Below are 115,343 nucleotides of genomic sequence, written 5' to 3' on the forward strand. Positions count from 1 at the left end.
TAAGATGGTCAGAACTTTTTAACTTATTTGTTTATAAGAGAGCCATTGCTGAGTATTGCAGAATCTTGGGACGCACTTTAGAGAAACAAAAAGAAAGATTTACTGTTAGCCTGCGCGTGGTAATAGTTATCTCTTCGTAAATTATTAACTATAATAAAGTAATACTAGTTTCAACTAGGAAAGACATTGTCAGAAGCATTGATTTTTTTTAATTTATCATTGACGATAGTCTTTATTTTGCCTGTTCCAATTACCGTAGCACCCTCTCTAAATTCAAACTCCATTCCTTCAATCAGCTTGCTTGCAAAGTAATCATCTGCAATTATTCTTACTTCTGCATCAACTGTTTCACCAGGAAACACCAGTTCTCTACCAATAAATGTTTGCTGTCCGGAAGTTTGCATTTCATCAAAATCAAACTTCACTTGTGGCCTATATCCAGACTTTGCCGGTATTTTTCGTCCGCCTTGCTCGGTCGTCCTATAAGTAAGTGTGGCAATGAAGTCTGCTTTCATTTCGAGTGATATGCTATTTGGCATGTTTAAACTTTGCGTATGTTAATCTTACTTACTATTTTCTCCTGTTTCAGCTTCTATTTTAAATATAAAATCTAGTTATAGATAGCAATATAACCGAATATCAGAAAATAAACTAAATCTCTGTTATGTTTATAATTTTTAGTCAATTAAGATTTTCACTAATCATACTTTTTGGGAAAATAATCGACATTTACTGTAATTAATATCTTTATTAGTGGCGAAATCATACTATTTCAACGATTATTATTGTATTTATGCATTGTGTGTTAGGATCCTAAGTTGAACTTAAATCTTATAAAATTATCTCCTTAGGTAGAAAATCTTTCGGAGAAATCCCAAAATGATCAGCAAGCTTAGCAATATGCACAAGATTGTACTTTGCGCGGTTTTTCACACTTTCTATATTAGTCACAAATGTGCGTTTCACATTTATTATGTTCGCTATATCTTCCTGGTTAAGCTTCTTCTCTTTCCTTAGTTTGATAACGTAATCAATCACATATTGTTCTATAGGGGCAATGTTTGTTGGCTCATTCATAATATTATAAAGGGATAAAAAATAAAATTAACAAATGCCATACACATATGACATATTTATATTATATTTACTTTATAGGTAATTAATGAAATTAATAAGTAAATAAAGGTAGTTCTATTATTTAACACAACGAGCCTCGCGACCGAAAAACTAGTAATTGGCTTACAAGTGCTTCTGTTGCAAATGTAGAATGCAGGTGTCTAGACCCATCTAAGGTGACAGCTTCTACAAGGCTCATTAATTTAAAATTATGAGGAAAAGAAACACACTCCGGTACAATGAGCTTACAGATAAGCAAATTTTAAATCCACATTTATTCATTTCAGATTTCTGCAAACATGAAATAGATATTGAAGAATTTCGCACTACAGTTCGGCTATTGATCAAATCCGCGTGCACCAAGAAACAATACGGGGTAACTGATGACTATTTTCACAATTACAGGTGCCTATTGAGATTACTTGAAGCAGGACATATATTCTTTTGCCGTGGTACCAGCTTTTCATTAAATTGTGAACCAAGCATACCTAGCGACAGTTCATTAGACCTTAACAGATATTATCGCACACTAATTTCCATGCACTTTAAAAGCCTTTCAGAGGAAGAAATCAAAAACACCCATTCCTTCTTTAAAGACTTTTTCAATTTCATGACTTTAAACGAATGGCGCTTAACGTTTAGCAGAATTGTAGAATATGCCTATCGCAAGCCTACTATTGATGAAGTTATAGAGGATGGAAGTACAATGGTTGTTATTAAAGAATACATTGAAAAACTTATCGAGGTCATTTATTTAATTGACAGTAGCCAAACTGTTTTCTGCATCAATGATACCAGCACAATTGTAAACTAATCAAAAAATGACAATTATACTTAATACTAGCCGCTATGGGAAAGCTTATCTACAAATATAAAAGAGTATTCTGATCGATGATTGAACCATGCCATTTTCTTCTACCCCACGGTTCTTTCCGTAAACACCACAGTAAAAACCGCGCGGTGGCCATAGGCTAAGGTGTTTTTGCAAGCCAAGAATGCACTTGGGGAACTCTTTTGCAAAAACACCTTTCTTTATTTCCCTTCTTAAATAAAATATCTAGAAAGGTAGAGTATCCAGTTAGCTAGTAGGTAGGCTTTCTAATTCCCACAACCTTATAGAAGCAGTTGTCGACCATAACGTAAAGATGGAACAGCTCGTAGGGAAAGTTTACGTTTGCAGCACATTGAACCAACCAGGTATTTATGAACGGATTTAACCATTACCTAATTGTCTGGTAAGAACTATGTGGTTAAGAACATCTAGAACCTCGCAAAGATCCTTCGATTAACAGAACCAAAAATGGATATGAGCGGAAAAATGTAGAATTTTGGTAGAAAAAGAAATATGATCAGTTGGACATCAATGCCATCTCTTTGTGCTGTCAAATAATTAACTTTAAAGATTTACAATTAGCGCCTTAAATAAAATGGATAAAATAAACTGGCCACAGTATAACCATGATGATTTTGAATTGTTCTGCAATGCCTTGATGACGTTCGAATTTGGAAAAAGCTATAAGCCATATACTGCTCCCGGCCGAGACGGCGGAATAGATGGTTTCTTTTCGGGAACATACGAGAATAATACGGGCGATTGGCGCTTTCAGTTCAAGTTTTACCAGTCTGCCAGGAGTGTGTCGGTAAGTAATCTAAAGTTCCAGCTCAAAAAAGAAGCGGCAAACTTAAATGACGAAGCATTTTTTGTTTTGGCCACAAATGTGGACCTACTTCCGCAGGAGTCGGCAGCGCTATCTGAGGCATTTCAACAAGTGTTAACCAAAACCGGAAAAGATTGCAAAATCTTCATCTGGGACGGGGCAAAACTATCGTCCCTGTTCATCCAGTATCCAATACTCTCGCTATGGCTGTATGACGGATTCAAAACCTCGCAACTTAGGAATTACCGCGAAGTTTATGAAAGGCAGCTCAACAGTAAAGACTTCGAACCATCCTCGATGAGCAATTTTTTCATCGGGCGTCAAAGTGATCTCGACTTACTCGAACAGTTTCTGCAGAGTGATCAGACCTTGGGGATAATTACCGGTGAGGCTGGGATTGGCAAAACCAGGCTTGCATTGGAATTCTTCGAGCGAAAGGTTGACCGGTCAGAAGATTGGGATGCGCTTGTACTGATGAACCGGCACATAGAATTCGATAAATTGCGTAAAGCCCTTTCACCAGGTAAAAAATATATCGTATTGATTGATGATGCACATACTTTCGAGCCCAGCGTCATAGCCGACATGAAGGCCATTGTCGACAGCCTTCAAAACGTTAAACTGCTGCTTACGGCAAGAAAACTCGAAGCATTTAACGCCCTAGTGCTATTAAAGGAATACGAAAAGCAGAATATACTCAACATCACCCTTTCTGAACTGTCCAGGCAAGAAACCAGTGAGGCTTTTCTGAGATATATAGGCAATACAGATTATAAGCATTATCTAAATCAACTGGTTACAATATCGTTCGGAAAGCCCATCCTGATTATGGCAATCCTAAATGCAATGAGCAAGCACATCCAGATCAACCAGATCAAGTCCCAGGATTTCCTAAGGGACTATGTCAAAAATTATTTTGAAACTTTTTGTGTCAAGGTATTAGGAGAAACGGGAGTCCATAAGATAAAGTCCCGACAGCTTTTGCGGACTATCGCACTCCTGGAGCCATTCAATTTTTCGGACAGTGAAATTATAGGTAAGCTCAGCCGTTTGCTGGACATTGACCAGGTTAATGTTCAAACAGCATTTAGATATCTGATCGATAATGATTTCGTAAATGGCAGATATGAGCAGAGCATCAAACCAGATTATTATAGTGATATCCTGCTTTCAGATATTGACCAAACTTATGTAATTAAAATCCTATCCGAATTTCTTCCGTTTACAGGAAATATTATCGTAAACCTGAGTAGTGTTGACGAGGTAAGTGAGGGAAGCAAAAACAATCTTTTGCAAGATATATTGACAACCTATGTGGGGCTGATCAGAACTGCCGAGGGAATTGATATTGTCAACAATATATTTACAACCGTTCGGACAATTACTTTCATAAAGCCTGATATAGCAAAATTAACGATAGATCAGTATCTCGATTGTATGAAAATTGAAGGACACCCAATGGCCTTGGAATTTGTTGAAGAAAAGAAATACAATTATTTCTCTGGAGAAAGTACCTTGGGCAAGGTGATTTCCATGCTCAGCTATCTCTATGAAAGCCCTTCCAACTGCGATTATGTCTACAGGCGGTCATTTAGGCTTTACGAGTTGACTGAGCAGGCACAGATTGCTAACATCTTTAGTTTCGGTAAAAAAGACGCTATCGAAAAATTCAAGATGCAAAGACAGGACTTTTTTGTCAAGGAGTTCAGCAGGAAGTTCAGAAAATATAACAGTGTAGAAAAAATGTTTGGCCTGCTTTGCCTTAAATCTTTTACTGCACTAGATTTCACGGCATCGGAATGGAGTGCTGTTAATCTCGACAGCCTGAATATTACCACCTATTATATTCCAAACATTCCTTCAGTTAAAAAGTTTAGAAAACAATTGGTAGATACGTTGATAAAACTGTTCCAATCATTAAGCAACGAACCCAGCAGATCAGAAGTTTTCAGGTTATTGATCGACATTCCTAGAGGCATTTTTGCGACCCACCGGAATGCCAAATCCTATGTTAATGACAATGAGATCAGCACCGTGCTGAATTTCTTGAAATCCGACACCGATAAATTTGATATCATCGACCGCAAAGAGGTCCTAGAAAAAATTTACTGGTTTCAGAAATGGGGTATATCAGAAGAACTGCTCCCATTGCTCGACGATGTACAGGAAGCATTAAGGCCAAAAAACTTGGTTGAGCGCCTCACCCAACTTTTTTCAAAAGCAGAACTCAGCATCTTGGAATTACCCAACGTGGAAAAATATGTGGCCGAAAAATGTGAGGAAATCGTAGCAGATGCGGATGAGAAGTCACTGGCAACAAGTATCGTGCAATTTCTTGCCCCACAGCCCTATCCTCCACATTATTACTGGTCCTTTCAGGACACACTGACCAAGGATTATCCAAGCTATGCCAAGGAGCTTCATAACGCTCTGTTTGAACACTCAATGCAACTATATTCGACCTATGCTTCGAATATCCTGGGATCGTTCTACTATTTACATCAGGACGAAAGTTTCTTTCGTAATCAGGTAAAAGTCCTGCTCAAACAAAAATCCGTAGAGGCGGATAACGTTATATTATCCGTATTTGCCCGACGGGTCCCGGATAAAACGAACGTATTGCAGGAGGATTCGGATCTGATCATTGGGATTTTCGACAAGAACATTAGGGACAATGACTATATGCTTTCAATGGCCATCCAATTATTGTTTGCTGCCAGTCATCCCGATGCCATGGCTATAAGCCAAAAGTTCTTGGCAAGGGTTTACCAAAAGCAATCGGAGATTTTCTTTATCCGTCTGGCCGATAACAAATCGGTTACTACTGATCAGATGGCGGAGCTGATTTTAAACCATACGTTACAATATGCATTGACCTACGAGTTAGAACGCTGCCTTAATCTTGTACTGCAGAGTAAAGGAGAAGTAGTCGTATTTGAATACCTCGCAAGGCGATATGAGGTCAAAAAGAATTTTGTAATGAGCAAAAAAACGCTTTTCGGGTATGAATTTGTTCCCCGTTCAGGATCGCATTCCCATTTGTTCGACAAAATGCCTGAATCCAAAATGAGTATGTTCAAGAGGGCCTTAAAATGGTATGGAGACTTGGACGGCGATGCTGGGCATCTATTCTATGCAAAGGACATGTTAGACTACCTTCAACCTCAGGAATTTGTCAATAAAGAACTGGCCGATTACTATAGGAAACAAATCGCCCAATTTGAAGACGATGGATCTCGTTTGGAGCGTATACTGGAGTCATTAAGTATCTTTCACAACAAGGATGAGATACTGGTCGAACTTGTAATATATGCCTTTGACTTTGCCAATGACTTCCAGGATTCTGACATGGAGTTGTACAAAAGCCTATTCTACCAGCTCTATAGCGCACTTACTACCGTAGGAATAAAAAGTGGTACCCCGGGAGAACCTTTCCAGGTCGATCTTGACCTGAAAAGCCTATTAGAATCCTTTATAATCAAGCTGCCGGAGCATCTTCCAGTAATTTCACTAATCAGGGAAGCACTGAAATCAGTCGATGCAGAAATAGATCATGGACTAGACAGAGACAACATCACATGGCAATAATCAACAAAACCCGAACACTTACCAGCTTTAATCATCAGAGGAATAAGCTTATAACGCTACTCACGGCAAAAACAGCTGCGGCAAAGATCACCACTGTCAATCGGGACATCGATAGCAAATACCGAGCTGATGGCGCCAATGTACACGACGTATTGAATGCAATTGAAGCCAAATTCAAAAGATGCGAATCCCTCTATTTTACGTATTTCGAAGACCCAGACCATGATGTACTGATTGGAAATATAACAAACTTGCCAGTTGGGGTCGACTGCGAACTGATGGACGGTACATCGGTAATCAAATATTACTTCTCTACCGACGACCGAAATAACTATAAGGAAATTGTTGACTTGAATTTTCAGACATTCATCCTGACCGTTGCTTCCCTTTATGAGAACCTAGTTTTGCTTTCGGAGATCTTTATGAAAAAGGTGATTGTCTATATCAGAAAACCTCTCAGTTCACCGCTTCACGACTATCTGGACTACCTCAAACTGCTCATCACCCTAGGCTACAGAGGAAATGACAAATTGAATCAATGTATGACGACATCAGCACCGTTTCTGAATATGTATCTAAGCCAAATCAACGGCCTGCGCAATAAATTTATCCATGGCTATTCGATAAACCTGGAATCCGACGGGTTCAACTACTATGTCAAATCAGAAAATACTACAATTTTTACTCCGAGATCTGCAGATCTCCTGTTGCATGTATTTACCAAAGAGGTGCTGGATCAGACGGGAATATTTATCGCAAATCTGATGACAGCTTTAGAGCGTTCAGCTAAACATCACAGGAAATCAATCCCAGCATAACGATGAGGTCCCTCCTAAAAACTGTAACATTTAAAACTAGAAAAAAAGGCTGATTACCTCCTCTGAATTTAACACACCACTAAAGTCGAAAGTATCGCCTCCACAAACCTTACGTTAGCGGAGGCGATATTTTATTTTCTAGATCTTGCATTCCACAAAAGACGAATCATCTATCAATAAATTTTCTAGTAGAAGCCGAATTTTACTATTTATGGGGTTTATGATATGCATTTACTTATGGAAAAGAAAACTCCAAATTAAGAATATCAAATATCCGTAATTACAAATTACATGATCAAAGGTCTGATGGGAAATTCAGCCCTTAAAAGTGTACGATGGAACTTGTCTTACTACTAATATTTTTTATTAATTTTAGGTAACACTGATAATCAGTTGATTTACGTACAAAAAAAAGAACAACATGAAAAACGCTCTTCTTATGTTAGGGATGATCTTCAGCATCTCCCTGAGTAGTTATGCTCAACTCAGACATGGCCCTTCTGCTAAAATTAGCTATGGCCCATTAGAAAAAGTAGCCTTTGGTGCAGGTTATCACTTCACATCCATTGGCACTAACGACTGGGGATGGTTCCGCCCAGGATATAACATTTATGCCGAATATGTACCTGAATTTAAAGCACTCGGATTATCGGCCGCTTACCAATACACCTTTATTTTTATTAAAGCCGGAGTAGATGCAAATGTACGTACACGTAGCGATGTCAAAAAACCATATTTTTCCTTTATGCCGAACGTAGGAATTGACCTGATTGCGCTGGATTTATCCGTAGGACCAGAGTTCTATACCCAGAAATTTAACGATAAGGCTGTTGCTTTTAAAATATCGCTTAAAGTTCATCCAACTTTGTTTAGTGACAAAACTTATAGACAAAGATTTACCAAAAAAAACGGTTTGACCCAATAGAAGAGGATTACAGAATATTTCTGCATGATAAAAACAATAAATAATTTTAAAAAAATACTCCTTTATGAGTATTTTTTTAAAATTATTTATTGCGTAAACTTGATTATTCAGTCATGTTTTTCTCTTTTATAAATATTTGTTTTTATTCAGTGTAATAAATAAACGATAAAATTTCACAAAATCAGCTTTTAGAAATTTAAAAACTCAGAATATGAAAATTGTATTTGCCCTACTTGTGATTATAGGTTTTTATAGTTGCAGTAATCCAGTTAAAGAAAAAGATACTGCGACGGAAAAAGTGAAGGAAAAAGAAAAAGAGTATTTTAATAGAGGATTAATAGATTCTCCTGAGGTAAGCGATCTAAAGATTGTAAAAATAACAGCTGCTCAGCCGTCAGACGGATCTGTCAACTCCCTTAGGGCTGACAATTATTTTGTGGACCAGTTCTCATGTGTAGTTCAGGGATATAGCTATTACAGACTTACAAATCTCCATCCCAACAAAACAATCACTGGATGTGTGACGAAAAGCTGGCTTTATGAAGGGAGAACTGTTTATGAAAATGTAGCTTTTACTTTAAAACCAAATGAGTGGCAGATATTCGGTTGTTTCTTTGTAACTGTGAGTCAGCCAATAACTTTTAAAATTTGTTCTTCTTTTGGTACGACTCAGAATTGTGCATGCTCAAGTAAATAATTGGGAATAAAGCCATCCCAAGGTTGGGATACAGTTGAAATTATTTATGATTTAATCCAACCATTTGAAAACAAGAAAGAAATCTAAATCTTAATATATATGAAAGAAAACAAAAATTTACCCCAGAACTTTGACGGGGCACTTTTTGCCTACAACGAACATGAGGTCCTTAAAGCAATGGGGTATTTAAACAAGCCTTCTACTGCTCTATTTGTTGAGCCTGCAAAAAATGAGTATTGGATATTTTACTATGGCGGTCTAAATCAATCACTTTCGGATATTAGTTTAAAAAACATTGATTTAGCAACAGCAGAAAGAAAAAAAAGCAACCCCCTGAAAACTGAAAAAATAGGTAAGTTTAGAATTGACTCAATTATTGTCGATGAACTGTTTTACTTTACATTTTCTGATGTAGTTGATCAAATCAAAGATCTTGATTCGATAAAGGTAAGTACTGAAGAAGCGTCCGGTGGCAAACGCACAATACATGTCTTCTCCGAAATTTAATCTAGTTTCAATTCTTATGTTGAATTAGTTTGGATAACGCTTTGTAAAAGAGATTTCTGCATTATTATCATGGCGAAGTCTCTTTTTACGTATCATAATGGTTCAGCTAGAAATCCTATTTTTTTGAGCTTGCTTAATCTTACCAATCACATAATAAACTACTAGGGCGAGAATAGTCCAATAAAAAGCAAAGCCAATAACCAAAAATGGAGGTGGCGGATCTTGCAGATTGAGCAGAGGCACCATAGGGCCTACTAACACCATTTTTATCGGATATAGAATTGTTGATAGGGTATGCTTCCATCCTACTAGTGATTCTGTTCCAAAAAAAGACACAGCGCTTTCGGGAATGAGCCTGACAGTCGATCGAAAAATCACATTATAGATAAAGAGAAAGGCGAATGCAGCAATTAGAAAGAACGCAACAATTTTTTTTCTTGAGGTTCTCATAACATTGATTTAGTTGTCTTTAGTAAAACATCTTGTGTCTAAAAGGGTTTCAAAATAATTATTTTTGAATTGTCGTCTTTGAAATTACTTACCATGTATAATTTTCACCACCCTACTGTCCATAGCGTCTAATATTATCAAAAATGTCCCACCTCTCCTATGTTTGCTGATTGTTCCCATTAAAACCCAATTATTATCAATCAAGTATACCTCATAAGGGCGTTGAGCAGTAATATTTTTCTCACCATAAATTCCAAATAGAATTGGTTCAGCTATTTTGATAGCTGTTAAACTATCCTTAATAATTGCAGATTTATAATCGATGACATTTGGATTATACCTGTGATTCTGCGCGTCCCATAATTCTTGCTTTGCATGAGATCTTCCCAAGATCAGCCTGTCATTATTAATATATTCACAACTCCCTAATAGAAATATCAGAGATGAGAGTAAACAAATCGTTTTCATTTTTATAGGCATTGATTTTTTTCCTTTTTTGAAAGAGACCAGTAAATCCTGATCAATATTAAATACTACTAAACTTATTCGATCCGACATTCGCTTTCAATATCTAGCTCTCCAAGATTATCATGAATAATAATGGGAATGTCGAAACTCACCAACAGGTTTTTACTCAAAATATTAGTACCCTTCTCAAATACATTATTTTTCACAACGATCTCTCCATTGTACCAGCAATCAAAGAAATTGACAAAACCAAAGAAATGATTGTTATTAAATGTTACAAAATTGCCTTTCAAATTGTGACCACCAGCATTGAAATCCAAATACTCATCGAATACACAATTTTCTATGATTAAACCTCCCGTAAAATAGCAAAAGTGGAATGAAGCTGCTTTTACATGACTATTTCTAATTGTTACCTGTTTTTTAAACACCACCATGATACAATTGAAGTTTTCAATGATGCAATTTTCGATGACGACCACTTTCTCCCAAGGCTCATCAGGCTCAATAATTAAAAGCCCTGTAATAGATAGATCTCTCAAGGGAGCTCCACTAACTAGATTTTTCTTAGCTTCATTTGCAGATGCAATCGCAATAGGATTAGGTATCATAAATTATAGCATTATACAGCCAGACTAAATAAGGAGCGGTCACTAAGATAGACATTTTCAAAAATCCTTGCTCGTTACGGGAAGCCATAAAAACATCTCGTTCAAAAAAAATAGGTTTGTGCCAATATCAAACTATCAATTTTGGTTCAAAACAACACATTCAAAATGAAAAAACTATTATTCCTGGCTGCCATTGCAATAGGGTTTACTGCTTGTAAGAAAGATAAACTTGAGTACGAAACTGCTGCATTCGAAGTATCTTGTAGTACCTGTACCATCGCTTACGACAATGATGGTGACCAATCTACCAAATCAGTTAGCGCATCATTTAAAAAAGATCTAAAACTCCCGAGTAATGCCAGCATTACCGTGACTCCAAAAGCCAACACTACTTTTCGATTTTATCTAACCAATAGAGAAGTTTATTCAATAGTTGTAACTCGACCTACCACATTTCGTTACGACTATAAAGCAAATACGTTACATGATGGCGTAAACACCAGAAGTTTCGGGGCTCCAAAAAGCAGTTCCTCTGGTAAAGAAACCAGCTCGACATGCGGTGCCACAACTAAAGAAGGTGGAAGGTGTCAACGTGTGGTTAAAGGAGGTGGGTATTGCTGGCAACATAAGTAAACCATATTGTCCCAGAAGGATCAGCCCATCTAATACAAAAATATCCCCTCTGCAAACTTCATGTTAGCGGAGGGGATATTTTAATTTCCAGACGTTTTTGCCATTAATTGAACTCAAGGCAAAGCATAAATTCTTATTTAACACCTAGATAATGCCAACGTTAAATCATTTGATCTGTTTCAAAAGACTATCTTTGATACATCTAAGCAAACATTGAAGCGCTCTAAATGTCTAAGAAAACTTACAAGCAGAATCTACCAAAAAAGGAATCCGACGCCATCCCATTACTCCTGAAGATTCTACTTATCATCTTAACGGCAGGTACCTGGTATCTATATCAACGCTGGCAGGAAGAACTTCAGAAGAAAGACAACATCCAGGATCTGCTGCCTCAAATTGCTACAGCACAAAGAACTATTGATCAAAAACAGACAAAAGATCGATATTTCTCCGGCTATGATGAACGGGAAATTAGAGAAACTCAGGCCAAAATTTTAAATTCAGTCCCTAAAAAATACAAAAGCTATAAACTTGAGCGTAGCGAGATCGAACTGATTTCGAGATTTGTGGCGACGCATAAAAATCTTGCAACAATAAGATCATCCTATAACGAAATATTTATCCAGGCTGAAAGCAAAAAATATAAAGATTACTTCTCCAATTTGGACCAGTACCCCCTATCTAACGACCAGATGCGGGCAGTGATTTGTGATGAGGATAATAATCTGGTGATCGCTGGTGCAGGCACTGGTAAGACAACCACCATCAGTGCAAAGATTGCCTATATACTGGAAAAGGGATTAGCCAGGCCTGAAGAGCTATTGGTCATCTCATTTACCAAGGCTGCTGTAATCGAAATGTACGGAAGAACCTGTGTATTCCTTAAAAATAAGGAGCAAGCTGAGCACATCACGTTTAAGACATTTAACAGCTTCGGTAATATGGTCAACCGCTATTGTAATCCGCTTCCAACTAAGATCGGCTTTGATGGGAAAGACTACCTTGCCAAAGAATTTTTACAGAAACAGTTCGATAAGCTCTTTCTCATCGATCCTGATTTTCAGAATAGAGCCATAAATTTTATTGCCTTTTTTGCTCGACCAAAAAGAAATGAAGCTGAATTCAAAACCAGAGATGAATATCTAAAACACGAAAAATCATTCCGTAACATCAGTTTGAATAACATTCATCTTAAAAGCAAGGAAGAGGTGATGATTGCCAATTTTCTTTATGTTCATCAGGTAGAATTTAAGTATGAATCCTTTTTCCCCTTGGAAAGAGAGGATCATAATCCGGATTTCCAATCCTATGCTCCAGATTTCTATTTACCTCAATACAACATCTATCATGAACATTTTGGCATTGACGAAAATGGAGAAGTACCCGAATGGTTCCAGTTCAGGCCACCCTTTCATTCAGCAAAGGAGCAATACCATCATGGTATCCACTGGAAGGACACTATCCATCAAAAATATGGAACCAAGCTCATTAAGACCTATTCCTTTCAGAGTCGTAATAACAGCCTGCTCCGCTCCTTAAAAGAACAGCTGATCTCGCTGGGTGTCGAACTAAATAAACGTCCAGCCGGAGAAATCCTTAAAAACATCAAGGAATCGGAAGATTTTGAGGGCTTCATGGGACTGATCTATACCTTCATGAATCTTATGAAATCCAATAACTCTTCTGTAAATAAACTTACAGCGGAAAAAACTGATCAGCGACTTAAGGTATTTCTGGAGGTTTTAGGTCCACTACATCAGGCATATGAGCAGGAACTTTCCAGCACTGCAAGCATAGATTATAATGATATGGTTAATAACGCCGCAAATTTTATTCAAAATGGCGATTACCAAAAAAAGTATAAATACATTCTGGTGGATGAGTTTCAGGACATGTCTGTGGGTAGATATGGATTGATTAAGGCGCTGAAAAACGCAAATCCTGCAGCAAAACTATACGCTGTTGGTGATGACTGGCAATCCATTTTTCGCTTTACCGGAAGCGATATTAGTATGATCACTTCCTTTGCTGAACATTTTGGTGTCACCGCCTATAACTCGGTGTTACAGACATATCGCTTCAATGATCAGATCCTGGAGGTAAGCAGTGGATTCATTCAAAGTAACCCTAATCAATTGCAGAAACAATTAACCTCTCCTTACAAAGCTACGCTTCCACCCTTTCAGTTGCTTCCTGTACCATCTGCTCGTAGTCATGAGGAACTTAAGCTTCGCAAATGGGATATCCTTGTGGAAAGCCTTACAATGATCTCAAGAACACACGCGAAGGCTGAAGTATTTCTTATAGGACGATATCACCATAACAAGCCGCCGGGTATTCTCCAACTGCAAAAGAATTTTACTGAAGTTAAAATCAGCTACTACACTGCCCATGCCTGTAAGGGGCTTACCTGTGATGTCGCCATTATTTTAGACCTGGATGCAGGAGTTTTCGGATTTCCATCTGAGGTTGCCGATGATCCGATCCTGAATCACCTGCTGCAGGAGGGTGATGATTTCGAGAACGCAGAAGAAAGACGCCTGTTCTATGTTGCCATCACCAGAGCCCGACATCAGGTGTATTTCATGTATAATCCTAAAAATCAAAGTAAGTTTTTGGAGGAACTTATCGAAGTTTATGATATAGGTGTTATTCCCGGAACATCAGTGCCTGTCAAATATGTCATGTCATGATCAGCAGACACCAGATTTTACTATTTATGGGATTCATGATATGAATTTATGTAAGGTTTTAAAAGAACCAAGGGTCTTTTTTCTAAAGGACCAAAATCCGGCCATAAGTTCACAAAATCTTTAAGAAAACCCGATTCATAATCTATTCCGTTATCGTCCATTCTATTGAACAAAATTGGAAATATCGCGATCTTTGATTTATAGTCATTAGAGACTATCCCAATGGCTTTAATTTTTCTGATTAATTCAGTATTAAGTCTGATTGTTTCTAAAGTACGATTAGGAATATTCTTAGAAAAAAAGACCGTATCTATCTTTCCCTTCTCATCAAAGCCCAATGCGATTGAAATAAAATAAGGTAAGTCTTTCGGTGTTTTATGTAAAAGCTCACTATTGAAGTTATGCGCCATAGCCTTCATGATGGGAAGACGTATGTCGACCGCTTTCTTATTCGGCTTAATATTAACCTCGGTAATATCTTGACCTTTAGATAATAAACAATTGAATATTAGAAGTGTAAATACTATTGGAAATCCTTTCATAATGAGAGATGGTTAATACAATGTCTTGACCCAATATCCCTGCCGCATTACGGCTTTCCAAATTGAAGATTTAAAGGGATAGGAACCGCCTGTTTAGTAGCAAAAATACTTGGAGTAAGGTAAGCTAATTTTAATTTAGAGTTTTCATTTTTACGTATATGTTCTAGGCGAAGCGTATAAAACCCTTTAGTTAATGGCAATATATAAGAGTATGGAGAATTGCGATTGGTATTAGAACCATCCCAATGTATGATTAGCTGGTTGTTAAGGTATAATTTTGAACCCTTCTCAGCGTCTAAAACAAATCCGTAATAGCCCTCTTCTTTTGTTTCCAGCACTCCCTCAACCACCAGGGCGAAGTTGTTTTTACGTGGTAATTTAGCTATGTCAAAATCAGCATTAGTGATCCCGGATTTCTGTGGACTCTTCTTTTTTAAATCCTCAACCTTATCAAATTCTCCCTCATAATAGTCATAATGAAAACCACCCGACTGCAGCTTGCTTTGTTTGGATATCGGTGCTAAAGTCTTTCCTTTGGTAAAAATTCCCGTTTTAACTTTATCAAAGCGTTCTCGATTGCTAAACTGCTTTACCGTAATTTTTGCCGCATCGTTGATCACAATTTCATCTTGTATTTTAGCGGAGCTGAGTGTAGGATTGCTTCCATCTAAAGTGTAACGTACCCTTGTTGAGTCGCCAAAATACCATACCGTAATGGGCTTGTCTTTTAATATGATGCCATTCGTCGGATGAAAATCAATGCCATTATTCAGCCAGCCATAAGAAAACTTCAAACCATCGTAAGTACTTTTAAACCTAATTGAACTATGTGTTTCATCAGGGTATCGAATACTTTTCCAGGTTAGCCCTTTAGGAGCTAGTTTTTTAAGGATGAGATCCATAGTGTCAATCTTCATCGTCGCACCTTCCTGTCCTTCTCTTCCGCTCATAAACAAGGTAATGTTCGCATCTTTCAAAGCGGATAATTTACCGGCAGTAATCTTTGGCAAATAAGAACTATCCCACCAAAAACTTGGATCTACAGCGATATAAGACTTAAATGTTTTTGGGGCATTCAGCATGGCATTCACCACAAATAATCCACCAAATGAATGTCCCCAGAGTGTATTCTCACCGTTAGAAGGGTATTTTTGATTGATATAAGGAATCAGTTCATCTTTAATAAAGCCAAGGAAGTTATCTGCCCCACCGGATGTTTTCAAACTAGCTACATGCGTTGGGGTCAGGTCCTTATTCCGGTCGATACCTAGTATACTTACAATTATGGTGGGAGGCATAGACTGCTCGTTCTCCAGAAATCCCTGAATCTTAGCTATTAATCCTGTATTCCAGTTACCACCATCGAGCACATAAAGCACATCATATTTATCGGTACTCCCTGCTTTATAGTTCCGAGGAGTAAATACCTCTATCAGTCTTTTTTCTTTTAATATGGTCGAATTTAAAGAGTCAAGTCTACCTGTTTCAACGACACTTCTTACAGTGTCTTGAGCCTGAGCGAGGTTGCCATGAGAACAGAGCGCTACTACAAGGCTGAATAAGATAAAAGATTTGTGTTTCATCAATAGATAAATAAGAGAATCAATTTGAAAAGATTTGACCTGATATCTTGTTGATTGTTACATCCTAATCGGGAAATCTGTTGATTTAACACCGGTAGCGGTACCCAGATATTGGGCAATAAAATCTTTCCTGGGAATCATATGCAGGTACGCATAATCTCCGGATAATTGCTTGCGTTGTTTCAATTGATATAAGAAATGTCCGCCCAAATCCACAATCAGTGGGCATTTTGACTGATACCATACCTGATGCGGATGCTTCCAGCAAAAAGAATAGTAATGACTGGTTAAAGGGATACTCCTTAGCTCAGGATGCAGGAAATTTAAAACCTTTGTTTTGCCTCTACCCTGCAAAAGATCCTGCTTTCTGATCATAGAAAGATGATCGGTATGGCAGAATTCATAACCCGAAAGCCTGGGATCATTTACATCCGGCAAATGTTTTAAAATTCGGAAACCTTTGAACTTTTTTCCATTGAGTACCCAAACCAATTTAGGGTAATAGGCTTCCCTACTTTCCATTTCCTGAAGGCAGATTGGCGAGTTCTGGAACTCAAGTGTCGTACCGCAAGGAGTATATATATCAGCTCTGTGCAGCTCTCCCAAGTCCTTATCCTCAAAGCTTACTTCACGATATGATGCTGGAAAAACCTTTTTCCAGTTACGGTGCCATGGACTCTCCCCATAGGTTCTCAATAGCTGTTGCTGATCCGTACTGATCAGCGCAGGTCTATGGTCATCTGGAAATAATGAAGTGTTGAAATCCATACAGCTCGCCTCAAATATTAGCAACACTGCAAATCTATACTAATGTAATTAGTAATCAAAATATATAAAGAAATTCAAGATTTTGATTTTATGAGTTGCCTAAATAGGAATGCTAAAGTATCCCTGCCGGGAATTCCCTTCTTCAAATGATGAACTGTTCTAAAACCAAAACGTATGGGCATTGTTGATTAACACAAATCATCTCGATATGAAAAAAACACACTCTTTTTTCTATAGAAACGGATTAACTATAGTTTTTCTTTTTTTATTCCTGATCACCCTTACAGCCCAGGCTCTGACCGGCTGGAAGCAGCACAATCAGGAATTAAAAGAAAATCATGCAGATCCACTTCAGCTGATTGCCTATATAAAAAGCGGCCACTTCATTTCTGCGACCTTCGAAAACTTTGAAAGCGAATTCCTGCAAATGACTTTATATGTGTTGCTCACGGTATCTTTACGCCAAATCGGCTCAGCGGAATCTAAAAAACTCGATGAGCCTGAAGAAGTTGACAGGGAACCAAAGCCTTCAAAAGACGCACCTTGGGCCGTCAGAAAAGGAGGATGGATATTAAAAATTTATAATAATTCGCTCTCCATCTCCTTTGCCATCTTGTTTTTCTTCAGTTGGGCACTCCATCTATATGGCAGTTGGCAAAATAACAATGTTGAGCGACTGGCAAAACAACTACCAGAAGAAACAGTAATGAGTTATCTTGGACAGCCCGAATTTTGGTTCGAGACCTTTCAAAATTGGCAGAGCGAATTCCTGTCAGTAGCCTCCATTGTTTTTCTAACCATCTATCTCAGACAAAAAGGATCACCAGAATCAAAACCAGTTGACTCCCCGCATATGGAAACCGGAAAATAGGTAATGGCTACATTAACACATCCTGATGCTTTATCAAATTGAATTCTTTACTAAAGGAACTCCGGTATTTCTTAATATAATCCGAAGGATTCATCCCATACAGCTTTTTGAACTGCGTCCTGAAGAACTTGATGTCATAAATTCCCACCTTAAACGCGGCCTCATTAATATTCGTATTGGTGCTTAACATCAACAATGCTGCTTTACGTAAACGAATAGACCTGATAAACACATTTAAGGACAATCCTGAAATTGATTTCACTTTTTTGTAAAGGATAGAATAGCTTAAATTACAAGACCTGGCCAGCCATTGAGCATTAAAGTCTTCATTGTTTAAGTTCTCCTCAACAATGGCTATACATTTCTCCAGAAAGTCCTTATAAGTCGCAGATATCTTATGGTTGTTATTCCGAAGGGTGATGTTATCTCTAAAATATTGATGTAAAGCATCTCTGTTATCTAAAACAGCGTTGATTTTGGCCAGCAACAAGTCTTTTTCGAAGGGCTTAACGATGTAATCGTCTGCACCACTTTCAATCCCCTTCAATTTACTATCCGAAGAGCTAAGACCACTTAAAAGAATCACAGGAATATGGTTAAGTACTGGGTCAGTTTTTATTTTCTTACAGAGTTCCACCCCATTTCCTTCCTCCATGAGAACATCACTGATCACAATATCAGGTAAGTTTTTCTGTGCCAGTTCAAAGCCATGGTTGCCATTTTCCGCTTCATAAATCACAAACTGATTGGTAAAAATCTTCCTCAGGTATTGCCTCAATTCAACATTGTCATCAACGATAAGCAAGGATCTTTTTTGAGTGATCTCCAGGGTGTTAATGACTGGTGGATGAACAATTACCTCTTCTGGAATTTGCTCTGCCCTGCCGACTAATTTATTCGCCTGCAGCTCTGCCTTAATGGATGCGTCAAACCACAAACCTTTATTCAGTTTTATGCGAAAGGAAGTCCCATTATTCGGGGAGCTGGAATAGCTCAGTTCTCCCTTGTGACAATCAATAAATTGCTTGGCAAGATACAAGCCAATTCCGAAGCCTATTTCCTTGTTTTTGGAGTTGTCTTTTTCCTTATAATACTTCTCAAATAGTTTATTCTTCACATTTTCATTAATTCCACAGCCAGTATCATTAATAAAAACCTCCACATCAAACTCATGCTCCACTACCTTAAACAGAATCTGACCATTTGGAGGTGTAAACTTAAAGGCATTGGAAAGCAAATTGAAAAAGATGATTTCCAGCTTCTCATAATCCCCAAAAATCTTCAGATCCTGATTTTCACACTCAAACTCATATCGGATGTTTTTGCTTAAGGCAATCTTCAGGTAGCTTTCGTAAGTCTCTTTACACAAACTGTATAGGTTTAATTCATCGATTTGAACCTTAGTGGTTTCCTGATCTGTAGTTCTGAAAAGCATCAATTGATCTACTAAAGTCAGCAGTCGACTAGCATTTCTGTAAATGACCTTAAGTTCCTGCTTTAACGTATCTTCCGTCTTGCCGATTAACTCTTTCACAGGGTTCACAATCAGTGTCAGCGGAGTTCTTAACTCATGAGTGATATTGGTGAAAAAGGAAAGTTTCTTTTCATTGAGTTCTTTTTCCTTTTCAGTTTCAATTTGCGCCAGACGCACTTTATAAGACAGGTCAATTTGCTCTCTTTTATACCTGATGTATACATAAATCAGCCCACAAATCACCGCAACATATAGACAGTAAGCCCACCAGGTACGTTGCCATGGCGGTAAGACCACAATATTTACTAACTTTTCAGCTCCCCATTCCCCTTCACTGTTACTGGCTTTGATGTGTAAGGTATAAGTCCCTTCTTTTAACCGGCTATAATTTGCTGTTCTTACCTTACCTGCATTAATCCAATTGTTATCCCAGCCTTCAAGAAAATAAGCATAATTGATTTTATCGGGTTTGGAGTATTCCAGCGAGATATAATCGAAGGATAAAGAGGCTTTATGATAAGGTATCACTAATTCTTCAATCACTCCGGCGCTTCTTTTCTTGATGAAATCTGCATTTATACTATCGTTTAAAGGTACATTATCAATGTTTACTGCAGTAAGCAAAATCTGCTGTTTGTCCTTAGAAAAGCTTATTTTTTCCGGAGAAAACAGATTAAAGCCTTTAATCCCCCCAAACATCAGTTCCCCGGATTTTAATTTCGAGGCAGCCAGATAGCTGAATTGATTGCTTTGCAATCCATCCGAAGCAAAGAAGTTATGGAACTTTTTATCTACAGGATTGAATTTCGAAAGCCCATAAAAAGTGCTTAACCATAAAGCACCATTATCATCTGCCAGGATATTCAATACCGCATTATTTGGTAAGCCTTCGCTTTCTGTGAACCTGATAATCTTCCGGTTAAGTGTATTCAGCAACAGCAATCCTCCGCCCTCTGTTCCCAGCCATAAGCTATTTCCTTTATCCTCCAGGATAGCCCGGACTCTATACCCAATATGATAAACCAGATGTCTTTTAGATTTCCTGTCGATACGGATTAGCTTATTGTCCGTGCCCGCCCATAAATTGCCCTTAGCATCCTCCTGGAAACAAAGTATATTTCCAATGGTACCATCAAATAACTCAAAACGCTTAAGCCCCGGATTAAACCGATATAAACCTCCGTTATCAAAAGTACTTGCCCATAACGTTTTCGAAGCGTCCTCATATAGTTTCCATACATTTTTAAATTCTAAACCATTGGCTGGGTTTACACAGCTAAAATGCTCAAAGGAGCCATTCGATTTATTGAAACGGTTTATGCCACCACCCCAGGTAGCAACCCAAATGGTATTTTGGTGGTCATTTAAAATGGTGGTAATGTTATTACTGCTTAAGCCCGTTTTACCGGCCTTTTTATAGTTTACATATTGATTCTTGCTGCGGTCCCAACGATTTAGCCCATTCCCATCTGTCCCGATCCAGATCTGATTAGCAGCATCCTCTGCGAAAGAAGAAATAAAATAGTTATGGTATTCATTTCTTTGGAGCGGCCCGGGACTAAGGGTTTTAAAACGGTACCTCTGATCATCTATGATGTTGATCCCACCTCTTAAGGTAGCCACCCAAACCCGACCTTTGGTATCTTTTAACATCCCCTTTATCGCAGTGCTGGTAAAGATCTCTTCCCCATTAACTGTTAAAGGATGCGTAATCTGCTCATCATTGATGTTCATCATAAAGATCCCACCACCATCGGTACTGATGCAAAGTCTATCCGGCTGATCAAAATATAAACTGGTTACCGCCCTGGGTAATGGCTTAAAGGAGTATTTCCCCGTCGACACCATATAATGATAGATCCCTGAAGTGGTACCCAACCACAACTTCCCTGCACCATCAGCTTTAACGGAAGCCGCATATTTTAAGGTGTTACTGACCAGTGCAACCCTATGTGATTTTCTATCGTACCTGCATAAACCTATGCCATCAATAAACAACCATACCTGATTCTTTTGATCAATCTCAATTGCTGTCACCTGATACGAAATACGCTCGGCGGAAGAAGTTCTAAGTGGAATCTGAATGGTCTTTCCAGTTTCTTTTACATAGAGCAGCAAACCATCTTTAGCAGTGCCAATCAGCATGTCATTATTGAGGTCTTTTTTTAACACAGTGGTGTTGTCCACCTTTTGCCTGCCTCCTTTTGAAAAGCTATTAAAATAAAGCGTAGTAAATTTTTCCTGAGAAGGATTATAGATCGATACACCACCCATAGTTCCTATCCATAGATTCGCAGCCGCATCTTCCGCTATACATTGAATTCTATTGTTGACAAGCGCGTTTTTATCATCCAGCTTTTTCCGGAAGATCTTGAAATTATACCCATCGTAACGGTTTAATCCATCGAAAGTCCCAAACCACATGAAGCCATTCTTGCTCTGAAAAATACAATTCACCTCATTATTGGAAAGACCGTGTTCAATCCCCAGATAGAATACAGAAGAAAAGTCTATCGCATATAAGGGGTATGTGATCCATAATAATGAAACAGTTATTGCAAAACGCTTAAGCTGATTGAACATGTCGGGCAATTGGTATTGATATGTATCGCTGAATGTAGGTATTATTTGCCTTTTTAGAATGGGGAACAGTCAATTTACCCCCCTTTTTTAACTACTTCACCCCCTTTGCTGCCTACTATTCCTATATATCTTAGCAAAGCGATTCACCACATCTTATCGCCCTCAACTTAACCTAAACCAAATATTATGAAAACACAGGCCTCTTCAGACGCTGTTTTATTCTGACCGAATTTTAATTCAGGCGGAACACGATCTCAAAATTCTCAATACAAAAAAACTAACCAAATCAATATTAATTATGATCAATCGATTACCCAATTTTTCTCTTTTCAAACAGCCATTAATGCGCCGACTGACACTGCTCATGCTCGTTGTTTTTTCTGGCTTTACCGCCTTTGCCCAACAAGTCATCACAGGGAAAGTAACTAATGATGGCGCCCCTTTACCAGGGGTTGTGGTTAGAATAAAGGGAGGCACAACCTCCACACAAACAAATCCTGAAGGTAAATTTTCAATAAATGCGCCCTCAGATGCTACCCTAATATTCAACTACGTTGGACTTAAAGAAAAGCAAGTCGCAGTAAATAACCAAAAGGTACTTAATGTAGACTTAGAATCTGATGTTAAAACCCTGGAGGCTGTCGCCGTAATTGGTTATGGTACACAAAAACGTAAAGATCTTACTGGATCTATTTCCACGTTAAAGGCAGATGCGTATAAGGATCAGCCAGTGATGAATGCTTCTTCTGCTTTACAAGGGAGAATAGCCGGTGTTTCAGTTACTCAAAGCTCTGGAGCACCCGGTGGACAAGCGAAAATCAGGATCAGAGGGGCAAATTCAGTAAGTGGAAGTAACGAACCTTTATACATTGTAGACGGTTTAGCACTGGGAAGTATCGGCATCCAAGACATCAATGTGAATGACATTGAATCTATGGATGTCTTAAAAGATGCTTCTGCTACTGCGGTATATGGATCCAGAGGTGCAAACGGCGTAATCATCATCACCACCAAAAAAGGGAAATCTGGAGCGGTAAATATTGCTTACAACAGCTTCATTAGCTTCAACAGTCCGATGAAAAGGTACAAGCTGATGGATGCGGTAACTTATGCCAATATGGCCAATCTTTCGGCCGGAACAACTGTAATTGCCAACCCGGAATCTTATGCAGGTAAAACAACAGATTGGCAAAACCTGCTTTTTAAAAATGCAATCACACAAAATCACCAGCTGGCTGTGAACGGCGGAAATGAAAACATGAAGTATTATGTTTCTGGTTTTTACAGTGATCAGGATGGACTATTGGTAAATACCAACCAAAAGAAATTTGGACTCCGCTCAAACCTGGAAGCTAAATTAAGCAGCAAGATCAGTTTAGGAGTCAACATTTTTGCCCAACGCATCAACTCCAAGAATAACGGCGTTCAAACTTCAAAAGCAAATCCAGTGATGGCTTCGATCGCCTGGGCACCTACAGAATCTGTTTACGAAGACGAGGCGACCAAACAATATAATCGTAACGGATTATCCCCGATCTGGCCAAATCCTTATATGACCAGCATGGAAAGCGACAATAATGTGTTTGCCAATATTGCAATGCTGAATAGTAACCTAAAGTACAACATTACAGACTGGTTAACCTTTACCTCTACTGTTGGCTTAGACCTTAACCTATCGAAAGCTGCCTCACTTTCTAACAATTGGATTTCTCCGGGCAATATGAAATCCGCACAAAGTTCTTCTGAAAACTATAATTTTCAGAATAGTAACGTGCTGACCTTTCATAAGCTGATCAATGAAAAACATGATTTAACCATCACCGCTGTTGAAGAAAGCACCCAAAATACTTCCAATAGCTTTTCTGCAAATGGATCGGGTTTGAGTACCACCTCTAACGGTTATTATAATTTAGGCCTCAATACCGCTCAAAGTATTTCCTCAGGTTACTCGCAATGGTCTATACTCTCTTTTATGGGTAGAGCAGCATACAGTTACAATGGCAAATACCTGGCAACAGTGACGATGAGAAGAGACGGATCTTCGAAGTTTCAGGGAGATAATAAATGGAGTAATTTCCCTTCAGCAAGTCTTGGCTGGAACCTGTCGGAAGAATCCTTCATCAAAAAGCTGAATGTCTTTTCCGCGCTTAAGCTTAGAGCTGGCTGGGGTGTAACCGGAAACCAATCCATCGCCCCTTACAGTACACTGGGTTTATTAAGTCCGGTAAATTATTCTTATGGAACAAGTACCTCTTACCAGGGATATACATTGGGTAATCCAAGTACTCCGGATATCAAATGGGAAACTACAAAACAAACGGATATCGGTGTGGACATGAGCTTTTTCAACAGACGATTGAACATCACCGCTGATTATTACAACAAGAACACTACAGACATGTTGCTGTTTACGCAGATCGACAATTACCTTGGTGGTGGCCAGCTCCTGAAAAATATCGGTGCAGTGAATAATAAAGGTTTTGAATTCCTGATAGACTTTAATGCCATCGACCATACTGATTTCAAATGGAATACCAGTTTGAATGCCGCGCTCAATAAGAATAAAGTAGTAAGTCTTGGTAATCAAACTATGATCAAGCGTACCCGTATCGGTGGTGGTTTAATTAATTCTGATATCCAGGTGATTCAGGTAGGACAACCCCTGGGTTCATTTTACCTGATTCCATGGGAAGGAGTTTACCAAACTGATGTTGATGGCCATAAAGCCGGTGATTATAAATACACTGATGTGAGCGGAAATGGCGTGATCGGATATGAAGATATGGTCATTGCCGGAAATGCCACACCAAAAGTACAATGGGGTTTTAACAATAACTTCAGCTATAAGGATTTTGAATTGAATGTATTTGTTCAGGGTGCTTATGGACACAAAGTTTTCAATGCCACCTATGCTGCATCTGCAATCGCCAGTAGCGATGTCGCCTATCCAACACTTGCTGAGGCAGCCAATTACTGGACACCACAAAATACAGGTTCCCTATGGGCAAATCCGGCCAGTAAAGCCAAAGAATACATTGAATCTACCCAGTTTCTACAAAATGCTGGTTATGCCCGACTAAAAAACATCAGCTTATCCTATAAATTACCTAAAAGCATGCTGAAATATGGAAATGCAAAGCTTACCGTAAGCGGTCAGAATTTATTTACCATCACAAAATATAAAGGATTTGACCCTGAGGCAACTTCCACCAACGCAAATAGTGACGCAGATGCCGGCATTGATTTAGGTGCCTACCCTTCTCCAAAAACCTTCACTATCATGCTTAACCTAACTTTTTAAACTATTCAAATGAAAAAATATCTTATCACCCTCCTGATACCTACCTTATTTGTCTCCTCCTGCAAGAAAGATTTCTTAAAGGAAGATCCTAAAGGGAGCATCACGCCTCAAACCTTCTACAAAACTGCCGAAGACCTGAATTCAGCTACCCTGGGTATTGCTTTAACCTATAACCTGGCCTGGAATCAAACCGGTGGCCTTGCCACCACTTTTGGTAGTGATGACATTACGACCCATGCAGGAGGAAATAAAATGGGCTTCTCGAATTTCGATACCTTTCAGGCCAACTCTTCCAACGACAGGATGGCCATCTGGTGGAACTATTTCTATAAAACCATTAAATCTTCCAACTCCCTGATTGAGAATTATCCAAAAGCAACGGAGGCCACTGAACTGCAACGGAACAACTCAGCTGGCGTTGGCTATTTTTATCGCGCCATGTCCTATTTCTTCCTTACCCGTACATGGGGTGCAGTACCAATGCCATTACAGCCAGGTCTGGAGCCTAAAAGCAATGCTACACCACTGGAAATTTACGAGGTGCTGATCGCAGATCTTCAGAAAGCGGAGAGCATGCTTCCTGATGCCTGGACAGCGCCAAGACGACAAGGCAGTACGGATATCCTGCCAACAAGAGGCTCAGCAAAAGCATTGTTGGCTAATGTATACCTGACCATGGCGGGATGGCCATTGAAACAAGCCGACAAATATGACCTCGCCGCTAAAAAAGCCAAAGAAGTAATAGATGGTAAAGCAACCTGGGGTTATGGCCTCGTAAATGGCTATGCAGAACTTTGGGATAAAGATTCCAGGTTAAATAAAGAAGCCGTATTTGCCTGCTATTTCAATAAAAACATGCCAAGTATCTGGGATTACGGAGACAATTGGGGTAATGGTACTCAGATGGGCCCTCCTAACTTTGCCCCTGGCGAAGAAGGTGGTTGGGATGAAGCTTTCGGAGAGATTGCCTTTTACAACAAATTCCCTGCAGGTCCAAGGAAAGATGCGACCTATCAAATGGTTTACTTTCTGGGTAACGACCCTGCAAAAGCAGTAGATTATACAAAACTGACCCATAAGCACCCTTATTTCTTAAAATACAGAGATGATGAATCCTATGATCCAGTAACGCATAAAATGAACGACTGGTGGGGAAGCGCAACTGTTTATATGATCAGATATGCAGAAGTACTCCTAACTTATGCGGAAGCAAAAACAATGTCTTCTGCCGGCCCAGATGAAACGGCTTACCAGGCCATCAATGAAGTAAGAAACAGAGCCGGATTAGGCGAACTGCCTAAGGGCTTAAATCAAGCTGACTTCAGAAAAGCAGTAATTGCAGAAAAAGGCTGGGAATTTGCTGGTCCTGAACCTGCTGCAAGATGGTTTGACCTGATCAGAACGGAAACTGTAGCAAAAGCTGCCGCAGATCGCGACCCTTCAGAACTTCCATTAAAAGGCGTCCCAAATGATGCTACACATGAGTTTTACTGGTCCCCATTGCCTATTATCAAGTAAACTATAATTATCAATCAATCACCTAAACACAAAATTATGAAAATTATGAATCTGCTGATGGGCGGCTCCATCCTCTTGTTTTCTTGTTCAAAAACCCTGCAACCAGGTCCTGACCAGACTGCCCTAAAAAGCCAGGCAAAAGCTAGTGTGACCCAATCTGCCAGTACACTTAGCTCCACATGGGACCTTGTTTTCTCTGATGAATTTAACACAACAGGGACTTTCGATAGCAGCAAATGGACTTATAGTCCGCGCTGGTCTCCGGCCTGGGCAAAATACCTGACCTCTACAACGGATTATGTGGTTCAGAATGGAACAGATCTGGTCTTGAAAATGGACAATGCTGTGATCCCAGGGGATCCTGTACCCTACCATTCAGGAGGAATTCAGACCTCTACAAAATTCAGCTTCTTATATGGAAAGGTAGAAGTCAGAGCGAAATTTAAACAAGGACAAGGTTCATGGCCTGCCATCTGGATGATGCCGGAAACGCCTGTGGCTTATGGCGACTGGCCAAACAGTGGTGAAATAGACATCATGGAGCATGTAAATTACGAGAACTCCGTCCATCAAACGATTCATAATGGTAGCGTGACCGGTCCTTCTGGTGGAAGTTCTGCTACTAAAACCACGGCTTATAACACTGGCGATTATAACATCTACGGCATCACATGGAGCCCTACAGCCATTCAGTTTTATGTAAACAATGTACTCCAGTACACCTATAACAGAGCAGCTGGTGCTACCTCATTACAATGGCCATTTGACAAGCCTTTTTACCTGATTTTAAATCAGTCTGGCGGTGCAGGATGGCCTGGAGCGATTACCAATGCCGACCTTCCTTTTAATATGAATGTGGATTACATCCGAGTGTATAAGGAAGTGCCAGTTTTGGGTAATTCAGGTTTTGAGGACAGTGTATTATCACCATGGGGAGCCTGGAATCCTGCAGGAAATACTGCTGTAGTAACTGCTAATTTCAGATCAGGTACGAAAGCAATCAGACAGCAAGGTGGCGAGACTTCATTAGAGCAGGTCATTACCGGTTTGAGTCCAAATACCACCTACGTTTTTGGAGGATATGCAAAAGTAAGTACCGCAGGAGAATCTGCCATGTTCGGCGTTAAAAACTATGGCGGTGCTGCCGTAAATGCTGCAATTACCAATACCAGCTATACCAACTCCTCAGTAACTTTTACTACCGGAGCGACGAATTCCTCGGTTACCGTTTATATGTATAAACCAGTTGCCGGCACGGCCTACGGCGATGACCTTTACTTTAACAAATTATAATTCTATTGAAAACACACACACAAATGAACAAATTCTTTCTTTGCATTTTTACATTACTGCTGTTCAAAGCAGAACTTCATGCCCAATTTAATATCATTCCTCAACCCCTGGAAGTCATCAGTACTTCCAAGGGTAATTTTAACCTGTCTGATAAAACCCCGGTGGTCTTTAAGCAGCAAAGCCTGCAAAAATCAGCATCCTTTCTTAATGCATATCTAAGCAAGTTTTATGGCTTTAGCTTGAAGCATAACAAGGGAACTGCCATTAAAGGTATCTACCTTAGTCTAGGCAATAAAACAAGTAGCACTCCCGGTAACTACGCCCTTCAGGTAAAGAAGGAAGGTGTTTTTATTACAGCCGAAACCGAGGAAGGTATCTTTTATGGCATTCAGACTTTCATTCAACTCCTGGATCCAACAACAAAAGAAAAGACGATTGCCATTCCTTTTGTACAGATTAAGGATGAACCTCGCTTCCAATACCGTGGGATGCACCTGGATGTAGCCCGTCATTTTTCTCCGGTCTCCTTTCTGAAAAAATACATTGATTACCTGGCACTTCATAAAATGAACTATTTTCATTGGCACCTAACGGATGATCAGGGCTGGAGAATTGAAATTAAAAAGTATCCAAAACTTACAGAATTAGGTTCCATACGTAAAGGTACCATTACCGGTTTCCTGCCGGGCAATGGAAATACCAATACACCGCATGGTGGTTTTTACACCCAGGAAGAGATCAAAGAAGTGGTAAAATATGCTGCTGATCGTTACATCACCGTTATTCCGGAAATTGAAATGCCCGGCCATGCTTCAGCAGCTTTAACCGCCTACAGTTATTTAGGATGTACCGGTGGACCTTATAAAGTTCAGGAAACCTGGGGTGTGTTTGACGATGTTTTCTGTGCAGGAAATGAGCAGACTTTTGCTTTCTTTCAAGATGTAATGGATGAAGTGGTTGCGCTTTTTCCAGCCAAATACATTCATATCGGTGGCGACGAATGTCCGAAAACAAGCTGGAAGAAATGCCCGAAATGTCAGCAACGGATGAAAGACCATCAGCTAAAAGATGAGCATGAGCTACAGAGCTATTTTGTACAGCGCATGGAGAAATACATCAATAAGAAAGGCAAAAGCATTATCGGATGGGATGAGATCCTGGAAGGTGGACTAGCGCCAAATGCGACGGTAATGAGCTGGCGCGGTGAAGCTGGAGGAATTGAAGCCGCAAAACAAAATCATTATGCGATCATGACCCCAGGCAATTATATGTATTTTGATTACGCCCCAGCTGCGAAAAGAGATTCATTAACCATGCCTGGCATGACCACCTTAGAAAAGGTGTACAGCTATGAGCCTATTCCAGCAGATCTTCCTCTGGAGTCAAGAAAATATATTCTTGGCGCACAGGCAAATGTCTGGACAGAATACATGAATAACCCCTCAAAAATAGAGTACATGATCTTCCCAAGGATGTCTGCCTTGAGCGAAGTAGTTTGGAGCAGCAAGGAAAACCGAAACTGGGATGATTTCCAAAAGCGTTTGAAGCAGCAGTTTAACCGCTATGAGCTTTGGAAGGCAAATTATCACAAGAGCTCATTAGATTCTACAGCTGAGTCTAAATAATCAATTGTAGTTTTATGTAAAATGGAATGAGCAAAAAATGCGGTAAAACAAAGGAGCCCGATCGTACAATCGGGCTCCTTTGTTTTTATATCATCAGTGCTTAGCTTTTAAAGCGCTGAAATGGATTGGTTAATCTTGATGGTTTGTTCATGAGGCTCACCGTCTCTAAATCCAACCTCAATATGAATCTTATAGTTACCCTCATTTACGTTAACCAAAGAACATTCTATATTGGTTCCATCTATACCCATAGCAGTAATTTTAGCATCACTAATGAACACCAAACCTCCTTTAAGTGGATAAAACTTAACTTTCACTTTATCATCGTAATTCACATATCTAACTCCTAGCTTCAATTTATCACTCTTACGGAAGGTGTAAGGCTCTGTATAGTTGGATTTATCAATGGTAATTATTTCGCCTGTCTGGGTAGGCTGATAAAAGACCTGCAGATCTTTTAGCGTAGAAAGGAGACCTTTTAAACTAACTTGTACGGTATAAAGCCCTGCAGGTATATCCGTTAATGGCAGCTGGATTTTATTGGAGCTAATGTCCAGGAAAGTCTTGTGAGGATACTTCAAAACATAAGAATATTTACTTTCCTTAGATTTTAAGGTAACAATCAGCGAAGGATCAGCGCTAAAAAAATGACCATTAATACTTAAAACATCAGTTGTTGATAATATAGAGCCATTCAAAGACTCAATTACTGGCGTAGGACTAAGCACTTTTAACGTAAAAGGAAGTAGCAAGGCAACGTCATCAACGCTCAAATGAACGTTATAAATAGCAAGAGGGAAGTTTTCTGGGATAGTAAATCCTAGTTCATCATCCTTCAATGAGGTAAAAGTGGAAAATTTCGTTTCCTTTAAACTGACAGTATTGGTAAGTATCAGCTTGACTTTTGAGGCCACAGTTCCAAAACCTTTTCCCTTTAGCAAGAGATAGCCTGGTCCAGCCTCCAGAAAGGTTGAACCTAAATAGGGCTCGACACTAAATTTTGGATCGTTAACCGTTACATAAATCTGGTAATCCTGCTTAGTGCCATCCTCTGCAATCACCTGATAGGTAACAGGATTTGAAAAATCAGCAGAAATAGTATTCTCAACTGTTGCTTTCTCTGAAACTAAGATTACCGGATGTAATACTTTGATGTCAACGCCATAGGGAACACTGACCTTAACACTTTTATCTGAGTCACTAATAACACCCAGCACTTCAGTGCCAGCTACTAAAAATTTAAACGATGTTATTTTCTTTTCGCTACTCTTAACCGGTTCAGGAGTAACATTGGAACCCTTCTTACAACTGAATAGGAAAAAGAGGAACAGGAGCGCGTAATAATGTACTTTCATTGATTTTTTTTTAAGAGCGCTAAAATAGGATTATATTATTGACTAAATAGCTATAGCTTTTTCGATTCTAATGTAACAATAGTGAAATTCTATTATGGGAGGTACTTGCTTATTTTAAATATTTTACCCTACTTTATTAATTATTAACCTCTTAAAAACCAAATCATGGCAAACATCATTGAGTTATTGAAAAAATATCTCCCAAAAGACAACATGCCCGAAATCCTGTACGACTCGCCAGAAACGAATGAGGAATACAATCTTAAAAGGCAAATTTTCAACACCTATTATCAATTCCGTCCCACAGCAATGGTATTTTGCGAAAACACCAGACAAGTATCGGACGTGATGAAAATTGTAAATAAGGACTATAAAGGAGTTTTGAGAGTCCGTTCCGGTGGTCATGACCATGAAGGCGAATGCTCAGGTACGGATGCCCTTGTGATAGACCTATCTGGTATGAAGACTGTCAACATCCAGGCGGCAAAAAACTACGCAAGTATAGGACCTGGGATCGAGTTTCTGGACCTGATTAAGGCAATGAATGCAAAGAATGTAGGCCTGCCACATGGTACCTGCTTCTCGGTACGCATCGCTGGATTTACCTTCGGTGGTGGCTGGGGCCCCTGGACACGCCAAAAAGGTATGGGTTGCGAAAGCCTTGCCGGGGTGACTATTGTTCTTGGCGATGGCTCCTACAGAACCATTATAGACAATAAATTGATTCGGGAATATGATGGTAAACCTGTAAAAGACCTGAATGAAGAAGATCGTAAGCTCTTATGGGCATTGCGCGGCGGCGGAGGCATGAGTTACGGTATAGTTACCGAACTTATTTATAAAACCTTCACACTACCGGATTTCACCACTAAGTTTACGGTTTCATGGGAGCCAAAACCCGGTAGAATTATTCCGCCAGCAACTGTGATTCTAAAACGTTGGGAAGAACTTATTGCCTATGATAAAAATAAGGACTTATTGGGGACCAACCTCAAGGTGGTGGCCAAACACAAAGATGATACAGATAAAACCCCAATAGACAAATCCCTGCACGACTGCTATTTCTATGGTTATTACATGGGCAGTAAAGCGCAATTCAAAAACAAATACGATTTCGAAAACAATTTAAGAAAAATCATAACTACTGAGTGGTTCCCTGCTCAACAATATGGCCAGTACAACATCAAATTTGAAGATAGTATAGAGGCTGCATTGTCCAATAACACTGGCGATGGTGCATCGGCTAAGCTGACAGCAGTTCCTGATCTGAACAGACGTGCATGGAGTACTTTTTCTGCATGGGACAGGATTGTGAAATGGGATACGGATGCAAATAAAAGCGCCCTCCTTGAAGGCATTTACCAAACTTCTGCACTGCCAAAGCATTTTGAAGCCATTCCTCCTGAAATGGACTACCCCGCTCCCCATAAAATTACCTCAAGATTTGCCAGGGCAACTACCGACGGTCTATTGGCCGAAGCACGTAGAAGGAAATTGATTGAAAGCCTGGAATCTAATCTTTTATATGAAAAAGGAACAGCACAAGGCCTTAGTGCCTATTTTACGCTAGGTGCCATCTCTGGTGAATATTATGAAAATTACGATTACAATGGTATCCGCTTTCCGCAAGGGAGTGCTTTTGCTTATAAACAATGTTCCTATACCGTGCAGTATCAGGTTTGGTGGGACAACGAGCAAATTAATCCATTGGTGCAGCCTTATGTAAACCGTGCGATTGACTGGTTAGAGGTTTGTCGTAATTACGATATTCCAGGCACATATGGAGCCTTCATCAGTTTTAAAGATGATAGCATTCCTACCAGAGTTTACTTTCAGGACAGTTATGATCGACTGAAAGAAATCAAAGATTCCTATAGTAAGGACCCGAATAATATGTTCAGTAGTCGTAAAACAATCATCTAATCAACAAAGCTTTATGATTATAAAAGCCAAATGCTCATCGAAAGATGAGCATTTGGCTTTTCTTACTTTGGTTGCTGCTGAGTGACACAGTGTATCATCCCACCATTTGCATACAAATTCCTTACATCAATCCCCACTACAGTCCGATTAGGATACAGACTTTGAATCAATTTATTGGCTACAGCATCATTAGGGTCATTATAATTAGGCACCAACACGTTTTTATTTCCGATATAGTAATTGACATAAGAGCCTTTGTAATCCAATTTTTTGCCATAAGCTGTTTCTACATTATTTTGCGTCAAAGGCAGTTTCAGAATGCGGTATGCCTGTCCGTTTTTATTCGTAGCGGCATAAAGCGTGGTAATGTCTTCTTCGGGAACCTGCCAATCCAGCAAATCATCATGATTCATAGTCACCAGTGTCTCCGAGTTGCCAAATCTTGCAAATCCATCAATATGCATATCGGTGATTTCCAAACCCGCCTTTCCTTTTAGCCAGATAAATTTAGTCACTCCCAGGTATTTAGTAAAAATAGCTTCTGCCTGTGCCTGTGTCATCCCAGGGTTTCGATTTTTGTTAAGGATGGCACTTTTAGTAGCCAATAAGGCGCCTTGTCCGTCAATTTCAACCGCCCCACCCTCATTTACCATCAGCTCATCCAGGTCAACTTTTGGAATGTTCTGATCTTTTGCAATTTTGGAAGGGATCAGGTTACAGTTTTGATAATCGGCTTTATTTCCCCAACCATTAAAACCCCAATCTTCTATCACTATTTGTCCGGTATTGTCTTTTACATAGATGGGACCATTATCTCTTACCCATACATCATCTGTTGGAGCAATTTTAAAATCCACATTAGTAAGCGGGACACCAGCCTTAGAAAGTAAGCCAATAATTCTGCTCTTTTCTGTTTCATCATAGGCAATAATGTGCGCTTTTTCACCTGCAACAATCGCTGCGGTCATCTTTACCCATGTGGCATCTAAGCGATTGCGGTAGGTTACTCCATATTGATACTCATGAGGCCACTGAAGCCAGGTACCTTCATGTGGCGCCGATTCCTCCGGCATGGTATACAGTATAGCTGTATCCGTTGGTTGAACGTTTTCTTCCATTTTCTGACAAGAAAAAATAGTTAATAAGGGGATCATTAAGAATAGCATTTTGTTCATCATTTTATTTTAGATAGTCGTTTTTTTTTTACAAAGAACGCGCTATCCAGATTAGCAATGTTGTCCAAAATTGACAACTGTTATTTTTTTATGGGAACCAGGATCTCTGTGAGATAATCGGCTGGATGCTCCGTATTAAATTCATTTTTCACATAATGTTCTATCATTGGAGAACTATCAAATTCCAGCACTGGATTAAAAAGCCAATCCTTATAAATTCTTCTATAAGTATCTTCAATTGAATTAAAACTCCCTTTATGGAGGTATTTAGCGTACTTACCACCAAATATATTAGTCGAGAAATATCCTTTTTTCGAAGGTTCTTTATCTATACATGCTTCATAACGGCATTTCAGCTTATCCGTAATGAGTGGTTGGTCGACGATGATTCCATAATATTCGGTACTCAGATCTGTTTCAAAAGTCTCATCAACTTTCTCCCATAACAACTCTATTTCAGCAGTATTATAATCTGCCGTTTGGAGTCCGATGTAATATACTTTGACTGCTTTTAAAAAGACCAGTTCACAAATGATCGGATTTCCATCAGGCCCATAACTGTTGATGAAACTTTCAAAAACTGCGGCTTTTTCCTTCCTGGCCTGAATTGCTGAAATATTAAACTGCTTTTTAAATGATTTGGAAAAGGCCTGTAAACTATCAAAACCTACCGAATAAGAGATATCGGTAATCGAATCACGGGTATATATTAGCTTTTTATACCCGTTTTCAAGTTTCAGTCTCTTTTGAAACGCACCTAATGATTCCTTGAAGACATTCTTAAACACCCGTTGGATATTTCTATAGGAATAATTTGACAGCTGCTCCAGTTTTTCAATGGAAAGCTCCTGATCATAATTCTCTTCTATGTATTTAATAATGTGTTGAATTCTTTCTAAGGCCATACCAGATAATCTGCGCTTAATCAGTATCTATTTTATTCCACATCGCATTTGATGTAGAGATACGGGCGATAGTTGCAAGCTTTTGATGGACAACATATCCTGGAACAAAGATGTTTTAATTTGCGATAAAACAACCTTTATTCCATCATTTTTGGATTACTTAGATAAATGATTCTTTTAATACATATTTATTTCAGGAAGGTTTTCCTGGTAAATGTTCCAGTTTCTCTTTTAAAGCATGGTATTCAGCTGCGAGTGTTCTAAAAGCCTTGGTACCAATAACTCCCGGCTCAAGGCCAGTTCTCTTTTTCAAATAATCTGCAGCCACCAGATCAAAACGGGCTTTAAAAGCCTTGTACTTCTCTTTTTCAGCTATTTCAGCCCTGCTTTCTTCCTGGCCATTCAGGTTCCCTACATAAGCACTGTCGGAAATCATTTTTTCATTGGCAGATTTAAAACAGACATAAATTTCCATTTGTTCTTTTAGCAGTGATTCTTCATAAAGCGGAATAAAACAGCTTCCATCACTCCTTTTAGAGGCATTCAGATAACTACTTGCCCGTTTATGACTGGGATGGCTAATCGCGACCATTAGGATATCATCATTAGCACCATTCCTAAAACTTTCCGGATTCCAGCTTAAACTAATGCCTTCCTCCATTTTGCTGATTTTAAAATCCTCAGCCATTTCGAGCGCTCCATTACTTAGGATTACTTTGGTATAATCTACTTTAATATCAGGGTATTCGCCCATTAAGGCATGTTTCTTATTATAGGAAGTAGCCAGATTATGAGGATTTCTAACGGTTCCTTCTGCTTCCAGCTTGAAGCTGACATTGATAAAATCAGCCAATGGTGTCACCAAATCCATGGTCACAGACATCGCCTGACGGTTAGACTTTTGTTTTAAACTTGGTTTTCCAGGTCGGCCAATAAGGCGGCAGACCGGTTGGCCATTTAACATATAGAATACTACAGTTCCTATTTTCCCGGAAGGGTGGCCATAAGGGCCTACAGTACATTTTGCCATAATTGAGAGGTTAATTCGTCTGTATTGACTAATACCAAGATAGTATTAAATAAGTACATCCTCCATACCTCGTATATACCACATCCGTATTTTTAAGTAACATTTATGTTGATTTACAATGTGTTACATCTAGGTTGATTATGCAATTTGACCTCTAATGGCCCTAGCAACCTCCTGTAAAAATACAATCAAAAATTACAAACCTGGGTTGTTCATAGGGAGATGATTGGGACATGAACAGGTAATGGGCTATAGGAGATCAATAGTTAAATAGCCTTTCAGCATAACTGAAAGGCTATTTAACTTGCTATTTGATTTTGATACTCAAACCTTTGATGGTCTGCCAGCCTTCTTTATCGGTCAGCCTGATCATAAAATGATGATCTCCAGGGTCTATATCTGCAGGAACCTCAATTTCTGCACTGACCTGATGCGATTTCAATCCTGGAGGAATTGCGATATTCCTAATTAGCAAAAAGGGTTTTACCGCCTGTTTAACTGGGGCCATATCGCATTCTTCTAATTCCGTACTATGGGTATGGTGGTCAAAATTATGGTGAATATCGATGCTTAAGGAACCCAATTGTGCATTGTCGCTGATTAAAGCTTTAAACAGGAACTTCTCTCCTCTTTTTACTACGCTACACTGCTTTGGAAAAGCATCTGCCAGTTCCGTATTGATCTCCGGATAGGTGGTATCTATAGGCTCCGACTTGTCTTTACTGCAATTGCTCAATGCGATGCTTAGCAATAAAGCAATTACTAATATATTTAGCTTCTTCATTTTATTTATAATCTATCGTGATCGGAATGTTCTTATACACACTTCTGTCGTAGCTCGTGTTTTTATATAGGATAACCAGATTATATTTCCCGGACTCCCAGGTTTTTGCAGCATTGATTAGGTTTGGTGCAGGTTCATTGCCATCCTGACTAGCTCCTATCGTAATTTTTTCTCCACCATATACCCCATTCTGCAGTTTTAGTGTGCTGATTTTTGAGGCAGCAGGAAGGCCTTTATGTTCCACTTTGGAGATCACAATGGCTTTGTTAAAATCAAGTTTATCAATCGATTCAGGATAGTAATTGGCACTTTTCTTAATCAGTAAAGTGTAAAGGATTCCATCGCCCTTGATCTCTGAAATCTGCGCATGAGCGGTCAATTCATCTCCTTTTTTAAAGATCAATTCCGGTTCTACCCAGGTTTCCATGTAATAAATCATGGTCTCATTACGGGAAATCATATCACGGCCAATTTTAGGGTCTACGGGCATATTTGCCGGATCAGAAATGCTGATTTCTTCTTTGATTTCTAGCTTTGTCCCGTTTTCATCCTGCACAATAAATAAGAAATCATATTTACCATCAGGTGCTACCGCAGGAATCGTGAAATGCTTGTGCACATTTGTATTTTTAGTACCAGCGTACTCGATCCAGTCGAACGTTAAGCTCCATTTTGCGGTATAGGTTTCCCCTGGTTTTTGTAGGATTTGAAGCTGTACACTTTTTATTTTGCTCGCTGCAGTGACATCTGCATTAAAATGAAAATCTCTGCCTTTGAGCGCTTGTTTGTTATTGGAAGTGCCAATCTCTATGTTCTCGGCTGTAGGTTTTGCCAGTTCCACACGCTCTTCTTTTTTACATGCCGAAAAGGCAGTAATTAGCAGCAGCGGGATCATCATCATTTTTGCCATTTTAAAAGGCAACAGTCTGTTTTTTATCATTGTATTTGTGTTTAATATGGGTTTCTATTTATTTAATGAGGTTTGAAAAGGGATTTTTAGGGAAAGAATGACGTTCCTGCCTGCTTCTGGTAGACCGATTAAGCGGTAGAAACTGGTATGGTTCAGGTACCTGGTATTCATCAGATTTTGTGCCTGCAGACTGATCTGCAAGGGCTGTTTATGAAGGCGCAATTCCGTGCCCACCTGCAGATTAATCAATCCATAACCGGGTGTTTTCTTTTCAGGTGGAACAATGTTGTTTTGCTTTGCGGTGATTCTGTAATCAATAGAGAAATAAGTCTTTTGAAGCTGCGGAGCAAGCTCCGGCGACCAGGTTAAATTGAACAAGGCTGATGCAGGTGGAGAAAATGGAAGTGTATAGCCTTTCTTCTCTCCGGAAAGTTGACTGGCATGTAAATACTCCCCCAGGAATTCTGTGCTCAGGCTTTTTAGCAACTTTACTTTTAGTTGCAGCTCTCCGCCATAACGAACTACCTTACTTTGGGCATACTGAAAAATCTGATTGCCCGCGCCATAGAAATAATCATGGTCTGGCGTAGGATTTAAGTAAATGTAATTCGGGAAATAATTGTAAAACGGGCTGACTAAAACCGACCAGCGATCTGCTGTCCAGCCCAGACTTAAATCCGCCTGATAAGATTGCTCTGGATTTAGCGTTGGATCACCTTTCTCATAGCTGAAATAATGATAGTTGACGCCATTAGCCCCAAGTTCTTTTGCAATAGGCATCCGGAAACTCTTACCCAGATTGGCCTTCATTGAGAAGTTTTCCAGGTTGTAATTCATTCCGACCGACCAGACTATGCTATGAAAAGACCTGTTCAGATCGGCTGCACGAACCAGCTTTTTTAATCCGGTTTCAGCGGTTCCAGATTCAAACCAATCTGCATATTTAAACATCCGGATATGGCCGTAATCATACCTTAATGCTCCATGTAAAAGCAAATTCTCGTTGATCTTGTATTTATCATAGGCAAAAATACCTGCAGTAAATTGCTTAAAAGCAGGCACTAAAAAGGTCCAGCCATCGATCTGGTTGTTTTGAAATTCGGAATTGAGTCCTATGCTGAGCTGGTGATTACCCAATGCTACCTGATCTTTCAAACTGAAACTGTAGACCTGTTTATCAAATTCCCGTTCCAGATCCGGAGACAGCGATAGATCAGCCGGATATACCGCAGGCATATAACCATGATTTACATACTGACTAAACTCTTGTCGGAAGTTGCGTTGATAGCCCAGATCCATTGCAAAATGATGTGCATTGACCCGGTATTCCGTTCTGTTGATCAGCTTCAGGTGATTCACCTCCTGACTAGGCATTAAAATATCCCTGCTGGAAGCATCATGCATTTCTGTATCTACATTCCTGGGTTCCAGACCATGTGCATTTGCGAAGAAACCACTCTTGCTGTACACATTGCTGAAAGAAAACAGGGACCTGAACTTTTCTCCAACATAACCTGTACTAAAATGAAGCGCCCTTTCCCGACCGGCAGTATTGCGCAATTCTCGATTGTGCAGTTTAACCGCATAGTCGTATACAAAAATCGTGTCGGCAGGAACTCGGTAATCCCCATAATTCTGATAAGTGAATCTGGAGTCAAAAAACCAGTTTTCCTTTCGACCGTAAAGATTTACTGAACTTCCGTATTGCTGGTTATTGCTCTTGCCCAGTAAATTGACAGATCCCGCTAAGGTATGTTTCTGGGGTATCGGTTGCGCTTTTACATTGATCACCCCTGCAATTGCATCGGAGCCATACATAAAAGAGGCAGCACCTTTAACCAATTCAACTTCGCCAGCTGCAAACTGATCCAGTTCTAATCCATGATCGGCGCCCCATTGTTGACCTTCGTGCTTCAATCCCTGATCCACTACCACCACCCGGTTGAAACCTAGTCCACGGATCAGTGGTTTAGATTGTCCGGAGCCAATGCCAATGGTTTTAATTCCGGGCAGGCGCTCCAGGGTTTTCATTAAACTTCCAGCCAGGTTGCGCTGGATGAAATCGCTGTTCACAATTTCGACATTTAAAGGGTCCTCTTCCTTACGCAATTGTAACCTACGGTCTTTGATCTGGACTTCTTTAAGTTGTTTTACTGCTGGTTTTTGTGGTTTTGCTTTGGTACTGGTACTATCTGGAACTGGAACCTGGCTCTGGGCAAAAACAGAGGGACAGCAAATTAAAAGGCAAAAAAATAGCCTATAGCATCTCTTCATTCAATTGAAAATATTGGAAATCATAGGACATGAATCTGCAATAGCTGCTCATAAACGGCCTGCATCCATTCGTCGTCCTGGTTAAGAAAAATTCAGATAAAAAATGGCCGCCGGGGAAAGCGGCCAGAAAATTAGGAGATATAGGGAGGTCCTTTGTTCGTAAATCCTTGGAGCGTGATGTTATAGTTCCCGGTATATAGCAGGGTTCTAATCGTAATTGCTTTAGGGAAAAGCACAGGTAAAAGGAACTGTTGCTCTAAGAATATTTGTTTGCCCTGGATATGATGGAAATAGTCGCAGACCGAACATTTGTCGGAAAGCTGTACAGACTCCTTTTCTACAGATTGTTCCTGAAGACTTTTCTCAGTTGCCTGATGCACATGAATCAGCTGTGCTGCAGTAATGAATGAGAACAACAATACCAGCAACAGAGATATTCCCTGCTTTAATTTAATCCGGATATGTTTTTTACTTCTCTTCACAACTGCATCAAAGTTGCATTAATATTTTGCAATAAACAAAATTAATGCAACAAAGTTGCTAAATAATAGAAATGGGTCAAAGCAATGATGGCACCAAATACTTTGTATAAGGTGCCATCATGGGTTAATAAAGTCCTAGTTCTGCCAATGCAGCGTTTTGTGTTCCATCCCAGGAAGATTTAGCGATGATCTTGAAGTATCGGAATGTTTTTGGGGAATCAAAGGCAAAATACTGGGTGCCACTCCCATTTGCAGCTTCTTTATTCCCTAAGCTGGTATAGCTCACATTATCGGAACTGATTAAAATTTCGAAATCTTTAATTGCCCTGTTCGCACCTTCACGCTGTGTAAGCGATAAGCCACCACTTACTGTTTTTGAACTGCCCAGATCTATGCTTAAATGATGGGGATATACCGCTGCATTTGAAGACCATCTGGAATGCCAGAAAGTAAGGACTGAGCCATCAATCACATCGGCAGCTCTATTAGCAGCTGCAACTTCTTCAGAACTGAAATCCACAACTGACCAGCCTGTTTTAGGTAACTCTACTCTGGTACTGAAATCAATCACCGGCAAATTGTTGACAAACTTATAAGAATAACTTCTCACCGTAAATGTGCCATTGGTATGGATGAGGTAGATTTTCAGTTCATACACCTCATTACTGCGGTACTTAAACTCCATAACCGGCATTTCGATACTAAAGCTATTTCCATTGGGCTTTACTGCAAAAGAAAGCGCATTGTAATCCTTATTGGTACCAACGCCTTCATTGTTTACATTCGGGTCGTTCAGAATCCCGATATTACTCACCGGGACATTGGTATTGAACTTTCCTGACAAAGCAATCACTCCTTTTGCAGCATCATAACTTCCGTTAATCTCTGTTAAGCTTGCATTGACTGCGCCATAGTAAGTGTTTTTGTTCTTATTCATCACCTGGCACTCATTCAATAAGGCGCAATCAAATGGAGTCAGGAAAGTTGGGCTTACGCCCATAGAGTAATTACCGTTAAACATCAAGCCCGTTCCTTTGTTTGGATCCGCAAACTCAGTTTGCGTTTGCATGTCATGGGGCAGGTTTAGCGCATGGCCAAGTTCATGTAACAATCCTCCATAATACAGTCTGAACCATTTTCCTTTATCGGTTTTATCAGACATATTTTTGAGTTCCTGATCCTCATAATCCAATACGAAACAAGTTCTTTCAGTGCCAAAAGTACTGCCGTAATATGGTGGACCTGTAGGTTCGCCAGTTGGCTTAAAGGCATATCTTGGAATGATCAGCAGGTAATGGTTGCTGGACTTTTCCTCTGGGTGTGCCTTGAAATAGGCATCAATCTCCGCCCATGCTACGGTATTTCCACCACTACTCGGATACTCCGCATAGTTTTTAGTCCCATAAATAGTAGTAATCCTCACCTTTTTTCTGGCGGCATCGGTAAACATGCCAAAGGTTTTATCATAACCATAAACGGCCATTTTTTCCTTGTACCAATCCTGTCCCCAAACCATCAGTTCAGATAAACGCTCTTGGTATCCTTTAAGCGTATCCAGGTCTTTCGGTACAAAATAAACGATATTTAGATTGTAATTATGCTCGCTTTTATTGACCTCCATATTCGTCCCCGAGATTCGGGTATTCGGTTTTGGAGGAGCTACTACGCCTGGAAGCACAGGATCAACTTCATGGGTATTCCCTTTTTTGCAATTCAGTAAAAATACTGCTGTAATGCAGATTAAAAATATTCTTTTCATTTGACTTTAATATCGATAAACGTTAAGCTCAGCCAGATGTGTAGATGTAGTGGCTACACTGGCTGCTTTAACAGCGGTAATTTTAAGGTGTTTCCAATAACCTGGTGTTACCGGATAAGATTGAGCTGCTTTATTCAGGGGATCAAAGATCAACCCTGTCCCAAGGATGGTCCAGGTATTCCCATCCAGGCTAGCTTCTAAATTGAATTCTGTAAAACCAGAATTGATGTTTTGTCTGGCCAGCAGTTCTATTCTGGTCACATACAATTCCTTTTGCATATTGATGCTCAGCGAGTGTGGGAAAACCGGTGCTGGCGACTGCCATTTGGAATGCCAGTAGGTCGCGTTATTGCCGTCTATAGCGAAGCTTGCTTTACCGTTTGCAGTACCCTCACCTATCAGTTCTTCAGAAGAAGCGGTAGCAGTCCAGCCGATTTTATCAGCCAGGATCTCCGCTAATTTAGGTGCAATCAAAAAGATCGTTTTATTCGCTCCGATCTTGTAACCATCGGCGTTAGTAATGCTGATGGGCAAGAGGTAATCTAGGGTTGGATTAAACTTTTTCGAAAAATAGCTCAGCTTGATCAGTTCCGAATTTACTTTCCCCGAAGGGATGGTACTACTGGATGCAGAAAGCTGATAGGCATCCGTCGGAAATTTCTGATAAGCAGTCAATCCCATTTTTACACGCTGCAGGTTTAAACTGTCGAAGGCTTTATCGTCTACCGCATAGCTTACCTTAATGTTCTTTGCCGGTAAGCCCAATGCACCAAATGCAGCCGCAAATTCAACTGTTCTGGCTTCATCCTGATAAGGGAAAATGGTTAAATTTTGGTTATTGCCCGTAAACCGGGTGATGGTTACCACCGCCCCTTCTTTGGAATCCGTTAACTCTTCATATGGTTTTGCAATCTTCTTGCAAGCCATCATCGTGGATAGTCCCAGCACTGCCAGTCCAGCCATTTTTAGTATGCTTTTCATTCTTTTGAAAATTATCTTTAGTATCCTGGAAATTGAACCAATTGTTTATTTCTATCCATTTCATCCTGAGGATAAGGGAAGAAATAATATTTACGCTGCCATAATGCGCGACTGAAAGCGATCTTTCTTTGGTGAAAAGCTGGATCTGATAAGGTAGTACCTGCATCGATATTCATTCCGGTATACGCTCCACCTTGTATAAATCCTTCCTCCTGTGGCACTTTCCACCTTCTCACATCAAAGAATCTGGCACCATTTTCCATACAAAGCTCTATCCTGCGCTCTCTTCTGATCTGGGCTCTTAAGTCCGACTGGCTTCCTCCTGTTAAAGCAGGAATACCACCACGGGTACGAACTGCGTTTAAGTATTTCAGGACATCAGTATTTCCTGGATCACTTTCATTTAAAGCTTCTGCATAAACCAGGTATAATTCTGCCAAACGGATCAGCATGGCTGGTCTGGCTACATACACATAAGGGCTAAAGCTGAAAGTAGGGTGTATATTTTTTCTGGAAGTATAGCCTGTTTTTGGCCAGTTACGTGTTTCCCCGGCTTTACCTGAATTTCCGGTTAAAAAGAATTCTACACGGGCATTGTTGGCGCCGGCTTTTGGAACCGCAGGCGTTACCGAACCATTGAAAGTCACATCTACATAAAAGCGGGGTTCACGGTTGGTGTACATCGTATTGGTACCAGCCACATAATAGGCATTTGCAATATTGGTATAAGTGTTCTCATTGTATCCAGTGCCACCGATTTCAGTTCCATCTTTCATTCTGAAATCATCTACAAGTTCCTGAACCAGGGCCACTCCATTCCATGCCGTTCCTTGTGAAGAACGTGGTGCCGCGCTGTACTCATACGGACCTGAGCTATTGGTTACCCTTAACCAAAGACCTTCGTCTTTCCAGCCGTCCCAATACAAATTTCGGCAGGATAAAAACGCCGCTCTGAAGGGATCTGCATCATTAACTTTGAATAATTTTTTACCATTTGCTTCCGCGATATCAATGGCAGCTTTAGCGGCGTTGGCTGCTTTCCCCCATCTGCTTGCATCGTAGGTCTGATTAAATAACTGCTTGCCATCCAGATTTTTAAAATCTCCCAGCTCTACATTTCCATTATAAAGCGGACTGGCATGAAACAATAAGACTTGTGCCTGAATTGCAGATACAACAATCTGGTTGATGCGACCTGTTCTGGCTGGATCTACTTCGCTGGTACCTACGGTAAAGTTATTGGCTGGCAGCCTTTGTTTTGCCTCCTCCATTTCTTTGATGACAAAGGCTACACATTCATCCCAGGAGCTTCTCGGGATCTGGTAATCATCTGTAGGTGCGCCTGATTTGGTTGGTGCCAATTCTATTGGACCGTATAGTTTCATCAGTACCCAATGGTAATAGGCCCTTAGAAATTGTGCTTCTCCTTTGTAACGGCTGATGATTTCCGCGCCATTATTAAGGGCCAGGATCTCCTGGTTTTTATCAATGTTTTCTAAAAATATAGTGGCCAGTCTGATTTTCTCGTAGTAACCGCTATTGCTGATGCTATAGGACGTTGCTGCTAATGCGCCGCTATTTAGCGGAGGATTCTCCCAATTACTGATATCGGCCTCATCAGTGGTGACGTGCTGCTGTAGTCCGCCTGAAGTTAACCATGGATCTGGTACGGAGCTGTACAATCCAGCCAACCAGCGTTCTGATTGTCCACGGTTCGTAAACACCCCGTCTATGGTAATTAAATTATCTGGTACAGTATCGAAAAAACCTTTTTTACATCCCGTAGGCAATAGTGTTGCTATAGCCAGGGCAAAGAATACATATTTCTTTAAATTCATGATTTCAATTATTGAAAATTAACACGTAAACCAACATTATAAGTGCTGATGTTTGGATAAGTAGCACCACGTCCATCGCCCAATTCCGGATCCCAGAATTTCCACCTGGATAAGGTGAGTAAATTCGTTCCGTTGGTATAAATCCTTACTTTTTTAATCCCTGCTTTTTCAAACAGCTTTGGATTAAAGGTATAGCCAATCTCCGCGCTTTTTAGTCGCAGGTAGTCCGCACGCTGGATCCACCAGGTGCTGGTCAGGTAATTGGTAGTGAGGTCTTGTGTAGTAGATAAACGTGGATAAAATGGACGTGGATTCGGGTTGTCAGGTGTCCACCTGTCCAGCACTTTCACATACATATTGCTATTGGTTGGCCCCTTGGTAAATGGTGTGGTGGCATCGCCGCTGGCATAATTGAAATCCACCTGACCTGCGCCCTGAAAGAACAAAGCGATGTCAAAACCTTTATATCCTCCGGCAAGGTTTAATCCATAAACGATTCTAGGAACTGCGCCATAACCGATCGCAGTCTGGTCATCTCCGTTAATGATGCCATTGCCATCTAAATCTTTGTAGCGGATATCCCCGATCATGGTGTTTCCAGCCTGACTTGCCGCATTGTCTATCTCAGACTGGCTTTGGAACAGCCCTGTGGCAATGTATCCAAAACGTTGTCCGATAGGTTTTCCTACACGGTCGTTGTAAGGATATTTCCACGGTGCATTTCCATCAATGATGTTCAGGTTCTTGTTGTAATTGAATACCCCTCTGAAACTAATAAAACTACGTTCAGCAAAATTCTTGGTATAGCTCAAAGTAGCATCAATTCCTTTGTTACTCACTTCACCTACATTGCTAAATGGTAAATTAGATGGAGTAAAACCAGAATTGTAAGGGATGTTTAAGTTTGGAACCAGGATGTTTTTCCTTTTCTCATTAAACAATTCCACGATCAATTCCAGGTTGTTGTCCAGGAAGTTCAATTCCAGCCCCAGGTTTTGACGGTAAGAATTTTCCCATTGTACATTTCCACCAATACGAGTTTCTGCATAACCAGTAACCGATGAAGGCGTATCCCCAAATCCATAAGTCCCGCCATTGCCAATTGTGGTTAGGTATAAAAATCTTAGGGTTGGGTCTAATAGCGCCGCATTACCAGATACTCCATAAGTGTACCTTAATTTAAAGTGGCTGACAATCTTGCTCAGCGGTTCAAAGAACTTCTCATTGGAAACAATCCAGCCGGCACCAATGGATGGGAAGAATCCGTAACGTTTGTTTGGGATAAAGTTGTCGGAACCAGAGTAAGAAAAGTTTCCCTCCACAAAATAGCGGTCGTTATAGCCGTAAGTTGCCCTTCCTACAAGGTTTCGCTGACGGTAAGGGATGGCACCTTTATAGCCGGCAGCATCCACTCTTGATTGTGCATCGCTAAAATCCGATTGGTTGAATAAAACCAAACCGCCGACTTCTGATTTCCCGAATTTGCGGCTATAATTTAACGCACTTTCTACATACAGTCTTCTATCACCAAAACGGGAAATGGCAAAACTTAAGTCGTTATTTCCTGCAAATGAAATCTCGGTCAGCAGGTTCCCATTGGCATCTCTACCACCATCTCTTGGTTTGTAGGTTTGTAAGGTTCTGCCACGTCTGGTCGCCATGCTGGAATTCACATCATAAGCAAACATTGCAGAAAAGCTTAAGCCCTCCGTGAAAGCTGATAAATCCTGGCTCAGTTTGATATTGGAACGCACTACATTATTAAATGCGCTATATACCCCGGATTGCGTAAGTGCCATATATGGACTAAAACCAGAACCGGCAAGCTGTGGCCACTGCCCATTGCTGTACCGCGTTGGGATGGTATGCGGTGGTGTGCTGGTCGCTAAAGCGAAAAGGTCATTCACCCCATAATTGGGTTCATTGTAACTCGTGATGAAACCGTTGATCCCGAAATCCAGTTTGGTGCTTTTGGTTAGGTTGAGGTTCAGGTTACTGGTAAAATTAAAACGGTCTAACTTCAGTGAAGAGTTGTAAGATTGTACATCATCCGTTTTAAATAGACCTTTTTCTCCATAATATCCGGCAGAAAGGTAATAAGTGGCATTCTCTGAACCGCCACCAACATTTAAGGTGGCCCGCTGACTATGTCCGAAATCATTGAACAATTCATCATACCACTTTACATTAGGATTTAAATCCGGATCTGCGCCACTTATCGACTTGTCTATGGCTTCCTGGGTATATTGAGGCGCTCTGCCCCTCATGGTTAAACCTTCGTTAAAAATGGTCATAAAATCAGGCGCATCCAGGAATTCAGGAAGTGCTGTGAATTTGTTAATGGCCTGATTGAATTCGGCATTCACACTTGGTTTTCCAATCTTTCCTTTCTTGGTATTGATCAGGATCACCCCGTTTGCTCCTCTGGTTCCATAAACCGCAGTTGCTGAAGCATCTTTTAGTACGGTGAAACTCTCGATGTCTTCCGGGTCAATGTTATTGATGCTTCGGTCTGGCACCCCATCTACTACCAATAATGGAGAACGTGGACTAGATCCGAAAGTGGAGATCCCCCTGATGAAAATATCAGATCCATCACTTCCTGGTGCGCCACCCCTTTGATAAGCCACCACTCCGGCCAACCTTCCGGCGATAGCATTGGTTAAATCACGTACCGGAAGTTTCAACTCTTCGGCCTTTAGGGTAGATTGAGAACCTACCAGACTCGCCTTTTTTTGTCGGCCGTAACCCACTACTGCAATCTCGTTCAGGTTTCCTGCTTCTGGTTCCAGTACCACATTGATGTCGACCTGATTCCGAACTGATATAGTGTAAGTTTTATAACCTACAAAAATGAACTCCAGTTCATCGGTAGGTTGAACGTCCAGGCTGTAATAACCTTTGTTGTTTGTTACCGCTCCTTTTGATGTGCCCTTTACTTTCACGGAAACACCGGGCATCGCCATTCCGAGTTCATCTTTTACATAACCTGATACGGTTAAAAACTTAAGGTTTAATCTGTTTGGATGATCCGGGAAGTTCAGTCCGATTTTGCCCAATGGAGCTCCGTAATTTTCGGCATGAACAGCTCCTGTTCCTGCCAATACGGCACCTAATAATAGGTAATAAATTCTCATACGTTTGTTGGTTTTTTTGGTTGTTTGTTTAGTGTTTAGGTTAGTTGGGGCATACGATTTGCCTAGGATGCCTCGATTACCTTTGATAAAGTTAGGCGCAGAAAAAACCAAACAACAGGAAACAAACGTCCAAATCCCTCACAAAAGAATGGACAATTAAATAGATGTAAATCAACTCCTTATCTTTCAGAAAAGATAGGATCTGGATAAAGATTTTCGGCCTTTAAAGCGGATGTTTTAAATTTGTAGAGTAGAATATTTAGAAATTGAAAGAATTGGGCTAATAAAGCTCCCCAGTCTTCAGGTCCTGAAGCTTAGGAACACGTAATCTACCAATTCCATTAAAGAGCACTTTGATCCCTGTTACCTTACCGATTGGCAATTTATAAGAGGTTTTAAGGACTTCCTTTCCGCCTAAAAATAGGGAAACATTTTTATCTTTTACCCTCAGTTTAAACTCCCCGCCATCCTTAAAATCATAGCCCATTCCGCCCAGGTACTTTGTAGCACCGTTGACTTTAACTTCAGAAAAATTATACTCTGAGAATGCTGCACAGCTGGGTTTATACATGGTGATGAGGTGACGGCTGTTTTCTCCAAGGATGATTACGGTAGACTCAATACATTGTACCCCTGGACGGCTTTCTTCTGATTCCAGATTACAGGAAAATTCAAAGTTTTCTCCACTGATATTGCTGGAATGAATGTTACTGAATCCGACCAAAAATGGCTTGGAAAGATTGAGGCCTGCAGAATCTAATTGCTTTGCGGAAACAAAGATGCGGTCTTCGGAAAGTGAGCGGAGTCCGGCAATTGGAAACGCACGCAGGGTGTCATTACCGGAATTGGCCACCCAACCTTTGGTTTGCATATATATAGTAGCCGTATCAATGGGAACGCCTTTATACAGTAGTTTCACATAAACCACTCCAGGATTCATGAAAAACTGGGTCTTCTCCTTTTTACCGGAGATTTTTGCCATGGCGCCTTCATCCATAAAATCTATGCTGAATTCTTCATGCTCATCCAATGGCTTTTTCGAGGCCAGCTTAAATACTGCGGTATGTGGTACCTCGCCTATTGGATTTTCGCAAACTAAGGAAACCCCATATGGATTGAGTTCCTGGCTGTCCTTGTGCTGAAAAATAAAAAAGCTGGCGATGATCAGCAGTGTCAAAGCAATCAGGCCAAATCCTATCATTTTCTGCTTTGATCGGGATTTAGCTTTTAAGGGGGCAATCGTATTTTCCGGCACTTCCTGGATTTGTGGCTCCTCCTCCTCTGTTGGACTTTCTACTTTCTTAATGCCAGCAGCAATGCAAATCAATTCGTATTCCTGCCAATCTCTGTAGCCGATAAATTGCGCTAATGCGTCACGGGTTGCTTTCTGTGGATAGTAACGGTTGGAGGTTTTCAATCTGCCGAAAATTCTCTTCAGTGTATTTTCACTCAGGTATACTTTGGTTTTCTTTCCCAGCTGACTGCTCAATGAATTGTAGTCGGTTGTTCTCCACTCAGAAATGGGCTTTCCACCCATCTTTTCTATAATCTCTTTACAACATGCATCAAGCGCATCAAAAAAAACTTCATTTACTGCTTGTCCAGAATCCAATTTCATCAACTACAAAGTATTGATTAATAATAAGTTAAAAATACACCAGTCTGCTTAAACTTTGTATAAGGGATTATAGCTCATTTTATTAAGATGAAGATAGATTTGCATTCGCCCCCAGGTCGCGCAGACTACTCCAAACATAAAAAAATTAAATCAATAATAATGCGTCTTAATTAACCGGTTCCGGGAAAAGCAGCGTGTTTTATAGCCCTAAACACACAAAAATAACCATGAAAAAAAAATACCTTTATTCGATCTTTCTCCTAATTATGACTCACGAGGCTAGTATGGCACAACAGCAAATTACAATTGAAACAAAGCGCAATGTTCTGGTCCTGAGTACGGATGCAGATCATGCTTTGGTTTCCAGTTACTTTGGTAAAAAAATTGCCAATAAAAGTGAATATCCGGTCATCCCGACACTAGATAAATACCTCCCGGGATCGGACGATTTGTACAACAAACGGGAAGCTTATGTCGCCTCCGGTTCGGTTAATTTATTGGAACCCGCCTTGAGTGTGACCCATGCTGATGGCAATAAATCGACAGTACTTAGCTTTCAATCCTTCAAGGAAACATTGATCGACAATAACAGGAAGTTAACCACAATTGTGCTAAAGGATCCTAAATACAATTTCGAAGTGAGGCTCCAATACCTGGCGTATTTTGAAGAAGATGTGGTAGAACAATGGTCAGAAATCAGCCATCAGGAAAAAGGGACTGTGGTATTGAACAAATTTGCTTCTGCTAACCTTAGTTTAAGCGGAAAAAAGTTTTACCTGAAAAACCAGTACAGTACTGCCATGAGGGAAATGAGGTCTGAGGAACAGCAGTTGTTGCATGGACTGAGAACCCTGGATTCCAAACTGGGTACAAGAACAAATTTATTACACTCCTCTTCTTTCATGCTTTCCATTGATGGGCCTTCGGCAGAGGATACCGGGAATATCATCGCCGGATCATTGGCCTGGACTGGTAATTTCAGACTGGACTTTGAAACTTTTGACGACTATTACCTTAGGATTACTGCCGGAATCAACAATTTCTCTTCCAACTACAGTCTGAAGGCCGGGGAGAATTTTGTAACGCCAAAATTTGTGTACACTTATTCCAGCAATGGAAAAGGGCTGGCCAGTAGAAATCTTCAAAACTGGGCCAGGAAGTATCAGTTGATGGATGGCGCGGGAGATCGTGCTACCCTTCTGAACAATTGGGAAACTACCTATTTCGATTTCAACGATGAAAAACTAAACAGTCTGGTACAGGATACGAAGAATTTAGGCGTGGATGTTTTTCTGTTGGATGATGGCTGGTTCGGGAATAAATACCCAAGAAATGGCTCTACTGCCGGACTGGGCGATTGGCAGTTCAACAAACAGAAACTGAAAAATGGAATTACCTCCATTGGCAAAGAAGCTACTACGAATGGCGTTAAGTTTGGCATCTGGCTGGAACCAGAAATGGTGAATCCTAAAAGTGAGTTATACGAGCAACATCCGGATTGGATCATCAGACAGCCGGAAAGGAAAGAATATTACATGCGAAACCAGCTGGTATTGGACCTGACGAATAAAAAAGTGCAGGACTTTATCTTTAACGTTGTTGATGAAACCTTTGCACAAGTTCCTGATTTGGCCTTCATCAAATGGGATTGTAATTCACTGATCTATAATGCCAACTCTCCTACACTTAAAAATCAGGATCATTTTTACATAGAATATGTCCGGGGATTGAATAGTGTGTTAGAAAGAATCAGGAAAAAATACCCTAAAGTTCCGATGATGTTATGTGCCGGTGGTGGTTCCAGAGTCGATTATGCCGCATTGAAATATTTTACTGAATTTTGGCCAAGCGACAATACCAATCCATTCGACAGGATATTTATCCAATGGGAATATTCCTATTATTTCCCTTCTATTGCAGTAGACAACCATGTGACGGATATGGGCAAGCAACCGATTAAATTCAAGACCGATGTGGCCATGATGGGTAAATTAGGTTATGATGTGAAAGTTCATGAACTTTCCGAATCGGATCTTTTGTTTAGTCAGAATGCCGTTAAAGCTTATAATGGGTTTAAAGAAATCGTATGGCATGGACAGCAATACAGGTTGCAGGATCCTTATCAGCATGATGTGGCTTCTATCTCCTATGTGAATGATTCCAAAGATCAGGCGGTGGTATTCAACTATTTTATGGCAACCAGAACTACAACCAGACAAGCGCTTCCGATTATTTTAAAAGGTTTGGATGCCAACAAACGCTACAAATTAGAAGAAATCAATCTTTATCCCGGTAGTAAATCGCCGATCGACAGTTCAAAGGTTTATTCTGGTGATTTTCTGATGAATATCGGTTTCAATCCAGAGGTTAATGATCGTAGAACCAGCGTAGTCATTAAAATCAGCTCGATTTAATATCCTTCAAGCTACTGCATCGGCACAATTATTCCTTTGTGTTTATGCAGTAGCATAATGCCTTCCACTAATTTGTCGGTACTGGTCTACATAATCCCTTGGTGTCTGACCGATAATATGCTTAAATACCCGATTGAAATTGGTAATACTGTTGAAACCTACTTTAAAGGCGACAATAGAAATGCTTTCAGAACTTTCTCCCAGCACCAGACTTTTACAGGCATCGTTGATCCGTACCTCGTTTAAAAACGAGACAAAGGTATGTCCGGTATGCTTTTTAAAATAGCGACAAAAACCTTGTCGGGTCATACAAGCAGCATCTGCAACATCTTCCAGGCTGATCTGGTGGTTGTAATTCTGGGTAATGTAATTGATGATTTTACTCAAACGCATGCCCTCCGATTCGGAAAAATCAGGTGAATAAAGATTAGAACAAAGTGATGTTGCTTTTTCACTGATGCCATTGAGCTGTGCTACGAATTCTAAAAAATGATGTAGTATATCTGAACCATTTGCAGCATTGACCTTCAACATCTTTGAAGAAAGCTCATCTCTCATGGATGCCGGGACTGTGAAGCCATGTCTCATTTTAGAAAGAAAAGCACTGCTTAACTTCATCTCCGGCAAGTTAAATAGTGGCGCCATTAGTCCTGCCGGATTGAAGTATAAGGAACAAGCCTTGATGTCGATATTACTGTTTGGTAAAAAGTATTCTGGATTACTTTTAAAAAGGTGCGGTAATTTTGCACCTATCACAAAGATGTCGCCCGAATGAAATGCATGAAGGTCATTCCCCGCCAATAAAGTTCCTTCACCCTGCTGTATCCAGGTCACCTGCCACTCATCATGGCGGTGAAAATGAGGATAAAAATAGGGTTGTTCAATCATTTCAACAATGACGCTTTTATCATCCGGAACAAGAATTGTAAATGGCAATACCTTCATAGCAGTATCCTGGTTGGTCTGATATTAAAGCTACTCATATTCACCCTTATTCCGAAGGAAATGAAGCATCAAGGTTAATATTCTGCTATATATTTTGACAAAATGGCAAATTAAGCCATTATCTATCAGGAGAAAACATAGAAATATCCATTTCCATGCGCTCCTCTCCAATCAATTGACTCAACAAATAGCCGGTAGCGGGTCCTAAACTTAAGCCCATCATCCCATGTCCGGTGGCAATGACCAGGTTGTTCAGCCCTTTGCTCCTGCCAATATAAGGCAAGCCATCCGGTGAAGAAGGTCTGAAGCCAAACCAGACCTTTCCCGGCTCAGGCATTGCAGGCTGCAATTCAGGAAAGTATTTTGGTACAGACTCCACAATTCCTTTTACTCTTTGCAAATTTACCCTGTCGTTGATCCTATCCAGTTCCATGGTTCCTCCAAACCGCAGACTTCCATTCATTGGGGTAATCGCCACTCTAGCTTCACAAAGCAAAGCCGGGATCGTTAATCTTTCTTCGGCTTCTGGCTCCATAAAGGAATAGCCCTTCCCAGGCATGATAGAAATCTGGAGTCCAGCTAGTTTGGCAATCGCTGGCGACCAGGATCCGGTAGCCAGTACATATTGATCTGCCTTCCAAAGGCGCTTATCTGTATAAACCGCAGAAATCTTTCCATTTTCCTTTTCGATGCGCTGAACTTCTTCGCCTCTGCAGATTTCTACCCCATTACTTTCCAGATACTTGCTAAGGGCGCTGATTAATTTTGCAGGATACAAATGCGAATCACAGCGGTAATGGACGGCTCCCAGCACGTCCATATCCAGTTTAGGCTGTATGCTACGACATGCTGCAGCATCCAATACCGCCATATCCAATCCCAATTCCCTTCCTTTAGCGGCAAGATGCGCCTCTTCTTCTGCCGCTTTCTCTGTTTTGTAATAGGCCAGAATGCCATGGTTGCTCAATTCGAACTTGAAATCTTCTTCGCTGGCGAGTTCCTGATATAATTTTTTGCTGAGCAGGGATAGGTCACGCAGGGGGATTGCCGAATTGGAAACATGCTGCTGGTTGGCATGTTTCATGAATTTTAGTCCCCATTTGATCAATTCCATGTTTAAGGATGGACGTACGTAAAAAGGACTTTTGGAGTCAAACATCCAGCGAATGCCCTGGGTAATCATTCCCGGAGATGCCAGGGGTACAAAATGGCTGGGTACAATCATTCCGGCATTTCCTAAGGAACAATTATCTCTGATTTCTCCTTTATCGATGATGGTCACCTGATAACCCTTTTTTTGTAGATAATATGCTGTGCTAAGCCCCATTATGCCTGCACCGATAATTAAGACTTTAGACATTTTCTAAATCCTGTTTTAATAATGATGTATGTTTAAATTACCTGAAAGCCATGCGCATATGGATCTTCCGTATCGATCTTGATGGTGTTGTAGCCGAATACTTTCGCCCAGCCTTCCACACTTGGGATGATGGCTTTGATACCGTTGAGATCCACTTCTTCTTCTACGCGGCCAATAAACTTGCTTCCAATGAAACTTTCATGGATGAAGGCCTCGCCAACCTTCAGTTTCCCTTTGGCATGCCATTGGGCCAATCTTGCAGAAGTTCCTGTGCCGCAAGGCGATCTGTCTATTGCTTTGTCTCCGTAAAAGACCGCGTTTCTTGCCGTTGAACTTTCGTCCAGCGTAGTTCCTGTCCAGAGTACATGGCTACAGCCATTGATCGTAGGGTCTAATGGGTGGACAAATGTATACAGCTCATTGATGCGTTTACGGATCACCTGACTCCAGCTGATCAGCTGTGCTGCTGTATAATGCTCCAGTCCAGGGAAGTTTTCCTGAGGATCTATGATGGCATAAAAATTACCTCCATAAGCCACATCAAACCTGAGTTCTCCTAAATCCGGGCATTCCACACTCATATTTTCTCCTGCCAGGTAGGAAGGCACATTTTTTAGTTTTACTGATTCTACCTTAGTTCCATTTTTCTGGTATTCGATTAAGACCAGACCTGCCGGGGCTTCCATTCTAATGATCCCAGGGATTTTAGGTTGAATCAGGCCCTCTTCGATGGCAATGGTAATGGTGCCAATAGTTCCGTGTCCACACATCGGTAAACAACCGCTGGTTTCAATAAATAACACCGCAACATCGTTTTCCGGGTTGTGAGGAGGATATAAAATACTGCCCGACATCATGTCGTGTCCGCGGGGTTCAAACATCAATCCTGTTCTGATCCAATCAAATTCCTTCAGGAAATGTTGCCGTTTTTCACTCATATTTTTACCGGTCAATTGAGGGCCGCCACCAGCAACCAGGCGCACCGGGTTTCCACAGGTATGCGCATCTATGCAAAAAAATGTTTTACTTGACATGTGATTTGGTTAATTGTTGATCAATCTTTCTATAAATCCCGAGTGGATTGGCATCCTTAAGGGCATCAGGCAAGAGTTCTTCTGGCCAATCCTGAAAAGCCAATGGCCTTACAAAGCGATAAACTGCATCGCTGCCTACTGAAGTAAAACGACTGTCGTTTGTTGCCGGGAATGGTCCTCCATGTTGCATTGCGGCGCAAACCTCTACGCCGGTAGGTACACCGTTCAGGATGATTCTTCCGGTTTTGGTTTTTAAACGATCTATGATTTCCAGATGTTGTTGCAGGTCCTTTGCGGTTGCCATTAAGGTGATGGTTAGCTGGCCTTCTAGCTCTTGAACTGCGTTTTGCAGTTCCTGAACATCTGCACAGCAGACTAATAAACCCTGAGGTCCAAACACTTCTTCTCCTAAATGTTTGTTCTTAATGAAATCAGAGGCATTTACCTCGAGGATTCTGGGAATAGACTGGCTTTCCAGCTCTTTATTGATCAGGTTGGATTCCGCAAGCACTGAAATCCCTTTTTCTTTTGACATGGCATTTGCAGCCGTATGGAAATTTGCTGCAATTCCAGGACTCAGCATGGTTGCTGAAGGTATTTTAGAAATAGCTTCTGCAATAGCCGTTTTGAAACGATCTAAACCAGGAGCTGCAATGGCAAAGGTAATTCCAGGATTGGTACAAAATTGTCCGGCGCCTAAAGTCAAGGATCCCGCGAGTTGTCTGGCGAGTTCTTCTGCTTTGCTTTCCAGGATTTCCGGAAGGATGATGACTGGATTAATGCTACCCATTTCTGCGAATACAGGGATGGGTTCTGGCCTTTCTTCTGCCAATCTGACCAAGGCCATTCCGCCTTTGAAAGAACCGGTAAAAGCGACAGCTTTGGTTTGCGGATGCTGTACCAGTGCCCGACCGATTTCATGACCATCATCATAGAGCATGGAGAAAATACCTTTAGGCATTCCTGTTTTTTCTACTGCGGAGATGATGGCCTCTGCAACCAGGGCACTGGTTCCATAATGAGCGGGATGCGCTTTTACAATGACCGGACATCCTGCTGCCAATGCAGAAACCGTATCTCCACCTGCAACTGAAAAAGCCAGGGGAAAATTACTGGCACCAAAAACGACTACCGGGCCGATCGGAACCAACATTTTTCTGAGGTCTGGTCTGGGCATTGGACTTCGTTCCGGCAAAGCGGGATCAATCACGGCATCTACCCAGGATCCTTCCAGAATCAGCTCTGCAAATAAACGGAGTTGCCCGGTTGTTCTGCCTAATTCTCCCTGCAAGCGAGGAATCGGTAATCCCGATTCCTCTGCAGCCCGCTGGATGATCTCCTCACCATTAGCCGCTAGCGCTTCAGCTATGGTTTGTAAGAACAGTACCTTTTTATTTGGATCTATATTCTGGCAGGTAAAAAATGCCTGGTTTGCAGCCGCTAAAGCAGCTTCTACCATCTGGGTACTGGCTTTTTGGAATAGACCTGCCAAGGACTTTCCAGTACCTGGATTAATGGCCTGCAATTCCTGCCCTTGATGGGCTATATAGGCAGAAGCGACTATGTTCTCTCCTATCATAGCTCCACAGTTGCTGCTACTCCCCAACTTCCTACAGGAAGCAGTGGACGTGAGGCCAGGGCATCATCAATGACCTTTAATACTCTGGAGCGCTCTTCTCCTTTTAAAGGAAGACGTGGTGCCCTTACGGTTTCTGTTCCGATTCCGGTAGCAACTTCTGCAAGTTTGATGTATTGTACTAATTTTGGATGGATATCGAGTTCCAATACGGGCAGGAACCAACGGTAAATGGTTAGGGCCTCAGGAATGCGGTTTTCTTTGATCAGGTTAAAAATGGCAACGGTTTCTTTAGGGAAAGCGTCTACCAGTCCGGCCACCCAGCCATGCGCGCCCATTACAATACTTTCCATTGCCAATGGATCTACACCGGTGAAAATCTTAAAGCGATCGCCAAACCTGTTGATCAGTCTGGTTACGTTGGAAACATCTCTTGTAGATTCTTTTATGGCTTGAATATTTGGGTATTGCGTTAGCACCTCAAACATATCCAGGGTTACTTCGATCTTATAATCAACAGGGTTGTTGTAAATCATGATCGGCAGCGGAGTGCTTTCTGCGATGGCGCCAAAAAAGCTCAGGGTTTCTTCGGCATCTGCATTATAGCGCATTGGAGGCAGCAGCATTAATCCGTTTGCACCAATTGATTCGGCTTTCTTTGCCATTTCAATGGCTCTTTTTGTGGTTCCTTCTGCAATATTCAATAGCACTGGTACGCGGCCATTGACAAATTCTAAAGTATGCGCCAGGAGTGCAAATTTTTCCTCATCAGAAAGCACACTCGCCTCTCCTAAACTCCCGCCAAGAATGATCCCATTAGCGCCAGCTTCCAGCTGTGCAGTCAGGTTTAAATCAAAAGTTGCAAAATCAAGTTCGTCGTTTGCTGTAAACTTTGTGGTTACAGCGGGGAAAACCCCAGTCCAGTTTATACTCATTTCAAATCTTTAGTTTATGTTGGTGATAAACCAAAGATATTGCGCATGAACAGGAGAATCTTACCCGATGTTAACCGATATCAGCTACATAATATCCAATTGAGATAAGCACTTACTTATCCCAATATTTAGCCATGATTTCTTTCATTACCGGTCTGGAAGAATCGTCATCGCCACTTGCTGCTTTCTGCTTCAGCAATTCGACTTTCATCGCGGAGATCTTTTGCCGGTATTCCGGATTATGGATCGCGTTTTTTAATTCTTTTGGATCCTTTAAGAGGTCATAAAACTCCCATGCAGGTGTTGTAGCTACATTAGAAGCATCTTTCATCCCTAAACCTTGTCCGTAGTAAAAGATGAGTTTATAGCGTTCGTTTCTAAGGCCAAAATGTGCTGGTCTGTCTTTGCTATGCTCCCAGTAGCGGTAGTAAACAGATTTTCGCCATGACTTTGGTGTTTTCCCTTTTAAGTTATCCCTGAAACTCTCTCCCTGGATAAAATCAGGTTTTTTGATGCCTGCATAATCCGCGAATAAGGCTGCGAAATCGATATTCATTACCAGGTCGTTTAATCTTGTTCCTCCTTTGATTTCCTTAGGATAGCAGATCACAAAAGGCATTCTTGCGGATTCTTCATACATCATCCGCTTATCAAAGAAACCATGTTCTCCTAAAAAGTAGCCTTGATCAGAAGTATAAATGACAATGGTATTTTCTGCCAGGCCATTACTTTTCAGGTAATCCAGTACCCTACCAATGTTATCATCAATTGCTGCTGCACAACGCAGGTAATCTTTCACCATTTTCTGATAGATTTTCTTACGTGCCTGAATGCTGTCTAAACCTTTAATATCGAAAGGCATCCCCGGGTAAGTCGTCCAGTAGGTATTTGGGCTTTTCTGGTATTGTTCCCAACGTTTTTCGAGATCTTCCAGGTCCTGTCCTTTAAAGCTTCTTCCATTCGTTTCTGGTCCGAAATCGAGGATAGAAACCGGCTCAGGGATCATTTGTCCGGCGTAGAGGTCATTGTATCTTTCCGGGTATTCCCAGGGTTCATGTGTCGCTTTGAAATGTGTCATCATGAAGAAAGGTTTGCTGGTATCGCGCTGGTTTAACCAATCCAGGGAGTAATCAGTAACCAGGTCTGTGTTGTAGCCTTTATGGACTGTTCCTGCTGTTTCTCCATCATCTTTCCAATCTTTATCTGTCTTGAATGTGGGGTTGAAATATACCCCCTGATTGTCCATGACTAGGAAATGGTCAAAGCCTGCAGGCCTTTGTTTGAGGTGCCATTTGCCAATTAATGCGGTTTGATAGCCATTGCTTTGCAGGACTTTTGCAATGCTTGGATGTTCTGGATTCAGACCGTCGCCAAGGGTATATACGTTGTTTTTCTGACTGTATTGGCCGGTCATGATGGTTGCCCTGCTCGGTACACAGATAGAGTTGGTGCAAAAAGCATTGTTTAAAACCGCACCTTCTGCCGCCATTCTTTTGATGTTTTTATTGACCACATAGTCTTTCAATACGCCTCCATAAATCCCCCAGGATTGAGAGGTATGGTCATCAGCCATGATGAAAATAATATTTGGTTTTACTAAGGTTTTTTGTTGAGCAGATAAGGATGTTGCGCTAGCGAGGAGAAAAGCAGCAACATACAAGGTGTGTTTAAGGTAATTCATAATTGGTTATTTTGGAGGCAGTCTAGGTCTGTCCAGCACAAAATAACCAATTCGTGTTACTCTCAAAAGAATTAACAAAAATTAAAGCGCAAGCGCTTCCTAACCAGGTTTAGAAGCGCTGTTGATCATTCTGCCTGACACATAATGTCTTTTGTTGTGGCTTTGTCGGCTCTTTCCAAATAGCTTCGCCATGCGATCATAAGGAATGCTAAGATCCCAAATACTACGGTAATCCATGGGGTATAGCTCACTCCTCTTGTGGCAATGATCCAGCCGCCAAGGGTGGTTCCTAAGGTAACGCCTAGATTGCCAAAAGAAGTGGCCAGACTATTCGCGAATTCCAATGATTTAGGAACGGAAGAAATCATATAAGTAGAGGCATTGAGGAAACTTGGTGAATAGAGAAATCCCCAGATTCCGACTACAGCAATTGTTGCAATGGTATTTCCACCAGAAAAATGCAACAATACAGGGATAATAATAGTCCCTGAAAGGAAAAATGCAGTAGTTTTTGTCACGCTCTTATTCAGCATTTTACCGGCAACCCAATTGGCAAATACCCCAATCAGTCCGAATAAAAACAGCATATAACTGACCATGGTATTGTCCATAAATTTTGCTTTATTCAAATACTCCGCAAAATAACTATAAGTTGAAAACCAGCCTGATATCATAAAGAAATTCATTGCCGTACTGGCTATAAATATAGGTTGACGGAGGATCTTGAGCTGACTCCCAAAAGAGTGTTTTTCAGTTATTGGCATAGAAGGCAATAGAAAATAAATCCCCGCCAGGGCTACTAAACTCACCACAGATTGCAGCATAAAGGAATATTCCCAGGAAAATTGGCTGGCTAAATAAGTGGCAAATGGAACTGTTGTGACCATCGCAATAGCTACACCGCTGAAAACAATACTCATCAGCTCATTTTCGTTGCTCTTGTCACCTTGTGAAACGGCTACGGATAAAGCGGAGGCAATATACACCGGTTGCAAAAAGGCGGGTAACAACCGCACCAAAATCAACAGCCAGAAAGGAGGTGAAAATGAGGAAACGACACCGGTGATAACTCAGAGAACTGGAAAAGGACGGTTTAGTGAAACGAACGGTTTATGCAGAGGTGCCACCAAGGGTAGATTATGAGTTGACGGCTGTTGCACAAGAATTGATACCGATCTGGTCGCAGTTGAGCAATTGGGGAAAAAAGCATAAGACCATTATGAGTTCAGCTATTGAGGCTTAGCATTCATCGGATATGATTTCTTTTTTATATATTCAGCCTTATGAACAAGTCTAACCGTAGAAAATTTATTGGAACCGCTGCTGCGGTGATTGCAGTAGGAACAGCAGCATCAGCAATGCCTTTATCAACTGGAAAAGAGAATTATCCGGTGCTGCATCATGTGTTTTTCTGGTTAAAAAATCCAGATTCTAAGGCAGACCGTGACCAATTGGTTCAAGGGGTAAAAACGTTAAAAAAGATCCCGAGTATTCAACAGTTACACGTAGGAATCACTGCTGATACAGAGAAACGCGATGTGGTAGACAGCAGTTGGGGAGTTTCAGAACTGTTATTTTTTAAAGATCTGGCTGGACAAGCGATTTACCAAACTCATCCCATACACCTGGAATTCATTGAAAAATACAGTCATCTATGGTCAAAAGTTGTGGTTTACGACATTATTGAGGCTTAAACTTAGCTAGCAAATCGACTACATTTTTTGTCCCCAGCTTTTCAGAGATGTTTTTTCGGTGGGTTTTAATGGTCAGCTCACTTAAAAACAACATCCCTGCAATTTCTTTACTGGTTTTTCCTAAAGCGATCAGGGAGATAATTTCTTTCTCCCTTTTGGTGAGTCTCAATTGCTGGGTAAAAGCGTCTTCTTGTGTTTGTTTCAGAATGATATTTGGGTCAAAATATTGAATTCCCTTACTCATGGCATCAAATGCTGCTTCCAGAATATCCTTCCCTGATATTTTCAGCACATAGGCATCCCCTTTAAAATTGGTCAAATCCAATCCAATATCCGCCGGCTGGTACATGGAAAGAATCATGATTTTCATCTTCTTATGCTCGTGTTTCAGCTGAGTTAAAAGATCCAGTCCATTATGTGGGGGCAGATTGATATCAAGCAGTAAAAAATCTACTGGCTGCTGCGCTAAATAATCGAACATTTCCGGTACGGAAGCCGCAACGAAAGTCAGGTTCAGATCAGGTCTGTTGGCAATCAGGTTACTAATTCCCTGAGCAAATAAAAGATGGTCATCTGTGATTCCAATGCTATATGTTTTCATTCTTTGGCTGATTAAATTCAATGGAAATACTAAAACCCTTATTTTCTCCGCTATCAATACTAAAACTTCCTTTTAACAAGTTGACCAGGTTTTCCAGACTTTTCAAACCTACTCCATCATTTACCTCGTTGTCTTTCAAACCCACCCCATTGTCTTCTGCATATATGGAAACTAAGCCTTGTTCTATGATGATTTGCAGGAATCCTGATGTTGCTTTAGAATGCTTTAGCAGGTTTTGTAAAATCTCCTGAACCATCCGGTAAATAAGAATTTCATGCTGAATCGTCATTCCATCTTTATTACCCAGCCATTCGAACTGCAGGTCAATCTTATCATTTCTTTTGATCAGTTGTACCATTTCTGCAATGCATTGGTAAAGTCCTTTGTGCTGTAAAACCAAGGGAGAAAAGCCATGACTCATCGCGCGGACTTCATGCCCTAATTGGGTGATGGCCGTGGCAATCTTAGCCCTTCCCTCCTCCGTTAATGGCATATTGTCTGTTTCCAATCTTAAAAACCCTAGGTTTGCACCTACGGTATCATGCAATAAAGAGGACATCCTTTGCATTTCTTTTTGCTGATAACTAGCAGTCTCCGTAAAAATATTCTCTTGTTGAAGTTGATGCTCGACTAACATTCGCTCGGAATCTTCTTTATAAGATTTAAAGCGCCATGCCAAGGCCAGGGCCATCACCATTCCTTCAAAAAACAAGCCGGTATAAACTGCGTTAATTGTAAAATTATTCCGGGGAAGTAACTCTGCCTGCTGGAGTATGTAAATGGTAATAAACACCACAATTCCAGCAAAAGAGACTACTGCGAATATGGAATACTTCAAATGCTGTTGGAAGCAATAAAGCGCTTCGAGTAAGATGATCAGCAACACCAGAGGGTAAATAATTCTATTGGCATGCACCCAATAGCTTTGTATCAGGTAATTACCAGAGGCAGAAGTGAGTATTGCGATCAAAAACAAGGCGATAAAACCTGTCAGCAGCCATATATTGAAGCGATAAACTTTAGGCATTCTTGTTTTTAAATCCATCAATTCATTAAAGAACTGAACTTGCGGGACAAAGCTAAAGGCAAAGACTGCTGGCCTGATAATGTCATTCATAAAGGGGTATTCCGGATAAAAATATTTAAACAACTCCCCCATATTGGTACCCAGATAAAAGATCACCATCAACAAATAAAAGCTATACCATAAGTAGAGGTTTTGTCGAATGCTGAGGAATAGGTAGAAATTAAAAATGAGGGCAAAAAGCAAAATTCCAATAGATAAGCCAACCATTAAGCTTCGGGATTGCGTTTCTTTAAGGTACTGACTTTCAGTATAGAAACATATCGGCAAATCTAGCTTCGTATAACGTTTGTCGGTCGCAATAATCAGATCAGCCCCCTGATAAAGAAATCCTTCTATTGGGTATACGAAAGTAGAAGTTGGTAAAGGCCGTGTGGAAAAAGGAAGATTATCACCAGTCCGCTCAAATCTCCTGATGATCTTTCCGTCTTTAACAATCCAACATTTCAAGAAGTTGATATGGGGATTGTGGAGGTCTACAAAGTTGAAATTATTATATTTTAATACACTGTTGATCGGGATTTTAAGCCATACACTGTAAGGAGTATAACTAATTGGAGTTTTGGTACTGGTTAAGGCCTTCCATGACTCCTGCTGTAGTTTTAGTAGTTTCTCATCACTAAAATCGGCAGCGGAAGTAAGCAAGTATTGAATCTTTGCAGTTTTATAATCTACCGGTCGGCCATTACTAGAAATCTGCAATTGTGCTTGTACAGCAGAACACATCAAAAGCAATAAACCGCATATTATTAGTTTCCAGCGCATATCCTAAATTACTCATTCCTATTTCAAATAGAAGTGCTTTCTTAAAAATACGCCTTTGTAGGTATATATAGAAATTGCTCAATGCGGTAATTTTGTGTCCTTACCAGGAAAATATTAAAATCTAATTGCTATGAAACACGCCTTCAAATTTACCCTGATATTGGCATTTATGCTGATCACTTTCAGTACCTATGCCCAAAAGCACAACCTACAGCCTGGTTGGTGTAAATATGCTAAAAACGGTAAAGGTACCGCAAGAGATGAGAGTGCCTCTGCTCAATGTAAAGTCTGCGATGCAGAGAGAGAAAAGGAAAAAAAGGATAAAGCAATTGCTGATAAAGCGAACTCAGAAAGACTGGCATTGAAGTGGAAAGCAGATAAAATTGCTGCTGATGCAAAGCATAAAGAAAAAATGAAAAAGGCTAATGAAGATAACAAATCCACTGAAGTCTTTGTGACGATGCCAAAGACTAGTGCTGTTGCTGCCAATCCTAAGAAACCTGTGGAAAAGAAGCCTATGGTACCTGGTAAAATGGTCTACATGACCGCTTCTTCAGGTGATGCCGCATTTAGAAATGCGGTAACAAAGGAGGACCTGCTCTTAGCTGCTGGTCTACCTTATTGGGCGGTAGAAGGAACATATATGGAAGATGGAACGATATCCAGGAATAATTTTCCGGCTAATTATGGCGTCGTTCAGATGAAAAATTCAGTCACTGCCCCTAGTCATCCTTTCTTTGAATACGCTTCAAATGCAGGGAGTTATAAACCCTATGACCTGGTGAATTCGCAGTTCAAAAGGGTGTTTAATTCAGATTCGATTTCTCGTATCGTACATTTTTATGGAAACTGGTTCCTGGTGAGTTATGGCTTTTCAAAAGTTGACTGGTTTACCCATTCTTTTGGAGCTGTAAAATTGTACAATGTAAAAACTAAGGAAAGTGTTCCTATTCCTGAAAAATCATACCGACAAGCGGTGGAGATGGTGGCCTTCAAATATCATGGTTTGGAGAATGAAGCTATAGCCAGGAATTATCGCTATTTCAAAGGCAGCTATGAAGGTGATGGCATTGATGGTAAAAAGGCACGTGAACGTTCTGCCTGCGAAAAAACCTTTGATAATATTGTAGGTGGGCCAGATAAATGGAAAGCATTTGTTGCGGTAAAACCCTTTAAAAGCAAACAGGATATTAACGTAGAAGGCTATGTTTATTACTGTGATGTCAACGAAAAGATTGTAAAAGTAAGGATCTCTGATGATGACCTTCGCAAGATTAGAGGTTGATAAAGTGATCAACCAGTAGGAAGCATCAATAGTATAATTAGATTTTATCATGGTTTTACTTGATTAGTGGTGATCGTATTTACAAGACTGTTGATGCTAGAAGAAAGATTGCTTGCATAAAAAACTATGCAATCGTTGCCGAGCTTCTTTCTTTAGCACAAACAGATTTCTATATTTGATTACTTATTTCAAATTATTTTTAACAAAACCATATATGAAAAGATATCTTTTTATTCTCTTTTTATTTTTCACTTGCTCCGGGTTCGCACAGCAAAGTCTGAACAACTACAAATATGTAGTCATTCCTGAAAAATTTAGTTTCCTTAAATCGCCTAACCTTTACGGGTTAAATGACCTTGCTAAATTTCTTGTCGAACAAAAAGGATTTACCCCCTATTTTGACAATGCAGAGCTGCCTGCAGACATTGCCAACAACAAATGCCAGGCGCTAAACCTGGAGCTAACAGAAAGAAAAACAATGTTTACTACCAATCTTACTTTCGTATTAAAGGATTGCCAGGGCAATATTCTGTTTAAGAGTAAGGAAGGTAAAAGCAGGGAAAAAGAGTATAAAACCTCTTATAATTTCGCACTTAGAGATGCCTTTACTTCATTGGATACCTTAAATTATGTGGCTACTACGATGCCTACTACTATGCAGGCGCCACAGCAAACAGCCGTAGTTGCTCCACCTGTAGTTATTCCGGCTGCTGTAGCAACTCGTCCGATCAGCTCTGAAGTAGTTGCTGCTGCAGGTACTTTATATGCGCAACCTATCACTAACGGTTTTCAGTTGATCAATACGGAACCTAAAGTTGTATTGACCCTATTAAACAGCACCGTTCCTGAGTCATTTATCGCGAACAACGCAACAAGCCATGGCATCGTTTTTAAGAGAAATGGCGAATGGTTTTTTGAGTATTATCAGAACAATAAGCTGATGACTGAAAAACTATTGATTAAATTTTAAAATGATTCACACACCTGGGCCCTCCCGGGAATTCCCCAGGTGTGTGGCTATTTTCCCTGATTTCATGGCAAAATATAGAGTAAACACTCTATAATCATCAAATATAGAGTGTTTGTTCTATATTTTGCAATTATAGAGTAAACACTCTATATTTATAGGATATTTAAGCCTAAAACATGAAAACCAAAGCTGTCATCACCGGAGACATCATCAACTTCACCAAGCTCTCTGCAGCCAAAAGGAAAGAACTTATTGAGGATACAGGAAAACTTTTAAAGACCTGGATCAAAGCAAAGGAAAATGCAGAAATATTCAGAGGCGATAGCTATCAGGTCTTATTTGAAAATATACAGGAGGCCATCACCAAAAGCATCCAACTCATCTGTTGGTTTAAAAAGCATTCTGATGAAGCCGCTAAAATCTATCTCAGCACCCGGATTTCTATAGGGATTGGTAAAGTGGCCTATTTAGGTAAAAATGTCCTGAATTCTGATGGGGAAGCATTTCATCTCTCTGGCAGAAACTTTGACACCATGAAAGAAGAAGAATTTCTAACTATTCATACCAATAATGAATTAAAAAACGACGGAATTAAAATAATACTTAACTTTGTTAATAAATATATAGAAAAATGGACAAAAGGACAGTCTGAGGTAATTTATTTGCTTTTGGAAGGAAAAACCCAAAAAGAGACCGCAAAAATCCTCTCCCTATCCCAACCCTCAGTTAATAGCAGGTTAAAATCTGCAGGCTGGAAAGAATTTGAGCCCAGCATCAAATATATCGCAGACTTAGTACAACAGGAATAATGGAGACGAATTTACTACTCAGATTGATCGTTGCACATTTGCTCACCGATTTCGTGTTTCAACCCAAAAGCTGGGTAACCGATCGGGAGCAGAAACAAGGAAGGTCCACAAAACTTTACCTACATGTATTTGTAACCGCTGCAGTGGCCTACCTGCTCTCCGGATTATACAGCAATTGGCTGATCCCGGTAGTCATATTTTTATCCCACCTGATCATTGATTACCTGAAATCAAAAACTGATAAAGCCAGATTCAGTTATTTCATCATAGACCAAATGGCACACCTGCTGGTTATTGTACTGCTTAGTCTAGGCATCGAACACAAATGGGCTAGTACCTATTCCGGCTTCGAACAGCTCATCAATAATCCTAAATTCTGGATCATCACAACGGGATACATCTTTATCAGCTTCCCACTAGGCATCATTATCGGCAAAGCCACTCAAAAATGGAGAGACCAGATCAGCTTGGAAAAAGAACGGGCAGTAGCTGCCGCGGCCAATTTAGCAGCAGCGATATTAGAAAGGGAAAATAATGGCGATGAAAAGGAAACTGTTCCGCTAGCCGAAATCCCTAAAAGCAATGAAGAACAGGAATTAGGTCTGGAAAATGCCGGTAAATGGATCGGAATCTGCGAAAGGATATTGATCCTTACTTTTGTGATTATGGGCCAGTACACGGCTATTGGCTTCCTGATTACTGCAAAATCCATCCTAAGGTTCAGTGAAAAGGAAAATAATACGCAGTTAAAGACGGAATATGTGTTGGTAGGAACATTGGTTAGCTTTGCTTCCTCCGCAATGATTGGCGTATTGATTCATCTGGCCATTAGTTGATTTTTGGTCTTTCAGCAAAAAACCATGGCTAACGACGTTTTTTGCGTACTTTTACACAAAAAATTGAGTAACTATGCCTTTTACAGCCTTAGGTTTGTCACCTGCTTTATTAAAAGCACTGGCAGATCAGAATTTCACAGCGCCAACCCCTATTCAACAAACAGCTATTCCAGCTATATTAAATAAAAAAGACGTTTTAGGTATTGCAAAAACCGGTTCGGGAAAAACAGCCAGTTATGTTTTACCCCTTTTAATGAACCTGCAACAAACTATTGGTGTGAAAAATCGCCATGCGGATGTATTGGTTTTAGTGCCTACGCGTGAATTGGCGGAACAAGTAAAAGAAGTATTCAAGACTTTTAGTCCGGCAATGCTGAAGCCTGTGAAAACATTAGCAGTGTATGGTGGCGTATCTATTAACCCACAAATGATGGGAATGCAGGGCGTAAACGTATTGGTTGCTACTCCAGGAAGGTTATTGGAATTGGTAGACAATAATGCAGTGCATTTATCAGATATTGAAACCCTGGTATTGGACGAGGCAGACAAGATGCTCAACTTAGGTTTTAAAGAAGAGCTGAATAAAATCCTGGCTTTATTGCCTAAAAAACGTCAGAACTTATTGTTTTCTGCAACTTTGAGTCCTGATATTCAAAGTATCAACCAAATCTTACTACATGAGCCTGTAGTGATTAAAATAGATGCTGAGGAAGATACACTGGATACCATCAACCAAGTGGCTTATATCGTTTCTGAGGAGAAAAAAGGGCCGTTTTTACGTTACCTGATTAACCACCATGACATGAAACAGGTATTGGTATTTACCTCTTCTACGCATCAGGCGGATGCGGTGGTAAACAAGCTTCGCAAAAATAACATTGATGCTAAAGCCATTCATAGCAAGAAAAGCCAGGGCTCCAGAACAGAATCTTTATACCTGTTTAAATCAGGGAAATTGAGGGTATTGGTGGCCACCGACTTAATGGCCAGAGGGATCGACATCAATTTCCTTCCTTATGTGATCAATTATGAATTGCCTAGATCACCTAAAGATTATGTACATAGAATCGGTAGAACGGGCCGTGCGGAAGCCGCGGGAGACGCGATTTCATTGGTGAGCAAGAATGATTTACATCACTTTGAAATCATCCAGAAAAAGATGGGTAAAAAGGTGAATATCATTGATGGTGAGCACATCATCTAAAAACAATAGAAAGCCTTGTTCATCGACAAGGCTTTCTAATTTTAAAAGAATTTAATTCTTTTTAAGCCAGGAAACCTGTTGGTTACTCTCATGATCAGCAGCAATAATGTCCTTGTACAATTCCGGTCTTCTGGCCTGGATATACCGCGAACCGCCGGCCATAGTCAATGCCTCCGGGTTTAGTTCTGCAATCACAAACTCATTCTCTAAAGACCTGCATTCGGCCATTAGTCCTCCAAAGGGATCCAGAATCATGGAGCATCCGTTTTTGAGCTGATCATCATCCATCCCTATCGGGTTAGCAAACACCGCGTATATTGCATTGTCGTAGGCACGTGCAGGTAACCATTTCATCAACCATTCCCGCCCTTTTAAACCATCAAATTCGGCACGTAGTACTTCCTGATTAGCTTGTTTATCTTTCCAAAGTTCTGCATCTACAAAGCCTGCCCCTGGCCTGGTTGATGGCGTGCACATCGTAACATGCGGCATAAAAATCACCTGAGCGCCAAGTAAGGTCGTTGCCCTTACATTTTCGATAATATTATTATCGTAACAGATCAGGATGCCACATTTCCAGCCATAAAGCTCAAATACCGTATACTCATTACCCGCTGTCAGATGAGGATTGATAAATGGATGTAGTTTACGGTGTTTAGCGACCAGTCCGCTGTGATCCACGCAAACGTAGGCTTTGAATAGGTTGTCGTTTTCGTCTTTTTCGAATAATCCGGCAAGGATGGCAATGTTATATTTTTTTGCCAGTTCAGTTAATCGCTGAACACTGGGGCCATCAGGTATAAACTCGGCCAGATCCAGCATTTGTGCTTTAGAAAGTGGTCTGGCGAAGGTATAACCGGTAATAGAGCATTCATGGAAGGCAATCGCTTCTGCTCCTTGCGCTGCCGCATCTTTACTAAGCTGCTCGATTACAGAAAGGTTATAGGCTTTATCTCCACTACGGTTTTCAAATTGAGCCGATGCTATTTTAATGTTTTTCATTTTTTAAGGTATTTAAGATGTTTTCAAAACTACCTATGCCAGCCTATGAAAATTTGTATAAAACCGACAAAATGAATTATTGTACAGACATAAGGTTGATCGCCAATAGTTGCTGGGCGTCCTTATAATGAGCTGGAGTAAGGCCGGTCATTCTTTTGAAGTTGTTGTTCAGGTGTGCCTGATCGTAGTATCCAGACCTATAAATCAATTCCGCTATTTTCTCTTTATCGTGTTGCTTTTGAAGAAGCTTGAGTAAATGCTGAAACTTAATGGTATCTGCAAATCTTTTAGCTGAGGTACCGATATGCTCTCTGAATTTACGTTCGAGTTGTCGCTCGGTTACCGGAACAAGTTCCAGAATCTGATCGATCCTGATGAGTCCCTGATGCTGATAAATTAGGTTCATCGCCTTACCAAGCTCCGGGTTTATAGTTCTGAAACCTATGAGCCTTTTCCATAGAAACATTTCAATGATTGCGATGGCTTTATCAATTGTTGTCGCAGAAAGCACCTGTTCTTCCAGGTCTATGGCTTCCTGTCCGAATAAATCAGCCAATGGAAGGGCATGATCTTTTAGCTCATGAGCTGGAATATGGAAATGGGTAAATAAGGTATGAGGCTGTAAAACCACGACAATCATGTTCAACTCTCCATTGGATGCAAGTGTATTGTAATGGCTGAGTTGTCCGTAAACAAAGCTCCGGGCTTGCAACTGTGGTGTCTCATTAGTCTCATTCCATTGCAATAGCTGGTTTTTCAAATGAAAAACCATACCTGGATTGCCATCAGAAAACATCCGGTAATGCTGTTGTACAGCAGCCTGCTGACTCAACACCAAATAGTGTTTAACCAAACCTTGAACCGAATGATGTGGAGGCAATTGCATATCTGGAATAAAGGTAAACTTTATCCCTTATAAAAAAGCCCCCAAAAATAGTGTCTAAATTTTTGGGGTCACTTCATTTTGGGGGCTTTTATTAAATCTGGGGGCGTTCTCTTGGCTATTTCCAACCTCCGCCCAGGTCCCTGTAAAAATGGACCACTGCATTCAGTTGTTCTTTTTTAGTTTCAATCAGTTCCAGTTTAGATTCCAAAGCATCTCTTTGGGTCATTAAAACCTCAAAATAATTCACTCTGGCGGACTTAAACAGATCGTTTGAAACTACGATCGACTTATTCAATGCATCCACCTGTTGAGATTTCAGCTCATAACTTTTATCCAGATTACCAATCTTTGAAAGTTGGTTAGAAACCTCCAGGTAAGCGTTTAAAATGCTGCGTTCGTAGTTATACATCGCCTGTAATTGTCGCGCATTGGCAGTACTAAACTCGGCCTTGATCGCATTTCTATTGATCAATGGACCCGCGATATCTCCTGCAAGAGCATACAATACCGATTCCGGAAATTTCAGGAAATAACTCGGTTTAAAAGCCTGTAATCCTATGGCTGCCGAAATATCCAATGATGGATAGAACGCGGCACGTGCCACATTTACATCCAGCTTTGCGGCCGACAATTCCAACTCTGCCTGTTTGATATCCGGGCGATTGGCCAACAGCTGTGAAGGAACACCAACCTGTACCATGGCAGGAAGTAAATCTAGAAAATTACCTCTGTCTCTTTTGATCTCCTGCGGATATTGCCCCAGCAGAAAGTTGATCCGGTTTTCCGTTTCTTTAGTCTTCTGAAGTAGTTCAAACTCCAGGCTTTTTGAAGTCAGCACCTCTGCCTGGAATTTCTGAACCGCCAATTCCGTTGCTCTGGCCGCTTCTTTCTGAACTTTTACAATTGCTAATGCATTCTTTTGCAATTCGATGTTCTGTTTTACAATTTCCAGCTGGTTATCCAAGGCCAAAAGCTCATAATATGAGTCTGCTACTTCTGCGATCAGATTGGTTAAGGCAAAGTTCTTTCCCTCTACGGAAGACAAATACCTGCTCAGAGCGGCTTTTTTTGAATTCCGTAGTTTCTTCCAAATGTCAACTTCCCAATGTGCATAGGCGGATAAATTATAATCCATCAAAGGATCTGGAACGGCTTTGCCAGGAGCGATTTCCGTTCCTGCATCACCTGCCCCCTGACTGGTATACCTCCCTACTTTCTCTACGCCAGTGCCGGCCCGAAGGCCTACACTTGGCAATAGCTCCCCTTTTTTTATTCTGATCTCATTCTTTGCAATTTCAATTTCCTGCATCGTGATTTTCAGCTCCTGGTTGTTTTTAATTGCGGTATCAATCAGGTTTATCAGATTTTGATCCTTGAAAAAACTACGCCATGGAATTGTAGCGGTATTTGTGCTGTCTTTACTGTTACTGTAAATTTCAGGAACAGCCGTATTTGGGGTGTTCGTTGCAACCGAAGGCAGTTTACATCCTGCTACCGCAAGTGCAGCGCTCAATGCAATCAGGCAACGTTCTTTCTTAAATTTATACATTATGATCGATTTCTTCGGTTAATGGATTCTCTTCTTCATTTTTAACGAGTTTGTGTTTTTCAGCGATTCTGCCAAAGACATAGTACAAGCCTGGGATGATCAATACACCACAAATGGTTCCTAAAAGCATCCCACCGGCAGCTGCAGAACCAATTGTCCGGTTTCCGATTTTACCTGGGCCATTGGCAAAAACCAATGGAATCAAGCCTGCAATAAAAGCAAATGAAGTCATCAGAATCGGACGGAACCTCACTACTGCGCCTTCCATTGCTGCTTGTAATACCGTTGATCCGGCACGATGTTTCTGCACCGCAAACTCCACGATCAGTACCGCATTTTTACCTAGTAAACCAATGAGCATAACGAATGCCACCTGCGCATAGATGTTGTTCTCTAAACCGCAAATTTTGAGCAATAAGAACGCACCGAAAATCCCGCATGGCAAGGAAAGAATAACGGTTAATGGCAAAATGAAACTCTCATACTGTGCCGCAAGAATCAGGTAAACAAATCCCAGACAGATCAGGAAAATGTAGATCGCCTCGTTGCCACGGGATACCTCATCTTTGGAAATACCAGCCCAATCGATGCTGAAACCTCTTGGTAAAGTCTTTTCTGCCACTTCATTGATGGCATTAATTGCTGCACCACTACTATAACCAGGAGCTGCTGAACCACTGATCTCAGCCGCGTTATACATATTGTGTCGGGTAATTTCCGACAAACCATATACTTTTTCCATTCTCATGAAGGCAGAAAATGGCACCATTTCATCCCGGTTGTTTTTAACATATAGTTTCAGGATGTCTTCCGGTAAGGCTCTGTATTGTGGTAAAGCCTGCACCATCACCTTGTACTGACGATCGTATTTGATGAAATTGGTTTCATAATTACTACCTACCAGGGTGGAAAGTGTATTCATCGCGTTTTCAATTGTTACTCCTTTTTGCTGCGCAATGTCATTGTCGACGCGTAACATATACTGTGGGAAGGCGGCACTATAAAAGGTGAAAACTGAAGACAGCTCGGGACGTTTACTCAGTTCCTTCACAAAATTCTTGCTCACCGTTTCCATCTTCTTGAAGTCGCCGGAACCTGCCTTATCCAGCAAGCGCAATTCGAAACCTCCGGCAGCACCATAACCCGGCACCGCTGGCGGCTGAAAGAATTCAATCGTCGCACCGGAAATCCCCTCGGATTTCTCCTCCAGTTCTTTCATGATCTCCTCCACACCGTTTTTGCGATCTTCCCAGCTTTTCAGGTTGATCAAACAAGTTCCGGAGTTGGCACTTGTTCCTTCGGTCAGGATTTCATACCCTGCCAGGGCAGAAACTGATTGCACTCCTTCTACACCTTCAGCGATCTTTTGAAGCCGCTCAGCGATTTCATTGGTTCTTTCTAATGATGAACCCGGAGGCGTTTGAATAATGGCATAGAACATCCCCTGATCTTCATTAGGGATAAATCCGGATGGCAGACTGTTATTCAGGAAATACGTACCGGCACAGAAAGCCAGCAACACCCCAAAAGTAATCGCCTTGCGGTTTACAATAAGCCCAAGTAGGTTTTGATACTTCCCGGAAAGCTTGTCGAAAGCCCGGTTAAAGCCATCAAGAAACTTATCTAAAGCATTATTTTTCTTTGCTTTTCCATGATGGTTTTTCAACAAAATGGCACAAAGTGCCGGCGTTAACGTCAAGGCCACAATACCGGAAAGAATGATCGCTGTGGCCATGGTAATGGAGAATTGTCGGTAGAAAATCCCTACAGGACCAGACATAAAGGCTACAGGAATAAACACAGCAGCCATCAAAAAGGTAATCGCAATAATGGCTCCACTGATCTCGTGCATTACCTTTTTTGTTGCTTTCCTTGCAGAGATATGATGTTCCTGCATCTTCGCATGGACGGCCTCAATCACCACAATCGCATCATCGACGACGACTCCAATTGCTAAAACCAAGGCGAATAAGGTGACCAGGTTGATTGTAATCCCGAAAAACTGCATAAACACGAATGTTCCGATCAGGGATACGGGTACGGCAATCGCCGGAATCAAAGTAGAACGCCAATCTCCTAAGAATAGGAAAACCACCAGGCCAACCAGAATAAAGGCTTCTACTAGTGTATGGATTACTTTTTCTATGGACGCATCCAAGAATTTTGACACGTCATAACTGATTTCATAATCAAGGCCTTTAGGAAAAGAAGTTTTCTTGATCTCCTCCATTTTGGTCTTGATGTCTTTAATCACCTGACTCGCATTACTGCCATAAGATTGCTTCACGGTAATTGCCGCGGAAGGTTTACCGTTCAGATTAGAATAGATGTCGTACATCGAACTTCCAAACTCGATATTGGCTACATCTTTTAGTCTTAAAATCTCTCCTTGTGGAGTTGATCGCAAAATGATGTCTCCATAAGCTTCTTTGGTGGTGAATCGTCCAGGGTATTTCAATACATACTCAAATGATTGTGATCTTTTTCCGGAGCTTTCACCTGTTTTTCCTGGCGAGGCTTCTAAACTTTGCTGGTTTAAAGCTTCCAATACCTCATCAGCAGAAATTTTATAGGCCAGCATCCGGTCTGGTTTTAGCCAGATCCGCATCGCATACTCCCGGTTACCCAGGATATCGGCAACCCCAACACCATCTACCCTTTTCAATTCTGAAAGGACGTTGATGTCTGCGAAATTGAAGAGGAATTTCTGATCCATCTTTGGATCTTTGCTGTACAAGTTGATGTACATCAACATATTTGATTCCTCACGCGTGATTTTAACCCCTTCACGTACCACTAATGGTGGCAGCTTATTGATTACGGAAGCGACACGGTTTTGAATGTTTACAGAGGCCTGATTAGGGTCTGTACCCAAATTGAAAATCACCTGAATGGTGGCTTCCCCGTCATTACCGGCATCTGAAGCCATGTATTTCATACCTGGAACACCATTGATGGCTCTTTCTAATGGAATGATGACCGATTTGATCATCAATTCACCGTTTGCTCCAGGATATTCTGCGGTGATGTTCACCTTTGGCGGTGAAATCGAAGGAAATTGTGTAACCGGCAGATGGCTTAATGCCAAAGCGCCCAGAAACACAATGATGAGCGATATTACTATAGAAAGGACTGGCCTTTGTATAAACTTATTGAACATTTACTTAATTTTAAATGATAGGTTGAAACTGGAAAGACTTGTTATTATTCCGCTTTTAATCTCAAATGAGAGATGACTTCTTTAGGGTCCTGGTATTTAAACCTGATCTTTTCATCATCTTTTACTTTCTGAACACCTTCCAAAAGGATTTTGTCGGTTTCAGAAATTCCACTTCCTACTACGTATAGGTCGGGCATTTCAGACGCGATAGTAATGTTTCTGGAATGGACAACATTGTCGTTGCCTACTACAAAGACATACATTTTGTCTTGAATCTCATAAGTTGCTTTTTGGGGAATAATCAGCGCATCGCGCAATGGAACTAGCATCTGTATTTTTCCTGTTTCACCATTTTTCAATAGTTTATTGGCATTAGGGAACCTCGCTCTGAAGGCGATGTTACCGGTTTCGCTATTGAACTCACTTTCAATAACCTCTACATTTCCTTTTTCTGGCAGCTGCTGATTGTTGGCCAGTAGCAGGTTTACTTTCTTGTCGCCACGGTCTTTTACATTCATTTGATAGGCAAGATATTCAGGTTCTGAGACGTTGAAATAAGCGAAGACCTGACTATTATCAGAAAGGCTGGTAAGCAGTGCTCCTTCATCAATCAGACTTCCTAGTTTCAGTGGAATACGGTCTATTGTGCCATCAAACGGCGCTTTGATCTCGGTGAAGGACAAATGGAGTTTTGCTAAGGAAACTTCTGCTTTAGCGGCATCGAGCTTTGCCTGAGCCATAGCCTGTTCGTTTCTGGAAACTACATTTTTATCGGCCAGTAGTTTTACGTTTTGTAGTTCTATTTGTGCTGCTTTTACTTCTGCCTGTGCTTTTAACAATTCTGCTTCGTATAATTTAGGCATAATGCGAAATAACAACTGACCAGCTTTAACAGACTGTCCTTCATCGACATAAATATTCTGCAGGTAGCCTTTTTCCTGGGCGCGGATTTCAATATTCCGCACGGAGCGAATTTGGGAAACATATTCTTTAGTAAATGAAGTATCAGCTTTTAATGCATTGGTGATGGTATACTGACTTTCTTCTTTTTTCTCTTCTTTTTTTGTGGTACAGCTTGTAAGGTTCAACAAGGCAATCGCGCCTGTGAACAAGAGTATTTTCTTCATGGGTAATTAATGGAAATTAAGCGAATAAATGCCTGGAATCCTTGGATTCCAATCAACGAGATAAGACATCAGTTGTGCTGAACAGGATTTAAAAATCCAGTCAAAAGATCATAAAAACATAGCTACGCGAAGGAAGTATGTTTAATGTTTTTAAACTGATGTAAGGTTATTGCTCAAATCCTCAGAACGCGTTGTCTGATGTAAATAGGAGAAGAATTGCCTGAAAATGGCAGAAAAGTCTGGTAATGCTGCTGATCAGCATCGGCGATTAGTACCGGGTAAAATGTGAGGTACCACTTGTCAAGGCTGTAGTATTCCTGATGGAAGTTTCTACTTGGCAGCTCATCGCTGCTGAGGTGTTCTTCATCCAGATCTAAGTCGGCCTCTTCAATGATGGTCATGTCCTGCCCTGCGCCAGTTAATTTTGGCCTTTCCGCTTTTGCAAGCTTCTGATGGGATGGACAATGTGTAGGGTCGTGATGCGTACCTGCATGGAGATAGTGCCCCCCGCATAACAGGAAGGTAAACAGGGATACGAAAAATACGACTACTCTCATTTTGGTCGCAAAAGTAATCAAAGTATTGAAAGAAAAAAATGAATCTACTAAAATTGAAAATTGGCTGATAATTGGTCGAAGGAAGCTAATTCAGTTAAGGTCGAAACTATAGCGCCTTCTAGAAATGAAAAAAGTGGCTGCCGATCATCCTGATGTCGACAGCCACTCTATTTAATTAGTAATTACCAGTTCCAGATCCTCTGTTACACCAATTTGTTCCAGGAAATAATGGTCATGGGAAATCACCAGCAAAGTACCTTTGTACTCATTTATTGCGGTGCTTAGCATTTCTATGTTTTGCATATCCAGGTTATTGGTAGGCTCGTCGAGTACAATTAAATCCGGGCTTTGATTGCCAATTGTTAAGGCACAAAGGATCAGTCTCATTTTCTCTCCGCCACTCAGCGCTGCACAGGGTTTATCCCAGTCTGCCTTGGTAAACAAGAACCGGTTTAAGCGAAGCTTGATTTCATGCTCCTGTAAAGCCCCAGAATTAAACTGTTGTGCTTGTTCATAAACACTGAGTTTAGTGTCAATTAAAGCATAATCCTGATCCACATATATCGACTGGAACACAGCGCGTTCCAATGAGCCGGATGAAGGTATTAAATCTCCTAAAATCAGTTTGATCAAGCTGGTTTTACCAGATCCGTTTGGGCCTTTTATGGCCAGACGATCGCCTGCACGGATCTGAAAATTCAAAGCTTCTTTCCAAAGCAATTGAGATTGCGACTCAGTACCATAGCTATAATTAAGCTCCTTTGCGTTAACCAACACTTTTCCGGTATGTACTGCAGAGCCTTCGAGGTTCATTTTCATTCGATCCAATGCTGATTGCGCCTTGCGGAGCAAGCTCAACTCTTGCGAAATGGCATCCAGCTTATCGGCATGAACTCCTTTTAATCGCGAGGTACTCTTCTCTGCGTTATTTTTCAGGGTATTCATCATGATTGTTGGTAGTCCCGCTTTTTCTTGCTTCTGTTTTCCGCGTGCATCTAATTTCTGCTGCCTTTCCATGGCAGAGCGCTCAACCTCCTTCGCCTTCCGAACTGCCTTTTCCTTATTTCTCAAAGTTTGCTCAAAAGCGGCCTTTTCCAGGGCCCGTTGTTCTGCATAAAACTCATAATTACCACCATAGACAGTAATTCCATCCTGCGACAAGGACAGCACAGTATTTAACAGATTCAGTAACTCCCGATCATGACTAACCACAACCAAGCTTTGTTTGCTTTGTCGGATATCTTCATAAAGCAGCAATCTACCTGCCCGATCTAAATGATTACTTGGCTCATCCATCAAAACCAACTCTGGCCGGTGAATGCGGATCCCTGCGAGGAAAACCTTCGTTTTTTGTCCGCCACTTAAGGTATTCATCTTTTGCGCTAGATTGAGGTCCAACAGATTCCAATGGGCGAAAGCCTGCTCGCAGCGTGCTTCAAAATCCCAATCATTGTCCAGCAGGTTAAGGTTTTCTTCTGTGGCATGGCCATCCAGAATTTCCTGTAATGCCTGTAGTTTGTCGCCGAGTTGAAGCGCCTCAGCAATGCTCAATTCATTGTATTCATCTAAAAGTTGAGGCACATAATAAGGCCTGAAACTCGCCTTAATCACCCCTGATGTGGGCAATAATCGTCCGGCTAAAATTTTCAGTAAAGTAGATTTTCCAACGCCATTATTGCCAATTAAAGCAATCTTATCCTGTGGATTAAGACTAAAGTTAAGCCCGGAAAATAGTAAATCCCTATTGGGATGTTGATAGGTAATATCTTGAAGAGTAAGCATGAAATCCTTTCTTTTTTTAATAAAATAATTAAGAAACCCAGTATTGGTTTCACTTTATTATCGGGAAAGAAATATGATCCTACATGCTTTTTTAATTGATTTGTTTACGAATGCAAAGCTAAGAATTTCCATCAAATTAAAAAACTGCTAAGAAATGCTTGCTTATTTCTTTTATATTTTGGCAATAAACTCCCCGGGGTTTCATAGGTTTGTGAGATCAATCGCCGTAATTATGGAAAACAAAATATCAGAATCAGATTTAATCATCAATCCCGATGGCAGTATTTATCACCTCAACTTATTGCCTGAAGACCTTGCACAAACCGTCATCACTGTCGGCGACCCTGATCGGGTCTCAGAAATTTCCAAACATTTTGACCGCATAGAACTTAAAAAAGGAAAACGTGAATTTATTACGCATACCGGCTATTTAGGCCAAAGAAGAATTACTGTAATTTCTACAGGGATTGGGACAGATAATATTGACATTGTATTTAATGAATTAGATGCCCTGGTTAACATTGATTTCCAAAACAGAACAGTAAAAAAAGACCTGACTTCTTTGGATATCATCCGTATCGGCACCTCCGGCGCCATACAGCCAGATCTACCAATGGGTACCATACTCGCTTCTTCTCATGGTCTAGGCCTGGATGCTTTGATGCAATATTATATTCATGAGCTTTCTGTTGATGAGCGCCCGATTCTGGAAGCCTTTCATAGCCACTGTGCGCATATCAAAGGGATTCATCCTTATCTGACAGCAGCTGATAGCACGCTATTAAATACCATTGGTGCAGATATGGAGAAAGGAATCACCATTACCGCCCCTGGGTTTTATGCGCCACAAGGCCGACAAGTTCGCGCAAAAAATGCCATACCCAACTTCATTTCTTTGCTCAATAGTTTCCAACATGGAAGCAACAGGATTACCAACCTGGAAATGGAGACTGCTGGAATTTATGCACTTGCAAAAGTACTGGGGCATAAAGCCCTCTCTGTAAACGCGATATTAGCCAGCAGAGTGAATTTTGAATTCAGCACTGCGCCAAATAAAGTAGTGGATCAGGCCATTCGTATGGTACTGGATAAGCTCAGTTAAGGCGGCCTGTTTGCCTGAATTATTGCTTAGTGATTTTAAAGATTTTCAAACAAAATAGGCTTTGCCGTGTTCCATTGATAGATATAGAACGAATTTTATGTTTGAATTACTAAAAAATAAAATAGGAATTTTAGCAGCGACTTCATTGTTAAGTGCTTACGATACAGAAGAGTTAGATGCAGGAAAAAGATTTATTGCCATCCTTGCTGGTGCATACATCTTTCAAAAAGGAATTAGAGCCATTTCAAAAAACCCGATGATAGGAATTCAGGAGGCAGTATTAGGTGGGGTATTGCTATATACCGGAACGGTAGGAATACATAAAAAGATCGTTAAAAGACCAAGGGAGCTTTCCGACATCAGGAAGAACCAGATCCAGGGAAATGACCCAAGATCGGCAGTCCCAGCTTTTGTTTAGTTAGATAGGCCGGAGGCCTCCGGCCGTATCACCTAAATTGCAGACGACACCAGCTACTCTGAGTTGAACCGACGTAGGGTTTATTGTCCTGCCTGGTACCAATTTCACAATATTATTTTATAAAAAAAAACTGATCTGCTAAAATATTTGAATTATTTTAGCAGATCAGTCAAAATAACAGTATTTGTCTATATAATTAAACTATTAGAAGAACTTTACAACTATTATTACTAATTAATTCTTGACTATTTTGTAGGTTTTGAAGACATATAGAAAACTATTTTACCACCTTTCAAAATATCTGAGTGTTTAATCAAATTATTAGTAATCAGACTTCCATTTAGCAATACTTTTTGCACGTAGATATTCTTATCACTTTGGTTGATGGCTTCAATCTGAAATGTCTTCCCACCTTCCAAATGAAGTGTTGCAGATTTTACCGCCGGACTACCTAAAGAATAATCAGCTGATCCTGGAGATACCGGATAAAATCCCATTGAAGAGAACATATACCAGGCGCTCATCTGACCGCAATCATCGTTGCCACCTAATCCATCAGGAGTAGGTTTATATTGCATTTTTAAAATCTTTCTTACCCTTTCTTGTGTCTTCCATGGCTGGCCGGCCCAATTGTACAGATAAGCAACATGGTGTGCCGGTTCGTTTCCATGTACATAACCACCAATAATCCCTTCCCTTGTAATGTCCTCTGTATCGGCAAAAAACTCATCAGGTAAATGCATATTGAATAAACTATCGATTCTGGCGGCAAATTTCTGCTTCCCTCCCATGATGTTCATTAAAGATTCCGGGTCCTGCGGCACAAAGAAACTATAATTCCAGGTGTTGCCTTCAATAAAGCCTTGTCCGTGGGTACTCAACACATCAAATTCCTTTTTGAAAGAACCATCTGTCAGTCTTGGACGCATAAAGCCAATGCTCTTATCGTATACGTTTTTCCAGTTTCCGGAGCGTTTCATAAATTCTTCATATACCGGCTGATTGTTCAGTTTTTTTGCAATCTGTGCGATACACCAATCGTCATAAGCATATTCTAAAGTATTTGAAACAGAGGTTCCACTGTTTTCTGCAGGGATATAACCCATATCAATGTACTTTCCAATTCCTTCATAATTGCGGTGGTTAGCGGTCGCCACACAAGCATCCAGCGCTTTCTGAGCATCACCATCATATACTCCTTTAATGATCGCATCAGCTACAACAGAAACGCTATGGTAGCCACTCATACACCAGTTCTCATTAGCATAATGCGACCAGATTGGCAGCATTTTCAAGGAACTCTGATCGTAATGTGCCATCATAGATTTCACCATATCATTGTTTCTGGAAGGCTGGATCAGATTAAAGAAAGGATGTAATGCCCTATAAGTATCCCATAAAGAGAAAGTGGTGTAATTGGTAAAGCCATTTGCCTGATGCACGTTCTGGTCTAACCCTTTATACTGTCCGTTTACATCGCCATAAGTAGTTGGATTGATGAAAGCATGGTACATGGCCGTATAGAAATTCACCTTATCATCTTCCCCTGCGGCAATGTCGATTTTGTTGAGTTCCTTATTCCAATCGGCTTGAGCCTGAGCTTTTACCCCATCAAAATCCCAACCCGGAACTTCGGTAGTCATGTTTTCCAGCGCATTCGCCTGGCTAACCGGAGAGAGTGCGAATTTTACTTTCAGCTGCTCCTGCTCTTTCGTGTCGAAATCGAAGTGCATACGGATTCTCTTCCCTGCAATTTCCGGGAAATTATTGTTCTGATCGAACTTTCTCCAGAAGCCACCGTATACCTGTTTCTTATCGAAATTCTTCTGTCCATAGCTTTTGAAGGGCTTAGAAAAGGTCATCGCAAAATAAACAGTCCTTGTTCTCGCCCATCCATTGGTTTGGCGGTAACCCGTTAACAGGGTGTCGTTCACTACGCGGACATAAGTCCATACTGTTTTGTCGTCGTAATTGTAAATCCCCGACATTAAATCCAGGATAATGTGTGATTGGTCAGATTTCGGAAAAGTATAACGGTGCATACCTACCCTTTTACTGGCGGTTAATTCAGCTTCAATCTGGTGGTCATCCAGTTTCACTTTATAATAACCGGCTTCGGCCTTTTCATTGGCATGGGAATACGCAGAGCGAAATCCGCTTCCCGGTACATCTGCTGTACCCGGATTCATTTTTAAAGTACCTTGAGTTGGCATTACCAGAAAATCTCCCAGATCAGAGTGTCCTGTTCCGCTAAAATGTGTGTGGCTAAATCCGACAATCGATTTGTCTTCATATTTATAGCCCGCACAGTACTTATAAATGTCCCCGTTATATTTGCCATTCAGCTCATAAGAAAGGGTATCCGTGTCTGGACTCAGTTGTACTGAACCAAAAGGGACTGTGGCACCTGGATACGTGTGGCCCATTTTCTGGGTGCCAATAATCGGTTTCACATACTTTACCAAGTCCTTTTGTGCCTGTGCAGAAAGGGCTGGAAGCAGTATACAAAACAATAATGCTTTTTTCATTTGTCTTAGTTGAGGTTTTTTTACAATGCCCTAAGGTATAAATATTTGGCAAAAAATCAGCTTTATTATGTTGCTATAACGTTTAATCTAAACTTTATACTTTTATCCTTTTTACAAGCAACTGACGGCAGATATGAGAATGTATGGGTAAAAACCGCTATTTTTGCCCTCAGAATAAATTATAATGAGTAAACTCGGTAGAATATTGGTAGCCATGAGTGGCGGAGTAGATAGTTCAGTTGCAGCAGTGATGTTACACGAACAAGGATATGAAGTAATCGGATTGACCATGAAGACATGGGACTATGCGACCTCAGGTACCAGCGGTAAGGAAACTGGATGTTGCAGTCTGGACAGCATCAATGATGCGCGTACATTGGCTGTAAATTACGGATTCCCACACTATATATTAGACATCAGGGATGAGTTTGGTGATTATGTAATTGATAACTTCGTTGATGAGTATCTTGCAGGTCGTACACCTAACCCTTGTGTATTATGTAACACCCACATTAAATGGGAAGCATTGTTAAAACGTGCAAATAAACTGGATTGCGAATTTATTGCGACCGGTCACTATGCGAACGTTAGACAGCACGACAATGGTCGTCATGTCATTTCTAAAGGTTTAGACGAGAATAAAGACCAGTCTTATGTACTTTGGGGTGTTTCTCAGGAAAATCTGGCGCGTACTAAATTCCCATTGGGATCTTTCGCTAAGGCGGACATCAGACAAATGGCTTTAGATATGGGACAGGAAGAACTGGCTAAGAAAAGCGAAAGTTATGAGATCTGTTTCGTACCGGATAATGATTACCGTTCTTTCTTAAGACATAAAGTTGGAGATTTAGAAGATCGCGTTGCGGGTGGTAATTTCATTACCAGTGATGGTATGGTAGTTGGACAACATAAAGGATATCCTTTCTACACTATCGGACAGCGTAAAGGTTTAGGTATCGCTTTTGGTGAGCCGATGTTTGTGACGCAAATTCTTCCGGAAAGTAATACCGTAATGTTAGGTAGAGCAGATGAGCTGGAGCGTCATGAAGCCCTGGTTAGAAATGTGAACCTGATTAAATATGAAAATATTTTAGAGCCAATGACTGATGTGGTGACTAAAATCAGATATAAAGATGCAGGTACCCTAAGTACTATTGTTCAGGAAAACGATAAAATCAAAGTAGTATTTGATCATGCAGTTTCCGCAATAGCACCGGGCCAGTCCGCAGTATTCTACGAAGGAAACGACCTTCTAGGAGGCGGTTTCCTTTGTTAATAAAATACGTTAAAAATTACTGATCTAATTGATCTGAAATGGTATAAGGTGCAGCAGTTTTAATACGCTTGCCCTTATATCTTTCAAAGTAATAATCCAGTCTACCTAGATTAATCCCTGCAAATCCCACCTGATTAATCGTAGTGATCTTTCCATCCAGATTCATGATATCTTCCGGTTGATCCATAAAAGTATGGGTATGACCACCTATGATCAAATCTATATTTCTGGTGTTTTTAGCCAATACCTGATCTGAATCTCTATTGCTGTCATATTTATAACCCAAATGTGATAAACAGATCACAAGGTCGCATTTTAAGTCGTTTTTCAGGATACTTGCAGTCTCATTGGCTGTTTTTACCGGATCTAAAAATACCGTGTCTCCGTAGTTTCTATCACCTACTAAACCGGCGAGTTTAATTCCGATACCAAATACCCCAATCTTGATTCCCTGCTTTTTAAATACCTGATAAGGCAAAGTAGATTTGTTCAATAAGGTATTCGAGAAATCGTAATTGCTACACAAAATTGAGAAATTGGCATGTGGCAATTGTTTATAAAATCCTTCCAGGCCATTGTCAAAATCATGATTTCCCATCGTTGCGGCATCATACTTCATCTCCGACATCAGTTTAATTTCCAGCTCTCCGCCATATTTATTGAAATACGGTGTGCCCTGAAAGATATCACCAGCATCAAAAAGCAAAACATTGTCTTCTTTTGCGCGAATAGATTTGATCAATGCCGAACGTCTGGCAGTTCCACCCAGGCCGGCATATTTAGAACCGTCCATCGGGAATGGCTCTATTCTACTGTGGACATCGTTGGTGTGCAGAATTGTCAGTTTTACCAGGTCTCCGGCTGCTAAAGCATCAAAAGCATTTAAGTTTAATGCGGCAGCTGCTGCGACCATCCCTCCTGTTTTAAGGAAGTTTCTACGGTTAATCTTTAGTAATTCTTCCATCTAATTTTGGATTTATGGTTTTCCCAGCAGCCTGGTTTTCTTTAATATAGGTAATGAGTGCATCGCGCATTCTGATGCCCATGATCTTTTTCTCAATTGCTTTCTTGAAACTCTGCACATTGTCGCCACCCTCTGCTACGTAATCAGAGGTTAAGATTTTGTAGTTTCTTTTCGGGTCTAATGGTTTTCCCTGGATCATCACATCTGTAGGTTTATCATTAACGATTTTCATCCTTAAACCTGCAACTGGTTGTCCACCTGTTTTCGCAATATATTCCAATAGGTTTTGCACATCTGCCGGACTCAATACATACAGCATCATTTCATTTTCAAAAGGCATCACCTCAAAAACGTTCGATAGTTTAATGTCTCCTTTAGGAAGTGCTACGCGAATCCCACCGTTGGTTGATGGCATTGCGAAATCTATGGTAGGATCATATTTTAGTGCTTCATGGAATAAGGCATCAGAAAAGAAGTTCCTCAAAAGATTTTCAGCAACAGGCTTGCCGTCTTTTTTATCCAGCTTCTCCATTAAAACATCGGAATGGCCAATAACCGTGTTCATCTCCTGATCCATTTTAATTTTATAGGGAAGATAAGTCTTGATCACGGCGCTATCTGCAGGTTGCTGCGCGTTCATATTGTATTCCGTCCGGTTACTTTTTACCACCATATAATGGGAGCTACAGGAAACCATCAAGGGTATGGCTGCTAAAACCAGGTACTTTTTGATTGGATGAATATATATCATATCGATTTGAAAGCACAAAGGTAAAAAACCTTATCCTTATCTTTGTCCGATATGACGCATTTCAACAGATTTTTACTTTCTAGCGGCCTTGTCCTGGGCTGCGCTATCTTAAGCCCTAAACAGGCACATAGTCAGGAAAACCAATTGAAAAGAATCAACCTTCAGTGGAATTCATACCAACAATTGAGTAATTCTAACCGTCCCTATATCGCTTATACCGCGCATCAGACGACACATAAATATCGGGCAACGCAAAATGGAAATCAGCTGGCCCTGAAGTTTATTGTGGGGGTAGTTTTGGATGGAAAGCAATCTATCGTGGATCCCAAACGATTAGCAGCCTTAAATGAAGCGGATCAAAAAAGTTTATTGCATCATGAACAAGGTCATTCGGATCTTGCGGTCATCTATGGCAGAATCCTATATAAAAAACTCTCTGCTAAATCTTACAGCATCAAGAATTTCCAAAAAGAAGTTAAAGAGATTTACGACAATACCATGGCCGAGCTTGCGAACCTACAAGCAAGATATGATATGGAAACTGCGCATGGCGAAGAAAAAGAGCTACAGGATAAATGGGATCTGTATTTTACAAAGGAGTTAAAGGATTAGGTTTAAATTCTTGTCTTGGTAACATTTTTAATGAAAAAACTCCTCATGGAGATAATCGTTGTCGCCAAAACTTGATGGAATGGCATTTATTCGGTATTCTTGAACCCACACAACACCAAAAAGAAACCGAATCATTCCATCTAAAAGAAACCAAAATTAATGAACGCTAAAACGTTAAGTCCAGACTTATTAAAAACCAAAGAACACTTTCATATCCTAGATGGCTTACGGGGAGTAGCTGCAGTAGCCATTGTTATTTTCCACTTCATGGAAGTGGTCTTTATTCCGGCAAAGAATTTTATTGGCCATGGCTTCCTTGCCGTGGACTTTTTCTTTTGCTTATCCGGATTTGTCATCGGCTATGCTTATGACGACAGGATTGGCAAAATGGGCATTTTGGCCTTTTTAAAAACCAGACTCATCAGACTCCATCCACTGGTGGTTTTAGGATCGGTTTTAGGCCTGCTTGCTTTTCTATTTGACCCCTTCGGTATGCACCCTGAAATCTATAGTGCCGGTAGAGTTGCAGTCATCTTTTTAAGCTCTGTTTTCTTGATTCCTTTTCCGGTAGTATCTGAAAGGTATTTCAATTTATTCACCTTTAATGCGCCTGCCTGGTCTTTATTCTGGGAATATGTTGCCAACATTGTTTATGCCCTGGCATTATACAAAGCGACGCGTAACGTGTTATTGATCTTAACAATTCTGGCAGCAGCTGCCATTTGTTATATCGGCTATACCAGTGGAAACCTGCTTGGTGGCTGGAGTGGAGAAACCTTCTGGCATGGCTCTGCACGTATCTCCTACTCATTTTTAGCAGGATTACTGATCTTCCGTTCTAAATGGATCATCAAATCAAACCTGGGTTTTGTAGGCTTAAGCGTATTACTTTTACTAGCGTTCCTAATGCCGGATAGCAAATGGAACTGGATCACCGAGCCATTGGTAGTATTGATTTATTTCCCTTTATTGATCGCTTTAGGTGCTGGAGCTAAACTACAGGAAGGTGTAAAAAAACTATGCATTTTCTCTGGAAACATCTCCTATCCGTTATACATGACACATTATATGGTGCTGTGGCTTTTTGCTGACTATTACTTCAGCCATAAACCAGCGGGTATGCAGTTGTTTGCGATCATCGCAGCGGGCACTACCTTATTGGTTGGCTTCGCTTATTTAGTGATGGTGGTTTATGATATCCCGGTAAGAAGATACTTTATGTCTAAATTGAAAAAAGCATAATCAAACTGTTCTCCTCAGGTTAACAGGCTTGGTTACTCCGCTTGCTGATCCTGAGGAAACTTTAAACATCTCCTACAAAAAAACGTCCTTAATCGCTTATTTCGCGAAAGGGATGTTTTTTTTTATGGCCGTTAAATCCCCCATATTTATAACTTAGCCGAAATTTCATCATTATGCCTGAACCTATTGAACCACAATACTGGCAATCTTTTAAAGCCGGAAATGCGGAAGCTTTCGAGTACCTGTACAGCACTTATTCTGCTGGTTTATATAACTATGGCTCGAAATTCAGTAAAGACAAAGACCTGATTAAAGAGTGTATTCAGGATCTTTTTGTAGGCATCTGGACCAGAAGGTCTACACTTGGAAACCCTGATCACCTCAAAAACTATCTTTATAAATCTTTTCGTCACTTACTTTTCAAAAAGGCCTTTCAGTCGCAGAACTTTGAGGTTTATGAAGAAGAAACCGATAATTACTCTTTTCATGTCAGCTTAAACGTGGAGGAAGCTATTATTGATGGTGAGCATCGCAGTAAGGTAACGGAACAGCTCAATCTGGCCATGTCTAAACTTACCGCCCGACAAAGGGAAGCGGTCTTTCTAAGGTTTTATGAACAGCTGAGTTATGAAGAAATTGCAGAGGTGATGGACATTTCAGTGAAAGCGAGCTATAAAATTATGGCCAGAGCATTGGGATTCCTGAAAGACAACCTATCGAAGGACGATTTAATGCTACTGTCTTTAATACTTCATCTGAGATTATTAAACTGACCGGCAAAAACTGCGCAACTGAATAAATTATGCAGTTAAGTTAATGAAATTATCAATCTGACTATCAGTCAAATAACAAATATTTTGAATTTTAATTCATTCTGATGGGGTAATATGCTTCATTCTCAGCTAATAGGATCAAAAGCAGCAATATGAAGAAACAAATTAGCGCGTACGAGACCTATACCTTAGCAGAGCTGATCAATGATCAGGACTTCCTGTTATGGGTCTTGCATCCTGATGAAAAGTCAGACCTCCACTGGCAAAGCATTGAAAACACCTATCCTCAGCTCAAAACCCCTATTTCCGAGGCAAAAGCAATTGTTCAATCCATGCGGTTCGAAAAGAGCGTTTTAGGAAAAAGAGAACAGGATGAACTCTGGAATACCATCCAGGAGAAAACAACTTTACGTAAGACACCAGTCCGCAAACTTTGGTATCGTTATGCTGCTGCAGCAGTACTGGCCGGAGCTTTATTGGGCATTGGCATCCTTTACCACATTAACCAACCTATCGCGATCAATACGCCTTATGGTCAATTGAAAACTATCACTTTACCCGATGGCTCATTGGTCACCTTAAACGCCAATTCTAAGCTGAAATATGATAAGGACTGGAATAAAAATGAGATCAGAGAAGTCTGGATCGAAGGTGAAGCCTTTTTAAAGGTGAAGCATTTACATACTTCAGGGAAAATAGCCGAGCGCGAACGTTTTGTGGTACATACCGGCAATGTCAATGTAGAAGTATTGGGTACTTCATTTAACGTGAACGACAGACGTGGACGTACTGAAGTGGCCTTATTGGAAGGTAAAATCAGCCTGGGCTTAAATGGCGCTACTGCTAAACCGCTAATCCTTGCTCCAGGTGATATCGCAGAGTTTGAACATGGAAAACTGATTAAAAAACCGATTAATGTAGCAGAGTATGCGTCCTGGAAAGACGGGAAGTTGTATTTCAAAGCTGTTCCTGTAGCTAAGGTCTTCAATTACATAGAAGACATATATGGGTATAAAGTGCTGGTTGAAAATCCGGAGATTCTAAAGAAAACGATCTCAGGTTCATTGAGCACTCAAAATGAGCAGGTTTTATTTAAGGCCCTCGGGATGACTTTAAACCTCAACATTTCCCCAAATAAAGATACTAAGGAACTAATGATTACGACTAAATAGCACAACGATGAGCAACCTAAAAACCGGTATAATCACTTTAACCTGCGTCATGATGTTACATCAGTTCGCAATAGCAGGGGAATCCCACACCTCAGGGAAAGAAATAATAACCAAATCCACACCAAAACAAACCATAACAAAAAAGATATCAAAACAAAAAATCACTAAAACAACAAAACAAGTACCCGCAGAAAAACAGCTACTTACCAAAGTTCTGACCGAATTAACGGCTCAATATAAAATCAACTTCTTATATGAAGAAGTCAACCTGAAACAAAAAATGGTGACTTATAAGGCCGCTGATTATAAGGGGAAATCTATTTCTGAGGTACTAAATAGCTTATTATTACCCTTAAACTTATCCTGGTATAAAGTGGATGCCCGAAACTATTCCATATTTATCACACCTAAAAAAGCAGAGGCTTCCGGTAAAGGCAAGGAAATGAAAACTAATCTTCCTGATTCCCTGAAACTAGAAAAGGTTACAGGTTCGGTATTGGATGAGCAAAGTAAACCTTTAGAATATACTACCGTTACTTTATTGGTAGCGATCGATTCTTCAGTGGTCAGCAATGCCTTGACAGATTTAGCAGGTGTTTTTACCTTTCCAACCGTTAAAACGGGAACGTATAAAATCAAAGTTTCTTCGATGGGTCACCTGGCTTTTATCAGTAAAGCATTTAAAGTTGGTGGTGGTGAGCCAGCTGTTGCCATGGCGCCGATAGCGATGAAGGTTTCCGATAAAACCTTAAAAGAAGTACGGGTCACAGCGAGCAAACCAATCGTAGAAACTAAAAGTGACCGCTTTATTTTTAATGTTGAAAACAGTGCGATGGCGGTGGGTAACTCCCTGCAAGTACTAAAATCCGCTCCTTTTGTACGTGTTTCTGCCGATAATGTATTGAGTTTGCAAGGCAAGAAAACCATGGTCCTGATCGATAATAAGCCGATTCCGGAAGCAGCACTAGAGAATATTTTATTGACCATGCCTGCAGGAAACATCCTTAAAGTGGAACTCATCACACAACCTTCCGCCAGGTACGACGCTTCTTATGGGGCAGTGATCAACATCATTACCAAAAAAACTCAAGTAGAAGGCATCACCGGAAACCTGCGACTGGATGGTTCTTCAGGTAATTACGCCACCGGCAGCGTCAATGCAGGGGGGACTTACAAAAATAAAAACCTGACCATTAGTGCGAATGCCGGAGTAAATAAAGGCGATAATTATTACAGAATTGAATCAGAAAGGTTTCAGGACCCAAGCGATCCCTCCTATTTTTTAACCAATAACTGGACCCGTTTATCTCATAATCTGATGTACACTTTCCAGACCAATATGGAGTTACAGTTGGATAAGAACCAAACTGTGGGTCTGTTTGTGGATATAAGTGATGTGGAATTTAAAGGCCCATGGACCACCAACAATAGTTTTGGCCGCAAAAATGGGAAGCTTGATTCGGTGCTATTCACAGACGGCGCTTTCAATCAGAAAGGGAAATCACAAACTTACAACCTGAATTACCGCTTACTTTCCGATTCCGGGAAAAATGAACTGACCGTTCTTGGTACTTATACCCCATGGCAACGGAATCTTTTACAGTCCTTTCCTTCTACCTTGTACGATGCGGAAGGAGCTGTTATTAAAAACCTGCCACTTTACCAGACCCGTAATAAAGGAAATATTAATATATACATTGCACAGCTCGACTATAGCCATCAGTTTAAAAAGGAATGGTCGCTGGAAACCGGATTGAAACATCAACAGACCAATTCTAAAACACTGGTGGTTTATGAAGATTATAAAACAGGCGAATTGGAGATAGACCCAAGCTTTTCAAATGACAATAATTTGAAGGAATCAATCTCCGGGATGTATGGGATTTTAACCAAAGACTGGGAAAATGATAAGCTTCAAATGGGCTTACGCGCTGAAATATCCAGTGTAAATTTCGATGGCAAGTCCAAACAGGATAAGGCTAATTTTTTTCCAACCTTGTTGTATCAGCATAATGTCAATAAGGACCTGAATTTTTCTGGATCTTATAAGAAAATCATCTATAGACCCCGCTATACGGAAATGGTTCCTTACACGGTATTTCTAAATAGATATAATATTGAGCAGGGAAATCCGGAATTGAAACCACAATTCGACCATGTCTATACCTTCACGGCGAACATTAAGAAATTAAACCTATCGATCAGTTATACGAATACAAAAGGCATGATTGGCTTATTCCCTTCAAAACAGGATTACCGTACAAAGGTCACCTATTTTAAACGTCAGAATCTGGAGAAAGCCTCCAATATAGCGCTTAATGTATTTTTCCCTTTCCGAATCAACGAATGGTGGGAAACGATGAATAGTGGTTCACCTATCGGACACAACAGCGCGGAAGGCATGGTATTGGAGAAAAACCACAAGCTTGCCGCTTTCTACTCTGATTTTAGAACGGCTCATATATTCAAAATCACCAAAGATTTGAAGCTGCAGGTGGATGCTTATTACTGGACAAAATACACACAGGATTTAGGCAGCTATCAAGGGAACAAAAATATTGATGCTTCCCTGATGTTAAGTCTGTGGCAAGGAGCCGGACAGTTTAGACTGGGCGGTACCGAACTGGTCTTTAAAAGAAATGACTATTTGCTGGAACGTGATTACGGGACTTTTAGATCCGCAGAACGAATTCACACCGACAGCAGACGACTGCTGGTTGGCTTTACTTACAATTTTGGAAAATCACGTATTAAGAAGCCAGCTTCAAAATTAGGTAACTCAGACGCAATGAAAAGACTATAAAAAGCTTCAAAAAGCCTCTAATAATCCCCGAAATAACAATGCCCCTTTTTAAAGCCATCAGAACAGTTCTGATGGCTTTTTTGTGTCCTATAGCGATTATGGTTACTACTATTGTGATCATCGATCCTAGGCCTCCGTTTTATCAGCCTTTAGCGTCATACCTACAGTTTTTTGTATTTGTTCATTAATCCCTGACATAAAATCTGGGTTCTTATTTATTCTTGCAAAAAAACAGAAACTATGTTTTGCTTAAAAACAGCGAAAGACAGCAGACCCCTCTTTGCTATTGATTTTTTCACAATAAGAGAACGACTAGCATTATTTACGTAAATAAAAACCTTTTTAGCATAACAGAGAATAATACTAATCAGAAGAAATTAACGCAAACGGTTGCGCAGATAATTATTTCACTATAGATTTCACTTGATTTAACAGGTATTCGCCCAATTCAGTAGCGCCTCTATCATAATTGGAGAGTACAACGATCACATATTTGCTATCTGGAAAAATATAGGTTACCGCATTCACCCCAGGTGCGCCACCAGCATGCCCCACTACTTGCTTTTCTACAGAACCCGACAACTGAAAACCATAACCATAGCTTTTCCCTAGTTCATCTTTAAACATTTTGTCCTTAGAAGAACCCCTCAACAGCTTATCAGATAACAAGGCAACTCCGAATTTATGGAGATCAGCAATCGTCGAATAACCACCTCCTGCAGGAGAACTTGTGGTAAATGCAGAATTAGAAACAGTCTCGTAAGAACCATCAATTTTAGGGAGATATCCAACAGCCTGATGCGTTTTAGTCCCTCCATCAGGATTAGGTACTCCTGGTTCTTTTCCTCCAAAAGTTCGCAAGGCAGAGTCTTCCATTCCGGCAGGCTTGTAGATATTTTCCTGAACGTAATCGAAGTAGTTCTGACCTGATATCTTTTCAATAATGGCGCCCAAAAGCAGCATTCCAGAATTACTATAAGCCCAGGACGTTCCCGGTTCAAACTCCAGGTTACTCACTTTTACAAAGGGTTTATATCCCTCCAGTGTTCGGAATTGAGCTACAGGGCTTTCCAGAAATTTCTCGTTAAAAAAGTCGCCTACGCCGGCACTATGATTCAATAAATGACTTACTTTGATCTGATCCGCGAGTGCTGTAGGTAGCCAGGTACTATCCAGAAACTTAGACACCGAATCATTCAAATTGATCTTTCCCTGTTCTACCAGCTGCATGATCCCTACTGCGGTAAACATCTTATTCATCGAACCAAGATTGAATTTTGTAGTCAAGGTGTTCTTGATCCCAGCTTCTTTTATTGCCGATCCACTGGCCGATTCATATAAAATACGATCTCCTTTAGCTAGAAGAACCACGCCGGAAAAAACATCTTTTTGAGCTAAACGCTTTAAAGTCTGGTCTAAATCTGCGACAAGCGCTTCCGCATTGCTTACTTTCTTAACCGGATCCGCGCTATAAACTAATCTGTTGTTGTAGAGCTTTATTTTACCTTCCTGATCAAGCTTTAAGCTAAACTCAAGCTCATTGTTTAAATCTTCACTGGCATACTGGTATTCTCCAAAAAATGCCTTTGCGTTAAAATAGAGCCGTTTGTGGAATTTAACACCGCCAGTTGCACGATAAGCATTTTTAGCTCTGAACAGGAACTGATCTTCCATGGAAGATTTGAGTGCTGCTGAAAAATTAGTATTTACGAAGTTCGTTAAGACTTCAAGGGAGTTGGAGTTTATGGCCGACACTAATTGCTCCGCTTTTTGATTTAGCATTTCGCTGACCTGAGTGTCGGAGAGTACCGGCATTTTCTCCGGAGTATAACCTGGCACTTTTGTCCATTGCTCTTGCCCTACTTTTAACCCAGAAACCTCATTATTGCTGTTTTTCAAAAGGCTAAGACTGTAAGTACCGGTAGCGTCGCTGAAGTCGGTTTCAGACTTCTGATCCAGGATGATTTCCTTACCATCCCATTCTTTTACCTGTTTCAGTTTATTTCCAGACACCTGCATGAGCAAGTATAATTCTTTAACAACCGGGTGCTGGTAATATCCATCAGCAGTTTTCAGGGTCGGAAAGGAGGTTTTTTCCTGTGCAAGAGCGACAGAGAAGCTCGTAAACGTTAAAGGAAGGAGCAGAAAAAGAGTGTAGAGCGGTTTTCTATAAATCATATCATTACATCCGGAGTTAAACAGCTAACTTCCTTATTTAGATATGAATATAGCAATTAAAACTAACTCAGGTATTGATGTTTTTCCATGAGATCTCTGCTTTCGGATATAGGTTCCTGCCATAATACACTGGAATACTACTTATTACACTGCTTTTTATAAATCTCTTCCTGACGTACAATCCAGCCAGTGTAGATCCTGAATGAAGTCACTGGCTCCCTGTAGCTTACCAACCACCCCTTCTCCCCTTCCTGCCATAAAGAATAATACTTAGGGATGTAATATTAAAAATTACAATACTTTTCAAACTATAATTCTAAATTGAAGTTTTGTATAAAAGAAACACAAATGAAGACATTAACTCAATTTGCCATACTCGACGATTATCAAAATATAGCCCTATCCTACGGTGACTGGTCGGAAATCGAGGAACTTGCAGAAATCACCGTCTTTACTGATCATTTAACTGAAGCTACTGAGATTATAGAAAGACTACAGCCCTTCGAAGTCATTGCTGTGATGCGGGAACGCACACCTATGACCAGAGAGATCCTTTCTCAATTGCCTAACCTAAAGCTGATCATTTCAACCGGTCAACGGAATGCATCTATAGATATAAAGGCTGCGGAAGAATTTGGGATTGCCATTGCGCCGACAAGATACATATCCAATGGAGCGCCAGAGTTGACCTGGGCACTCATACTAGCTTTAGCTAAACACCTTATCCCGGAGACAGCCAATGTCCGTAAAGGAGGCTGGCAGACAGAGATTGGCGTAGATTTAAAGGGAAAAACTATTGGGATTGTTGGTTTAGGCAATATAGGCAGTACTATTGCCCGCTATGCCAAGGCATTTGAAATGGAGGTTATTGCCTGGAGTGAAAACCTGACCGAGGAAAAAGCAGTCGCTCAGGGTGCCAGATTGGTGACTAAAGAAGAATTGTTTCTTCAGGCTGATTTTGTAACCGTACACCTCATCCTAAGTTCCCGAAGTAAGGGAATCATTGGCGCAAAAGAGCTGAGCCTTATGAAAGCAAGTGCCTTCTTCATCAATACCTCCAGGGGGCCTTTAGTAGAGGAAGCAGCCTTGATTAACGCCCTGGAACGCAAACGCATCGTCGCTGCGGGTTTAGATGTCTATGAAATAGAGCCTTTACCTGCTCAACACCCCTTCCGTACCTTACCAAATGTTTTAGCAACGCCACATATTGGCTATGTGACGGATCAAACTTATCAGATATTCTACGAGGACATCAAAAGCAATTTAGGCGAATGGCTCGCCAAATAAACATACATGCCTTATCTGCGTCTCTTTGTAGGGATGCAGATGGCAATTAAACAAAGGATAAGTACAACACTAAATTCCATTCCGTTTCTTCCAGGCCCTACTACATACCAACCGTCAGGGTAATGAACCAGTACTATTCCGGTAATCAGGATCAAGATAAAGCCAGGAACCACAAACTTTAGGAATTTCCCAAATAGGATTAATATAGAGCCTATGATCTCAAAAACCATTAATCCCCAAGCCAGGTAAACTCCAAAAGGAGCAAAACCCACCTTATTCAAGTACAATTCTCCGAAATCATTTATGGTATGATTGATGACACCATGCAAACTATGAGATAAAAAAATCATGGCAATGGCCAGACGAATCAGGAATAATGGATTGAAGCCGTTAATTGTTTTCATAATTAAATATATATGTTTCCCGGCAGAGCAACAAATTTTAGAATGCAACAATTCCTATACAGCAAATTAGAGCGCTTATAATTTTGCTATATTTAATCAGCTAAACAAAGCGATCTTCATATGGGAATAAAAGTAATTATCACAGGGGCAACAGGTATGGTTGGAGAAGGCGTACTTTTAACCTGTCTGCAACATCCAGACGTATCACAGGTTTTGGTGATCAATAGAAAACCTGGGGGGATCAATCATCCAAAATTAAAAGAGATCATTCATAGTGATTTTTTTAACCTGGCAGCATTGGACCCTCAACTAGCGGATTATAACGCTTGCTTCTTTTGTCTGGGGATTTCCTCTATTGGATTGAGTAAAGAAGAATATCGGCACATCACGTACGACCTGACATTGGCGACAGGAAAACACCTGGTTCGGATCAACCCGGACTTGACCTTTTGTTATGTTTCTGGAGCAAGCACCGACAGTACTGAGCAGGGAAAGGTAGCATGGGCGCGCGTTAAAGGCGCTACTGAGAATGCCTTAATGCGACTTTTCAAAAATGCGTATATGTTCCGTCCAGGTTTTATGAAGGCCTACCCGGGACAGAAAAATGTGAAAAGCATTTACAAGTATATTGCCTGGATGTATCCGTTTGGGCGGAAGTTTTTCCCAGCGGGATTCTGTACACTGGAAGAAGTTGGACTTGCGATGATCAATTCTGTAAAAAAGGGATATCCAAAACAGATCCTGGAAGTAAAGGACATTGTTGCTTTATCAAAAGAATAATCAGGCGACAAAAATCCAGGGCAAAATTAGACTGTTAATCCTTATATGAATTAACCCTAAAACAAAATCATCCATTCAAATCTTTTAATTGGAACAGTAATTGCGCCTGATTTAGCAAATCAAATACTAGCTTTGCTAAACTCAGGTAAGGCATTATCGGAATAACTATAATGGTTTATATGCTCTATTTATTTTAAATAATTTGAAGATTACGCAATTCTACAAAATAAACGCAATCCTATTGATCCTGAGTGCATCTGGAATAGCCTCCGGATATGGACAAACGACAACAGCTACTGATTCTCTGAAAAAGGATAGCCTAAAAAACGCTTATGATATCGGCGATTTAATTCATCAGATATTCCGTCCCGGTAAACCTTTAAAGCCTGCTCAGAAGAAATCAGGCATTACGCCCATGCCAAGTGTGGCCTATAATCCTAGTATTGGCGCTCAGATTGGATTAAAAGCAGTTGCAGGGAGAGTGCTTGGTCATGAGCCAAACACCCTGATGTCTATTGCTGCTACATCGGCCTCCATTACCACTAAAGGAATCATTTACTTTTACCTGAGCCACAATGTGTATACTCCGGGAAACAGGTGGAATTTCCAGGGTAGCCTGGTTGCTGCTAAAACTGTTAGCCCTGACTTCGGTTTTGGAATCGGCGAAAAGGTAGTCGGCAGTCCGGAACAAGAAATCCTGGCCAATCCAGATCGTAAAGGTTATGTGATTCATGGCGAGTATTACAATTTCAGAGAGAAAGTATACAAACAAGTGATGGATCATCTATTTGTTGGTGCAGGAGTTTCGATTGACATCAGAAGAAAACTGGAGGACAGAGATCATCCTGATGGACTCACCCCATACCACATTTACAGTAAAGAAAATGGCTTTAATACCGATCATTATCTTTCTAATGGTTTCCTGTTCAATCTGCAATACACCACCCGCGATCATCAGAATCGCGCACACAAGGGAATCTATGCCGATGCTGGTGTACGTGTAAATCAGAGCTGGATTGGAAGCACTAAAAATGCAGTACAGGTGACTACAGATTTCAGAAAATACTGGAGCCTTTCCAGCAGAAACCCGGAACATGTAATTGCTTTTTGGAATTGGGGATCTTATTTAATCAGTGGAACCCTCCCTTATCTCGAACTACCGGGAACGGGTAAAGACCCCAATTTTAGAAGTGGCAGAGGATATACAGTGGGTTATTTTAAAGGCACCAATTACTTCTATTCAGAATTGGAATACCGTTTCCCTATTACGAACAACAAGTTCCTCAGCGGAGTAACCTTCTTTAACGTGCAAACGGCTAACGATAATGCAGGAACTAAGCTATTCAAAAAATGGCAACCTGCCGGTGGTGCTGGTTTGAGGATCCTCTTCAATAAAGCAACAAGAACCAACCTATGCGTAGATTACGCTTTTGGTAATTATGGTGCAAAAGGATTATTCCTTGGATTAAACGAAGCCTTTTAGCTTTCCTAAGACCAGAAAATATATTTTAGATGGAGTATCCTAAACGAATACTCCATCTATTAACGCTAAACAACTAAGCTAGAGCTTAAAGAAGATCTTCTTCTTGTATAAGAAATAGCAAATCCCCCATTCTACAGCAAAAGTTGCCAGGGCAGCAATCACCAAAAACCATTGGTGTGAAAGCCCTGTTAAGGCTTCCATCGGACTGAGCAACATGACCATATAGCCATTGAACCAGTTACGGCCAACAATCTCAAAGAACAAATAAATGAAAATGGAGTTCATTCCAAAAACCTGGAAAAATAATAACCCTTTCTGGTGTTTACGGAGATCAATCCAGTAATAACATAAGGCCACCATCCAACAGCAAAAACCCAGGGAAGCCAATATAAAGGAGCTGGTAGCAATCGGCTTAATCATCAAGGTCAGCTCAAAATAATCTAATGCGTATCCTGTCAATACCAAAACCAATCCAGCGGCTAACAACCAGGATAAGGGATTTCGGGATTGCATAAACAGCTTTCCTATTATAACTCCTGCCAAGGTATGCACTGCGGTAGGCAACCAATTGATAAAGACATAATGATTTCCTTTCTGTTGGAACAGTAGGTAATCGATGTAACTGCCTATGTTTTTGCCATCTGTATAGCCTTCTACAAATCCAGGAATATACCAAAAACGGTATAGGAATTCTGTGAGGATTAAGATCCCTATTGCAGCCAACACCTGATACTTAATCTTAAAGTCGAATAGTAAAAAGGCGATAATGGTCGTAAATGCAAGTTGTGTAAGGATATCTGTCAGATCCAGGGCATTTAATGCCAGCCAATCCGGACTATGGATTCTTTTTAAAATCCCCCACAACAACAATAGCGCGCTCCGTTTTAGTATTTTCAAAAACCTGTCGTTCCAGCTCATTCCCTGTTCCTGCTGACGGGTTAAGGAATAAGTCATCGCGATACCTGCCATAAACATAAAAGCAGGTTGAATTAAATCCCAGAAATGCAATCCTCGCCAGTCGTTATGGAAAAACTGACTCATTATTGTGGCTGCAAAACTGCCTTTGTTACATAAATGCATTAAGTAAGCATAGAGTTCGGTGCTTTCCAAAGCCAGCAAGACCATGATCAGGCCTCGCATAAAATCAAGGGAGAGTAAACGTTTAGGGGCTAAAGTGGTGGTATTGTGGTTCATTTGGTTTAAGCGTTTGGGTTTAGGTTCATTGCCTGCATAAAAAAAGGGCTGGATCAAATCCAACCCTTTCCATTTTTAATCTAAAGGCAAATTAAGGTTTATTGAATGAAGTTACAATTATCGTCCAGGTTTTTTTAGACCCATTTGCTGCGCTTACTTCGTATTTCTGAGGGACAGTCAGGTTGGTCGGGTCACCTAATTTAGGCGTTCCTGTCAGCGGTTTGATCGTTGCTGCAGTAGAGATATCCATATACACCCATAAGTTGCTTTGCAAAACTTTTGCGCGTTCTGCAACTGTAAAACTACCACTGGCGACAGGTACGGAAACTGCCAGGTTAATGGTGGAATTGGGCGCGTCAACTGTTTTTACCACATCCAGCTTTTTAATCACTACGATCGGTTGTCCGCCATATTGCTCCGGACCATTGAAACGGTATTCCACATACACATTGTCTATATTGGTACCATCCCATTCCGGATAATCAGGGAGGCCTTTTTTTAAACAGGAAGTCATCGTAGCCATTAAGATCAAGCCCAGGCTCAGCAATGTTTTTATATTTTTAGTCATCATTTTCATGCTATTATAAGGTTAAGAATTACCAGCCCGGATTTTGCGGACCAAATTTAGGGTTCTGGTCAATAAGACCTTGTGTAATTGGAAAAAGGTATCTTCTGCTTTTGTCGAACACACGGATGTTATTAGAAGAGAAAAACGGACCCTGAACAATAGAGAAGGCTTTTCTGTCTTTACTGATGTCCATAACACTAGGCAATTGCTCCAACTCAGGAATTTTATCGCCGGAAGGTTTTCCATAATTGGCATCGCCTCCATAACGTCCCCAGCGTAGTAAACTCCAGTAATAATCATTTTCCAAAACTAGGTCTATTCTTCTTTCACGCTTGTAGTCTGTCCAGGCTTCGGCTATACTAACTGCCGTAGAAGCCGGTAGTTTACCATGTGTAACCCTGGTTTTATTGAAATTGCTTACTGCATTTGCAAGATCTCCTTTCAGCAGATAGGCTTCAGCCATGTTCAGGTAAACTCTGCCCAATCTGCTTACCACATAGTGATAATCAGTTGGAGAAGAGCTAATGTATCTAGGTGAAACATTCTCATACACCCCTTTTCTCCAATATAAGTTCGTTAAACTGAGGTAATATCCTGTACCATCAATTTTAATCCAACGGTCTGCATTTCCTCTTAAACCTGTGGTGATCGTTTCTCCATAGAATTTGGTAGAATCACTGATGATCGATGCGGCCCATCTTGCATCACGCCCTCTGTTTGTTAAAGTCCAGATCGTTTCTGTACTTCCAGGACGGATCATCCCACTTTTAACGGAGCTCTCTCCCCCTGCCTTACGAATCATGGTTGTTGGAATCACTGCGGTTTCATCCACTGCAGCAAGGTATTGAGAAGTTTGGTTCCATGGCAACGCTTTTGTTGGATTGGCCTGATCAATTACCAGGTAGTCATCGGCAAGATTTTGAGTTGGACCATGTTGTACCCAGGCTTCAAATACCGTATTTGTAGCTACAAATAATGGACTCCCCTGATTTTGTTTTACACGGTCGTTATTCATATTCGGGATCATTAATTGCATTGGCGTGCCAGACAAAGAGGTATTTGTCGATTTGCGATAAATGCCAAATATCGTTTCCGAAGAAAGCGGGTTCTCGCTGTTAAACATCGCTCCATAATTATTCTCCAGGGCATAACCACCAGAGATCACGATCTGACCATTGGCAATGACTTTGTCGAGTAATGGATTTGATGGACTCACATTCGCTGCTGCCGGATAGTTTTCATAAGCCAATGCCGCCAGACAAACTTCTGTCAGGAATGCTGCAGCTGTATATTTATTTGCCCTGCCTGCAACTTTTGTAGTTGGTAGCGCCGCAACCGCATCTTCCAGGTCTTTAATGATCAATTGATAAGATTCAGATGGGTTAGCCGTAGCTGGCAACAATAGGTTATCTTCAGGTGTCAAAACCTTATCGATCCAGACTATCCGACCTGTTCTACGCGCTACGGAATAATAAGACAGTGCCCTTAAAAATTTACCCTCGGCGATCAATGCTTTTTTATCATCTTCAGAAATACCTGAGGATGCTGCGACCTGCGTAATGATCTGGTTGCAACGACGGATGGTAGACCAATTGTTGAAATTACCAGCTGTATTCCGCTCCATGCGTTCGTTAAAAACTGTAGCCGCTCCACCGTAAATATCATCAAAACCTAAAGAGTTTAGGGTATATGGATCAGTTTGCGCACCGCTGGCATAGTCACCCACTAGACCATAAGTAGAAAAGATAAAGGTTTCCGCGTTCGCTTTATTGTTCCAGACAGTTTCTTCAGGGATTTTATTAAAAGGTTCAGTATCTAAAACGCCTTTCTTGCAAGCACTGAAAAATAGGGTACCTGTGATCGCCAGGGATACCATTAATTTTATATTTATTTTCATCGAATATTTTATTTTATGGGGAATTAAAAACCAACGTTTAAGCCAAATGAAAGGGTACGCTGAATTGGATAGCCTTCATTATTCTGATCAGATTCCGGATCAATGAAGTAATCTTTACTTTTAGAGAAAGTCAACAAATTGGTTCCTGAAACAAACAGCTTGCAGTTTTTCAATGGGGAGTTTTTCAGCATAGAATTTTTAAAGTCATAACCAAACTGTAGGTACTTCAATCGCAGGAATTTTGATTTTAAAATCCAAAAATCACTCGTCACTCCATTATTACCACCATTCACACCCGCTGCAGATATCTGACGTGGGAATAAAGCGTCGGTATTGTCCTGTCTCCAGTAATCCTGTTGGTAAGGATAGATTAAAATCCCTTGTGGGGAAGTTCCCTGAATAATCGAACCCAGATAGCGGTCGCGGTTTCCAGAACCCATTACCACTGCAGTCAGGTAAAACCCTTTATAACCAAAGTCCATGGTCAGACCGTAATTGATTCGAGGTTTGGTGCTGTTCCCAATATTTCTGAAATCAGAAGCATCAATTTTACCATCACCATTGTTATCGGCATATTTTAAATCTCCGGCAACTACATTGACAGAACTTACCCTTCTTGCCCCCATTAACAGATCGGCATTATTGCCATAGTAGCCAAGGTTGTTATACCCCTGTTGCAAGGTGGATTGATCTGTACCGGAAATCCTGGTGTATGGATTTTTTAATGCATTCTCATCTTCACCTGTCGTACGCTCCCAGAGTTCATTGAAATAAGTGAAGTTAAGTCCAACTTTATAAGTAAAGTCGCTTACTTTATCGTTCCATGCAAGGCCAAGTTCAGCGCCTTCTCTACGTAAAGCAGCATCTTTAAAGTTAATTGGCGGTAAACCGATACCCAATGTAGCAGAGAATTTTGGATCTGCAGTTACATAACCTGTGGTACGTTTGTAAAAATAATCAACAGAGGCGGTCAGACGATTATCTAAAGAGCCAAGGTCAATTCCGATATTCCGCTCACGATCGCTATACCAGGAGAAACTATTACTGGCCAGGGAACCAGGCTCCGAAGTACCTTGTACCAAATTACCATTTACTACCCATGCATTAGCGTTTACTGAATATCCGGGAACGTATGCATATAGGTTAACTCCATCACTATTCACCGCCGAACCACCCAATTGCCCTACCAAACCAAATGACCCCCGTATTTTCAGGTAATCAAGAATATGTTTTTCTTTCAGGCTGGCCATAAATTTCTCTTCAGAAATAATGTACCCTCCAGATACAGAATAAAATGTTCCCCATTGTTTGCCTTTTGGAAAAGCACTGTTTCCATCATAGCGAATGGTTCCGTCTACAAAGTACTTGTTCTTGAAATTGTAGGATAAACGTCCAACATAGCCTGCTCTTGCGGTTTCATATTCTGAACCATCAGCCTCCTGGTCTAGTGTCGGTCCGGCATTAAACTGATCATAAATGATCTGATAATTCCTTCTTCTCGCAAGTAATGAATTACTGGTCAGCTTTGATTGCTCATACACGCCGGTGAAATCAATGTTATGGTCTCCAAAGCTCTTGTTATAAGTAATGAAACCTTGCAGGTTGAAATTCGTACCGTCACCCCTTACTCCTGTTAGAGATGGTGCTGCACCAGGAATGGCCACAGTACTGTTGAGTAAGTAACTAGGTGCAGAAACATTCCAGGATTTTCCAATGGAGTTCCACATGTTATAACTTCCCGTGGCTTTTAAGTTTAGACCAGGCAGGAATGGAGCTGCATAATCTAATCCTAGGATACCATTGAAAATTCTGGAGGAGTTTTTATTGTACCCGGATAATGGTGACAGTTCTACAATCGGATTATCTGTAGTACCCGAATAAGGTAAACCAAACTCATTCATTGCAAGTTGTTTCGAGGCTTTTTGCTGAATGTGCTGATAAATTGCACCATATGAACCGGCCGTTCCCGAGTTTGGAACCATATTGTTCTCCACGTAACCATCCAATCCTGTGGTTACTTTTAAATGAATCTTTTCGAATTCGCTAACCGTATTTAAACGATAGGTAAAACGCTCGTTGTAGTTGTTGTCGGTTCTAAGGTTCGTTCCCTGCTTAAAGTAAGATCCGGAAGCATAATAAGTTAATGCTTTTGTGCCGGAAGTTACGGAAAGGTCATGACGCGACTCTAAAGCATATTTTTTTAAAGCCAATTTCTGCCAGTCGGTATTTGGATATAAGAAAGGTTGCGACTGATCCTGGTATAAAGCGAGAATTGCATCAGAAGTAGGTTGAGTTCTGCCCTCCGCCAGGTAAACCTCATTGATTGACTTTAGATTCTCATAAGAACTCAGCTTTTTAGGGAATAAAGTTGGGGAAGAGAAAATCTGGTTGAAAGAGTAATTGATGTCGATTTTTCCTTCTTTTCCTTTTTTTGTGGTCACCATGATGATTCCGTTTGCCCCTTGTTGTCCATATAATGCGGTAGCACCTACGTCTTTCAACACGGAATAAGACTCAATATCATTTGGATTCAGGTTCGTAAAGTCGTTCTGACTGCGAACCTGGTTATCAATTACATATAAAGGTGTTCCGCCACCACGAATGGAAACCGTACTTTTTGAACCTGGTGATCCTGTGGAACTCGTTACAATTATTCCGGGAATCCTTCCAGCAACGGCATCATTGATAGACTGAACCGGTAATGGTGCTACATTATCCATTGGTAAAGTTGCAATAGAGCTGTTGATTTTCCTTTTCGTGGAAGTTCCATAACCAACTACCACCACATCGTCGAGATTGTTGTTGCTTTCTATCAGGGTTACATTGATGGTTTTTGTACCCGCAGTTACTGTTCTTTCTACGGTCTGATAGCCCACTAATGAAAATATCAGTACAGATTGCTCAGGTACACTCAATGCAAATTTCCCCTGTTGATCGCTTGATGTCCCTCGTTTAGTACCTTTTACCAGGATGGTTACCCCTGGCATAGCCACACCGGAACTGTCTTTTACAGCACCGGTAACGAGCACATCATTGAAGGCCATATTCTGATTAGAAATCACGACCAGGCCAGTACCGGAAACAGAAAACTTCAGGTCTGTATCTTTGAGGACATCTTTCAGGACATCCAGAACCAATCCGTCCTTTACTTTTAAACTGACATTTTTTGAGGCTGGTACAAAATTAGAACTGTAGACAAAATAATAACGGCTCTGTTTTTCAATGGTTCTCAATACATTTTCAATACTGGTGTTTTTCACCTCAAAAGAGACTTTCTCTTGTGAAAAAACACTCGCAGAAACATTAAGGCATGTGATCAACACCGTAAAAAACGTGAGCTTCATGAGCATAATGAATTTGATGAGCGGTCTAGGCCAAGACCGCTGTTTGTGGAAGTAATAAATTATCATATTTTTGGTTTTTGGTTTGCAGGTTTTTTGACAGCCGATTTTGCGTTGGCAACTGTCAGAAATTGACGATCAAAATTTATAAAGGGCGGTGCTTCAACACCGCTCTTTTTTATTTAGAGATCGTTACGGTTCTATCTTTCAATTCATATTTAAAATGTTGTGTTTGTTGTAAGGAATTTAAAACATCTGTGATGCTTTCATTATTATAATTGGCCCTGAAACGGTAGTTTTCTACTGCTTTAGACTTAAACTTGATTTCTACATTAAACCACCTTTCCAATACCTCTTTCATCTCCCCAAAAGTCTGGTCGTACATCTCCAGACGGTTGTTGATCCATGCCGTTTCTATAATGGTACTGTCGGTTTTTTGAGTAAAACGCTGTATACTCACTTTTGGAAGCTTATTCAAATGCGGTTGAGCTTCCCGCTGCGCAGCAATGAGTTTATCCGGGTTTAAAAAGACGGCTTTTTCACTTGGCTTAAGGGTAATCATTTTGGAATCCTTTGTCAGTCCCCGCATAGAGATAGAGCCCCGGATCAATGTGGCTGTTGCTTCCTGATCAGCGGGATAGGCTTTCACATTAAAAGCGGTCCCCAGTACATTCAGGTTAAATACTTTGGTGTGGACTGTAAAAGGCTTATCTGCGGAATGTGTGACATCAAAATAGGCTTCTCCTACGAGATCAACTGCTCTGTCATCGGCATTAAAATCCTTAGCCAGGGTCAATTTACTTCCCGCATTGAGCCATACTTTGGTCCCATCCTGCAATTGAATTTGTTTTTTCTCTCCGGATTTGGTTTCAAACACCTGAGCATTCAAGGCAGAGGCTGTTTCGACATGCTGTTTTTGTAGATAGAAATAACCTATTCCAGTGCTACAAATCAAGAATAGCGAAGCGGCAATCACCCAGCGTTTGGAAGAAAACCTTGTTTGAAAGACAAGCGGATTCATTTCCTGATGGAGCCGCTGGTAGATCTCATCATGAATCCTTTCTTTATTGCCAAGATCTGCAGTCCATGTTTTCCATTGAAAATCATCCTGATAGCTTTCCAGCAGCAGGATCTCTTCTGGGCTACATTTGCCTTGCAGATATTGTTCGTAAAGCGCTATAAACTCTTTTTCGGACATACGTATATACTTGGTGTTACCTATATAGTGTCCTATTCTTCGCCGCACACACCTACTTTTGTAAAAAAAAAAATAAATCTTCATTATCAATGTCCGTGTCAAAAAATTATTACATTTAAAACGGGACAAATTATGTATGACAAGACGGATACCTTCTGATCAGGAATTATGGGGCAAAATTCAGCAGGAAAACAGTAAGGCTTTTGATTTATTGTTTGAGCGGTATTGGGAGAAAATCTACAGTACCTGTTATGGTTATTTGAAAAACGAAGAAGCCTGCAAAGAGATTGTACACAATATTTTTCTGAACATCTGGCAGAAACGAGAAACGCTGGAAGTAGTTTCTTTTAGCCATTACCTGACTTCTGCAGCCAGGTATCAGGTGTATAAGGTGATCCGAAAGGAAAAACTGAACCCTATTCAACTCATTGAAGATTATGACCAGGTTCCACATTTGAACTGGGTACGGAATCAAGGGGAAGAAAAAATGCGGGATGAAGAGATCAGCAGAAATCTGGAGGACGTACTCAACACCCTTCCTAAACGATGCAAAGAGGTTTTTATCCTCAGCAGAATAAAAAACCTGAGTAATGACGAGATTGCCAGACAGCTGGGGATTTCTAAACGCAGCGTAGAAAATCAGCTTACACAGGCCTTAAAGGTCTTGAGGTTGGCCTTGAAAGGAGCCTTATATACTTTCATCTTTTTTCATTTCCAGCATACAACGGTACAGTCCGGCAGCAAGCAGGCCAGTCCCAGTTATAGTACTCTTTCAGAATAGTTGTTCAATTATCGGCCTCATTTGTAACATTGGCAATATCCTTTCTGCCTGAAACTGACAAGTAAATTTGCCTCCGCACAGCCGAGAGTATGGAGCTGCAGTGGAGCTTAGAAAAGAACATAGAATGGAATAAAAGGGTTTAAGCGTTTGTTTTTTTCAGCATGACATTGTGTCCGATTAAAATACATAATAGTCTAATAATCAGATACAATTAAAACAATAACTAATCTCTTAGATTAACAAAAAACTCACCCATCATCAAGTCCAACTCATAAGTTCTACATCCGCAAACTAGACTTCCTGATGATCAATTTTGGTTTAATGTTTACTGTTTTTTTGATCACCATACCAGAGTTTTCGATTTCCTGAAAATGAAGGTTCCCGATGGTCTTCCCCATTTCCACGCTAAACTGGTCGATGGTGGTGATGGAAGGACTGGTAATTTCTGTAAAGGGCTCATTAGAATACCCGCAGATCCCAAGTTCTTCCGGAATGCGCATTCCCTTAGCTGTTGCGGCTTCTAACACCCCTAGAGCCGCAAAGTCCGAGGTAGAAGCAAAAATTGCATCTGGCGGATGTACCATTTCCAATAATTTTGCTGTGGCTACCGCACCCAGTTCTTTTGTCCAGGCATTGGCATACATCAGTTCCTCCAGAATTGGAAAACCATGGTCCTGAAGCGCCGCGATATATCCTTCTTTACGTTCTCTGAAAATGTGTAATTCCTGAGGGCCTTCCAATAAGGCAATCCTGCGATAACCTTGCTCAATTAAGTGCTTCACAGCCTCGTAAGCAGCTTTATGATTGTCGTTGACCACCTTAAAGGTTTCGAGTTCCTCTACCACACGGTCAAACTGAATCAATTGAATGTTTCGGTCTAAAACCTGTTGTAAATGGTCTGAACTGCCTTTTTCTGCGGCAATAGAAATCACTATCCCACTTACATTCTGGTTCACCAGGGCATTCACTCCCTCTACTTCACGCGCATGTAGCTCATTAGACTGGCAGATCACCAGATTATAGCCTTTGCTAAAAGTAACTTCCTCTAAACCAGCAATGATATTGGAAAAGAAATACTGATTAATTCGGGGAACCACCACGCCAATCGTTGGATTACTACCTTTCCTGAGGTTTGAAGCCATCGCATTCTGCTGATAGTTCATCTCAGCAGCAGTTTTAAGCACCAATGCTTTCGTCTCTGCATTAATTTTGTCGCTATCACTCAGCGCTCTGGACACAGAAGATGCCGCTAAATTGAGCTTTTGAGCAATATCGTATATAGTTGTTCTTTTCTGACGCTTCATATGGAAAGTAAAAATACAAAAATATTTTAGGCAATCGATTGCAATTATGAAACTTTCTCCTAAATTCGTTTCCTGATAACCAAATATTCATTCCATAAAATCCATTAGAACAATACGATATGTTATTACTGGGAATAGACATTGGCACCTCCTCTATCAAGGTGGCCGTTGTAGACGCGCAAACACAACAAACCATTGCTACCGCACAATATCCGGAGGAAGAAGCTACCATTCATGCCCCCCATCCGGGATGGGCGGAACAAGATCCGGAGCTGTGGTGGGCACATACCCAACAAGCATTTGAACTTTGCAAAAAGAAAGCGAACTTCCAGCCATTGGACATTTCTGCGATTGGAATTGCCTATCAAATGCATGGATTGGTGTTGGTAGACAAAGATCAGCAGCTGCTCAGAAATAGTATCATTTGGTGCGACAGCAGAGCTGTAAGCCTTGGAAACGAAGCATTTGATCAATTAGGTCATGAGTATTGCCTGAGTCATCTCCTCAATTCACCCGGTAATTTTACCGCTTCAAAGCTGGCCTGGGTGAAACAAAATGAACCGGAATGCTATGCTAAAATAGATAAAGTGATGCTTCCAGGGGATTTTATTGCCATGAAACTCAGTTCCAACATCACGACTAGCATTTCAGCACTATCGGAAGGCGTTTTCTGGGACTTTCAATCTGATACGCTATCTGAGGCATTGATGGACCATTACGGTTTCGACCGAAATCTGATCCCGGAAATCAAACCTGTATTTTCTGAACACGGCCGCGTCAGCAGTTCAGCAGCAGCCCTATTTGGCTTAAAAGCCGGTATTCCGGTAAGTTACAAATCCGGAGACCAGCCCAACAACGCACTTTCTCTGAATGTATTGGAGCCTGGAGAAGTTGCAGCGACAGCAGGCACCTCGGGTGTGATCTATGGCATTAGCGACCAGCTGAGCTACGATCCACAATCCAGGGTAAACACCTTTGCGCATGTCAACTATACTGAAAACGAAAAAAGACTGGGTATCCTACTCTGTATCAATGGTACTGGCAGTATGAACCGATGGGCAAAAAGCTTAGTTGCTCCCGGTAAATCTTATGACGAGATCAATACCGCAGCAAAGAAAATCGCTATAGGTGCAGAAGGACTGCGAATCCTGCCCTTTGGAAATGGTGCAGAACGCATGCTCAACAATCAGATTGTAGGCGGGCATTTACAAAACATCGATTTTAACCTCCACAGTACCCCTCATATTTTCAGGGCAGTACAAGAAGGAATTGCCTTTTCGTTCCGCTACGGATTGGACATTATGCGCAGCAATGGGCTACAACCAAAGGTGATCAGAGCCGGAAAAGCGAACCTCTTTCTAAGCGATCTGTTCCTGGAAGCCTTCGTGAACAGTACCGGTGTTCCTGTTGAACTTTATGAAAATGATGGCAGTGTAGGCGCAGCTTTAGGTGCCGGTATTGGCGCTGGAACCTACCCCAATGCCGCAGCAGCTTTTAGTAATATCAAAGCCTTGCAATTGATAGAACCCAATGCAAACCTTCCTTATGAAGACCTGTATCAGGACTGGCTCCTACACCTCGAGTCTAAGATCATAAAGGAAAGTTCAGTAAGCTATTAATCAATAATATATATAAAAACAAATACCCCTAAAACAAGACCAATACCACATTTTATTATCACCAAAATATAGAACCACAATGACAACAGTAACCACAGGAGAAAAGGAATTTTTTAAAGGAATCGGACAAGTAAAGTTCGAAGGATTAAACTCAGACAACCCACTGGCTTTTCGCTGGTATGACGAAAATAGAATCATTGCAGGAAAAACCATGAAGGATCATTTGCGCTTCGCTTGCGCCTACTGGCATTCATTTGTAGCCACAGGTGGAGATCCATTTGGAGAACCTACGCTCATTCATCCATGGAATGAGAAAGCTGATGCAGTTGAACGTGCGAAAGATAAAATGGATGCAGCATTTGAATTCATCACCAAGATGAACCTGCCTTATTACTGCTTTCATGATGTAGATCTGGTAGATTACGGCAATGATGTTCATGAAAACGAACGACGTTTACAGGCAATTGTGGACTATGCAAAGCAAAAACAAGCCGCAAGTGGCGTGAAATTACTTTGGGGAACTGCCAATCTATTTTCTCATCGCCGTTATATGAATGGTGCAGCTACCAACCCTGATTTTCATGTTTTGGCACATGGTGCAGCGCAGGTCAAATCAGCTTTAGACGCTACAATAGCCTTAGATGGAGAGAATTATGTATTCTGGGGAGGTCGTGAAGGCTATATGAGTCTTTTGAACACCAACATGAGACGTGAGCAGGAACATATGGCTAAATTCTTACATGCAGCTAAAGATTACGCCAGAAAACAAGGCTTCAAAGGCACTTTCTTTATTGAACCTAAACCATGCGAACCATCTAAGCATCAATACGATTACGATGCTGCAACGGTGAGTAATTTCCTTCGCCAATACGGCTTAATGGATGATTTTAAACTGAACATTGAAGTGAATCATGCCACCCTTGCCGGTCATACTTTCCAACATGAGCTACAGGTAGCTGCTGATGCAGGTTTGTTGGGTTCTATGGATGCCAACAGAGGTGATTATCAGAATGGTTGGGATACGGATCAATTTCCAAATAACATCAATGAGTTGACAGAAGCAATGCTGATTGTACTGGAAGCCAATGGATTGCAAGGTGGAGGAATCAATTTTGATGCTAAAATCAGAAGAAACTCTAGCGATCCTGCAGACTTGTTTTATGCGCATATCGGTGGAATGGATACTTTTGCAAGAGCATTGGTGACTGCGGACCAGGTACTTCAAAACTCCGACTACCTGAAAATCAGGGCTAACCGTTATGCATCTTTTGACCAGGGTGCCGGAAAAGATTTTGAAAACGGTAAATTAAACCTGGAAGACCTGCGCAATTATGCGATTGAGAAAGGCGAACCAAACACCATCAGTGGACAGCAAGAACTCCTTGAGAATATCATTAACAGATTCATTTAAAGTTAAATAACCTAATTCATATGAACTCATTGAGTACGTACGACTATGTCGTTTTCCTGGTTTATTTTCTGATTGTCTCCGTTTATGGCTGGTCGGTTTATAAGAAAAAACAAGCCCATAAAGAGAATTCAAAAGATTTCTTTTTAGCGAAAGACTCGCTAACCTGGTGGGCAATTGGAGCCTCTCTAATCGCTTCAAATATCTCGGCCGAGCAATTTATCGGGATGAGTGGTTCGGGCTTCACTATGGGGCTTGCAATCGCCACCTACGAATGGATGGCTGCAGCAACCCTCATCATCGTTGCAATATTTTTCATTCCGGTGTATTTGAAAAACAAAATTTACACCATGCCCCAGTTTCTTGGGCAGCGTTACAACAGTACAGTGGCCATGATTATGGCGGTGTTCTGGTTACTGCTGTACGTGGTCGTGAACCTGACCTCCATCCTTTACCTGGGTGCATTGGCCATCAACAGTATTTCGGGCATCAATACCACCGCCTGTATGTACGTGCTTGCGGTGTTTGCCATCATCATCACCCTGGGTGGAATGAAAGTAATCGGTTACACGGATGTCATCCAGGTTTTCTTTTTAATCCTGGGTGGTCTGGCTACCACTTACCTTGCTCTGGAACTCGTAGCCACTCATTTTGGCAGTTCCGGTGTATTGAATGGTTTGGCGATGGTCAAGGAAAAAGCTTCAGATCATTTTCATATGATCTTTAAACAGGAAAATCCGCATTACATGGACCTTCCAGGCTTAACGGTACTGATTGGCGGGATGTGGATTGTGAACCTGAACTACTGGGGTTGCAACCAATACATCACACAAAGGGCATTGGGTGCTGATCTAAAAACCGCGAGATCCGGTTTATTATTCGCCGCTTTCCTAAAACTGTTGATGCCGATTATTGTGGTATTGCCAGGTATTGCCGCCTATGTCCTGTACAAGGAAGGCTATGGTAATTTCCATACTGCAATGATGAAAAACGGTGAACTGAATGCAGATTCGGCTTATCCGGTATTGCTAAACCTGCTTCCTGCAGGACTGAAAGGGCTTTCATTCGCCGCTCTAACCGCAGCAATTGTAGCTTCACTGGCAGGAAAAGCAAATAGCATTGCCACGATTTTCACCCTCGATATTTACAAAAAGGTGATCCGTAAGGATGCTGATGAACACAAACAAGTGGTAGTTGGTAGAATCACGGTTATCGTAGCCATGTTACTGGCCATTGTGATCGCACCACAATTGGGAATTGACAAAAAAGGCGGTTTCCAGTTTATTCAGGAGTACACAGGCTTTGTTTCACCAGGTATTTTCGCCATGTTCTTACTAGGTTTTTTCTGGAAAAGAACAACTTCCAATGCGGCATTGTTCGCTACGATTGGTGGGTTCTTACTTTCTGTAGGCTTCAAAGCCTTGCCTAATTTCTGTAACCTGGAAGGATTGAGCCAATTGGGCTTCTCGAAATTAGCGGTACAGAAGGATGGCAGTATGATCTATGAAATCCCCTTCCTGGATAGAATGGGCTTTGTTTTTATCATTTGCGTTGTTGCGATGGTAGTCATCAGCTTATTTGAAAACAGAAAAGGTGTCAATCCTAAAGGATTGGATGTAGATCGCGGAATGTTTAAGACCAATGCTGGCTTTACTGCCGGAGCATTGATCATTATTGGGATCATTATCGCCCTTTATAGTATCTTCTGGTAGATTTTAACACCTTACTTTTTACAGGGATATTTCCATAAGTCTCTTCTTATTGGAAATATCCCTTTTTTATTGCCCTGCTTTTCCTAGCAAGGTTCAGACAATTACCCATTTTTCAAAAGAATCAGCAAGGGTATTCCCTTACTATATCCCCGTTATAACCTGCTTGTCCTCTACTGATATGAGTTTAGGCTAACTTTGATCCCAAAAAGACTTTATTCTTGTTTTATTTTGAAAACTTTCCCTGCTAAACTTTTGTTAGGAGTAACAAAAAAGGAATACAAAAAAACCTTATTTTGAAATAAATCTACTGAATGAATCCTCTACCTAAACGAATGCCTTTCCTTAAATCAATTCGCCAATCCAATGCCATCTTATTCAGAAGGCCTGGATCTATTAGCCTTATTTTACTTTTCTTTTGTTGCTGGAGCAGTTCTTCCCTTTTTGCTCAGGAACAGTTATACAAATCAGAAATCAAACAACAAACCGATTCAAAAGAAGAAAAGCCGGATGGGTTGGTCATAGAAAAAGGACTTAGGTTTAATATTTTGACCTTTTCATTAAGTAGCAGAAATGCGGTAAATGACCAGAACCTTTTTGTCAATTATATAGATCAAAAGAAAAACAGCTGGGCGGTACGTGGGGATGGTGGTTACATCATCAAAAAAAACCTGGGCGTAGGTTTGGGCTTATCTTATGGCCAATCAAAAGACAACAATTTAATTAAAAACGCGGATGGCAATTTAACCAGTAACAAGAGTTTTTCCAATAACTATGGTGTAAGGCCATTCATTAAGAATTTTATCCCTCTGGACCGTAAAAACAGATTTTACATTGTCAACCAAACGGAAATTCAATTGTTATTTGACCGTTCAGTAAAAGAGAGCGTTGTGGATGAAGTGCTCACCAGAACCTATACATCAAAAGACACTTATGGCGTTGGACTAAGACCGGGATTAATGATATTTATTGTAAAAAACTTCGCATTTGAGACTACAGTCGACATTTTCGGGATCAATACCAGTGTAGAAAAAAGCAAGACCACCGGAATGCAGGATTCCAGGGTAACCACTACGGATATGAACTTTAAAATCAATATCCTAAAAATTGGTTTCGGTTTTTCTACTTATTTCTAATGGAGGTTCTCCTAAAATTTTAAAAAGCATATGCTAAATTATAAATCAATCTTTTTTGTACTTGCCGGAGCAGCATTGCTGTCTTCCGGATGCGTAAAAGAAACTTATTTCGGAAAATCCAGCTTCAAGAAAATCCTTTATTTTACGGTTTCCAATGAGTCGGGAAGTACTTTGATCAATCAGGACAGTTTAATCGTCCGTCTGAATGTAGATGCGAATGCGGATCTGACAAAATTATTTCCAGACTCCGTACGCTTGTCTACCTA

Annotated in this window: 88 protein-coding genes (1 of these 88 cut by a window edge); 39 read left to right on the top strand and 49 right to left on the bottom strand. The window is 40.8% G+C overall.

Annotated elements, in window-relative coordinates; translation table 11 throughout:
• Nucleotides 1-170: 170 nt before the first annotated feature.
• Together R2S10_RS02950 and R2S10_RS02955 are read right to left on the bottom strand one after the other, a co-directional pair.
• Nucleotides 171-515 (bottom strand): hypothetical protein, encoded by a 345-nt coding sequence (locus R2S10_RS02950; protein WP_316838946.1) that lies wholly within the window; start codon nucleotides 513-515, stop codon nucleotides 171-173.
• A 316-nt stretch (nucleotides 516-831) separates the two neighbouring features.
• Entirely contained in the window at nucleotides 832-1,077 is a 246-nt protein-coding gene (locus R2S10_RS02955; RefSeq protein WP_316838947.1) for a helix-turn-helix transcriptional regulator, read from the bottom strand.
• Nucleotides 1,078-1,327: 250 nt separating this feature from the next.
• On the opposite strand from R2S10_RS02955, the gene R2S10_RS02960 reads away from it, so the two are divergent.
• From R2S10_RS02960 to R2S10_RS02985, 6 genes are all read left to right on the top strand, one after another.
• Nucleotides 1,328-1,930: a hypothetical protein gene (locus tag R2S10_RS02960; protein WP_316838948.1), complete on the top strand. Its 603-nt coding sequence runs from the start codon at nucleotides 1,328-1,330 to the stop codon at nucleotides 1,928-1,930.
• Between the two features lie 613 nt (nucleotides 1,931-2,543).
• The gene (locus R2S10_RS02965) at nucleotides 2,544-6,362 is read left to right on the top strand and encodes a hypothetical protein (RefSeq protein ID WP_316838949.1); all 3,819 of its coding nucleotides are present in this window, start codon (nucleotides 2,544-2,546) and stop codon (nucleotides 6,360-6,362) included.
• Complete coding sequence (locus tag R2S10_RS02970) at nucleotides 6,353-7,180, top strand: hypothetical protein (RefSeq protein ID WP_316838950.1); 828 nt, start codon at nucleotides 6,353-6,355, stop codon at nucleotides 7,178-7,180. The genes R2S10_RS02965 and R2S10_RS02970 overlap by 10 nt, the downstream gene beginning before the upstream one ends.
• A gap of 421 nt (nucleotides 7,181-7,601) precedes the next feature.
• The gene (locus tag R2S10_RS02975; RefSeq protein WP_316838951.1) at nucleotides 7,602-8,105 is read left to right on the top strand and encodes a hypothetical protein; all 504 of its coding nucleotides are present in this window, start codon (nucleotides 7,602-7,604) and stop codon (nucleotides 8,103-8,105) included.
• Nucleotides 8,106-8,316: 211 nt separating this feature from the next.
• Nucleotides 8,317-8,802 (top strand): hypothetical protein, encoded by a 486-nt coding sequence (locus R2S10_RS02980; RefSeq protein ID WP_316838952.1) that lies wholly within the window; start codon nucleotides 8,317-8,319, stop codon nucleotides 8,800-8,802.
• 99 nt (nucleotides 8,803-8,901) lie between these two features.
• On the top strand, nucleotides 8,902-9,309 hold the full coding sequence (locus tag R2S10_RS02985) for a hypothetical protein (RefSeq protein WP_316838953.1): 408 nt from the start codon (nucleotides 8,902-8,904) through the stop codon (nucleotides 9,307-9,309).
• 102 nt (nucleotides 9,310-9,411) lie between these two features.
• Here R2S10_RS02985 and R2S10_RS02990 read toward each other — a convergent pair whose 3' ends face one another.
• The 3 genes from R2S10_RS02990 to R2S10_RS03000 all read right to left on the bottom strand — a co-directional run bounded on the left by R2S10_RS02990 (nucleotide 9,412) and on the right by R2S10_RS03000 (nucleotide 10,838).
• A complete protein-coding gene (locus R2S10_RS02990; protein ID WP_316838954.1) occupies nucleotides 9,412-9,759 on the bottom strand; it encodes a hypothetical protein in 348 nt (115 codons plus the stop codon).
• A gap of 84 nt (nucleotides 9,760-9,843) precedes the next feature.
• Nucleotides 9,844-10,317 carry an NTF2 fold immunity protein gene (locus tag R2S10_RS02995; RefSeq protein WP_316838955.1) on the bottom strand — a complete coding sequence of 158 codons (474 nt, stop codon included), beginning with the start codon at nucleotides 10,315-10,317 and terminating at the stop codon, nucleotides 9,844-9,846.
• Entirely contained in the window at nucleotides 10,302-10,838 is a 537-nt protein-coding gene (locus R2S10_RS03000) for a hypothetical protein (protein WP_316838956.1), read from the bottom strand. Before R2S10_RS03000 ends, R2S10_RS02995 begins: the two co-directional genes overlap by 16 nt.
• Before the next feature lie 165 nt (nucleotides 10,839-11,003).
• On the opposite strand from R2S10_RS03000, the gene R2S10_RS03005 reads away from it, so the two are divergent.
• Together R2S10_RS03005 and R2S10_RS03010 are read left to right on the top strand one after the other, a co-directional pair.
• Nucleotides 11,004-11,471 (top strand): hypothetical protein, encoded by a 468-nt coding sequence (locus R2S10_RS03005; protein WP_316838957.1) that lies wholly within the window; start codon nucleotides 11,004-11,006, stop codon nucleotides 11,469-11,471.
• A 227-nt stretch (nucleotides 11,472-11,698) separates the two neighbouring features.
• Complete coding sequence (locus tag R2S10_RS03010; protein WP_316838958.1) at nucleotides 11,699-14,164, top strand: UvrD-helicase domain-containing protein; 2,466 nt, start codon at nucleotides 11,699-11,701, stop codon at nucleotides 14,162-14,164.
• Between the two features lie 20 nt (nucleotides 14,165-14,184).
• Here the strand turns inward: R2S10_RS03010 and R2S10_RS03015 are convergent, their stop codons facing one another.
• The 3 genes from R2S10_RS03015 to R2S10_RS03025 are packed head-to-tail and all read right to left on the bottom strand — an operon-like array spanning nucleotide 14,185 to nucleotide 17,057.
• Nucleotides 14,185-14,706, bottom strand: coding sequence for a hypothetical protein (locus R2S10_RS03015; protein ID WP_316838959.1), 522 nt, complete (start codon nucleotides 14,704-14,706; stop codon nucleotides 14,185-14,187).
• A gap of 47 nt (nucleotides 14,707-14,753) precedes the next feature.
• Nucleotides 14,754-16,289: an alpha/beta hydrolase-fold protein gene (locus R2S10_RS03020; RefSeq protein WP_316838960.1), complete on the bottom strand. Its 1,536-nt coding sequence runs from the start codon at nucleotides 16,287-16,289 to the stop codon at nucleotides 14,754-14,756.
• Between the two features lie 57 nt (nucleotides 16,290-16,346).
• Complete coding sequence (locus tag R2S10_RS03025; protein ID WP_316838961.1) at nucleotides 16,347-17,057, bottom strand: competence protein; 711 nt, start codon at nucleotides 17,055-17,057, stop codon at nucleotides 16,347-16,349.
• Nucleotides 17,058-17,265: 208 nt separating this feature from the next.
• Here R2S10_RS03025 and R2S10_RS03030 point away from each other — a divergent pair, with 208 nt between their 5' ends.
• Nucleotides 17,266-17,928, top strand: coding sequence for a DUF6766 family protein (locus R2S10_RS03030; RefSeq protein ID WP_316838962.1), 663 nt, complete (start codon nucleotides 17,266-17,268; stop codon nucleotides 17,926-17,928).
• A gap of 7 nt (nucleotides 17,929-17,935) precedes the next feature.
• Here the strand turns inward: R2S10_RS03030 and R2S10_RS03035 are convergent, their stop codons facing one another.
• Nucleotides 17,936-21,985: a two-component regulator propeller domain-containing protein gene (locus R2S10_RS03035; protein ID WP_316838963.1), complete on the bottom strand. Its 4,050-nt coding sequence runs from the start codon at nucleotides 21,983-21,985 to the stop codon at nucleotides 17,936-17,938.
• A gap of 343 nt (nucleotides 21,986-22,328) precedes the next feature.
• Between R2S10_RS03035 and R2S10_RS03040 the strand changes: the two genes are divergently transcribed.
• The 4 genes from R2S10_RS03040 to R2S10_RS03055 are packed head-to-tail and all read left to right on the top strand — an operon-like array spanning nucleotide 22,329 to nucleotide 29,722.
• Entirely contained in the window at nucleotides 22,329-25,286 is a 2,958-nt protein-coding gene (locus R2S10_RS03040) for a TonB-dependent receptor (RefSeq protein WP_316838964.1), read from the top strand.
• A gap of 9 nt (nucleotides 25,287-25,295) precedes the next feature.
• On the top strand, nucleotides 25,296-26,804 hold the full coding sequence (locus tag R2S10_RS03045; RefSeq protein WP_316838965.1) for a RagB/SusD family nutrient uptake outer membrane protein: 1,509 nt from the start codon (nucleotides 25,296-25,298) through the stop codon (nucleotides 26,802-26,804).
• Nucleotides 26,805-26,840: 36 nt separating this feature from the next.
• A complete protein-coding gene (locus tag R2S10_RS03050) occupies nucleotides 26,841-28,097 on the top strand; it encodes a family 16 glycosylhydrolase (RefSeq protein WP_316838966.1) in 1,257 nt (418 codons plus the stop codon).
• Between the two features lie 23 nt (nucleotides 28,098-28,120).
• Nucleotides 28,121-29,722, top strand: coding sequence for a beta-N-acetylhexosaminidase (locus R2S10_RS03055; RefSeq protein WP_316838967.1), 1,602 nt, complete (start codon nucleotides 28,121-28,123; stop codon nucleotides 29,720-29,722).
• A gap of 107 nt (nucleotides 29,723-29,829) precedes the next feature.
• Here R2S10_RS03055 and R2S10_RS03060 read toward each other — a convergent pair whose 3' ends face one another.
• Nucleotides 29,830-31,077, bottom strand: coding sequence for a DUF5018 domain-containing protein (locus tag R2S10_RS03060; RefSeq protein ID WP_316838968.1), 1,248 nt, complete (start codon nucleotides 31,075-31,077; stop codon nucleotides 29,830-29,832).
• Between the two features lie 165 nt (nucleotides 31,078-31,242).
• Here R2S10_RS03060 and R2S10_RS03065 point away from each other — a divergent pair, with 165 nt between their 5' ends.
• Nucleotides 31,243-33,000, top strand: a complete 1,758-nt coding sequence (locus R2S10_RS03065; RefSeq protein ID WP_316838969.1) for an FAD-dependent oxidoreductase — start codon at nucleotides 31,243-31,245, stop codon at nucleotides 32,998-33,000.
• 62 nt (nucleotides 33,001-33,062) lie between these two features.
• Here the strand turns inward: R2S10_RS03065 and R2S10_RS03070 are convergent, their stop codons facing one another.
• The 12 genes from R2S10_RS03070 to R2S10_RS03125 form a co-directional block, all read right to left on the bottom strand.
• Entirely contained in the window at nucleotides 33,063-34,154 is a 1,092-nt protein-coding gene (locus R2S10_RS03070; protein WP_316838970.1) for an agmatine deiminase family protein, read from the bottom strand.
• A gap of 101 nt (nucleotides 34,155-34,255) precedes the next feature.
• Nucleotides 34,256-35,080 (bottom strand): AraC family transcriptional regulator, encoded by an 825-nt coding sequence (locus tag R2S10_RS03075; RefSeq protein ID WP_316838971.1) that lies wholly within the window; start codon nucleotides 35,078-35,080, stop codon nucleotides 34,256-34,258.
• 193 nt (nucleotides 35,081-35,273) lie between these two features.
• A complete protein-coding gene (locus R2S10_RS03080; RefSeq protein WP_316838972.1) occupies nucleotides 35,274-36,110 on the bottom strand; it encodes a DUF6266 family protein in 837 nt (278 codons plus the stop codon).
• 307 nt (nucleotides 36,111-36,417) lie between these two features.
• The gene (locus tag R2S10_RS03085; RefSeq protein ID WP_316838973.1) at nucleotides 36,418-36,894 is read right to left on the bottom strand and encodes a DUF4625 domain-containing protein; all 477 of its coding nucleotides are present in this window, start codon (nucleotides 36,892-36,894) and stop codon (nucleotides 36,418-36,420) included.
• Between the two features lies 1 nt (nucleotide 36,895).
• Nucleotides 36,896-37,834 (bottom strand): DUF4625 domain-containing protein, encoded by a 939-nt coding sequence (locus R2S10_RS03090; protein ID WP_316838974.1) that lies wholly within the window; start codon nucleotides 37,832-37,834, stop codon nucleotides 36,896-36,898.
• Between the two features lie 24 nt (nucleotides 37,835-37,858).
• The gene (locus R2S10_RS03095; protein WP_316838975.1) at nucleotides 37,859-40,078 is read right to left on the bottom strand and encodes a TonB-dependent receptor; all 2,220 of its coding nucleotides are present in this window, start codon (nucleotides 40,076-40,078) and stop codon (nucleotides 37,859-37,861) included.
• Between the two features lie 131 nt (nucleotides 40,079-40,209).
• Entirely contained in the window at nucleotides 40,210-40,560 is a 351-nt protein-coding gene (locus tag R2S10_RS03100; protein WP_316838976.1) for a hypothetical protein, read from the bottom strand.
• Nucleotides 40,561-40,684: 124 nt separating this feature from the next.
• A complete protein-coding gene (locus R2S10_RS03105; protein ID WP_316838977.1) occupies nucleotides 40,685-42,319 on the bottom strand; it encodes a discoidin domain-containing protein in 1,635 nt (544 codons plus the stop codon).
• 6 nt (nucleotides 42,320-42,325) lie between these two features.
• Entirely contained in the window at nucleotides 42,326-43,300 is a 975-nt protein-coding gene (locus tag R2S10_RS03110) for a BT_3987 domain-containing protein (protein WP_316838978.1), read from the bottom strand.
• Between the two features lie 17 nt (nucleotides 43,301-43,317).
• Nucleotides 43,318-45,138 carry a RagB/SusD family nutrient uptake outer membrane protein gene (locus tag R2S10_RS03115; RefSeq protein ID WP_316838979.1) on the bottom strand — a complete coding sequence of 607 codons (1,821 nt, stop codon included), beginning with the start codon at nucleotides 45,136-45,138 and terminating at the stop codon, nucleotides 43,318-43,320.
• A gap of 8 nt (nucleotides 45,139-45,146) precedes the next feature.
• Nucleotides 45,147-48,275: a TonB-dependent receptor gene (locus tag R2S10_RS03120; protein WP_316838980.1), complete on the bottom strand. Its 3,129-nt coding sequence runs from the start codon at nucleotides 48,273-48,275 to the stop codon at nucleotides 45,147-45,149.
• Between the two features lie 280 nt (nucleotides 48,276-48,555).
• Nucleotides 48,556-49,893 carry a hypothetical protein gene (locus tag R2S10_RS03125; protein WP_316838982.1) on the bottom strand — a complete coding sequence of 446 codons (1,338 nt, stop codon included), beginning with the start codon at nucleotides 49,891-49,893 and terminating at the stop codon, nucleotides 48,556-48,558.
• 227 nt (nucleotides 49,894-50,120) lie between these two features.
• Between R2S10_RS03125 and R2S10_RS03130 the strand changes: the two genes are divergently transcribed.
• Nucleotides 50,121-52,307 carry an alpha-galactosidase gene (locus tag R2S10_RS03130; RefSeq protein WP_316838983.1) on the top strand — a complete coding sequence of 729 codons (2,187 nt, stop codon included), beginning with the start codon at nucleotides 50,121-50,123 and terminating at the stop codon, nucleotides 52,305-52,307.
• A gap of 42 nt (nucleotides 52,308-52,349) precedes the next feature.
• Here the strand turns inward: R2S10_RS03130 and R2S10_RS03135 are convergent, their stop codons facing one another.
• From R2S10_RS03135 to R2S10_RS03165, 7 genes are all read right to left on the bottom strand, one after another.
• Nucleotides 52,350-53,252, bottom strand: coding sequence for an AraC family transcriptional regulator (locus R2S10_RS03135; protein ID WP_316838984.1), 903 nt, complete (start codon nucleotides 53,250-53,252; stop codon nucleotides 52,350-52,352).
• Nucleotides 53,253-53,370: 118 nt separating this feature from the next.
• Nucleotides 53,371-54,612, bottom strand: a complete 1,242-nt coding sequence (locus R2S10_RS03140) for an FAD-binding oxidoreductase (protein WP_316838985.1) — start codon at nucleotides 54,610-54,612, stop codon at nucleotides 53,371-53,373.
• Nucleotides 54,613-54,644: 32 nt separating this feature from the next.
• The gene (locus R2S10_RS03145; protein ID WP_316838986.1) at nucleotides 54,645-55,646 is read right to left on the bottom strand and encodes a 4-hydroxyproline epimerase; all 1,002 of its coding nucleotides are present in this window, start codon (nucleotides 55,644-55,646) and stop codon (nucleotides 54,645-54,647) included.
• A complete protein-coding gene (locus R2S10_RS03150; RefSeq protein WP_316838987.1) occupies nucleotides 55,636-57,225 on the bottom strand; it encodes an aldehyde dehydrogenase (NADP(+)) in 1,590 nt (529 codons plus the stop codon). The genes R2S10_RS03145 and R2S10_RS03150 overlap by 11 nt, the downstream gene beginning before the upstream one ends.
• Nucleotides 57,222-58,157, bottom strand: coding sequence for a dihydrodipicolinate synthase family protein (locus R2S10_RS03155; RefSeq protein ID WP_316838988.1), 936 nt, complete (start codon nucleotides 58,155-58,157; stop codon nucleotides 57,222-57,224). Before R2S10_RS03155 ends, R2S10_RS03150 begins: the two co-directional genes overlap by 4 nt.
• Nucleotides 58,158-58,269: 112 nt before the next feature.
• Nucleotides 58,270-59,838: a sulfatase gene (locus R2S10_RS03160; protein ID WP_316838989.1), complete on the bottom strand. Its 1,569-nt coding sequence runs from the start codon at nucleotides 59,836-59,838 to the stop codon at nucleotides 58,270-58,272.
• 125 nt (nucleotides 59,839-59,963) lie between these two features.
• Nucleotides 59,964-60,905, bottom strand: a complete 942-nt coding sequence (locus tag R2S10_RS03165) for an MFS transporter (protein WP_316839870.1) — start codon at nucleotides 60,903-60,905, stop codon at nucleotides 59,964-59,966.
• Nucleotides 60,906-60,934: 29 nt separating this feature from the next.
• On the opposite strand from R2S10_RS03165, the gene R2S10_RS03170 reads away from it, so the two are divergent.
• Nucleotides 60,935-61,081, top strand: coding sequence for a winged helix-turn-helix transcriptional regulator (locus R2S10_RS03170; RefSeq protein ID WP_410478939.1), 147 nt, complete (start codon nucleotides 60,935-60,937; stop codon nucleotides 61,079-61,081).
• A 40-nt stretch (nucleotides 61,082-61,121) separates the two neighbouring features.
• A complete protein-coding gene (locus R2S10_RS03175) occupies nucleotides 61,122-61,532 on the top strand; it encodes a Dabb family protein (protein ID WP_316838990.1) in 411 nt (136 codons plus the stop codon).
• Here the strand turns inward: R2S10_RS03175 and R2S10_RS03180 are convergent.
• Entirely contained in the window at nucleotides 61,519-62,133 is a 615-nt protein-coding gene (locus R2S10_RS03180; protein WP_316838991.1) for a response regulator transcription factor, read from the bottom strand. The genes R2S10_RS03175 and R2S10_RS03180 overlap by 14 nt on opposite strands.
• A complete protein-coding gene (locus R2S10_RS03185; RefSeq protein WP_316838992.1) occupies nucleotides 62,120-63,943 on the bottom strand; it encodes a 7TM diverse intracellular signaling domain-containing protein in 1,824 nt (607 codons plus the stop codon). The genes R2S10_RS03180 and R2S10_RS03185 overlap by 14 nt, the downstream gene beginning before the upstream one ends.
• Nucleotides 63,944-64,112: 169 nt before the next feature.
• Between R2S10_RS03185 and R2S10_RS03190 the strand changes: the two genes are divergently transcribed.
• The 5 genes from R2S10_RS03190 (at nucleotide 64,113) to R2S10_RS03210 (ending at nucleotide 69,086) form a co-directional block, all read left to right on the top strand.
• Nucleotides 64,113-65,267 carry a hypothetical protein gene (locus R2S10_RS03190; RefSeq protein WP_316838993.1) on the top strand — a complete coding sequence of 385 codons (1,155 nt, stop codon included), beginning with the start codon at nucleotides 64,113-64,115 and terminating at the stop codon, nucleotides 65,265-65,267.
• A gap of 214 nt (nucleotides 65,268-65,481) precedes the next feature.
• A complete protein-coding gene (locus R2S10_RS03195) occupies nucleotides 65,482-66,237 on the top strand; it encodes a hypothetical protein (protein ID WP_316838994.1) in 756 nt (251 codons plus the stop codon).
• A gap of 176 nt (nucleotides 66,238-66,413) precedes the next feature.
• On the top strand, nucleotides 66,414-67,046 hold the full coding sequence (locus R2S10_RS03200) for a hypothetical protein (protein ID WP_316838995.1): 633 nt from the start codon (nucleotides 66,414-66,416) through the stop codon (nucleotides 67,044-67,046).
• Nucleotides 67,046-67,882: a DUF3307 domain-containing protein gene (locus R2S10_RS03205; RefSeq protein WP_316838996.1), complete on the top strand. Its 837-nt coding sequence runs from the start codon at nucleotides 67,046-67,048 to the stop codon at nucleotides 67,880-67,882. Before R2S10_RS03200 ends, R2S10_RS03205 begins: the two co-directional genes overlap by 1 nt.
• 73 nt (nucleotides 67,883-67,955) lie before the next feature.
• Nucleotides 67,956-69,086 (top strand): DEAD/DEAH box helicase, encoded by a 1,131-nt coding sequence (locus R2S10_RS03210; RefSeq protein WP_316838997.1) that lies wholly within the window; start codon nucleotides 67,956-67,958, stop codon nucleotides 69,084-69,086.
• 51 nt (nucleotides 69,087-69,137) lie between these two features.
• On the opposite strand, the gene R2S10_RS03215 is transcribed toward R2S10_RS03210, so the two are convergent.
• The 7 genes from R2S10_RS03215 to R2S10_RS03245 form a co-directional block, all read right to left on the bottom strand.
• Nucleotides 69,138-70,088, bottom strand: coding sequence for a nitrilase family protein (locus tag R2S10_RS03215; protein ID WP_316838998.1), 951 nt, complete (start codon nucleotides 70,086-70,088; stop codon nucleotides 69,138-69,140).
• 76 nt (nucleotides 70,089-70,164) lie between these two features.
• Nucleotides 70,165-70,974, bottom strand: a complete 810-nt coding sequence (locus R2S10_RS03220) for a helix-turn-helix domain-containing protein (protein ID WP_316838999.1) — start codon at nucleotides 70,972-70,974, stop codon at nucleotides 70,165-70,167.
• 115 nt (nucleotides 70,975-71,089) lie between these two features.
• Nucleotides 71,090-72,523 (bottom strand): efflux transporter outer membrane subunit, encoded by a 1,434-nt coding sequence (locus tag R2S10_RS03225; RefSeq protein ID WP_316839000.1) that lies wholly within the window; start codon nucleotides 72,521-72,523, stop codon nucleotides 71,090-71,092.
• On the bottom strand, nucleotides 72,516-75,683 hold the full coding sequence (locus R2S10_RS03230) for an efflux RND transporter permease subunit (protein WP_316839001.1): 3,168 nt from the start codon (nucleotides 75,681-75,683) through the stop codon (nucleotides 72,516-72,518). The genes R2S10_RS03225 and R2S10_RS03230 overlap by 8 nt, the downstream gene beginning before the upstream one ends.
• 44 nt (nucleotides 75,684-75,727) lie before the next feature.
• A complete protein-coding gene (locus R2S10_RS03235) occupies nucleotides 75,728-76,810 on the bottom strand; it encodes an efflux RND transporter periplasmic adaptor subunit (RefSeq protein ID WP_316839002.1) in 1,083 nt (360 codons plus the stop codon).
• Between the two features lie 173 nt (nucleotides 76,811-76,983).
• On the bottom strand, nucleotides 76,984-77,388 hold the full coding sequence (locus R2S10_RS03240) for a hypothetical protein (RefSeq protein WP_316839003.1): 405 nt from the start codon (nucleotides 77,386-77,388) through the stop codon (nucleotides 76,984-76,986).
• Nucleotides 77,389-77,538: 150 nt separating this feature from the next.
• Nucleotides 77,539-79,149 (bottom strand): ABC-F family ATP-binding cassette domain-containing protein, encoded by a 1,611-nt coding sequence (locus tag R2S10_RS03245; RefSeq protein ID WP_316839004.1) that lies wholly within the window; start codon nucleotides 79,147-79,149, stop codon nucleotides 77,539-77,541.
• Nucleotides 79,150-79,381: 232 nt separating this feature from the next.
• On the opposite strand from R2S10_RS03245, the gene R2S10_RS03250 reads away from it, so the two are divergent.
• A complete protein-coding gene (locus tag R2S10_RS03250; RefSeq protein WP_316839005.1) occupies nucleotides 79,382-80,251 on the top strand; it encodes a nucleoside phosphorylase in 870 nt (289 codons plus the stop codon).
• A gap of 97 nt (nucleotides 80,252-80,348) precedes the next feature.
• Nucleotides 80,349-80,669, top strand: a complete 321-nt coding sequence (locus tag R2S10_RS03255; protein ID WP_316839006.1) for a hypothetical protein — start codon at nucleotides 80,349-80,351, stop codon at nucleotides 80,667-80,669.
• A gap of 245 nt (nucleotides 80,670-80,914) precedes the next feature.
• Here R2S10_RS03255 and R2S10_RS03260 read toward each other — a convergent pair whose 3' ends face one another.
• A complete protein-coding gene (locus R2S10_RS03260) occupies nucleotides 80,915-83,197 on the bottom strand; it encodes a GH92 family glycosyl hydrolase (protein WP_316839007.1) in 2,283 nt (760 codons plus the stop codon).
• 184 nt (nucleotides 83,198-83,381) lie between these two features.
• Here R2S10_RS03260 and mnmA point away from each other — a divergent pair, with 184 nt between their 5' ends.
• On the top strand, nucleotides 83,382-84,473 hold the full coding sequence (gene mnmA, locus R2S10_RS03265; RefSeq protein ID WP_316839008.1) for a tRNA 2-thiouridine(34) synthase MnmA: 1,092 nt from the start codon (nucleotides 83,382-83,384) through the stop codon (nucleotides 84,471-84,473).
• A 16-nt stretch (nucleotides 84,474-84,489) separates the two neighbouring features.
• Here mnmA and R2S10_RS03270 read toward each other — a convergent pair whose 3' ends face one another.
• Together R2S10_RS03270 and R2S10_RS03275 are read right to left on the bottom strand one after the other, a co-directional pair.
• Nucleotides 84,490-85,437 (bottom strand): metallophosphatase, encoded by a 948-nt coding sequence (locus R2S10_RS03270; protein ID WP_316839009.1) that lies wholly within the window; start codon nucleotides 85,435-85,437, stop codon nucleotides 84,490-84,492.
• The gene (locus R2S10_RS03275) at nucleotides 85,415-86,188 is read right to left on the bottom strand and encodes a 5'-nucleotidase C-terminal domain-containing protein (RefSeq protein ID WP_316839010.1); all 774 of its coding nucleotides are present in this window, start codon (nucleotides 86,186-86,188) and stop codon (nucleotides 85,415-85,417) included. The genes R2S10_RS03270 and R2S10_RS03275 overlap by 23 nt, the downstream gene beginning before the upstream one ends.
• A gap of 51 nt (nucleotides 86,189-86,239) precedes the next feature.
• On the opposite strand from R2S10_RS03275, the gene R2S10_RS03280 reads away from it, so the two are divergent.
• The 5 genes from R2S10_RS03280 (at nucleotide 86,240) to R2S10_RS03300 (ending at nucleotide 92,790) form a co-directional block, all read left to right on the top strand.
• Nucleotides 86,240-86,800, top strand: a complete 561-nt coding sequence (locus tag R2S10_RS03280) for a DUF922 domain-containing protein (protein ID WP_316839011.1) — start codon at nucleotides 86,240-86,242, stop codon at nucleotides 86,798-86,800.
• A 159-nt stretch (nucleotides 86,801-86,959) separates the two neighbouring features.
• Nucleotides 86,960-88,042 (top strand): acyltransferase, encoded by a 1,083-nt coding sequence (locus tag R2S10_RS03285; RefSeq protein ID WP_316839012.1) that lies wholly within the window; start codon nucleotides 86,960-86,962, stop codon nucleotides 88,040-88,042.
• A gap of 173 nt (nucleotides 88,043-88,215) precedes the next feature.
• A complete protein-coding gene (locus R2S10_RS03290) occupies nucleotides 88,216-88,815 on the top strand; it encodes a sigma-70 family RNA polymerase sigma factor (RefSeq protein WP_316839013.1) in 600 nt (199 codons plus the stop codon).
• A 152-nt stretch (nucleotides 88,816-88,967) separates the two neighbouring features.
• Nucleotides 88,968-89,987, top strand: a complete 1,020-nt coding sequence (locus R2S10_RS03295; RefSeq protein WP_316839014.1) for a FecR family protein — start codon at nucleotides 88,968-88,970, stop codon at nucleotides 89,985-89,987.
• A 7-nt stretch (nucleotides 89,988-89,994) separates the two neighbouring features.
• Nucleotides 89,995-92,790, top strand: a complete 2,796-nt coding sequence (locus tag R2S10_RS03300) for an outer membrane beta-barrel protein (protein ID WP_316839015.1) — start codon at nucleotides 89,995-89,997, stop codon at nucleotides 92,788-92,790.
• A gap of 402 nt (nucleotides 92,791-93,192) precedes the next feature.
• On the opposite strand, the gene R2S10_RS03305 is transcribed toward R2S10_RS03300, so the two are convergent.
• Nucleotides 93,193-94,968 carry a serine hydrolase domain-containing protein gene (locus R2S10_RS03305; RefSeq protein WP_316839016.1) on the bottom strand — a complete coding sequence of 592 codons (1,776 nt, stop codon included), beginning with the start codon at nucleotides 94,966-94,968 and terminating at the stop codon, nucleotides 93,193-93,195.
• 348 nt (nucleotides 94,969-95,316) lie between these two features.
• Here R2S10_RS03305 and R2S10_RS03310 point away from each other — a divergent pair, with 348 nt between their 5' ends.
• Complete coding sequence (locus R2S10_RS03310) at nucleotides 95,317-96,255, top strand: D-2-hydroxyacid dehydrogenase family protein (protein ID WP_316839017.1); 939 nt, start codon at nucleotides 95,317-95,319, stop codon at nucleotides 96,253-96,255.
• Between the two features lie 11 nt (nucleotides 96,256-96,266).
• Here the strand turns inward: R2S10_RS03310 and R2S10_RS03315 are convergent, their stop codons facing one another.
• Nucleotides 96,267-96,659, bottom strand: coding sequence for a DoxX family protein (locus R2S10_RS03315; protein WP_316839018.1), 393 nt, complete (start codon nucleotides 96,657-96,659; stop codon nucleotides 96,267-96,269).
• 120 nt (nucleotides 96,660-96,779) lie between these two features.
• Here R2S10_RS03315 and R2S10_RS03320 point away from each other — a divergent pair, with 120 nt between their 5' ends.
• Both R2S10_RS03320 and R2S10_RS03325 read left to right on the top strand, forming a co-directional pair.
• Complete coding sequence (locus tag R2S10_RS03320) at nucleotides 96,780-97,439, top strand: epimerase (protein WP_316839019.1); 660 nt, start codon at nucleotides 96,780-96,782, stop codon at nucleotides 97,437-97,439.
• Nucleotides 97,440-97,641: 202 nt separating this feature from the next.
• Complete coding sequence (locus R2S10_RS03325; RefSeq protein ID WP_316839020.1) at nucleotides 97,642-98,922, top strand: BamA/TamA family outer membrane protein; 1,281 nt, start codon at nucleotides 97,642-97,644, stop codon at nucleotides 98,920-98,922.
• Nucleotides 98,923-99,000: 78 nt separating this feature from the next.
• On the opposite strand, the gene R2S10_RS03330 is transcribed toward R2S10_RS03325, so the two are convergent.
• From R2S10_RS03330 to R2S10_RS03350, 5 genes are all read right to left on the bottom strand, one after another.
• Nucleotides 99,001-100,116 (bottom strand): DUF5009 domain-containing protein, encoded by a 1,116-nt coding sequence (locus R2S10_RS03330; protein WP_316839021.1) that lies wholly within the window; start codon nucleotides 100,114-100,116, stop codon nucleotides 99,001-99,003.
• Between the two features lie 91 nt (nucleotides 100,117-100,207).
• Nucleotides 100,208-100,687: a DUF5018-related domain-containing protein gene (locus R2S10_RS03335; RefSeq protein WP_316839022.1), complete on the bottom strand. Its 480-nt coding sequence runs from the start codon at nucleotides 100,685-100,687 to the stop codon at nucleotides 100,208-100,210.
• A 25-nt stretch (nucleotides 100,688-100,712) separates the two neighbouring features.
• Nucleotides 100,713-102,581: a RagB/SusD family nutrient uptake outer membrane protein gene (locus tag R2S10_RS03340; RefSeq protein WP_316839023.1), complete on the bottom strand. Its 1,869-nt coding sequence runs from the start codon at nucleotides 102,579-102,581 to the stop codon at nucleotides 100,713-100,715.
• A 23-nt stretch (nucleotides 102,582-102,604) separates the two neighbouring features.
• On the bottom strand, nucleotides 102,605-105,925 hold the full coding sequence (locus R2S10_RS03345; protein WP_316839024.1) for a TonB-dependent receptor: 3,321 nt from the start codon (nucleotides 105,923-105,925) through the stop codon (nucleotides 102,605-102,607).
• A 175-nt stretch (nucleotides 105,926-106,100) separates the two neighbouring features.
• Nucleotides 106,101-107,120: a FecR family protein gene (locus R2S10_RS03350; RefSeq protein ID WP_316839025.1), complete on the bottom strand. Its 1,020-nt coding sequence runs from the start codon at nucleotides 107,118-107,120 to the stop codon at nucleotides 106,101-106,103.
• 136 nt (nucleotides 107,121-107,256) lie between these two features.
• Here R2S10_RS03350 and R2S10_RS03355 point away from each other — a divergent pair, with 136 nt between their 5' ends.
• The gene (locus R2S10_RS03355; RefSeq protein ID WP_316839026.1) at nucleotides 107,257-107,901 is read left to right on the top strand and encodes an RNA polymerase sigma-70 factor; all 645 of its coding nucleotides are present in this window, start codon (nucleotides 107,257-107,259) and stop codon (nucleotides 107,899-107,901) included.
• Between the two features lie 278 nt (nucleotides 107,902-108,179).
• Here the strand turns inward: R2S10_RS03355 and R2S10_RS03360 are convergent, their stop codons facing one another.
• On the bottom strand, nucleotides 108,180-109,205 hold the full coding sequence (locus tag R2S10_RS03360; protein ID WP_316839027.1) for a LacI family DNA-binding transcriptional regulator: 1,026 nt from the start codon (nucleotides 109,203-109,205) through the stop codon (nucleotides 108,180-108,182).
• A 119-nt stretch (nucleotides 109,206-109,324) separates the two neighbouring features.
• Here R2S10_RS03360 and R2S10_RS03365 point away from each other — a divergent pair, with 119 nt between their 5' ends.
• The 5 genes from R2S10_RS03365 to R2S10_RS03385 all read left to right on the top strand — a co-directional run.
• Entirely contained in the window at nucleotides 109,325-110,824 is a 1,500-nt protein-coding gene (locus tag R2S10_RS03365) for a xylulokinase (protein ID WP_316839028.1), read from the top strand.
• A 79-nt stretch (nucleotides 110,825-110,903) separates the two neighbouring features.
• Nucleotides 110,904-112,235 (top strand): xylose isomerase, encoded by a 1,332-nt coding sequence (xylA, locus tag R2S10_RS03370; RefSeq protein ID WP_316839029.1) that lies wholly within the window; start codon nucleotides 110,904-110,906, stop codon nucleotides 112,233-112,235.
• Nucleotides 112,236-112,255: 20 nt separating this feature from the next.
• The gene (locus R2S10_RS03375; RefSeq protein WP_316839030.1) at nucleotides 112,256-113,944 is read left to right on the top strand and encodes a sodium/sugar symporter; all 1,689 of its coding nucleotides are present in this window, start codon (nucleotides 112,256-112,258) and stop codon (nucleotides 113,942-113,944) included.
• A 311-nt stretch (nucleotides 113,945-114,255) separates the two neighbouring features.
• A complete protein-coding gene (locus R2S10_RS03380; protein ID WP_316839031.1) occupies nucleotides 114,256-115,077 on the top strand; it encodes a hypothetical protein in 822 nt (273 codons plus the stop codon).
• A gap of 30 nt (nucleotides 115,078-115,107) precedes the next feature.
• Nucleotides 115,108-115,343: the start of a PCMD domain-containing protein gene (locus tag R2S10_RS03385; protein ID WP_316839032.1), read on the top strand. Its footprint extends 826 nt past the window's final position; only the first 236 of its 1,062 coding nucleotides appear in the window; it begins with the start codon at nucleotides 115,108-115,110; its stop codon lies beyond the right edge, outside the window.

The organism is Pedobacter gandavensis (genome assembly GCF_032678745.1).
GTDB classification, from domain to species: Bacteria; Bacteroidota; Bacteroidia; order Sphingobacteriales; family Sphingobacteriaceae; genus Pedobacter; species Pedobacter gandavensis_C.

Bases quoted from the DNA above. Each gene is read 5' to 3' on its own strand.
- R2S10_RS02950 (WP_316838946.1), bottom strand. From the start codon at position 515: ATGAAAGCAGACTTCATTGCCACACTTACTTATAGGACGACCGAGCAA.
- R2S10_RS02955 (WP_316838947.1), bottom strand. From the start codon at position 1,077: ATGAATGAGCCAACAAACATTGCCCCTATAGAACAATATGTGATTGAT.
- R2S10_RS02960 (WP_316838948.1), top strand. From the start codon at position 1,328: ATGAGGAAAAGAAACACACTCCGGTACAATGAGCTTACAGATAAGCAA.
- R2S10_RS02965 (WP_316838949.1), top strand. From the start codon at position 2,544: ATGGATAAAATAAACTGGCCACAGTATAACCATGATGATTTTGAATTG.
- R2S10_RS02970 (WP_316838950.1), top strand. From the start codon at position 6,353: ATGGCAATAATCAACAAAACCCGAACACTTACCAGCTTTAATCATCAG.
- R2S10_RS02975 (WP_316838951.1), top strand. From the start codon at position 7,602: ATGAAAAACGCTCTTCTTATGTTAGGGATGATCTTCAGCATCTCCCTG.
- R2S10_RS02980 (WP_316838952.1), top strand. From the start codon at position 8,317: ATGAAAATTGTATTTGCCCTACTTGTGATTATAGGTTTTTATAGTTGC.
- R2S10_RS02985 (WP_316838953.1), top strand. From the start codon at position 8,902: ATGAAAGAAAACAAAAATTTACCCCAGAACTTTGACGGGGCACTTTTT.
- R2S10_RS02990 (WP_316838954.1), bottom strand. From the start codon at position 9,759: ATGAGAACCTCAAGAAAAAAAATTGTTGCGTTCTTTCTAATTGCTGCA.
- R2S10_RS02995 (WP_316838955.1), bottom strand. From the start codon at position 10,317: ATGTCGGATCGAATAAGTTTAGTAGTATTTAATATTGATCAGGATTTA.
- R2S10_RS03000 (WP_316838956.1), bottom strand. From the start codon at position 10,838: ATGATACCTAATCCTATTGCGATTGCATCTGCAAATGAAGCTAAGAAA.
- R2S10_RS03005 (WP_316838957.1), top strand. From the start codon at position 11,004: ATGAAAAAACTATTATTCCTGGCTGCCATTGCAATAGGGTTTACTGCT.
- R2S10_RS03010 (WP_316838958.1), top strand. From the start codon at position 11,699: ATGTCTAAGAAAACTTACAAGCAGAATCTACCAAAAAAGGAATCCGAC.
- R2S10_RS03015 (WP_316838959.1), bottom strand. From the start codon at position 14,706: ATGAAAGGATTTCCAATAGTATTTACACTTCTAATATTCAATTGTTTA.
- R2S10_RS03020 (WP_316838960.1), bottom strand. From the start codon at position 16,289: ATGAAACACAAATCTTTTATCTTATTCAGCCTTGTAGTAGCGCTCTGT.
- R2S10_RS03025 (WP_316838961.1), bottom strand. From the start codon at position 17,057: ATGGATTTCAACACTTCATTATTTCCAGATGACCATAGACCTGCGCTG.
- R2S10_RS03030 (WP_316838962.1), top strand. From the start codon at position 17,266: ATGAAAAAAACACACTCTTTTTTCTATAGAAACGGATTAACTATAGTT.
- R2S10_RS03035 (WP_316838963.1), bottom strand. From the start codon at position 21,985: ATGTTCAATCAGCTTAAGCGTTTTGCAATAACTGTTTCATTATTATGG.
- R2S10_RS03040 (WP_316838964.1), top strand. From the start codon at position 22,329: ATGCGCCGACTGACACTGCTCATGCTCGTTGTTTTTTCTGGCTTTACC.
- R2S10_RS03045 (WP_316838965.1), top strand. From the start codon at position 25,296: ATGAAAAAATATCTTATCACCCTCCTGATACCTACCTTATTTGTCTCC.
- R2S10_RS03050 (WP_316838966.1), top strand. From the start codon at position 26,841: ATGAAAATTATGAATCTGCTGATGGGCGGCTCCATCCTCTTGTTTTCT.
- R2S10_RS03055 (WP_316838967.1), top strand. From the start codon at position 28,121: ATGAACAAATTCTTTCTTTGCATTTTTACATTACTGCTGTTCAAAGCA.
- R2S10_RS03060 (WP_316838968.1), bottom strand. From the start codon at position 31,077: ATGAAAGTACATTATTACGCGCTCCTGTTCCTCTTTTTCCTATTCAGT.
- R2S10_RS03065 (WP_316838969.1), top strand. From the start codon at position 31,243: ATGGCAAACATCATTGAGTTATTGAAAAAATATCTCCCAAAAGACAAC.
- R2S10_RS03070 (WP_316838970.1), bottom strand. From the start codon at position 34,154: ATGATCCCCTTATTAACTATTTTTTCTTGTCAGAAAATGGAAGAAAAC.
- R2S10_RS03075 (WP_316838971.1), bottom strand. From the start codon at position 35,080: ATGGCCTTAGAAAGAATTCAACACATTATTAAATACATAGAAGAGAAT.
- R2S10_RS03080 (WP_316838972.1), bottom strand. From the start codon at position 36,110: ATGGCAAAATGTACTGTAGGCCCTTATGGCCACCCTTCCGGGAAAATA.
- R2S10_RS03085 (WP_316838973.1), bottom strand. From the start codon at position 36,894: ATGAAGAAGCTAAATATATTAGTAATTGCTTTATTGCTAAGCATCGCA.
- R2S10_RS03090 (WP_316838974.1), bottom strand. From the start codon at position 37,834: ATGATAAAAAACAGACTGTTGCCTTTTAAAATGGCAAAAATGATGATG.
- R2S10_RS03095 (WP_316838975.1), bottom strand. From the start codon at position 40,078: ATGAAGAGATGCTATAGGCTATTTTTTTGCCTTTTAATTTGCTGTCCC.
- R2S10_RS03105 (WP_316838977.1), bottom strand. From the start codon at position 42,319: ATGAAAAGAATATTTTTAATCTGCATTACAGCAGTATTTTTACTGAAT.
- R2S10_RS03110 (WP_316838978.1), bottom strand. From the start codon at position 43,300: ATGAAAAGCATACTAAAAATGGCTGGACTGGCAGTGCTGGGACTATCC.
- R2S10_RS03115 (WP_316838979.1), bottom strand. From the start codon at position 45,138: ATGAATTTAAAGAAATATGTATTCTTTGCCCTGGCTATAGCAACACTA.
- R2S10_RS03120 (WP_316838980.1), bottom strand. From the start codon at position 48,275: ATGAGAATTTATTACCTATTATTAGGTGCCGTATTGGCAGGAACAGGA.
- R2S10_RS03125 (WP_316838982.1), bottom strand. From the start codon at position 49,893: ATGAAATTGGATTCTGGACAAGCAGTAAATGAAGTTTTTTTTGATGCG.
- R2S10_RS03130 (WP_316838983.1), top strand. From the start codon at position 50,121: ATGAAAAAAAAATACCTTTATTCGATCTTTCTCCTAATTATGACTCAC.
- R2S10_RS03135 (WP_316838984.1), bottom strand. From the start codon at position 53,252: ATGAAGGTATTGCCATTTACAATTCTTGTTCCGGATGATAAAAGCGTC.
- R2S10_RS03140 (WP_316838985.1), bottom strand. From the start codon at position 54,612: ATGTCTAAAGTCTTAATTATCGGTGCAGGCATAATGGGGCTTAGCACA.
- R2S10_RS03145 (WP_316838986.1), bottom strand. From the start codon at position 55,646: ATGTCAAGTAAAACATTTTTTTGCATAGATGCGCATACCTGTGGAAAC.
- R2S10_RS03150 (WP_316838987.1), bottom strand. From the start codon at position 57,225: ATGATAGGAGAGAACATAGTCGCTTCTGCCTATATAGCCCATCAAGGG.
- R2S10_RS03155 (WP_316838988.1), bottom strand. From the start codon at position 58,157: ATGAGTATAAACTGGACTGGGGTTTTCCCCGCTGTAACCACAAAGTTT.
- R2S10_RS03160 (WP_316838989.1), bottom strand. From the start codon at position 59,838: ATGAATTACCTTAAACACACCTTGTATGTTGCTGCTTTTCTCCTCGCT.
- R2S10_RS03175 (WP_316838990.1), top strand. From the start codon at position 61,122: ATGAACAAGTCTAACCGTAGAAAATTTATTGGAACCGCTGCTGCGGTG.
- R2S10_RS03180 (WP_316838991.1), bottom strand. From the start codon at position 62,133: ATGAAAACATATAGCATTGGAATCACAGATGACCATCTTTTATTTGCT.
- R2S10_RS03185 (WP_316838992.1), bottom strand. From the start codon at position 63,943: ATGTGTTCTGCTGTACAAGCACAATTGCAGATTTCTAGTAATGGCCGA.
- R2S10_RS03190 (WP_316838993.1), top strand. From the start codon at position 64,113: ATGAAACACGCCTTCAAATTTACCCTGATATTGGCATTTATGCTGATC.
- R2S10_RS03195 (WP_316838994.1), top strand. From the start codon at position 65,482: ATGAAAAGATATCTTTTTATTCTCTTTTTATTTTTCACTTGCTCCGGG.
- R2S10_RS03200 (WP_316838995.1), top strand. From the start codon at position 66,414: ATGAAAACCAAAGCTGTCATCACCGGAGACATCATCAACTTCACCAAG.
- R2S10_RS03205 (WP_316838996.1), top strand. From the start codon at position 67,046: ATGGAGACGAATTTACTACTCAGATTGATCGTTGCACATTTGCTCACC.
- R2S10_RS03210 (WP_316838997.1), top strand. From the start codon at position 67,956: ATGCCTTTTACAGCCTTAGGTTTGTCACCTGCTTTATTAAAAGCACTG.
- R2S10_RS03215 (WP_316838998.1), bottom strand. From the start codon at position 70,088: ATGAAAAACATTAAAATAGCATCGGCTCAATTTGAAAACCGTAGTGGA.
- R2S10_RS03220 (WP_316838999.1), bottom strand. From the start codon at position 70,974: ATGCAATTGCCTCCACATCATTCGGTTCAAGGTTTGGTTAAACACTAT.
- R2S10_RS03225 (WP_316839000.1), bottom strand. From the start codon at position 72,523: ATGTATAAATTTAAGAAAGAACGTTGCCTGATTGCATTGAGCGCTGCA.
- R2S10_RS03230 (WP_316839001.1), bottom strand. From the start codon at position 75,683: ATGTTCAATAAGTTTATACAAAGGCCAGTCCTTTCTATAGTAATATCG.
- R2S10_RS03235 (WP_316839002.1), bottom strand. From the start codon at position 76,810: ATGAAGAAAATACTCTTGTTCACAGGCGCGATTGCCTTGTTGAACCTT.
- R2S10_RS03245 (WP_316839004.1), bottom strand. From the start codon at position 79,149: ATGCTTACTCTTCAAGATATTACCTATCAACATCCCAATAGGGATTTA.
- R2S10_RS03250 (WP_316839005.1), top strand. From the start codon at position 79,382: ATGGAAAACAAAATATCAGAATCAGATTTAATCATCAATCCCGATGGC.
- R2S10_RS03255 (WP_316839006.1), top strand. From the start codon at position 80,349: ATGTTTGAATTACTAAAAAATAAAATAGGAATTTTAGCAGCGACTTCA.
- R2S10_RS03260 (WP_316839007.1), bottom strand. From the start codon at position 83,197: ATGAAAAAAGCATTATTGTTTTGTATACTGCTTCCAGCCCTTTCTGCA.
- mnmA (WP_316839008.1), top strand. From the start codon at position 83,382: ATGAGTAAACTCGGTAGAATATTGGTAGCCATGAGTGGCGGAGTAGAT.
- R2S10_RS03270 (WP_316839009.1), bottom strand. From the start codon at position 85,437: ATGGAAGAATTACTAAAGATTAACCGTAGAAACTTCCTTAAAACAGGA.
- R2S10_RS03275 (WP_316839010.1), bottom strand. From the start codon at position 86,188: ATGATATATATTCATCCAATCAAAAAGTACCTGGTTTTAGCAGCCATA.
- R2S10_RS03280 (WP_316839011.1), top strand. From the start codon at position 86,240: ATGACGCATTTCAACAGATTTTTACTTTCTAGCGGCCTTGTCCTGGGC.
- R2S10_RS03285 (WP_316839012.1), top strand. From the start codon at position 86,960: ATGAACGCTAAAACGTTAAGTCCAGACTTATTAAAAACCAAAGAACAC.
- R2S10_RS03290 (WP_316839013.1), top strand. From the start codon at position 88,216: ATGCCTGAACCTATTGAACCACAATACTGGCAATCTTTTAAAGCCGGA.
- R2S10_RS03295 (WP_316839014.1), top strand. From the start codon at position 88,968: ATGAAGAAACAAATTAGCGCGTACGAGACCTATACCTTAGCAGAGCTG.
- R2S10_RS03300 (WP_316839015.1), top strand. From the start codon at position 89,995: ATGAGCAACCTAAAAACCGGTATAATCACTTTAACCTGCGTCATGATG.
- R2S10_RS03305 (WP_316839016.1), bottom strand. From the start codon at position 94,968: ATGATTTATAGAAAACCGCTCTACACTCTTTTTCTGCTCCTTCCTTTA.
- R2S10_RS03310 (WP_316839017.1), top strand. From the start codon at position 95,317: ATGAAGACATTAACTCAATTTGCCATACTCGACGATTATCAAAATATA.
- R2S10_RS03315 (WP_316839018.1), bottom strand. From the start codon at position 96,659: ATGAAAACAATTAACGGCTTCAATCCATTATTCCTGATTCGTCTGGCC.
- R2S10_RS03320 (WP_316839019.1), top strand. From the start codon at position 96,780: ATGGGAATAAAAGTAATTATCACAGGGGCAACAGGTATGGTTGGAGAA.
- R2S10_RS03330 (WP_316839021.1), bottom strand. From the start codon at position 100,116: ATGAACCACAATACCACCACTTTAGCCCCTAAACGTTTACTCTCCCTT.
- R2S10_RS03335 (WP_316839022.1), bottom strand. From the start codon at position 100,687: ATGATGACTAAAAATATAAAAACATTGCTGAGCCTGGGCTTGATCTTA.
- R2S10_RS03340 (WP_316839023.1), bottom strand. From the start codon at position 102,581: ATGAAAATAAATATAAAATTAATGGTATCCCTGGCGATCACAGGTACC.
- R2S10_RS03345 (WP_316839024.1), bottom strand. From the start codon at position 105,925: ATGAAGCTCACGTTTTTTACGGTGTTGATCACATGCCTTAATGTTTCT.
- R2S10_RS03350 (WP_316839025.1), bottom strand. From the start codon at position 107,120: ATGTCCGAAAAAGAGTTTATAGCGCTTTACGAACAATATCTGCAAGGC.
- R2S10_RS03355 (WP_316839026.1), top strand. From the start codon at position 107,257: ATGACAAGACGGATACCTTCTGATCAGGAATTATGGGGCAAAATTCAG.
- R2S10_RS03360 (WP_316839027.1), bottom strand. From the start codon at position 109,205: ATGAAGCGTCAGAAAAGAACAACTATATACGATATTGCTCAAAAGCTC.
- R2S10_RS03365 (WP_316839028.1), top strand. From the start codon at position 109,325: ATGTTATTACTGGGAATAGACATTGGCACCTCCTCTATCAAGGTGGCC.
- xylA (WP_316839029.1), top strand. From the start codon at position 110,904: ATGACAACAGTAACCACAGGAGAAAAGGAATTTTTTAAAGGAATCGGA.
- R2S10_RS03375 (WP_316839030.1), top strand. From the start codon at position 112,256: ATGAACTCATTGAGTACGTACGACTATGTCGTTTTCCTGGTTTATTTT.
- R2S10_RS03380 (WP_316839031.1), top strand. From the start codon at position 114,256: ATGAATCCTCTACCTAAACGAATGCCTTTCCTTAAATCAATTCGCCAA.